The organism is Paraburkholderia nemoris (genome assembly GCF_905221015.1).
GTDB lineage: Bacteria > Pseudomonadota > Gammaproteobacteria > Burkholderiales > Burkholderiaceae > Paraburkholderia > Paraburkholderia nemoris.
Window position 1 is genome coordinate 230067 of sequence record NZ_CAJNBO010000005.1, and the last position, 111636, is coordinate 341702.

Below are 111636 nucleotides of genomic sequence, written 5' to 3' on the forward strand. Positions count from 1 at the left end.
GCGTGCTGGTCGCGTACAACGTGTCGAATACGGCGACCGCCGGGCCCGACATTTCTTCCGCGCCGCCCGCCAGCATCAGCGTCTGCTTACCGGCCTGGATCGCTTCATACGCGTAGCCGATCGCCTGACTGCCCGACGCGCACGCGCACGAGGTCGGAATGATCCGCCCTTTCAGATCCCAGAACAGGCTGACGTTGACCGCCGTGGTGTGCGGCATCATCTGCACGTAGCTGTTCGACGTGACGTCGCTCATCGAGCCGGTTTCGAGCATCGTGCCGAACGCGCGAATCGGCTGCACCGAGCCCGACGACGAGCCGTAGGCAACGCCCATGCGGCCGTCCTTGATGCTGGCGTCGTCGGCGAGGCCCGCGTCGGCGAGCGCCAGTTCGCTCGCGCGCACCGAGTACATCGACACCGGCCCCATCGAGCGGGTTTTCTTGCGCGGGTAATGCGCAGGCACCGTGAAGCCCGGCAACGGACACGCGAGCCGCGTGTGCAGCGACTCGAAGTAATCCCACTCGGGCATGCGGCGCACCGCGTTCACGCCGCTTTTCAGGCGTGTTTCGATTGCGTCCCAGTCGTCACCGAACGCCGTGACGCCCCCCATGCCGGTAATGACGACGCGTTTCATTACACCATCCCACCATTGACGCCGATCACCTGACGCGTGACATACGAGGCCGCATCCGACATCAGAAAGCCGACCACGGACGCCACTTCGGCAGGCTGGCCGACGCGGTTCATCGGCACCGTCTTCAATGCCTGCTCGAGCGGCATGTCGTCAAGCATGCCGGTATCGATCAATCCCGGCGCGACGCAATTGACGGTGATGTTGCGCGTCGCCAGTTCGACGGCGAGTGCCTTGGACGCGCCGATCAGCCCAGCCTTCGCCGCGCTGTAGTTGACCTGACCGCGATTGCCCATCACGCCGGAGACCGACGCGATCGTGACGATGCGGCCACCCTTCTTCGCCCGCACCATCGGCATGGTCAGCGGATGGACGACGTTGTAGAACGAGTCGAGACCGGTTTCGATCACGATGTCCCAGTCTTCTTCGGTGAGCGCCGGGAACGCGGCGTCGCGCGTTACGCCCGCGCTGCATACGATGCCGTAGTACGCGCCGTGCGCCACGACATCCACTTCGAGCACTTCGCGGCACGCGGCGCGATCGCGCACATCGAATTGCAGCACGCGCGCTGTACCGCCTTGCGCGGCGATGCCCGTTGCCACGGCTTCGGCTTCGGTGCGGCCCGTGCGGCAATGCACCGACACCGCGAAACCGTCGGCGGCCAACTTGTACGCAATCGCGCGGCCGATGCCGCGGCTTGCGCCGGTAACGAGAACACGCCGGCTCATGAACTGAAACTCCCTTCGATGAATGACTGAAAATCGCGCGGCTGAAAGACCTTGATGACCGCCTCGGCGCAACACACGTCGCCATGATGGATCGTGCACTCGTAGGCGCCGTGGCCTTCTTCGCTACGCAGTAGTTCTGTTGCATGGATCAGCAACTGGGCGCCGCCGGCAAACGACGGTTGCAACGCGCGATAGATGCGCGAGCCGAGCAGCACACCGGGGCGCGCCTGGCCACCGCCGCGCATGGCCAGCAGCGCGACGTGCGCCGCGATGGTCTGCGCCATCAGCTCGATGCCGATCCATGCGGGCATCGCGCCGTCGGCGTCGGCATACCAGGCGTCGGCATGGACGGTGGCGCGCGCGCTCACTGCCTCTTCGCTGAACGTGTTCACGGCATCGATCAGCAGCATGGTGCCGCGATGCGGGATGATCGTTTCGATGGGTTGCAGGATGAGATCCTGAATGGAGGGCGTCTGGGTCATCGCGCGCATCACCGTCCAAGAATCAGGCTGACATTGCTGCCGCCGAACGCAAACGAATTGCTCATCACGTACTGCGGTCCCGCGCCTTGCGGCAGAAAGCGTTCGGTTTCGACCAGGTCGAGCACCGGCAACGCGGGATCTGCCTCACCGTCCCACAGATGACGCGGCAGCGGCACGGCTTGCGCCCCATTCGCGCCCGCTAGCGTCAGCCAGGCGAAGGCGAGTTCGGTCGCGCCTGCCGCGCCGAGCTGGTGACCCGTCAGCGGCTTGGTGCCGCTCGTCGCCACGCCGTTGGGGAAGACACGCGCCATCAGCTTCGCTTCCATTTCATCGTTCTTGCGTGTGGCAGTCGCATGCAGATTCACGTAGCCGATGGCCGACGATGCGACGCCCGCATCGGCCAACGCAGCTTGCAACGCCAGTTCGCCGCCCACACCTCGGGGGTCCGGCGAGGAAATATGGTGCGCATCGCTCGATTCGCCGACACCCGCGAGCCGTACCGCCGCTTCTTCGCGGCTCATCAGAAACACGGCTGCGCCTTCGCCGACGTTGATCCCGCTGCGATTACGGCTCATCGGATTGGTGCGCACGCCGCTGGTCGATTCGAGCGAGGCGAAACCCTGCACCGTCAACTCGCACAACGAATCGACGCCCCCTACCACCACCGCGTCGCACAGCCGCAATTGCAGCAAACGGCGCGCCGACGCAAAGGCCTTCGCGCTCGAGGTGCAAGCGGTCGAGATCGTGAAGGCCGGACCGTGCACGCCGAGCGCGGCGGCGGCGAAGGGCGCGGCGGTGCCGATCTCCATCTGCCGGTAATTGAAGTTTGCAGGCAGGTTGCCCGCTTGCGCCTGATAGACGAACGCGGCTTCGGCCGCTTCGATACCCGACGTGCTGGTGCCGAGCACCACGCCGATCCGATGCGCGCCGTAACGCTCGCGCGCCGCGTCGACAGCGGGTGCGATCTGCGTCAGCGCGGCCAGCAGCAAGCGGTTATTGCGGCAGTCGTAGCGTGCGAGCCCGGCAGGCGGCGCCAGATCGAGCGGCGCGAGCACGCTGCCGACAAACGCTTCGCCAATGCCCGTATGCGCATGCGCCATACCGGGTGCGTGACCGGCGATAAGCGCCGGGACGATTGCATCGAGGTCGCCGCCGAGCGCATTGATCATGCCGAGCGCGTGCAAATAAACTGATGGCGCCTTCATGCGGCCCTCCTTGATTCCGATGGCATGCCGATCGGCGCGAGCAGCACCGATACGAGGATGCCAAGAGCGAGCGTGGCGCCGAAACTCTTCAGCGCAGGCATCGCGCTCATACCGAGCATGCCGAACGACAACAGCGTGGTGGCCGACGACAGCAGCACACCGGTCCACACAGCGCCGAGATCGGCGTCCGCGCGCAGGCAGCCTTCGCGCAGAAACACCGCATAGTTTGCGCCAACGCCGAGCACCAGCATCAGCGCGAGCCAGTTGAACAGATTGAGCGGCACGTGAACGTAGCCGAACACCGCGAGCGTGACGACGACCGCGAGCAGCACCGGCAGCGTCACGGCAATGCCACCGCGCGCGCGGTAGCGCAGCATCAGCAGGACGAGTACGAGCGCGAGCGCACCGCCGAGCCACCACCCGCTATCCACGCGATACGCGCCGAACAGCTTCGAGACGCTCGCCGCCTTGTCGACGAATACGACGCCGGGCAGCGCCTGCGCGGTGGCGATCAGCGCAGGTTCGTTCTGCGGCGTCACGCCCTGCGGAATCACGACCGCTGCATACGCTTTGGTCGCCGAATCGACTTCACCCAGCCACAAATGCCTGTAGGGCTGCGACCACGGTGCGGCGAGCCACGTCTCGACCGTAAGCAGCGGCTGCGGTTTCGCATACGCGGCGAGCCAGGCATCGGCGACTTCGTCTTTAAAGCCCGCCTGCAGCAGCGTGGCACGCAACGCCGCGGGATTGTTGAATACGTGCTGCGCAAGCAATGCACGGTCTGCGTTTTGCTGCTTCGCGGACGGCACGAATTGCGCCACCGACTGATAGCTGCCCACCTTGTTCGCGGTCCCGTTCAAGCCGTCGAGCTTCACGCCCAGCGCTTCGGCGCGTTGCAAGACAATTTCCGGCGTCTCGCCGCGCACGACAAAAAACTGCGCGCTGTTATCGACACCCACCGCCGCGCGCACCTTGTCTTCCTGCGCGACCAGCGAAGGATCACGCTGGATCAGCAGATGGATATCGTCGTCGCTCGTCAGACGCAACCAGCCGGGAATCGCCACGATCAGCAATAGCGCTGCGACAAACCACGCCCGCTTGCCGCCGATCGTGCGATGCCAGACCGTCAGCAGACGCGCCGCACCGGCGAACAGGTGCTGCGGGCCGCGCTTCGGCGGCCGCGTGAGCAGCGCGGGCAACAGCCACAGCACAGAGGCATACGCCGTCACAATGCCCGCCATCGCGAAGCACGCAATCTGCTTGAGCGCGGGGAACGGCACCCACGTGAGGATCGCGTAGCCGAGCAGGCTGGTGGCAAGCGCGACCGTCAAGGCCGGGCGCACGGCACGCGCGCCACGGCGCGAATCCCAATCGCGCTCCGCGCCGAGATAGACCACGAAATACTGAATCGAATAATCGACCGCTTCGCCGATCAGGCTCGCGCCGAACACCAGCGTCAACAGATGCAATTGACCGAACACCAGCATCGTCACCGCGAGCGCACAGACGATGCCGAGCGCCGTCGAAACGAAACCGAGCAGCAACAGGCGCGGGGAGCGGAACACCCACATCATCAGCAACGCAATCCCGCACAGCGACGCGACGCCGATCAGATGCACCTCATGTTCCGATGCGCTGCGTGCCGACTCCGCGTAGAACACCGCACCGGTTCTCGCCACCGTCACGTCAGGGAACGCCTGCTTCAGGCTGCTTTCACCTTGCGCAAGCGCGGCAAGCACGGCGTGCTGCGTCTTTGATTCGTAGGCCGAGCCCGGTAGCGTGGCGACGATCAGCACGCTGGTCGCACTGCCGCGATGCGACACCAGCATGTTGTCTTCGAGTTCGAGATTCGACGTGGCGAGCGGCAAGCCGCCGAGCCAGTGTTCGAGCCAGCCGAACGGATCGTCGGCGAGCGGCGTGGTCAGGCCGCCGCGCATTGGGCTGTAGATGCGCTGTGCGAGTGCGTCGTACAGCATGGGGCTTGCAGCATTGCTCCGCGCGAGTGCTGCGCGGTCAACGGGCGCCAGCAAACCGAACCGATACGGCATATACAACGCGGCGATCTGCGACAGATCGAACGGCGGCAACTCCGCCGTCACCGAGCCGAACGCCCCGCTCTTCTGCAACGATGCGCCGAGTTGTTTCGCTGCCGCTTTGGCGTGCGCGTCATCGTTGCTGGTGACCAGAAAAACGGTGCGGTCGCCCAGCGCACTTGCGAGCGTATCGACCGCTTTCTCGGCGACCGGATCCGCTTCCGTGGCAGGCAGCAACGCCAGCAGATTGGTCTGCAGCGGCGAAGGTCCCGCGAAACGCCACCCGCAATACAGCGCTGCGGCGAGCGCGAGCAGCAGCCACGCGGCGCGCATGCCCCACGCCTGTTTCGCGGACCGCTGTTGCAGCACCTGCATTACGGCGCTCCGAGCAGGCTACGCTCAGCAGGCGTTGGTTCGCTCACCGCAGCGCTTTTCGCAAAGTCGAGTTTCGTGATGTCGCCGTTCGCGAGCGTGATCCGCAAGCTTTGAAGATAGTCGCCGCCGTTCATTTGCAAGCCTTTGATCGACTGCGCGATCTGCGGCTGGTTCGGCGTGAGTTGCATGCGCCACTGCGCAGCGCTGCCTTCGGCCTGCACGTCGAATTGCGAGTACAGCGCCGACAGGTCGCCGCCCAGCATCGCGCGCATCATCTTCGAAACCTGCGCGACGCCGCGTGTGCCCTGGGCACTGTGAGCCGTCACGCGCTGGCCGTTGGCATCGACTTCGGCGACGCCCGCGTCGGTAATCACATAGGTGGCTTTGTACGGCGTGTCGATCTGCCAGATCACCCCACGATCGCGGAAGAACAGCAGCGAACCCGTGCTGACGAGCGGTTGCTTCATCGCGGCGAGCGTTTGCGTTTGCGTGAATTGCGCGCGAACACCCTTGGCCTGGGCGAGATGCGAGGCGATCTGCGAGACGAGTGCCGGGTTGCCGGCGGGCTGTGCGGTTTCAGCCGCAGACGCCGCAGCCGGCCATGCTGCCAGGCTGGATACGCTTAGGGTGCCTAGCGCGAGCAACGCTACCGCTGCCGCGCCGCGCGAGTTCATCGTCCCCATACACGCTCCAGCTTTTCGAATACGACGGGCGGCGACACGAACTGCAATTCCTGCGTCGCGGCATCGACCGCGACCTGGATCGTGTAGCCCTTCGTCAATCGCGTACCGGATGCGCCGTCGACAATTTCATAGCCTATTTTCAGGCGGTTCTCGTGTTCGAGCAGTTGCGTGCGCACTTCCAGCGCCTGGCCGTAAGTAGCCGGACGTACATACTTCAGATGCGCCTCGACGATCGGCCACAGGTAACCCGATGCCTGCATCTCGCGGTAGTCGTAGTCGAACGTACGCAGGAGCGCCGCGCGGCCGATCTCGAAGTACTTCAGATAGTGGCCATGCCAGCACACGTTCATCGCGTCGACGTCGTGAAACGGCACTTCGACCATCGCGCTGGCCGTCAGCACTTTAGGGGAGCCGCTCATGCGTTCGGGCCTCCGCGATAGTCGTCCAACAGATCGCATGCGGCGATGCGCGCAGTCAGCGCGCGCAGGTCGCTTTCCAGCGCGCGGTCTTCGTCGACGAACGGCGATTGCGCTGTCACGCTATCAATAAAGGCTTGCAGCGGCGCGGGAACCGGCGTGGTGCTGTCGATCTTCAAGCGCAGGCGCGCGGCTTGCACAGTCGCCAGCGTATGCGCGGCGGCAACCTGTTCGGTCAACTCCAGCACGCGCAAACAGTCGCGCGCGGCGATCGTGCCCATGCTGACCTTGTCCTGATTGTGCGCTTCGGTCGAACGCGAGAACACGCTGGCGGGCATCGTGTTCTTTAACGCTTCGGCCGTCCACGCGGACGACGAAATCTGCACGGCCTTGAAACCGTGATTGATCGCGGCGCGCGCGGGGGCCGCACCCGACAGGTTGCGCGGCAAGCCGTTGTTGAAATTCACGTCGACCAGCAGCGCGAGCTGCCGGTCCATCAGATCGGCGAGATTGGCGACCGCGACTTTCAGCGAATCCATCGCGAACGCGATATGGCCGCCGTAGAAGTTGCCGCCGTGCAGCACACGCTCGTTGTCGGGGTCGATCAGCGGATTGTCGTTCGCGCTGTTCAGTTCGTTCTCGACATCGCGGCGCACCCACGACAAGGCATCGCGCGCAACGCCGATCACATGCGGCGCACAGCGAATCGAATAGCGATCCTGCAGACGATGTCCCGGCGTATCGTCGCGTCCGCTCAGATCGTCGCGAATCCATGCCGCGGCTTCGGCCTGGCCTGCATGCGGCTTCACTTCGAACAGCATTGCGTCGAAGTGTGCGGCGCGGCCGTCGAGTGCAACGGTTGAGAGCGCGGTAAGACGTGCAGTGAGGCGCGTCAGATGATCGGCACGCGCAAACGCGAGACAGGCGAGGCCTGTCATCACCGCGGTGCCGTTCATTAGCGCAAGGCCCTCTTTCGGCGCGAGCGTCAGTGGTTCGTGACCCAGTTCGGTCCAGACCTCGCGCACGTTGCGCAGGCTGTCTTCGAACATCACATCGCGTTCACCCGCGAGCGCGGCGGCCACATACGAGAGCGGCGTCAGATCGCCGCTTGCACCGACCGAGCCTTCCGACGGAATGCGCGGCAACACCCGATGATTGATCAGATCGGCAAGGCGTTCGAGCAACACCGGGCGCACGCCGGAGAAACCGTAGGCCAGCGAGTTGAGTCGCGCGGCGATCACCGCGAGCGTTTGCGCGTCGTCGAGATACCGGCCCATGCCGCAGCCGTGGTAACGCGTCAACTGCAACGGCAAGGCTTCGACGAGTTCCATCGGCACGTCGACCACGCACGCGTCGCCATAGCCGGTGTTGACGCCGTACACGGTCGCGCCCGACGCCAGATGCCGGCGCAGAAAGTCCGCGCCGCGCTGGATGCGCGCACGCCACGCCGGATCGGCGCTCAACGCAACCGGTGCGCGATGGTGGGCGATCGCAACGACTTCTTCGATCGTCAGCTTGCGGCCGCCAATCGTTACCGCTGCCGCGTTTGCACCCGCGTTCTCACTTGCGCTAACGTTCGGCGCCTCGATCAGATCATGTTCGGCCATGTGTGCCTCGCTTGGGGCTGGCCCAGAAATCGAAGAAATTGAACCATTGATAAGGTGCCTTGCGGCAATAGTGTTCGAGGCGCGCCGCGTAACGCTGCGCCCACGCGGCAAGATGCTGCGCGCGTTCGCGGCGCGGCAACTCGATGCGCTCGGCGAACGGTTCGAAATACAGACGATAGCCGTCGCGCTCTTTCAGGCAGAAGAACAGATAGACAGGGCAGCCCAGCGCATGCGCGAGCACGTAGGGGCCTTGCGCGAATGGCGCGGTCGAGCCGAGAAATTGCGCTTCGGTCGTGCGGCCCGCTTCATGGGCCGGCACGCGGTCGCCGACGATCACCAGCAGCTCGCCCGCGTCGACGCGCTCCTGCATCATCATCGCGGTCTCAGGGCCGAAGTCACTAACCTCGAGCAGATGCCGCGCGAACTGGCTATTCGCCGACGCCAGCACGCTATTGAAGCGCCGCGCGTGTTCGGTGTAGACCACGGCAGTGACTTTCGCGTAGGCGCCCTGCGCGGCGAGCGCGCGGGTCATTTCCAGATTGCCGAGATGCGCGCCGATCACGAGCGCCCCTTTGCCGCTTGCCACCAATGCCTCGAATGCCGAAGGATCTTCGAATTTGACGTCGGCGTTGTTGACACGACCGGACCACGCCGCGAGCTTATCAAAACCCGATTGCGCGAACGCCAGCATGTGGCGATAGGCGGACAGCCAACCCGGGCGCGGCGTATCGCCGTGCGGTGCGGCCGCGCCAAGACGCGTGAAGTAGTTGCTCGACGCCTCGCGTGCAGCGCGGCCCGTCAGCAGAAAATACGCGACGATCGGATGCAGCCAGAGCGCGGTGAAACGGCGGCCGAATAGCTTGCAACTGAGGGCGAGCAAGGACATGCCCAGATGGCTGCCGCGTTCGGCGATGCGCCACCAGTCCTGGGGGCTTTGTTCGTTTTGTTCAGCGTGCTGGCCGGGTTTGTTCTGGTCGCTCTGCTTGAACGCCTCACTCGCGATCGCCGAACGGCGTGGCATCACTTTGTGCGCGAGCAGCATCGGCAAACGCCACAGCATGCCGAACACGAGACGCGTGTGGCTGCGGCTGATGCGCACGTTGTCCCACAGCACGTCGAAATGCGAGACGCCATCGCTTGCGTAGGTGACGCGCGTCGGAATCGAGCGGAACGCGGCGCGCCGCCAGTACAGACGCACGAGAATTTCGATGTCGAAGTCCATGCGCGTCGGCAGTTGCACGCTGTCGATCAACTCGCAAGCAAGCGCAAGCGGATACAGACGGAAGCCGCACATCGAATCGCGGATCGTCAGCGAAAGCGTTTCGATCCACACCCACACGTGTGTCAGATAACGGCCGTAGAGGCGCGATTTCGGCACGCTCTCGTCGTAGACCGGGCGGCCGAGGATCACCGCGCCCGGTTCGGCAAGCGCTGCTTCGATAAACCGCGGCACGTCCGTCGCGTCGTGCTGGCCGTCGGCGTCGATCTGCAGAGCGTGCGTGTACTCGGCGGCGCGCGCGGCGCGCAGTCCCGCCATCACCGCCGCACCCTTGCCGCCATTGACCGGCAAGCGCAGCAGCGTGAGCTGCCCTGCGTATTGTTGCGCGAGCGAAGCGAGCACCTGCTGGGTCGCCTCATCGCTGCCGTCGTCGACGACAAAGATCGGCAAGCGGTGCACCGCGAGATGGGCAACGGTCGCGCCGATCGCGTCCTTGTGGTTGTAAATCGGAATGACGATGCAAGGAGCGAAGCGCATCATGCAGGCTCCCGATACACGATCACACCGGACGCGCATTCACGCCCGCTCAGCCGGTACGCGAACTGCACGCGGCCACGTGCGGCGTCGTGTGCGAGCGTGAGATTGAGTACCGCGCCTGGCGGCACCGGCGCCATGAACTTGAGACGATCGACCGACGCCAGCGTGCGCACAGCGGGCACGTGTTCGGCCGCCAGATGCATGGCCCAGTGAACCTGCACGACGCCCGGCAGAATCGGCAGACCGGGGAAGTGGCCGGCGAAATGCACGAGCGTCGGCGGCACGCGCAGTTCGTAGTGCAGCGTCTCGGCACTGCGGGCTTCGGCGAGCACTTCCACGCCGTCCGCGCGCGGCTCGAATGCCGCCGCGACGGCGGCCACCGGCAGTTTGCCGCGCGCGTCGAACGGCAACGTGAGGCGGAAACGCCAATGACGCGGCAGCACCACCACATCGAAATAGGCAGCAAGATGTCGGCGCAAGGTGTGCGCGAGTTGCACGCGGCCTTCGTCGCGCAATGCCTCGCAGCCGGCTTCCGTCAACGCCACGACGGCGCCGACGCGCTCGCGCGAGGCGCCTTCCAGCGGCACGATCGCCGCTTGCGCGACATAGGGATGCAGCGCGAGACGCGCTTCGAGCTCCGGCAACGACACACGCTTGCCATCCAGCTTGAGCACGCGATCGAGGCGGCCTTGCAGGCGGAAGCGGCCATCGGCATCGAACGCGATTTTGTCGTCCGTGCGATGCCAGCCAGTGTGATCGAGATGCGGCGAGCGGACATTCAGCGCGCCGTCTTCGTCGCGGCGCACTTCAATGCCGACGACCGGCTGCCAGGCATCGGTCTGATCCTGACGACGCCATGCGATGCCACCGGTTTCCGTACTGCCGTAGATTTCGAGCGGCGCAGCGCCATAAGCGGCGGCGTATTCTTGCGCGGCTTCCAGGGCGAGCGGGCCGCCCGAAGAAAAGAATGCGCGCGGCGCCGGCGTCAACGCGGCGAAACCAGGCAACGCGGGCCAACGCGACAATTGCGCGGGCGTCGAGACAACCACCGTCGCGCCGCATTGTTCGATCTGCGTTTGTAGATGCAAAGGCTCGATGCTAATCGTGCGGTCGAACGCGCGGCCCGCCGCAAGCGGCCACAACACGCGAAACAGCAAACCGTAGATGTGATGATGCGGCACGCTCGCGAGCATCGTCGCATCGCCGACCAGAGCACCCCACTGCTTTTCGAGCGTGTGCACTTCAGCGTTGAATTGCGCGAGGGTCTTGCGGATCGGCTTGGGGGCGCCGCTGCTGCCGGAGGTGTAGAGCGTCAACGGAGCTTGCGGGTCGATCATGTGCGAAGTGTCTGGCGTGCGCGTGGCATCGGCGTAAGCGTCTCGCGCATCTTCTCGCACACCGCGCGGCAGATCGGCGTCGGTCAGCACCGCGTCGTACGCATCGGCCAGATCGGCGAGATAGCCCGGCGTCGCGTTGGCCGGAATCACAGGCTCCTTGCCGCACGCGAACAGCGCAAACAGTGCACAGGCGAAATCGAACGGATCATCGATACACAATGCGTAGCGGCGCGCGTCTTGCGTTTGCATCAGCGTGACCAGCGCCGACACGCGCGCGCGAAACGCTGTGCGGTCGAGCACCGTCGCGCCGTCGCGGCACACCGGCGCATTCACGACGGCGGCACCATGGCCCGCCGACAACAGATCGTGCAACGCAATCATGCCGCCTCCGAACGCGCGGCTCGCGGCAGCACCACCAGATAACGCCAGATGACCTCGGCCACCAGCAGCACGCCGATTAACCCATAAGCGATCGCGCCGTTATAGAGCGACCAGTTAGCACGGCTCCAATACAGCGCCGTATAAGCGGAAAACGCGCCGTTCAGCGCGAAGAAAACGCACCACACCTGGGTCACGCGCCACGTATGACGCACGGCGCCAGGCGGCAGATTCGGATTGCCCAGCCGCGCGAATTTTTCGATCATCGAAGGCCCACGCACCAGCGTCGCGCCGAACGCGATCAGCAGACCCAGATTGACGAGCGACGGATAGAGGCGCAGCAGTAACTCGCTGTTGGTGAACACGATCGCCGCCGAAGCGCAGCTCAGCAAGCCGACCACGGTCCAGTCGATGGTGGAGAGCCGGCGCAGCGAGGTCGCGACCGGACCGCTGCCGGCCCAGCGTTGCAGCCACAGAATCGCAAACAGCATGCAGCCGACATAGCGCGGCGTGTCCCAGCGCCAGGCGCACAGAATCAACGCGGGATACGCGAGTTTCAGCAGGACCTGCACCGCCGTTTTGGCCCAGTGGCGCTCAGTGCCGGGCGATGCCTCGGCGGGCCGGCTCGCCGCCGCTTGCATTCGCGAGCGCACGGATGGCATCAGCCTTGTGCCGCCAGCAGGGATTCGACCGCACCGATCACATCGCCGACCGTGCGCACCGACTTGAATTCTTCCGGCTTGATGCGGCGCCCGGTCATTTCCTGCAGTTTGATCGCGAGGTCGACGGCGTCGATGCTGTCGAGATCGAGGTCTTCGAAGAGATGCGCGTCAGGCGTCACGCGCTCCGGCTCGATCGCGAAGTTCTCTTTGAAGATGGCGCGGATGCGTTCAAGAATCTCTGCCTCGGTCACGATTAATCCCCTTTTCTTGTGGTTTCGTTCACAGCATGCGCCGTTTCGCGTTGACTCGCGACCAGCGCGGCCAGCGTGCTGATCGAGCGGAAGTGCTCGCGGGTGCGTTCGTCGTTCGCGGCGATGGTCAGTTGGTATTGTTTGCGCAGCACGATGCCGATCTCGAGCGCGTCGATCGAGTCGAGACCGATACCGTCGGTATCGAACAACGGGGCGTCGTCGTCGATATCGGCCGGGCTCAGGTCTTCCAGATCGAGGGCCTCGATCAGAAGCTGTTTAATTTCCAGTTTTAAAGAATCCATAATCGAACAGGTGCTGAGTAATGTGAGCTTCGATGGCGCTGGTCACGCTGCGCGCCGCGAGAGACGGTGAAGTGTCGTGGTCGGCGAGTTGCTCGACGCCAAGCGGCTCGAGCACATTCACGCGGATCCGGAAAGCGCGCGCCGGCACGTCGTACCAGCGCATCTGCTTGGTGAACGCCGGCGGATCGCAGTCCATCAGCACCGGCACGATCGGCGCGCCGACCTTCAACGCCATGTGCGCGAATCCGCGCGAAAACGCGTGCAGCCGGTTCGGTGCGGGGCTGCGCGTGCCCTCGGGAAAAATAATCATCGTGTAGCCCGCTGCCAGCTGACGCGCGCCGGCTTCGACGAGCTCCGACGGATCGGCGTTGCTCACATACTCCGCCGAGCGCACGATCCCCCAGAAACACGGGTTGCCCCAGTGCGCGTTTTTCACCACGCAGCAGGCACGCGGCGTGAGCGACAACAACACCATCACGTCCAGATACGTCGGGTGATTGGCGACCACGATCGCCGGGCCGCCGGCGCGCAATGCCTGCCCACCCGATACCTCGAGTTCCATCACGCCGACGCGCTGCAACACCGCGACCAGCGCGCGGAAAAACCAGTGAATCACGGTCGTCACCATGCGCTGACGCGACGCCCGGTGCGGCCACAGCCACGCGAGCGGGAACACCAGCACCGAAAACAGCACGCCGCAGATGCCGAACACCACGAAGGCCATGCCTGTCGCGCAGAACCGCCAAACGTAATCAAGCCGCGCGTTCATGCCACCTCCAATGCCAGGCCGCGCCGGCGCCTTGCCAGACGGCGGCCCTACCCGTTTCCAGACAGTGCTGCAGCGCCTGGCTCTGGGTCGCGAAACTTTCTTCCGTGCTTGTCTCGGCACCAGCCTCCGCAGTTGCAATATTTCCCGCGTCTGCGTGATTTGCCTCCTGCGCGGCCAGGGCTGCCTCCTCACCCGCGCCGGACAACGTGCAGACCAGTTGCCCCGTAGTCGCCTCGCCGTTCAGCAGGATCGCGATCGCGCCGCCCTGCACTTCGTCTTCAATCGTGCCGTACGCCGGATCGGCCGGTTCGTCAGCGTACACCAGCAATACCGGTGCCCCGGGCTGCGTTGCGTATTGCGCATACGCTTCCAGCAGCGCATAGCCGAGCGTCTCGGCGCCGGCCGAGATCGCGCTGGCAGCGGAACGGTCGCCGCGCGCGATGCCGAACACACCGGTCATGGCGTTCAGCACCGACAGGCTAAAGGCGGTCGGCGAGACCGGCTCGCCCGCGCTAATAGTACGCAGAATGTCCGTGGTGCGCCGCAATTCGCCGTGGCGCGACGCGAACACGACCCGGACCTCGTCTTGCGCCACGCAGTCGTGCGCGACCTTCAGGGCGACTTTGGAGAGCGTGCTCAGGCGACGCCGCACGATCGGCTCGATAAAGCCGATGTCGGGTGCGGCAGATGCGGCAGCAGGCCAGCTAGACCAGCGAGCGACCGGAATGGTCCAGTGCAGATCGGGCATATCGGTGTTCGCGCGTAGAAGCGAGGAGAGGCTGAGGGCGCCTGACGGAATACGCAGCCGTCACAGCGTATGCGCGCCGCGCGGAACGACAATCTCCAGCCGGGGGTCAATCCAATCTTCTTATATAGGGTTCAGCGATTTAACGGCACTTGGCCCCGATTATTTAGGCGCCTGTGCCGATTAGTCTGATGGATTGACTCAGGCTCCCTGTGGTCGCCGGAATCATACTGAATATTGTGGATTAAATCAGCCACAAAAGACGTATCTATCTGTATCCGTATCGCGGGTGCGACGGATCCCTGGACAACGTCAAAATATAAGCCTGGCGGCCCTTGCACGTCCGCGAGCAGCCTGCAAAGCCGCCTGCAGCGAGCCCCATGGGCCAGATGGGCGCTCGCGCATCCGCGAATAGACGCGAATACTTTCATTTAGCTTTCCAAACATGTGTTTCGTTTCGGAACACTTCAATGCTTCGGCGCCGCTCTGCTGAGTTAGATACCGCGCGTCTTTCAAATCTCGAGCGCGACTTACGGATGCTTACCGCAGCGCCATTTTTGCCAGATAGCGGCAGCGGCTTTCGGCCAAAAGTACGCTTCGCGCGGGCTGCAAAACAGAACGGCCCGACAGGATGACCTGCCGGGCCGTTTTTGTTGCGCCGCAGCGCATGCTGTTCGCCGCGCCGGCGTAGTGCTTATTGCACGATCTATTGCACGACCTTCGCACCCGGCGCAGAAGCCGGTGCGGCCGCGGGCGCGGCGCCCGTCGTCGCGACTTCGTTCGGGACCCCACCGTTCTTGTCGACGGGAAGCTTAACGGTATGAACCACGCCGTTGCCGAGCGGGAAGTCAGCCAGCGCGCTGCGCGCCAGATACGGCATGGCCCGCACCAGCGACGATTCTTCGTCCGAGTTGCGCGCCGTTACGTTATAGACCTCTTTGCCGCTGGCGCGCTCGGTGATCCGCACGCCGAGCAGGTGAGTGAAGATCGGATAGCTCTGGTTCACATAGGCGGTCGGAAACGCGCCCCACGGACCCCACGGATCGAACGGCCGGCCCCAGTAAGGCGCCGGCCAGGGGTTGTAATACACCGGCTGCGCGACCGTCACCATGTCCGAGCGAATCCCGTACGAGAGCCCGACCAGATAACGCGCCTGGGACGTGTCGACCTGACGGAACGCATGCGTGGCAAGCTCATTGCCGACGAGGCGCTCGTAGGTGGTGAGTTCGAGATTGTTCTGCTGATCCCCCGCCCGCGTGAAGGCATAGGTACGGGTGGCGTCGTTGCCGCTCCAGTCGGAGAACGCCGTGACCTGGGAGGTCACGTAGCTTGTGCAGCCGGACAGCAGCACCGTCAGCGTCGCCAGCAGCAGCGTCGCGCGACGGGTCCATCGATTAACGTTCATGGTCTACCTCTTAATGCCTTTAGTTTGCTTCTGGATTGTTAGCGCTGCGCCTGTCACCACGCGATTTCAACGACGCGTTGGCCTTTTTTATTCCACGCGCGCGCCGATAATACGCTGACCAGGCGAATCGGTAAAAAGTTCGAGCCGCACAATCCGCCGAGCCTTTGTACAATGGCTCGACAAGCCCGGCTCGCGCGCCATAAGCACGCTTGACGGCTCGAGTCCCATCACTACAGAACGCCATGGCCGATACCGCAACGCCCAATGTGATCCGCCGCGCCGATTACGCGCCGCCCGCCTTCCTGATCGACACCGTCGCACTGGAGTTCGATCTGATCCCCGAACGCACCGTCGTCAGGAACACGATGCGGGTGCGCCGCAACCCGGACGCCTCCCGCGCCGCGAATTTCGAACTGATGGGCGAACAACTCGAGTTCGTCAGCGCCACGATCGACGGCGCCCCATTCGTCCACGCGCATGCGCACGAACACGGCCTCACGCTCGACAACGTGCCGGATAACTTCGAGCTCACGCTTACCAGCATCTGCAATCCGGCGGAAAACACCACGCTGTCTGGCCTGTATGTGTCGGGCGGCAACTTCTTCACGCAGTGCGAGGCCGAGGGCTTTCGCCGCATTACCTACTTCCTCGACCGCCCCGACGTGATGGCGACCTTCACGGTCACGCTCAGCGCGAGCAAGACCGACTATCCGGTGCTGCTGTCGAACGGCAATCTGCTCGAAGAAGGCGATCTGCCGGACGGCCGCCATTTCGCCCGCTGGGAAGATCCGTTCAGGAAACCGAGCTATCTTTTCGCGCTGGTCGCGGGCAAGCTGGTCGCGCTCGAAGAACGCGTGAAGAGCGGCTCGGGCAAGGAAAAGCTGCTGCAGGTGTGGGTCGAACCGCACGATCTGGACAAGACCCGTCACGCCATGGATTCGCTGGTCAACTCGATCCGCTGGGACGAGTCGCGCTTCGGCCTGGAGCTGGATCTGGACCGCTTCATGATCGTCACGGTGAGCGACTTCAACATGGGCGCGATGGAGAACAAGGGGCTCAACATCTTCAACACGAAGTACGTGCTGGCGAACCCCGAAACGGCAACTGATACGGACTTCGCGAACATCGAGGCGGTGGTCGGCCACGAGTACTTCCACAACTGGACCGGCAACCGCGTGACGTGCCGCGACTGGTTCCAGCTGAGCCTGAAAGAAGGCCTGACGGTGTTCCGCGATCAGGAGTTCTCGGCCGACATGGCGGGCGGTGCGACCGATGAAGCCGCGCGCGCCACCAAACGCATCGAGGACGTGCGCGTGCTGCGCCAGATGCAGTTCGCCGAAGACGCGGGTCCGATGGCGCACCCGGTGCGCCCGGAAAGCTACGTCGAGATCAACAACTTCTACACGATGACGGTCTACGAAAAAGGCTCCGAAGTCGTGCGGATGTATCAGACGCTGTTCGGCCGCGACGGTTTCCGCAAAGGCATGGACCTGTACTTCAAGCGTCATGACGGCCAGGCTGTGACCTGCGACGACTTCCGTCACGCGCTCGCTGATGCGAACGGCCGCGATCTCGCTCAATTCGAACGCTGGTACAGCCAGGCCGGCACGCCGCGCGTGTCCGTGCGCACGCAATACGACGCCGCGCAGCAGCGCTACAGCGTGACGCTCACGCAAGGCTACGGCGATACCGCCCCGGCCGCGCGTGAAACGCAAAAGGGCCCGCTGCTGATTCCGTTCGCGATCGGTTTGATCGGCAAGGACGGCCACGATCTGCCGTTGCAGTTGGAAGGCGAAGCCCGGGCGTCGGACGCCACCACGCGCGTGCTGGAATTCACGCAGACCGAACAGACCTTCACGTTCGTCAACGTCGCGCAGGAACCTCTGCCTTCGCTGCTGCGCAATTTCTCGGCGCCGGTGATCGTTGAATACGACTACTCGGCCGATCAGCTCGCGTTCCTGCTCGCGCACGACAGCGATCCGTTCAACCGCTGGGAAGCCGGTCAACGACTCGCCACGCGCGAGTTGCTGACGCTCGCCGGGCGCGCCACAACCGGCGTGCCACTGCAACTCGACGACTCGGTGGTCGCGGCGTTCGCCCGAGTGCTGACCGACGAGTCGCTCTCGCCCTCGTTCCGGGAACTGGCATTGATGCTGCCGTCGGAAGCGTATCTGGCTGAACAGATGGCCGAATCGAATCCGGCTGCCGTACACGCCGCACGGCAGTTCGTACGCAAGCGCCTCGCGAATGCGCTCAGGAAGGACTGGCTTGCCGTGTACGAAAAGCACCGCACGCCAGGTGCGTATGAAGCGACGCCGGAGGCTTCCGGTCATCGTGCGTTGAAGAATCTTGCGCTGTCGTATCTCGCGGAACTGGACGATCCGGCTGAAGCCGTGCGTCTTGCATCCGCGCAATACGACGCCGCCAACAACATGACCGACCGCTCGGCGGCGCTCTCGGCATTGCTCAATGCGTCGGCGGCGAACGGCGGCAGCGTTGAGGCGCAGCAGGCGCTGGACGACTTCTACCGGCGCTTCGAAAAGGAACCGCTCGTCATCGACAAGTGGTTTGCCTTGCAAGCCACGCAGCGTGGCAGCGCGCAGCGTCCGGTGATCGAGATCGTGCGCAAGTTGATGGCCCACCCGGCGTTCAACCTGAAGAATCCGAACCGCGCGCGCTCGCTGATTTTCAGCTTCTGCGCTGCGAACCCCGCGCAGTTCCACGCCGAAGACGGCTCGGGCTATGCGTTCTGGGCCGAGCAGGTGATCGCGCTCGACGCCATCAATCCGCAAGTGGCCGCCCGCCTCGCCCGCTCGCTGGAACTGTGGCGCCGCTTTACGCCGACGCTGCGTGACGGCATGCGCGCGGCGCTGGAGAAAGTAGCGTCGCAGGTGAAGTCGCGCGACGTGCGCGAGATCGTGGAGAAAGCGTTGGCGTGACGATCGCCTGACAGCGCTTTACGCAGCGAAAAGCCGGCACGTGTTGCCGGCTTTTTTTCGTCCTCAATTTCGCGATGAGGCGATGTGCGGACGTCAACGTTAGCCGTCTGGACGACTATTCGTATCGGCTCGGCAAGGTGAAAGTAAACGCATTCATTTAACGGTTTACGTTTAACGCATTGCGTTATATCATCCCATGATCACGACATTCGGCGACAAGGCCACGGCAGCAATCTTTCAGGGCAAGTTCGTGCATTCACTGCCACTTCATATGCAGGCGCTCGCACGCCGCAAGCTGCTCATGATCGACGCCGCGAGGTCCATCCGCAACTTGCACGCGCCGCCGGGCAACCGGCTCGAATCCTTGCAAGGCCAGCGCAGCGGGCAGTGGAGTATTCGCATCAACGCACAGTGGCGCATCTGTTTTCACTTTGTCGACGGGGAGGCGCTGAATGTCGAAATTGTCGACTATCACTGATTATTGGGAGACCGGCATGGTCATCAAACGCTCCGATCTGGGCAGCATCGATTTCTCCGACATCAGCACCGGCGAAAGCATCCCGGAAATCCACCCCGGCGAGATTCTGCGGTGCGAGTTTCTCGAGCCGCTCGGCATGTCCGTCAACGCGCTCGCCCTTGCGCTGCGCGTACCGGCGCCGCGCATCAACGACATCGTGCGCGGCAAGCGCGCCATCTCGGCTGACACCGCGCTGCGGCTCGAACGCTACTTCGGCGCGAGTGCGCAGTTCTGGCTGAATCTGCAGATCGCCTACGACCTGCGGGTTGCCACCGCGGCGGCTGGCGAACAGATCGAGCGCGAGATCGAACCGATGCCCAAGGCGAACCGCCCCAAAATGCCGAAGGTCCCGGCCGAACACGCCCGTGCCGCGGCGCTTGCCACCCATGTGGCCGGCCATGTCACGGCCATCAAGGCTCGCCGCAAAGCCTGAATTTCGCGCGCCTTTATAGCGCCAGGCAAGACCGGCGCACGCCCTCGTATCTCAAAAGCACGGAACCGACACAGCGAGCGGTTAAAATCGAGACATTCCCTAAGCCTTCCCGGAGTACAGCAATGGCTTTGCAACGTCGTACCACTCTCACGAAGTACCTGATCGAGCAGCAGCGCGAAACCAACAACCTGCCGGCCGACCTGCGCCTTTTGATCGAAGTCGTCGCGCGCGCGTGCAAGGCGATCAGCTACCACGTCAGCAAGGGCGCGCTGGGCGATGCGCTCGGCACGGCAGGCAGCGAGAACGTTCAGGGCGAAGTGCAGAAGAAGCTCGACATCCTGTCGAACGAAATCCTGCTCGAAGCGAATGAATGGGGCGGCAACCTCGCGGGCATGGCGTCCGAGGAAATGGAGCAGTTCTTCCCGATCCCCGCCAACTACCCGAAGGGCGAATACCTGCTGGTGTTCGATCCGCTCGACGGCTCGTCGAACATCGACGTCAATGTGTCGATCGGCACGATCTTCTCGGTGCTGCGCTGCCCGGACGGCCAGCAGCCCACCGAACAGTCGTTCCTGCAACCCGGCACGCAGCAGGTCGCGGCAGGCTACGCCGTCTACGGCCCGCAAACCGTGCTGGTGCTGACCACCGGCAACGGCGTGAACTGCTTCACGCTCGACCGCGAACTGGGTTCGTGGGTGCTCACGCAAAGCGACATGCGCATTCCGGTCGAAACGCGTGAATATGCGATCAACGCGTCGAACGAACGCCACTGGTATCCGCCGGTCGAGAAATACATCGGCGAGTTGAAAGACGGCAAGGACGGGTCGCGCCAGAGCGACTTCAACATGCGCTGGATCGCGTCGATGGTGGCTGATGTGCACCGTATCCTGAACCGCGGCGGCATCTTCATGTACCCGGCCGACAAGCGCACGCCGGACAAGCCAGGCAAGCTGCGCCTGATGTACGAAGCGAACCCGATGGCGTTCATCGTCGAGCAAGCTGGCGGCGCCGCGACCAATGGCGAGAAGCGGATTCTGGACATTCAGCCGAAAAGTCTGCACGAACGTGTGGCGGTGTTCCTCGGCTCGAAGAACGAAGTCGACCGCGTCACGCGCTACCATCTCGAAACAAAAAAGTGACCGCGGGGGCTTGCCAAGTTCCTGAAGAAGTCCCTATAATCTCGTTTCTCCTGATGCCGGAATAGCTCAGACGGTAGAGCAGCGCATTCGTAATGCGAAGGTCGGGGGTTCGATTCCTCTTTCCGGCACCACAAGATTCAAGCAAAAAGCCCAGTCCTCGTGACTGGGCTTTTTGCTTTTCTGTTGTCGGTTTTCAACGCGGTTCTCGCTTCAACCGGCCGTCACAACGATCAACGGTAGCACCCCTTCAGCCGCCAAAATCCAATCGGTCGCTTCGCGCGGTCACGCCGAGATTGCGAACGACAACCGCATCTTCAACGATCACGTTCTCAGCCGGCTTTGTGCCATATGCCAACACGGCTTCTTGCGGCGCCGACGAAAACCACGTGATCCGGCCGGCGCACTCGATACCGACCTGACGTCCTTTCCAGTAGACAGCGTTTTCCATGGCGAACTCTCTGAAGGGCGAAGACAGCCATCTTCCGCGCCGGTGCCGGCGCTTCCGTTATCCACCGCACCTTGTGCCGCAGATAGTCGCTTCAATGATAGTCGGCGGCACGATCGAGGCGAACGACAAAGCAACGGCAGTTGCAGACACTACCCGGGGAGAGCCGCACGGCAACCCGTCCTACGCAACGATTCGCAGCCTGAAGTTGCAGCAACACGCGAGGTCTATCGGACTTCGCGCTTCTCCCGTAGGAAATCAATCAGCGCACGTAACTTGAACGGCATTTGCGCACGGCTCGCCGTGTATAGATAAAAGCCCGGAAAGCTCGGACACCACGCGTCCAGCACGCGGACCAAGCGGCCGTCTTCGAGTTGCTCGTCCACGTAGTCGTCGATCACGTGGAGGAGACCGACGCCCTGCTCCGCCGCCCGCACCATCGTGCGCAGATCGTTGGTGACGAGACTCCCGCGAGTCTCGACTTCGAACACACGCGACGGATCGTCAGGCTGCGCGAACTCCCATCGATAGATGCCGCCGCTAGTCGAGAAACGGTAACGCAGGCAATCGTGAGCGGCGAGATCGGCTGGCGTCGCCGGCGCTGGGTAACGTTCGAAATAGGCCGGCGAGCCGGCTACGACAATGCGGATGTCACCGCCCAACGGCACCGCCACCATATCCTGCGCGACCCGTTCGCCGAGCCGGATGCCTGCGTCGAAACCTTCGCCCACCACGTCAGCAAAACCATCGTCGAGTGTCAGATCGAGACGGATCTGCGGATAGCGGCGTGTGAACTCGGCCAGATGCGGCAACACCAGCAGCTCGCTTGCGACCCTCGGCAAATTGATGCGCAGTGTGCCGGCGGGCTGGTCGCGGGTTTCATCGAGCGCCTCGAAGGCCGCCTCCAGTTCACCCAGCGCAGGCAGCACGCGCGCGAGAAACTGCGCGCCAGCCTCCGTCAGGGCGACACGCCGGGTGGTCCGGTTGAACAGGCGCACATTCAACTGAGTCTCGAGCGAACGAATGCTCTGAGACAACGCCGACGCCGTCACGCCGGTTTCCGCAGCCGCGTGCGTGAAGCTGCCGTGGCGCGCCACGCCCGCGAATGCCATCAACGCCGGCAACTGAGCTGGGTCCATCGCGGTCTCCATTATTAAGTCGGACTTCACAATCCTTGCAGACAGACGGCATTTTTCCAAGTAAAGAATCGGCGCACGATAGCGCCATCGATTCAACACTTCCCGCCTCACCGCTCAAGGAGACTGATATGACGATGAACCGCTACACCTTGCTCGGCCGCTCGGGCCTTCGCGTGAGCCCGATCGCACTCGGCACGATGACCTTCGGCACGGAATGGGGCTGGGGCGCCGACGAGCAATCGGCGCAACGCCTGTTCGATCTGTACGTGGATGCCGGCGGCAACTTCGTCGACACCGCCGATCTGTACACCGAAGGCACCAGCGAGAAATGGCTCGGCAAATTCGTCGCGGCGCGCGGTCTGCGCGACCGGCTCGTGATCGCCACCAAGTACGGCTACAACGCCGAAACCGGCAATCCGAACGCTGGCGGCAACCATCGCAAGAATCTGCTGCGCGCGCTCGACGGCTCGCTCAAACGTCTGGGCACCGACTACATCGACCTGTACTACCTGCACACATGGGATCGCGTCACGCCGGTAGACGAAGTAATGCGTGCGATGGACGAGGCCGTGCGCGCGGGCAAGATCCTCTACGTCGGCCTGTCGGATACGCCCGCGTGGTTCGCCGGGCGGGCGCAGACGCTGGCCGAATGGCGCGGCTTCGAACCGGTCGCGGCGATGCAGCTCGAATACTCGATGATCGAGCGCAACGCCGAAAACGAGTTCGCCGATCTCGCCGCCAATCTGGGCATGGGGCTCGTGCCGTGGAGTCCGCTGGGTATGGGCGTGTTGTCGGGTAAATACCGTCCTTCGCAAGGCGGGACGGCGAGCGCTGTTTCCGGCGACGGGCGCCTTGCGAGCATGGCCAGCGCGCCGCCGCCGGGATTCGACAAGCTGACCGAGCGCAACTTCCGCATCGTCGCGGAACTGGAGGCCGTCGCGAATCTCGCGGGGCGGCCGATGGCGCAAGTTGCGCTGAACTGGCTGCATCACAAGCGCGGCGTGTCGAGCATCATTGTCGGCGCGACCCGGCCCGAGCAGTTGCAGGAGTCGCTCGGCTCGCTCGATTTCACGCTCGCGCCGGAATTGATCGCGCGGCTCGACGCTGTCTCGGAACCGGCCCGTCCATTCCCGTACTACATGTTTGCCGACGGACATCAGGCGCGGATTCATGGCCAGGTCGAAGTCGCCGACAAACCTGCGGCCTACTCCGCACCCGTGACAATTCCGGCGCAGAACGCGTAAAAATCGTCCATCTCGAGCGCCGCGCTTCGTCTGGAGCGCGGCGTTTTTTTATTTGCAAAAAATATCCGGAAAAGTATTCCCATTCGTCAACGAAGTCGCGCAATCGTTCGTTTACAAACGATTAGGGGCTGAATGAACGCGCTGAACCAATCGGTAATAAACGAACGTTCGGACTAACGCGGAGAAAATCCTTCCGATGCGGCAGTGCACAAAAACACGGTGATTTGTTCATATCAACGGATGTGAACGGGTAATGCTGTGGTGCAACAGAGATAATGCGCGGAAGGTGCGCTGGGCAAGGCTGGGACGGGAACGGTGGAGATATCGGACTGTTTTTGATTGGCCGCGGCAAATTCAGTCATGCGCAGTCAACCGGTAAATTCTATTCAAACATTCCGTTCCAATGTCGCGCTGTACCGTTAAAGCAACACACAACATGCGAGCCGCATCAGACGCTGGTGTAAAACGGGGACCGAGGCAGATAATCGGTTTGTAATAAAGGAGAAAGATCATGGATGCCAAACCACCGAAGATTCCGACCCCGGATAAAGTTTTTAGTCCGGATCCGGAACCCGCTGGCGTCGAGTTTCTGGGTGCCGAACTGCCTGAGCATGTTCGCGCATTTTTCGACGAACAACGTAAGTCGTGCGACTCGAAGTAATTGTGCAGTGGCGCGATGCAGCTTCAGCGTCCGCGCGTCCGGCGCGCGGCGAAGAGTCGCACGCACCCCTACGATTGTCGTTTGCCGCTTTCGCGGCGCGGGTTACGCCTGCTTGATTGCGACGCCTGGTTGATGTGGCCCGGCGCACTGATAGCGCTCGTCTCTGATAGGCGCTTTTAAATATCCCAGTAGTTTGCTTTCCGGTCGTTCAGCGCGCCCGCTTGATCCGCGCATCGTTTATTCTTCTGGTTTTTCTTCCGCCGCCACCGGCCACTCCCGCCTTCCATGAATCGCTCGTATCGCTTCGTCGCGTCATGCGCGCTCGCGCTGTTCACTGCGCTTGCGCTCGCGCCCGCCCCAGCCGTCGCGGATGGCGACGACACCGCTCTCACCAGTCTGATCGCACTGGCTTCGCAACGTCTCGCGCTCGCGGAACCCGTTGCGCGCTGGAAGTGGGCGAACCACCAGGCAATTACGGATACCCCGCGTGAGAATGCATTGCTCGCCGACGTCGAAAAGCGCGCCGTTGCTGCGAACGTCGATCCAGCGTTTGCGCGCGCCTTCTTCCAGGATCAGATCGACGCCAGCAAGGACGTGCAAAACGCGCTGTTTGACACCTGGCGCGGCACGCGGCCGCCTGAAGGCCCTGCGCCCGACCTCGCTAGCAGCACGAGGCCGCAATTGGACCGGCTGACGCAGTCACTCGTGGCCGGACTCGCACGGGTGCAACCGCTGCGCACGGCGCAGGATTGTCCGTCCCGTGTGGCGCAATCGCTTGCAAACTGGAAATCGCTGACGCGCTATGACTCGGCCCATTCGAGCGCGTTGACGCACGCTCTCGGCCATGTGTGCGAAGCGGGTGGAGTTGGTGCGACGGGCTGATCGGTTGGTGCGGTCGAACGAGGTCTGAGACTCCGACCGATCGGCCGCTCTCAGGTGAGAATTGAACCCGTCCTGAAGAGCGGGTTGTTGCACAAACAAAGCCCGCGTTAAGCCAGACTCGCCACAGGTGTACCGCTGGAAACGCTCAAGGGCATCACGCGTAAGCCGCGCGCCAGATGGCTTTGCAGAAGACGATAGGTCGACAGTTCGAACGCGCCGCCCGAGCTCGACGCATGCAGCTCCGCCGCCTGGGCGAGCGAAGGAGCATGCCCAAGGTAACGCCACCGGTCGACAACATGAAAAGCGCGCGCGTGCGACGCCTCTTCACGCTCCTCAAATACGATCGGACCTTCGAACGGCCAGGGCGCATCCACCGGATCGCTCTTCAAGACGCGCGGCACCCGGTTATGGCCTGGACGCAGCGTTGCGATCCATTGCGCCTCTGCGAGCATGGCGCCCAGCTCGCCACCGGTCGCGCGCCACTCGACACGCCGTACTTGTTGCGCGAGCCGTACGTCCTTCGACGAACGCCGCTCACCCGTCAAGTGCGAACGCAGCCGCTGGCGCACACGCACGCTTCGCCCGACATAGAGCGGCAGATCGCCTTCTCCATAGAACGCGTAGACACCGCATCCGGCCGGCGCGGTGTCGAGCAGATCTTCGGTGATGTCGCCTGCCAGCCGGTAGCGCCGCGTAGTGCGCTCGATCTGCGCCTGCAAAACGTCCGGCGGTACAAGACCGCCATGCAGACGTTGCCAGAACTGCCAGATCAGATCGGCGTCCGCGAGCGCGCGGTGACGATCGGACGGAACGAGACCATGACGCTCCACCAACGCGTCGAGCCCATGGCGCTTTTCCGCGGGAAACAAGGCGCGTGACAGGCGCACGGTGCATAACACATCCGGATCGAACGCGAGTCCGGCCCGCCGAAACTCCCCGCGCAGAAAACCGCGATCGAAACTGGCGTTGTGCGCGACGAACAGTTTGCCGTTCAGGCGCTCGAACAATGCCGGCGCGATGGCGTCGAAAGTAGGCGCGCCTCGCACCATCGCGTTCGTGATGCCGGTGAGTTGCTGAATGAAAGAAGGAATCGGTTGCTGAGGGTCGACCAGGCTGCTCCAACGCGACACGCCGGCCGGTCCTATTTCAACCACGCCGACTTCGGTGATGCGATGCTCACTGGTCGAGCCTCCGGTGGTTTCAAGGTCGACGAAGACGATCGGCACATCTAGGGCCGGTTGCGGCAGAAACTGTTCAGACATGGAAAGGGATACTTTGGACGCGTGGCTTTGCGGCAAGTATGCACCAGTTAGCCGCCGCGCACCCAGCCAGTATTGCTTTGCCCTGTCGCCGTGCGGCACAAAGACTGCATTCCTGCACGAACTGGGATTCGTTCATAAACCCGTTAATTATTATATTTTTATGCTGGCGATTTTAGATCCCAAGGCGAAATTTTACGCCCCCGATCTATACAAGAATAATTCGAACCAGGCAGTTAATCGTTTCTGTCGCGATGATAATAACGAATACCCGTAAAAAAAGCCTCCGCGTCTTGCGAAGGCTTTCCGGCGATCAGGCTGCCCGGCGACCTACGCGGAGCAGCGCGGTGCGGCTTACAGCGGTTGAATGTTCGCCGCTTGCTTGCCCTTCGGGCCTGCCTTGACCTCGAAGGAGACGCGCTGGCTTTCCTTCAACGACTTGAAGCCTTCGGTGCGGATCTCCGAAAAGTGCGCGAACAGGTCTTCGCCACCCGAATCCGATGTAATGAAGCCAAAGCCCTTAGCATCGTTGAACCATTTGACAATACCAGTTTCCATATTCCAGCTTCCCTCGAGGATTTATCAAAATCGGGGCATTGCCCTCAAACTGCATTTCTTGGCCATTTCATCCGCGATCGGGCATTTCTGAAGCCCTCAGCACCTTCACATCTGGCAATTGAAATTCAGCTTTGGTGTTATACGAGGAACGAAGAATCAACGTCAAGCGAATTTTTCATATTCACTTAGCACTTGGCGCGATAAGTCAATGCCAAATGAATCAGAAGAATTCTGACGACAGATTCAGCGAAAACAGGACGACTTTTCACGTCAATATTACTCACTCGATATCGGGCGCAAGCAATATCGGAAAAAATTTCGGCACACCCACGAGAATATGTAACAAAAGATGTTTTCAGTAAGTGTTTGTCCGAGTTGTTGCGCCGCACTCATGCCAGCATCATGGAAATCAGCACCGAAAAGTAATGAATGCGCGTCAGGAGATTGCCATGCTGTTCAATGAATTCCGGCGCTTCGTCGCCCGGCTCACCCAATCACACACAAAGACAGTTCCCGCGCAATCCGGGCCGGTCGCCACGTCACCCTCGGCCTTCGAGTTCGATCCCATGTGGCATGGGGACCACTGGCAAAATCTGCTCTCGTCCCCCATGGATGCGCGCCGCTATGTGATGGAAGACTGGAGCGTCTCGGCCGCAACCGACTGGAATGAAGTGGACGGTGCTGCGCCGGCTCACTGACTAACGCCCGCGAATCGGCAACCGGAAGGCAAAAAAAAAGCGCGACTGGGAAGTCGCGCCGACAAAGGTTTGGAGATCTTTTTCGTCAACGAAAAAGTCTGCTTCGGAAAGCAGAGATTGCAGTATAACGGCTTAGTCTAAATCGATTATTCACATAATCGACAACCATCTATTGCTATAGCGACAACAATCCTTTTTTACGATTTATTGCGTTGTTTTTTCGCGTCGATTACTGTAGCAAATGTGCAACGCGATTCAGTTGACTCGCTTCCCATTCCCCCTTAATAACGCTGCAAGCCTTTATCAGCAAGGCTTAAACGGCATTCGCCTATCGTTTCACATCCAGTAATACTTTATTGTGAAAATCGGAACATCCGCTTTGCGAGCGTCTCTCTACACTCTGCGTAACCGGAAACCGGCGCGCGTGTCGTACAGCGCGCTTCTCATGCGGATTTCGCCTCTCGCAGCGCCCGCGTGATGGTCTCCTTAAGCCTGGGTTCAATGCCCACTCTCGCTCTCGGAGTTACAAGATGAAAAAGACTCTCATGGTCGCGGCCCTCACGGGCGTTTTTGCAACGGCAGCACATGCCCAAAGCAGCGTCACGCTGTATGGCTTGATCGACGCCGGCATCACCTATACCAACAACCAGCACGGCCACAGCAACTGGCAAGAAACGAGCGGCTCGGTGAACGGCAGCCGTTGGGGCTTGCGTGGTTCTGAAGACCTCGGTGGCGGTCTCAAGGCCATCTTCACGTTGGAAAACGGCTTCGGCATCAATGACGGCACGCTGAAACAAGGTGGCCGCGAATTCGGCCGTCAAGCGTTCGTCGGTCTGACGAGCGACCAGTTCGGCGCCGTGACGCTAGGCCGTCAATACGACAGCATGGTCGACTACGTGGGCCCGCTGGCACTGACCGGCACGCAATACGGCGGCACGCAGTTCGCGCATCCGTTCGACAACGACAACCTGAACAACTCGTTCCGCGTCAACAACTCGGTCAAGTATCAGAGCGTGAACTACGGCGGCTTCAAGTTCGGCGGCATGTACGGTTTCTCGAACCAGGCTGACGGCTTCGCCAACAACCGTGCTTACAGCGCGGGCGCATCGTATAACTGGGGCGGCCTGAACCTCGCTGCTGCTTACCTGCAACTGAACAGCAACGGCGCAACTGGCGCAGCTGCAGCGTTCAATTCGGGCGGCGCAGTGTCGAGCGACAACACGTTCTTTGCTGCTCGCCAGCAAACGTGGGGCGCAGGTGCTAACTATGCATTCGGCCCGGCTACCGTCGGCCTCGTGTACTCGCAAACGAATCTGTCGGGTCTGGCCGGCATCGGTGCAGGCGCATCGGGTCAAACGGCTGGTATCGGCGGCTTCGGCGGCAGCAGCGCTCACTTCCAGAACTTCGAAGCTAACGCTCGCTACGCGCTGACGCCGGCAGTGAGCATCGCCGGTTCGTACACGTACACCCGTGCGAGCCTCGCTGGCACGCGTCCGCACTGGAACCAGTTCAACCTGCAAACCGCGTACGCGCTGTCCAAGCGTACGGACGTGTACCTGCAAGGCGAATACCAGCAAGTCAACGAAAACGCCATCGTCGATGCCGACATCAACGGTCTGGGCGCTTCGAACAACAACAAGCAAATCGCTGTGACCGCAGGTCTGCGCCACCGCTTCTAAAGCAGCTGGCAATACCTGCAGTATCGAAGGCGCCGTTCGCGGCGCCTTTTTTTATGCGGCACCGCCGCCGGTATCGGGCGGGGGATATTTGACGTCCAGGATGTCGATCGGCTGCGGGCCGGCCGGCGTGTACAAAGTCACCGTATCGCCGATTTTGGCCTTGAGCAGCGCTCGCGCGATCGGCGAGATCCAGCTCACGTGGCCGACATCCAGGTCGACCTCATCGACGCCGACAATCGTCAGCGTATGCGCCTCGCCGTCTTCCGTCGCGTATTCGACGGTCGCGCCGAAGAAAACCTGATCGACGTTTTCCTGTTTGCTGCTATCGACTATTTCAGCGATGTCGAGGCGCTTGGTCAGAAAGCGAATCCGCCGATCGATTTCTCGCAGACGGCGTTTGCCATAGATGTAGTCGCCGTTTTCCGAGCGGTCACCGTTCGAGGCCGCCCACGACACCAATCTGACCACCTCCGGCCGCTCAACATCGATCAGATGCAGCAATTCATCGCGCATCCGCCGGTAACCGGCAGGCGTAATGTAGTTTTTCGTACCCGGAGGGATTTCGGGCTGGGCGACGTCGAGATCGTCGTCATTCTCTTCACTCGACTCTTTGACAAAGGCCTTGTTCATGATGGTCCGTTAACTGCAGCAAGCGACTGCCTATCAAGGGTACACGATCGGGGCAATGAGACAAATCGCAGTTACATGCTTCCCTTTTTGAAAACCTTTGCTATAATCTCGTTTCTGCGTGCGGCTGTAGCTCAGTTGGATAGAGTACTTGGCTACGAACCAAGGGGTCGTGGGTTCGAATCCTGCCAGCCGCACCACTTATTCGAGGGCCTCCCTCCGGGGAGGCCCTTACGTTTTACCGAGCCTCATTGCAGTATCATCGTATTTAGCGTTACCCGTTTCGCGTGCGGCTGTAGCTCAGTTGGATAGAGTACTTGGCTACGAACCAAGGGGTCGTGGGTTCGAATCCTGCCAGCCGCACCACCTATGAAGGGCCTTCCGATCGGAAGGCCCTTTGTTTTTGGCGTGGCCGGTTCCGCTTCAACCGGTCCACGCTGCCGCGGCCCCTCAGGCCTTGGCGGCATCACCGCAGCTATCGCGGTATCGACTGAATATCGCCGATCTGCCCATCGGGACTCGGCACATCCGCGAACGGCCTTTCCGCCGATTCCTCGCCGATCAGCGCCGCACGCTCGCCAGCCACAGCCTGCGCCTGCCACAACACCTCGCCCACACTTGCGCCGAAACGGCTTTCAACAAACGCCCGCAGCAGCGCGACCCGCAACGAGTCTCCCCGCCCTTCCACGGTTCGATGGCCGCCTTCGAACTCCGCGATGCAATGTGCCGCGCCATGATCGGTCCGCTCACGCACCTCCAGCCGCTGCGCGCGCTCCAATACCGCCGCGGCGGCTTCCCACGACGCGGAAGGCGTAAAACGGCCATCCCACGGGCGGCCGCGGTCATTGCCGCGGATCGAGACGGTTTCGCCGCTGTCGGTAAAGTAGATTTCGCGCACGAAGTCGTGCAGGCTGCGGGCCACCCAATAATCGAGCGCCACGCCGGTGAGGTCAGCTACGTTCATAAGCGTTCTCCCTGATCCGGTGAGACTCACTGGCAGGCAGGTGCGTTCAGATTCGAACGGAGGCCGCCTGAAGCCGCCCGAGGCGATCAGACGTTCAACGTGTAGTCGAGCAGACCCAGCCAGCCGTCAGATCAGTAATCCGCGCGCTCGCGGTCGATCCGCATCCCGCCGTCGTGACGGTGATGCCCCTCCTCGCTCGGCCGCTCGCGCGCAATACGCATCACGTCCGGATTCGTACGCACGCGGCGCATGACGTTGGCGAGATGGACGCGATCGCTGACCTGGATCACGAAGCGCAGCACCGTGGATTCCTGCGACAGGTCTTCGTCCATCGCGATGTGGACGATGTTCGCATCCGCCGAGGTGATGTCGGCCGCCACGCGGGCGAATACGCCCTTAGTGTTTTTGACCAGCACCTTCACCGCGACGTCAAACAGACGCCCCGGTTGCGGCGCCCACGCCACGTCGATCCAGCGGCCCGGATCGCGGCGGTGAATACGCTGCGCAACGCGGCAGTCGGTAGTGTGAATCGCCATGCCGAGGCCGATGCCGATGTAGCCCATGATGTCGTCGCCCGGAATCGGACGGCAGCACGCGGACAGTTGCACCGACATGCCTTCAGTACCGGTGATCACGACCGGCGGCGCATGCGATGCCGTGCCGTCGCGCGAGCCGTCGTCGTCGGCATCGCGGCCGCTCATCAGCACTTCGATGCGCTTGGCCATAACCGCAGCAACACGGCGGCCGAGGCCGATATCCGCGAAGATTTCCTGGCGGTTCTTGTTGCCCGTCCACTGCACCAGCTTTTCCCACGCCTCAGGCGTAACGTCCGACAGCGCGAGCCCGTAGCCCTTCAGCGCCTGGTCGACGAGACGCTCGCCGAGCTGCACGGACTCGTTCAGACGCATGGTCTTCAGGTAGTGGCGGATCGCCGAACGCGCCTTGCCGGTGCGCACGAATCCAAGCCAAGCCGGATTCGGCTTCGAATAGGGCGCCGTAATGACTTCGACGATATCGCCGCTCTTCAGCTCGGTGCGCAGCGGCAGCAGTTCATTGTTGATCTTCACTGCGACGCACTGGTTGCCCAAGTCGCTGTGGATCGAATATGCGAAGTCGAGTGCGGTGGCGCCGCGCGGCAGCGCCATGATCTTCGACTTCGGCGTGAACACGTAGACCGCATCCGGGAACAGGTCGATCTTGACGTGCTCGAGGAATTCGCTCGAATCGCCCGCTTCGCTCTGAATGTCGAGCAGCGACTTGAGCCACTGGTGCGCGCGTTTCTGGACATCGTTCAGATCCGCGCCGCCGTTCTTGTACAACCAGTGCGCGGCGACGCCCGCTTCGGCGATCTCGTGCATCTTGCGCGTGCGCACCTGGAACTCGATCGGCGCGCCGAACGGGCCAACCAACGTGGTGTGCAGCGACTGATAGCCGTTCACCTTCGGGATCGCGATGTAATCCTTGAACTTGCCCGGCACCGGCTTGTAGAGCGCATGCAGCGCGCCGATGCAGGTGTAGCACTCGAGCGCGCTTTCGACCACCACGCGGAAGCCGTACACGTCGAGCACCTGCGAGAACGACAACTGCTTGTCGCGCATCTTCTTATAGATACTGAAGATGGTTTTCTCGCGGCCGGTGACTTCGGCGTCGAGCTTCGCGTCGGCAATCGCGCGCTGCACCGACTCCAGAATCTTGCCGACCACTTCGCGCCGGTTGCCGCGCGCGGCCTTGACGGCTTTCTCGAGCGTGGCGTAGCGATGCGGGTTGAAGTTCGCGAAGCTCAGGTCCTGCAGCTCGCGATAGGTATTGTTCAGGCCAAGCCGGTGGGCGATCGGCGCGTAGATGTCCAGCGTTTCGCGCGCCACGCGGCGCCGCTTTTCGTGCGGCACCGCACCCAGCGTGCGCATGTTGTGCAGCCGGTCAGCGAGCTTGACCAGAATCACGCGAACGTCGCGCGCCATCGCGAGGAGCATCTTGCGGAAGTTTTCCGCCTGCGCCTCTTCGCGATTGCGAAACTCCATCTTGTCCAGCTTCGACAAGCCGTCGACCAGTTCCGCGACCTTCGCGCCGAATCGCTCGGCGAGTTCGGCCTTGGTCACGCCCTGGTCTTCCATCACGTCATGCAGCAGCGCCGCCATGATCGACTGGGCGTCGAGATTCCAGCCGGCGCAGATTTCCGCGACGGCGACAGGATGGGTGATGTAGGGCTCGCCGCTCTGGCGATACTGGCCAAGGTGGGCTTCGTCGCTGAAATGAAACGCAGCCTTGATGTCCTTGATTTCTTCCGGCTGTAGATAACCGGACAGAACACCTGTCAGCTTGGCGATCGAAACGACGTCATGCCGGCGCGGTTGCTCCGGCGTGGCGGTCGGCCCGAACAGATGGCGAAACGACTGTTCGAGGACCGCGTCGATGTACTTCCGTGCAGACGAGGGCGAATCGGCGTCGTGTTCCACTTCCGTGGCGGTGGGCGGGGTAGCACTCAATTTCGCCTCCGTAGCGGTTAGGGTTGGACGCCGGTCTGTACGTTGATGCAATTACATGGCAATGGGGCAATCGAAAACGGAAGCGTGCGCCTTAAACAGGCACCTTCTTCAACATTTCGACGCCAACCTGGCCAGCTGCGATTTCGCGCAATGCGACGACCGTGGGCTTGTCGCGGCTTTCGATCTTCGGCGTGTGACCTTGTGCGAGCTGACGCGCGCGATAGGTCGCGGCGAGCGCGAGTTCGAAACGGTTCGGAATCTGTTTGAGGCAGTCTTCGACGGTAATGCGGGCCATGTTGGGTTCCTTCTTGCAAGAAAACGCTGGGCCGCCCCAAGTTTTCTTGTCCCCCTCGGGGGGCCTGGCGCGAAGCGACAGGTCTGGGGGCGTTAATTGATGTTGCTTATTCTACCTTATGTGCTCGGTACACCGCCGCGTTCACGCGTGTGGCAGGTGAATGCCGAGCTGCACGAAAAGCTGCGTGTGACGCGCGTATTGCGAGGCGAAGCGCGAACGCGTCGCCGCCACGAGGCAGCGCAGTTCACCGAGCGCGCGTTCGAAGTTATCGTTGATCACGACATACTCCGCTTCGGCCGCGTGCGCCATCTCGCTGCCGGCTGCGAGCAGACGGCGCGTGATCACGTTTGGCTCGTCCTGGCCGCGCTTTTTCAAACGCTCTTCGAGCGCATCCAACGACGGCGGCAAGATGAAGATTTCAACGGCGTTGTGAAACTGTTTCTTGACCTGCTGCGCGCCTTGCCAGTCGATTTCGAGCAGCACGTCATGGCCGCTTTTCATCTGCTCTTCGATCCACACGCGCGAGGTCGCGTAGTAATTGCCGTGCACTTCCGCGCTTTCCAGAAACTCGCCAGCCGCGTGCCGCGTCAGGAAATCGTCGACGGTCGTGAAGTGATAGTGCTCGCCATCCTGTTCCTTCGGACGCGGCGGGCGCGTCGTGTACGAAATCGACAGACGGATTGCGTCGTCGCCGGCGAGCAGCGCGTTCACGAGCGTCGACTTGCCCGCGCCCGAAGGCGCGACCACCATGAACAGGTTGCCGGGATAAGCACCGGCGTAAGGGTTGCGCGGTGCGCTGGTTTCGCGTGTGTGGTCGGTCATGTTCTCGGGGCTCCTGCCTTACTCCAGATTCTGTACTTGCTCGCGCATCTGTTCGATGAGCAGCTTCAGGGTCATCGACGAATCGGCCAGTTCCTTCGCCGCCGCCTTCGAGCCGAGCGTGTTCGCTTCGCGATTCAGTTCCTGCATCATGAAGTCGAGCCGCTTGCCGACCTTGCCGCCCTTCTCGATCACGTGACGCGTTTCGTTCAGGTGGGCCGTGAGGCGCGACAGTTCTTCGGCGATGTCGATGCGGATGCCGTACATCGTCACTTCCTGGCGAATCCGTTCGTTGATTTCTTCGCGCGAGACGCTCGTTGCCGTCGTGTCCGGCGCGGCGATACCCAGCGCTTCCTGCAGACGTTCGACGATCTTCTGCTGATGCTTGGCGATCAGTTCCGGCACGAGCGGCGTGATCTTCGTGACGATCGCTTCCATCTCGGTGACGTTCGTGAGTAGCACCGTCGCCAGTTGCGCGCCTTCGCGAGCACGCACGTCGATCAGATCGGTAATCGCCTGCTTGCCGCATGCGAGCACCGCATCGCGCAGCACGTCCGGCGCCACGCCGGTTTCGGCCAACACGCCCGGCCAGCGCAGAATTTCGCCGGTGCGCAGGCGCCCTGCTTCCGGGAACGTCGACAACACCGTGCGCTCGAGCAGCGCGAGTTGGGTCAACGCGTCGCGATTGACCGAACCCGCGTTAGCCGACTGTTCGCTGCGTTGCAGGTTGATACGGATGTCGACCTTGCCGCGCGAGAGCTTGTTCATCAGCATTTCGCGCAACGTCGGTTCGCAGACGCGCACGTCTTCCGGCATCCGGAAGTTCAGATCGAGAAAGCGCGAGTTCACCGTGCGCAGTTCGACCGATACGCTCACACCGCCTGTGCCTGAGGCCGGGACGAGTTCGCGCGTGGCGCTCGCATAGCCAGTCATGCTGTAGATCATCGTATTTCTCGCGATTGTGGCCATGCGTTTGACGATGGCCGGAGAGTCGAATCGCCCGGCGTGTACGAGACGCGGGGCGGAGAATCCGCATTATCCCATTTTTACCGACAAGGCCGCTTCATACGCGGGCAGCGGCCGGGCAGCACGAGCGCCGCCACGCGCGAAGGGCTACACCGCGCAAAGCCCCAGCACACGCGGGCGGCCGTCCGATCGACAGGCCGCGCCGCGCCCGACGCGATCGGCGGTAAAATCGCGGTTTCCCTCCTGCTCTTCTTCCAGACCAATCCCAACATGACCGACAACACCCAACGCCCCAGCGGCCGCCAGGCCAATCAGCTGCGCGACGTGCGCATCACGCGCCACTACACGAAGCATGCGGAGGGCTCCGTGCTGGTCGAGTTCGGCGACACGAAGGTGATCTGCACGGCGAGCATCGCCGAAAGCGTGCCGTCGTTCCTGCGCGATCGCGGCCAGGGCTGGCTGACCGCCGAATACGGCATGCTGCCGCGCGCCACGCATACCCGCAGCGACCGCGAAGCCGCGCGTGGCAAGCAAACCGGCCGCACCCAGGAAATCCAGCGCCTGATCGGCCGCGCCCTGCGCTCGGTGTTCGATCTCGAGAAACTCGGCGCACGCACGCTGCATATCGATTGCGACGTGATCCAGGCCGACGGCGGCACGCGCACGGCCAGCATCACGGGCGCATTCGTGGCGGCGCATGACGCTGTGGCCAAATTGCTGGCTACGGGCCGCATCGAAAGCTCGCCGATTACCGATTACGTCGCGGCGATTTCGGTCGGCGTGTACGACGGTCTGCCGGTGCTGGATCTCGACTACGACGAAGATTCGCAATGCGACACCGACATGAATGTGGTGATGACGGGCGCGGGCGGCTTCGTCGAAATTCAGGGCACGGCTGAAGGCGTGCCTTTCTCGCGCGACGAAATGAATTCGCTGCTCGATCTGGCGAGCGATGGCATCAACACGCTGATCGCAAAGCAGAAAGCAGCGTTGGAGCAAAAGAGTGAGTGAAGTTCGTCAAGGCAGCGGCGCAGTTGCGTCTGACTCGCCGTTGAAGAAAGTCGTGCTGGCGTCGAACAACGCGGGCAAGCTGCGCGAGTTCGCGGCGCTGCTCGGCGCGGCCGGCATCGAGCTGATTCCGCAAGGCGAGTTAAACGTACCGGAAGCGGACGAGCCGTATCCGACGTTCGTCGAAAACGCGCTGACCAAGGCGCGTCACGCGGCAAAGCTCACCGGCCTGCCCGCCCTCGCCGACGATTCCGGCTTGTGCGTGCGCTCACTGCGCGGCGCGCCTGGCGTTTATTCGGCGCGCTACGCGCAACTCGCCGGCGGTGAAAAGAGCGATGCGGCGAACAACGCACAGCTCGTTTCAGCCTTGCAAGGTGAAACCGATCGGCGCGCGTATTACTACTGCGTGCTGGCGCTCGTGCGTCATGCGGACGATCCCGAACCGCTGATCGCCGAAGGCCGCTGGCATGGCGAAATGCTGGATGCGCCGCGCGGCGCGCATGGCTTCGGCTATGACCCGTACTTCTTCCTGCCGTCGCTGAATGCAAGCGCCGCGGAACTTGAACCGGCGGTAAAGAACGCCAGCAGCCATCGCGCGATTGCCTTGCGCCACCTGCTCGCGCGTTTGACGGAGGAAGCGTGATTCCGATCAAACCGGCGCCTGCCGATATCGGCAACGGCGTCATCAAGGCCTTCACGTCGCCGGGCGCCATTCGCCTGACGTCGTTGCCGCCCTTGGCGTTGTACGTGCACTTTCCCTGGTGCGTGCGCAAATGCCCGTACTGCGATTTCAACTCGCACGAATGGAAAGGCGACACGTTTCCGGAGACCGAGTATCTCGACGCGCTGCGCGCCGATCTCGAGATGGCATTGCCGCTCGTGTGGGGACGCCAGGTGCATACCGTTTTCATTGGCGGCGGCACGCCCAGCTTGCTGTCGGCGGCCGGACTCGATCGCATGCTGTCCGACGTGCGTGCGCTGCTGCCGCTCGACGCCGATGCGGAAATCACGCTCGAAGCCAACCCTGGCACGTTCGAAGCCGCCAAGTTCGCGCAGTTTCGCGCGAGCGGTGTGAATCGTCTGTCGGTGGGCATCCAGAGTTTCAATGAGGCGCATCTGAAGGCGCTCGGCCGGATTCACGACGCGACGCAGGCACGCCACGCAGTCGAAGTGGCCGCAAACACCTTCGACAACTTCAACCTCGATCTGATGTTCGCGCTGCCGCAGCAGACGCTCGCGCAGTGTCAGGCCGATGTGGAGACGGCGTTGTCGTTCGCGCCGCCGCATTTGTCGCTGTATCACCTGACGCTGGAACCGAACACGCTGTTTGCGAAATTCCCGCCTGCGCTCCCCGACGACGACGCGTCCGCCGACATGCAGGACTGGATTCACGAACGCACAACGGCCGCCGGTTATGAACGCTACGAGGTATCCGCGTATGCGCAGCCGCATCGGCAGAGCAAGCACAATCTGAATTACTGGCGCTTCGGCGACTATCTCGGCATCGGCGCGGGCGCGCATACCAAACTGTCGTTTCCGAACCGCGTGCTGCGTCAGGTGCGCTACAAACACCCCACTACCTTCATTGAGCGGGCATTGGCCGGCACGGCAGTGCAGGAAGAGAACGAGGTCGGGCCGCGCGATCTGCCGTTCGAGTTCATGCTGAACGCGCTGCGGCTGGTGGAAGGGTTTCCCGTGCATCGCTTTATCGAGCGCACAGGGCTCTCGATGACCTCCATCGAACCGGCTTTGCAGGAGGCGGAACGGCGCAAGCTGATTACGCGCGACCACGAAAAGATCGCACCGACGCCGCTTGGCCAGGCCTTCCTGAACGATCTGCAGGCGCTGTTTCTGAAAGATCCGCAGTGATTGCAGCCCCGCCGAGCGCCGCAACGAGGATTTTTCAGGTTACAATTTAGGGCTTGGAGGTGTGGCCGAGCGGTTTAAGGCACCGGTCTTGAAAACCGGCGAAGGAGTGATCCTTCCGTGAGTTCGAATCTCACCGCCTCCGCCAGACAATCAATGAATACGGGCCTATCGGCCCGTTTTTCATTTCTGCACATCAAAGAACCCGCCGATCGGCGAATGTCCAACGTGTCGAGCGGGTAAGCAACTGTAAATAAAACCCGCTAGCACCGTGGCTGCGTAATTTGCCGTCACAAGCTAGCCCGAACGAACGCGGCGCCCGGCTCCTCCAACTCATGACAAGGGAGGAACCATGCTCAAATTACTGTTAACGATAGGTTTCGCAGTGGGCCTTACCGGGTGTGTCGTTGCACCGCCCTATGGCTACCCGGCATACGGATATGCGCCAGGCTACTACGCCGCCCCGAGCGTCAGCGTGGGGGTTGGCGTCGGCGGTTATTACGGTGGCCGCGGGCGGTGGTAATTTCTGGCTGATCTGATTCCCGGCCAAGTTCGTATCGGTCAATCTCTCGGCACCGCCCGCATTAAGGGGAACCCCTCCCTCAACATCTCGCTCCCATGGTCGATATCAAGACTATCTGTGCCCTCAGCACGCCAGGGAGTTGCTCATGAAAGTCAGTACTTTAGCCTGTGCACTAATTTGGGTTGCCGCGAGCGCGGGCGCATCGTCCGCGCTTGCCGGCACGTCAACGGCGCTGTCCGACGACGATAGCGCAGCGGTATTCGGCTCGGCCAGGCTGTCGAATCTGCAGGACGTCGGCGGCAGCGCGAAAGTTGGCGCCTCTGCCGCCACCCTGGGCGCTAATACGCTGAAAGGCGCGAGCGGCAACATCGGCGTGAACGTCTCAGCTGGTGCGCTGAATGCTCAGTCCAATCAGATCATCCTCATCACGACACCGCAAGCCACGATCACCTCGCAACAGAATGTGCATGCCGTCGCACAAGTGACGGGCAGCACCTCCGCCAAACTCGGTGCTGGCTCACTAGCGGCGGTGAGCGGCAATGTCGGCGTGAATATCGCGTCCGGTGTGGGCAATGCCCAGTTCAACGGGCTCATCATTCACTGAGTCGCAACGCCTCGCATCGCAACGAATCAGGCAACGACTTAAACCAGCGCGGTCGCCTCGACCTCGACCTTCAACCCGTAATGCAGGTGTGGAACCGGCACGACGGCCCGCGCCGGCCGTGCCTCACCTGCCCAACGCGCGTAGATCTGATTGAAGCTCGCCCAATGTTCGACATCGGCGATATAGACGCGCACCTGCACCAGTTGCGCAATGCTGCTGCCGGCACCTTCGAGCGCAGCCTGAACATTCGCCAATACCTGCTCGGCCTGGACCTCGAATGAGGCGTCAGCAAGCTTCTCGCCCTGTGCGTTGATCGGCAACTGCCCCGAGACGAATACAAAACCATTCGCGATCGCGACGTGACTGTAATGGCCACCCGGCTTTGCCAAACCAGCGGGATTGTCCATGTGCGGCAGATGCGGGTCGTGCTGGCTAACAGCCATGAATGCAACTCCAAAGTGGATGGCGCCTTCGCGGCGCGTGGCTATGCAGAGACGCTGCATGCCACACACCACGTGTGTCACACGCTAAGCGCATCCAGCTTCTCACGCGCATCGGCGCAACGGCGATTCAGGTCGCGATGCATCAACTGACTGTCGAGCAGCGCCGATACATCAGACAAACCGTAATCAAAGCGCAAGACGTATTCGATGTCTGTGTAATCGTGATAGGCGCCGCTGTCTGCCAGCTTCTGCGCTTCAGCGAAAGCAGCATGTTGCCGTTCGCCGTTCATCAAATCTCTGATCGCCATGATTGCCGCTCCGAGGAACAGTGGCTCCATCATAGCAACGCAAATCAAAACGCACGGTCGCGCGCACGCAACACCTGGTGTTTTCCGTAGACACGTTGTGCGCAGGATGAAGAAGCAGGCAGGCCGCGCGTTTCGGCTAAGGAACAATGATCCGCGTTCGGCGAAGAATGCCTGCTCGCGATGCCGTCAAACAGCAGCGACAGGTACCTTCATCCCGTGCCATTTGACTACCAGAATCCGCCCGACGTAACACAGCACGCCCGCGACGCCCACGACGATGCCCATGCCCTTGGGCGAACCATCCTGCCAGAGTCCGACGGCGAGGCTCGCCAACGCGCCGAGCGCCAACTGCACCGCGCCGAACACGGCGGCCGCGGCGCCGGCATTCAACGGATACCGATGCATAAGATCGGTCGTGCAGTTAGCGGACAACAACCCCACCACGCCAACCACGAAGAACAAACCGAAGACGATCGACCACAAACCGCCCCACCCCGTCAGCGAGACGAGACAGACGAACAGGGACGCAATGCAACTCACGGTCGCGGCGAACGAAATGATCGGCAGCGAACCGAGCCGGCCGACGAGACGCGTATTCATCAAGTTGCCGAACATGATGCCGACGATATTCAGCGCGAACAGAAAGCCATAGTGCTGCGCCGACACATGGAAATATTCGATGTACACGAACGGCGTCGCCGTGATGTACGCGAACATCGACGCGAACGCCATGCCGCCGCACAGCATGTGCCCCCACGCGACCGGATCGCGCAGCAATTTGCCATAAGCGCCGAACGATTTCAGCAGCGCTGAATGCGCACGCTTTTCGGGCGGCCACGTTTCCGGCACCTTGAGGAACGCGGTCACGGCGCACACCGTACCGAACAGCGTCAGCACGACAAAGACAACACGCCAGCCGCCGAGCAACAGCAACTGCCCGCCGATCAGCGGCGCGAGCAACGGCCCGATCGACGTGACGATGGCGAGCATCGACAGCACACGCGCGGCATCGGTCGGCCCGTGCGCGTCGCGAGCGATCGCGCGCGCCAGCACCGAGGCCGCGCCCGCGCCAAGCGCCTGCACGAAGCGGAATATCACCAGCGATCCGATCGAAAACGACAGCGCACAGGCCACGCTTGCCAGCGCATACATGATGATGCCGCCGAGCAGCACGGGCCGGCGGCCATAGGTATCCGAGAGCGGACCATAGAGCAGCATGCCGATCGAAAAGCCGAACATGAAGCTGGTAAGCGTGGTTTGCGCGGCGCCGTTGCTGATGGCGAATGCCTGCGAAATAGTCGGCAGGCTCGGCAAATACATATCGATCGAAATCGGCCCGCATGCGGCAAGCGCACCGAGCAACAGAATCAGCCGGCCATCGGGCCGGCTTCGGGTGACGTGAGACATGGGAATCCAGATGAAGCGCCGCGCCTTTATCGGCAGCGACACACGGTGAAACAGGGAAAGCAGCAGCTTGACGACCTCGATTGTACGCGACAGCTAAACCGTCCGAGGCGTCCAGGTCCGAATGATCACGGGCCGTTCATGCCTCGCGACAAGCGCGCCGTCGATCGGTTAAGCTGCCGCCAGAACGCTTCGGGGCGTGACACAAACCTGTCCGCTACGCCTTCCACACTGCCCTGTTCCGACCTTGTCATGACTGCCTTCCTGTTGATCTGGAGCCCCAAGAAATGGCCGTGGCCCGAGTTGCCCGACGTGGCGAAACGGGTCGCCGCAGGCGTAGCGGTGGCTGATGTCTGGGGTTGCGGATTTGCCCGCAGCATCCTGCCGGGCGACCGCGTGTTTCTGCACCGTGTTGCACAGGAACCCAAGGGCATTTTCGGCTCGGGCTACGTAACGCGCGCGCCGTACGAGGTCCCTGACCCGGCGACGAAGCGCGGCTACCGCTTGTGCATCGACTTCGTCTACGACAGGGTGGTCGACGCACACGAGGGTGTCGTGATTCCACGTGAGATGTTGCGTACGCATCCGTTTTCGGTGCAAACATGGGACGCACAGAGTTCAGGCACCGTGATCAAGCCCATGGCGGAAGGTGCGTTGGAGAAGCGCTGGGCGGAGCTCACGGGCAAGCGCAAGCCACCAAAGCTCGACACATCCCCCGGCTTGGCCATACCCAAAACCTCTTCACGCTGACTCCGGTACAATTTCTGTACTCATCCCAGCGCCGCGTCAGCCGCCTCCAGGCTACCCGCGCCGCTGCGCAACCCAATTTCCAGCCATCGCCATGTCCAACAATCAGACCCTCTTCGAACGCGCACAGCGCACCATCCCCGGCGGCGTGAACTCGCCGGTCCGCGCCTTCCGTTCGGTGGGCGGCACGCCGCGTTTCATCGAACGCGCTGAAGGAGCGTACTTCTGGGACGCGGACGGCCAACGCTATATCGACTACATCGGCTCATGGGGCCCGATGATCCTCGGCCACGTCCATCCTGAAGTGCTGGAAGCCGTCCAGCGCGTGCTGGCTAACGGCTTCTCGTTCGGCGCGCCGACAGAATCCGAAATCGAAATCGCCGAAGAAATCTCCAAACTGGTCCCGTCGATCGAACAGGTCCGCATGGTCTCGAGCGGCACCGAAGCGACCATGAGCGCGCTGCGTCTCGCGCGCGGCTTCACGAACCGCAGCCGCATCGTCAAGTTCGAAGGCTGCTATCACGGTCACGCGGACAGCCTGCTGGTCAAAGCCGGCTCGGGCCTGCTCACCTTTGGCAATCCGACTTCGGCGGGCGTGCCGGCCGATATCGCCAAGCACACCACGGTACTCGAGTACAACAACGTCGCGGAACTCGAAGAAGCGTTCAAGGCGTTCGGCAACGAAATCGCCTCGGTGATCGTCGAGCCGGTGGCGGGCAACATGAACCTCGTGCGCGCCACGCCAGAATTCCTGCAAACCTTGCGGCGCCTGTGCACCGAGTACGGCTCGGTGCTGATTTTCGACGAAGTGATGTGCGGTTTCCGCGTCGCCCTGGGTGGCGCGCAAGAGGTCTACGGCATCACGCCGGACCTGACGTGTCTGGGCAAGGTGATCGGCGGCGGTATGCCGGCGGCGGCCTTTGGCGGCCGGCGCGACATCATGGCGCACCTCGCGCCGCTCGGCGGCGTCTACCAGGCGGGCACGCTGTCGGGCAACCCGATCGCGGTCGCCGCGGGTCTGAAGACGCTGCAGCTGATCCAGGCGCCGGGCTTCTACGACACGCTCGCCGCCCGCACCACGCGTCTTGCGCAAGGACTCGCGAATGTCGCGCGTGAAGCGAAGGTGCCGTTCGCGGCCGATTCGCTCGGTGGCATGTTCGGCCTCTACTTCACCGAGTCGGTCCCAACCAGCTTTGCCGAAGTCACGAAGAGCGACGTGCCGCGCTTCAATGCGTTCTTCCACAAGATGCTCGACGCGGGCGTGTACTTCGCGCCGTCGGCGTATGAAGCGGGCTTCGTGTCGATCGTGCACGACGACGCGATCGTCGACGCGACAATCGACGCGGCGCGCGGCGCGTTCGCCTCGCTCGCGGCCTGAAGCCGGCAAGACACGCAAACCACCTGAATCCAGGTTCAATACTGCCTAGCCACCGTACCCGACCGGACACCGATGTTTTCGCAAACCGACTTCGTCTACATGGAACGCGCGCTCGCGCTAGCCAAGCGCGGCATGTACACGACCGACCCGAATCCGCGCGTCGGTTGCGTGCTTGTCAAGAACGGCGAGGTGATCGGCGAAGGCTTCACGCAACCGGCCGGTCAGGATCATGCCGAGGTTCGCGCGTTGAAGGATGCGCGTTCGCGCGGCCATGATCTGCGCGGCGCCACGGCCTACGTGACGCTCGAGCCGTGCAGCCATTTCGGCCGCACGCCGCCGTGCGCGAACGCGCTGATCGAGGCGCAGGTCGAGCGCGTGGTCGCCGCGATGGAAGACCCGAATCCGCAAGTCTCCGGGCGTGGACTCAAGATGCTGCGCGACGCCGGCATTGAAGTACGTTGCGGACTGCTCGCCAACGAAGCGCATGAACTGAACATCGGCTTCGTGTCGCGCATGACGCGCGGCCGCCCATGGGTGCGCATGAAAGTGGCCGCCTCGCTGGATGGCCGCACCGGCTTGCCGTCGGGCGTCAGTCAATGGATTACCGGCGAAGCGGCGCGCGCCGACGGTCACGCGTGGCGCGCCCGCGCGTCGGCGATTCTGACTGGCATCGGCACTGTCAGGGAAGACGATCCGCGCATGACCGTGCGTGCCGTCGACACCCCGCGCCAGCCGCAACGCGTGCTGATTGACAGCCAGCTCGACGTGCCGCCTGACGCGCAGATTCTGGCCGGCGCACCCACGCTGATTTTCTGCGGCAATCTCGACGAGCGTCACACCGAACGAGCCGCCGCGCTGCGCGATCGCGGCGCGGAGATCGTGCAACTGGCGAACGCGTCCGGCAAGGTCGATTTGCCCGCCATGCTGAAAATACTCGGCGAGCGTAACGTCAACGAACTGCACGTCGAGGCGGGCTACAAGCTGAACGGTTCGCTGCTGCGCGAAGGCTGCGTCGACGAACTGTTGGTCTATCTCGCGCCAAGCCTGCTTGGCGTAGACTCGATGAGCATGTTCAATCTGAACGCGCCGGAAACGCTCGACGGCCGCACGCAACTGAACTTCCACGCAGTCGACCGGATCGGCGACGATCTGCGGATTCTTGCTCGCTTTGTGCCCCGCGCCGTGCCGGATCCGGCACCCGAAGCCGGCACCGAGCCCGCACCCCAACCAACTTCGAATTGATCAAGGATTAGCACGATGTTTACAGGAATCGTCGCGGCGGTGGGCCGCATCGAATCAGTCAAGCCCCTCGGTACGGATGGCGACGCCGGCGTGCGCCTGAATGTCGAAGCCGGCGGCCTCGATCTCGAAGACGTGCAGCTCGGCGACAGCATCACGATCCAGGGCGCCTGCATGACGGTGGTGGAAAAAGCCGCGCATTCATTCGAAGTGGACGTGTCGCGCGAAAGCCTGAATTGCACGGTCGGTCTCGGCGAGCCGGGCGAAGTCAATCTCGAGAAGGCGCTCCGGGCGCACGACCGGCTCGGCGGCCATATCGTCTCCGGCCACGTCGATGGTCTCGGCACGGTCACACGTTTCGCGCCGGTAGGCGAGTCGCACGAACTGCGCGTGCTGGCGCCGCGTGAAATCGGCCGCTATTTGGCTTTCAAAGGCTCGATCACGGTCAACGGCGTGAGCTTGACTGTCAACTCGGTTAACGATCGCGACGACGGCTGCGAATTCTCGATCAATCTTATTCCGCACACGGTTCAGGTGACGTCGCTAAAGAATTTGCGCGAGGGTTCGCAGGTGAATCTGGAGATCGATCTGATTGCGCGGTATGTGGAGCGAATGCTGTCGGCATCGCAGGACGGACAGCAACCTTTGAAGTAATCGGCTTGACGGGCGGCGTCCGTTGCGGACGCCGCCCGGCTTCACGGCTCCTGTTTCAGCGAGCCGGTCAGCCAAGCTTCAACTACACCTTACTTGCGCTTCAATTGCGAGAGGTCCCGCACGGCGCCGCGGTCCGCTGAAGTCGCCAGCGCCGCATAGGCCTGCAACGCCTGCGACACCACACGCTCACGATCCACCGGCATCCACGCCTTATCACCGCGAGCCTCCATGGCCTCGCGACGGCGCGCCAATTCGTCGTCTGACACCACCAGATGCATCTTGCGCTTGGGAATGTCGATCTCGATCACATCGCCATCTTCCACCAGACCGATCGTGCCGCCTTCGGCTGCTTCCGGCGACGCATGGCCGATCACGAGCCCTGACGAACCGCCGGAGAAACGGCCGTCGGTGAACAGCGCACAGGTCTTGCCGAGGCCCTTGGACTTCAGATACGACGTGGGGTACAGCATTTCCTGCATGCCGGGACCGCCCTTCGGACCTTCGTAACGGATCACGACCACGTCACCCGCCACCACCTTGTCGCCCAGAATGGCGTCGACAGCGTCGTCCTGACTCTCGAAGACGCGCGCGCGCCCGGAGAAAATCCACTGCGATTCGTCAACACCGGCGGTCTTGACGATGCAGCCCTTCTCCGCGAGGTTGCCGTAGAGCACGGCGAGACCGCCGTCTTTCGAATACGCGTCCTGCTTGCTGCGAATACAACCGGTCTTGCGGTCGGTATCCAGCGACGCGAACGTGGCTTCCTGGCTGAACGCGACAGTGGTCGGAATGCCGCCCGGGGCCGCGCGGAAGAACTTCTGCGCTTCTTCACCCGCGCCACCGGCGACGTCCCATTTGGCGATGGCATTGCCCAACGTGCCGCTATGCACGTTGCCGCACGACAGGTCCAGCAGATCCGCACGAGCCAGTTCACCGAGAATACCGAGGATGCCGCCGGCACGGTGCACGTCTTCGATATGGTATTTGTCGGTGGCGGGCGCCGCTTTGCACAGGCACGGCACTTTGCGCGAGATGCGGTCGATGTCGGACATCGTGAAATCGACGCCGGCTTCCTGCGCGGCAGCCAGCAGGTGCAGCACGGTATTGGTCGAACCGCCCATGGCCACGTCGAGCGCCATGGCGTTCTCGAATGCCTGCTTGGTGGCGATGCTGCGCGGCAGGACCGACGCGTCTTCTTCCTGATAGTAGCGGCGGCACAGGTCCACCACGAGGCGCCCGGCCTGTTCGAACAGGCCCTTACGCCATGCATGCGTGGCGACAATCGTGCCGTTGCCCGGCAACGCGAGACCAATCGCCTCGGTCAGGCAATTCATCGAGTTCGCGGTGAACATGCCCGAGCAGGAGCCGCACGTCGGGCAGGCACTGCGCTCGACTTCGGCCACTTCAGCGTCGCTGATCTTGGGGTCCGCGGCCTTGACCATCGCGTCGATCAGGTCGATCTTGGCGATCACCTGGCCGTCCGTCGGCGATTTGACCTTGCCCGCTTCCATCGGACCGCCGGACACGAACACAACCGGAATGTTCAGGCGCATGGCGGCCATCAGCATGCCCGGGGTGATCTTGTCGCAATTGGAGATGCAGACCATGGCGTCGGCGCAGTGCGCGTTGACCATGTATTCCACCGAGTCGGCGATCAGCTCGCGCGAAGGCAGCGAATACAGCATGCCGCCGTGGCCCATCGCAATGCCGTCGTCTACCGCGATGGTGTTGAATTCCTTGGCCACACCGCCGGCCGCTTCGATTTCCTTCGCGACCAGCGCGCCCAGGTCACGCAGATGCACATGGCCCGGCACGAACTGGGTAAACGAGTTCACCACTGCGATGATCGGCTTGCCGAAATCGTCGTCTTTCATTCCGGTAGCGCGCCACAGGGCGCGGGCGCCGGCCATGTTGCGGCCGTGAGTCGATGTGCGTGAGCGATAGTGCGGCATGATCTTTCTCGAACGGGTTTAGCGGGGAAGTTGTTTACTGGAGGTGGCCTTCGCGGGCGCGGCGAATTATAGCAACGCCGCCCTGTCAAACCGCCGCCGGACAGCCCTAAGTGCCTCGCCAAACGGCCTATGCCATCCGGCCCAGGCGACTTGAGGGCGCGCGTGGCGTAAAATACGCGCTTTCTTCGAAAAACTCCGCCAACATGACGCTCGCCTCCACTCAAGAGATCATTGCCGAACTGAAAGCAGGCCGGATGGTGATCCTCGTCGACGAAGAAGACCGCGAAAACGAGGGCGACCTCGTGATCGCCGCCGAATTCGTCACGCCGGAAGCGATCAACTTCATGGCCCGCTACGGCCGCGGCCTGATTTGTCTGACGCTCACGCAGGAACGCTGCAAGCTGCTGAACCTGCCGCTCATGACCTATCGCAACGGCACGCAGTACGGCACGGCGTTCACCGTCAGTATCGAAGCAGCCGAAGGCGTGACCACGGGCATCTCGGCGGCCGACCGCGCCCGCACGATCGCCGTGGCGGTCGCACCGGACACCAAGGCCGAGCACATCGTGCAGCCAGGACACGTGTTCCCGATCATGGCGCAGCCCGGCGGCGTGCTGGTGCGCGCCGGCCATACCGAGGCCGGCTGCGACTTCACTGCGCTGGCAGGCCTCACGCCGGCCGCGGTGATCTGCGAAGTCATTAAAGACGACGGCACGATGGCGCGCCTGCCGGACCTGATGGAATTCGCCAAAGAGCACGATCTGAAGATCGGCACGATCGCGGATCTGATTCACTACCGCAGCCGCACCGAATCGATCGTCGAGCGCATTTGCGAACGCACCATGCAAACCGCGCACGGCGCGTTTCGCGCGGTGATGTATCTCGACCAGCCGAGCGGCCAGCCGCATATCGCGCTGGTGCGCGGCACGCCCAACCCTGAGCAGGAAACACTGGTGCGCGTGCACGAGCCACTGTCCATGCTGGATCTGCTCGAAGTCGGCAAATCGACTCACTCGTGGACGCTGGATGCGGCCATGAAAGAAATCGCCGAGCGCGACCTCGGTGTGATCGTGCTCCTGAACTGCGGCGATTCGAAGGAGCATCTGGTCGACGTGTTCAAGGCGTTCGATTCGAAAGAGAAAGCCGAGGCGCTCAAACGCCGGCCGGTCGACTTCAAGACGTACGGCATCGGCGCGCAGATCCTGCGTGAGCTGGGTGTCGGCAAGATGCAGGTGCTGTCGAACCCGCGCAAGCTGGGCAGCATGTCGGGGTACGGCCTGGAAGTCACCGGCTTCGTGCCGATGCCGGGCAGCACCGCACAGGCTCCGCAACAAGGCTGATCCGACCATTCACGCGCTTAAGCGCCAACTCAAAACACTACGGAATTCACATGGAAATCGGACAATACCAACCGAATCTCGACGGCGACGGACTGCGTATCGGCATCGTCCAGGCGCGCTTTAACGAACCAGTCTGCAACGGTCTCGCGGATTCGTGCATCGAAGAACTCGAACGCCTCGGCGTGACCGGCGAAGACGTGCTGCTGGTCACCGTGCCGGGCGCGCTGGAAATCCCGCTGGCGCTGCAAAAGCTCGCCGAAAGCGCGCAATTCGACGCACTGATCGCGCTGGGCGCGGTGATTCGCGGCGAGACGTACCACTTCGAACTGGTGTCGAACGAAAGCGGCGCGGGCATCACCCGCATCGGCCTCGACTTCGGCATCCCGGTCGCGAACGCCGTGCTGACCACCGAAAACGACGAACAAGCCGTCGCGCGCATGACCGAGAAGGGTCGTGACGCAGCGCGCGTGGCCGTCGAAATGGCGAACCTCTCGGTCGCGCTCGAACAGCTCGGCGGTGACGACGAGGAAGAAGACGAAGAAGAGGAAGAGGCATGAAGAGCGCACGCCGACGCTCCCGCGAACTGGCCACGCAGGGGCTTTACCAGTGGCTGCTGTCGGGTTCGCCCGGCGGTGAAATCGACGCGCAGCTGCGCGGCGCGCAGGGCTTCGACAAGGCCGACCACGAACATCTGGACGCCATCCTGCACGGCGTGATCCGCGATTCGGAAGCACTCTCCGCCGATATCGCACCGTGCCTCGACCGCCCGATCGATCAGCTTTCGCCGGTCGAACGCGCTGTGCTGCTGGTCGCCGCGTTCGAACTGAAGAATCACGTCGATATCCCGTATCGCGTGGTCATCAATGAAGCGGTCGAACTCGCCAAGACGTTTGGCGGCGCGGACGGCTACAAGTACGTGAACGGCGTGCTGGACAAGCTGTCGGCGCAATTGCGCGCTGCCGAAACGCAGGCAGCCCGCAAGCATTGAGCTTGAAGCGGGGCGAGCGCTTCAGGCGCCGTCCCGTTGTTGCTTCTGAACTGGATTTGATCGTATGAACTCCGTGACCGAACCCTTGGTGCGGCTTGCTGCCCGCGTTGACGCCATCCAGCCTTTCTATGTGATGGAACTGGCCAAGGAAGCCGCTCTACTCGAGCGCGAAGGGCGCGACATCATCCACATGGGAATCGGCGAACCCGATTTCACCGCGCCCGAGCCGGTCATCAAGGCGGCCGCGAGCGCCCTGCGCCGCGGCGTCACGCAATACACGAACGCACTTGGCCTGCACGCGCTGCGCGAAGCGATCTCGGCGCACTACGCTGAGTTCTACGGCGTGAGCGTCGATCCTGCACGGATCGTCGTCACCGCCGGCGCATCTGCCGCGCTGCTGCTGGCTTGCGCGGCGCTGGTCGATCGCGACGATGAAGTACTGATGCCCGACCCGTGCTACCCGTGCAACCGCCACTTCGTGATCGCGGCCGAAGGCAAGCCGGTGATGGTGCCGAGCGGGCCAGCCGAACGCTTTCAGCTGACCGCCGCCGACGTCGAACGCCTGTGGAACGAACACACCCGCGGCGTGCTGCTGGCGTCGCCGTCTAACCCGACGGGCACGTCGATCGAACCGGCCGAACTCGAACGCATCGTCAAGGCCGTGCGGGCGCGTGGCGGCTTTACGATCGTCGACGAGATCTACCAGGGCCTGAGCTACGACGCGAAGCCCGTCTCGGCGCTCTCGTTCGGTGAAGACGTCATCACCGTCAACAGCTTCTCGAAGTACTTCAACATGACCGGCTGGCGTTTGGGCTGGCTGGTGGTGCCGCCTGGCATGGTCGGCTCGTTCGAAAAGCTCGCGCAGAACCTGTTCATCTGCGCGTCAGCACTCGCGCAGCATGCAGCGCTGGCCTGCTTCGAACCGGACACAATCGCCATCTACGAAGCGCGCCGCCTCGAATTCAAGCGCCGCCGTGACTTCATTGCGCCGGCGCTCGAATCGCTGGGTTTCTCGGTGCCGGTGATGCCGGACGGCGCGTTCTATGTGTACGCCGATTGCCGCACCGTCGCGCATCCGGCGGCCGGAGACAGCGCGGCGCTCACCAAAGCGATGCTGCACGACGCGGGCGTGGTGCTGGTGCCCGGCATGGACTTCGGCACGCACGCGCCAAAGGACTACATCCGGCTGTCGTATGCAACCGCCCTGCCGAAGCTGGAAGAAGCTGTCGAGCGGCTGGCGAAGCTCTTCGGACGGCACTGACCGGATAGAGGCTCCGGAGCGCTCTGCGGCTTTGAGTCGCCAAAGGGCTCGGCGACGGCGAGGCGGATTGCAATCAATGCCTGTGACACACGCTTCACGGCCGCGCACGCCACCACCGCAGGCCGCCACAGCGCAAGCCACAAAAGAAAAAGGACACCCTCGGGTGTCCTTTTCTGTATCGGCCGCGCTCTGGCTCGGCGAACCGGGTTACGTCAACCTCAAGCGCCCAACTCCGAAGCCGATGCCACGTGCTTGGTCGCATTGGAACTGGCGTCGTCCTGCTCGGACACCGGTGTCTTCACCGGCGCTGCCGCGCTCAGCGGATGACCGGCATCGAGCGTCATCTGTACGCGCTTGCCGTTGGTCGACGCCGCTGCAGCCGTAGTCGTGTTCGACGCCGTCAACACCGGAGCCTGCGGTGCGTTGATCGGCACCTTGCGGCCACGCGCCACGTCGCGCAGACGGCCACGCTCGGCCATCACCTTGGCGCCGTAGCCGCCGTCGTCCTGCGAGGTCGAGCCCACGTAGAGACGCAGGCCGCCCGGCAGCGAACCGCCGCGTGCGATGCAATCCTTCAGCACCAGCGCGCCCACCTTGATGTTCGCAACCGGTTCAAGCGCCGCGCTCTGGCCGCCGAAATACTGGAACTTGTCCGAGTGAACCTTGGACATCACCTGCATCAGGCCCTGCGCGCCCACGCCGCTCTCGGCGTACGGGTTGAAGCCCGATTCGATTGCCATCACGGACAGCAGGAGAAGCGGGTCGAGACCGACTTCGCGGCCGGTGTCGAACGCTGCCTTCACGAGCTCGCTAACGGGCTCCTGAGCAACGCGATAGCGCCGCGCCAGGTAAGACGAAACCAGATTCTGCTCGCGGGTCGAGACCAGCACACGATCGTCGCGTGCATCGGCAGAGACGCGTTGCGCCGGGATCAGCCGTGCCAGCGCGGAGACGCTCTGCATGGTGCGCGGATCGAGGCCGTTCAATGCAGCCACGCCCATACCGGACGTGCCGGTGCCGTCGAAGGCGCCGTCATAGCTCGTATTGCTGGCGGTGACGCCATTGTTGCCGTTGTTGCCGTTGTTCGCACCGCTGACGGTGTCGCTACCGGCCGAATTCGCGGACAGCGCCTCGTCAGAGGACGCACCAGGCGGCCCGAAAGCCGGCAGCGGGTGGCCCTGCAGCAGACGGGCGGGACCGGCTTGCACAGCGGCGGAGATGACCGGCATCAGCTTGGCGGCAAGGGTGCCGCGCAAAGCCGGCATCAGCCACAGCGTAACGGCCAGCACGACGGCGATTCCGCCGACGATGCTGAACAGGTGATGACTCATTCGCGTCCCGCGACGCAACGCACCACGCACAACTTGCGCAATACGCTCATCGGGACGCCACGATAACCAGGCGTTCATTCAGATCTCCCATGTTGCATGATCCGCGAACTCCACCAGTCGAACAGGCGGTAACACACATTCGCAGAGTCAAGACATCGCGCGCTCTGTCTGGTTAGGGCAGCAGCGACGTCGGGAAAACGGCAAATACCGTTTGTGGGGAGCCATCTTGAAAAGAGGCCCGCGGCATGCCAAAAAAACATGCAGGCGGAGGCTCCCACGCGAAAAACCAGCGTCAACAGGCGCTGGCGAGGACTTCAGTAAGACCGACAAATACCGTACAGGGGGTCGGTAAGCGGTGACGCGTTGCGTCTGAAGGGACCGGGGCGGCGGTAAAAACGTTCACGCCCTGCAACCAATGTGGACGGATTCTATGCAGGGTTTTATAGATCGTCAACACTATAGATAGGCAAATGTATAACTAATTGTAATAATGAACAGTGTTCAGTCCGTTAAGAACCGCGTGGTGCGCGCTTCTTGAGCTATCTCAATTAGTCCTTCCAAAGTCGGCCGTTTGGCCAATCTACGTGCGCCTGCCAACACAGGTAAAATCGACAATCGTTCTGGCACCGCGAAGCCCTGCGGCGCCCTACCTTTTTGCCGCTTGCGCGGCCCTCTACCGCACCAGATGAAATACAAAGACCTGCGCGATTTCGTCGGCCGTCTCGAAACGATCGGTGAACTGCGCCGCATCTCGCAAAACGTCTCGCCCGTCCTGGAAATGACCGAACTGTGCGACCGCGTCCTGCGCGCCGGCGGTCCGGCGATATTGTTTGAGAGCCAGCAGCAGCACGCGTTTCCGGTCCTCGGCAACCTGTTCGGCACGCCACGCCGTGTGGCGCTCGGCATGGGTATCGACGCCCAAGCAGGCGAAGGCGATGGCGCCGCGCTGGAGTCGCTGCGCGACGTCGGCCGCCTGCTCTCCGCATTGAAGGAACCGGAGCCGCCGAAGGGGCTCAAGGACGCCGGCAAACTGTTCTCGCTCGCGAAGGCGGTGTGGGACATGGCGCCCAAAACAGTGAGCGCGCCACCCTGCCAGGAAATCGTCTGGGAAGGCAACGACGTCGACCTCGCAAAGCTGCCGATTCAGACCTGCTGGCCAGGCGATGCGGGGCCGCTGATCACATGGGGTCTGACCGTCACAAAAGGCCCGAATAAGAGCCGACAAAATTTAGGCATATATCGCCAGCAACTGATCGGGCGTAACAAACTTATCATGCGCTGGCTTGCGCATCGCGGCGGCGCACTCGATTTCCGCGAGTTCGCGCTGCAGAATCCGGGCAAGCCTTATCCCGTGGCCGTGGTGCTGGGCGCCGATCCGGCGACCATCCTCGGTGCGGTGACGCCGGTGCCCGACACGCTCTCCGAATACCAGTTCGCCGGATTGCTGCGCGGCGGCCGCACCGAACTCGCCAAGTGCATCACGCCGGGCGTCGACGATTTGCAGGTGCCCGCGCGCGCGGAAATCGTCCTGGAAGGCTTCATCTATCCCCAGGAAGGCACGCCCTCGCCTGCTCCCGCGGGCGCGCCGCCGCGTCCGGCCAAGGGCGCGTCCGCCGCTTACGAGCACGCGCTGGAAGGCCCCTATGGCGACCACACCGGCTACTACAACGAGCAGGAGTGGTTTCCCGTCTTCACGGTCGAACGCATCACCATGCGGCGCGACGCGATCTATCACTCCACCTACACCGGCAAACCGCCCGATGAACCCGCCGTGCTCGGCGTCGCGCTCAACGAAGTGTTCGTGCCGCTGTTGCAGAAGCAGTTCACCGAGATCACCGACTTCTATCTGCCGCCCGAAGGATGCAGCTACCGGATGGCGATCGTGCAGATGAAGAAGAGCTACCCCGGCCACGCCAAACGCGTGATGTTCGGCGTGTGGAGTTTCCTGCGGCAATTCATGTATACGAAGTTCATCGTCGTGGTCGACGAGGACGTGAATATCCGCGACTGGAAGGAAGTGATCTGGGCGATCACCACGCGTATCGACCCGGCGCGCGACACCGTGCTGGTCGATCGCACGCCGATCGACTATCTGGATTTCGCCTCGCCGGTGGCGGGTCTCGGATCGAAGATGGGACTCGACGCCACCAACAAATGGCCCGGCGAAACCGATCGCGAATGGGGCCGCCCGATCGAGATGGACGGCGCGGTCAAAAAACGCATCGACAGCTTGTGGAGCGAGTTGGGACTGTAAAAACAGGCCTCGAATCACACCGGCCACACCGTTGAATTCCTGATTCTGTCGGCATCGAAGCGATCCGTTCACCAGCCGGATCGCTCGCGCTTGAACAAGTCTGAATAACAAAACTGATGGAGCAGTTGCGCGGATGCATGCCTTTTCAATGATGTCGGATGGTTTTTTTCTGTCGTTGTCCTTGTGTCTGGATATCGGTCTCGTCAACGTCGCGATGATTTCGCTGACGCTGTCGCACGGCTTCAAACCGGGTTTCTGGCTGGGCCTGGGTTCCTGTTTCGGCGATCTCGTTTACGCGGCGCTCGCGCTCGCGGGAATGGCTGCGCTGCTGCAATTCGAATCGGTGCGCTGGGTCGTGTGGATTGGCGGCGCGGCGGTCCTGTTGTTTCTCACATGGAAGATGGCGCGTGAAGCGCTGTTCCCGGCGACGGCGCCTGCAGTTGCCGGCGAAGCGGATGCCAACGCGCCGCATCTTTCCCCGTGGCGCGGTTTCGTGCGCGGCGCATTGCTGGCGATGTCGTCGCCATCGGCGATTCTGTGGTTCGCCGCAGTCGGCGGCGCGCTGATCGCAAAAGCCGGCGCCACCAGCGCGACGACGGCACCGGTATTCCTCGGCGGCTTCTTCCTCGGCGGCTTGTGCTGGACGATCTTTATCTGCGGACTTGGCAGCCATGGACGCAAACGCGCCGGCACCGGTTTGCTGCGCGCGTGCCATGTGTTGTCGGCGCTGCTGTTCGCCTACTTCTCGTATAGCGTGATCGTGAACGGGTATCGCGATCTGATCGTGCAGACCGCACAGGTAGCAAGCTAGAAAAAACGGCTCGCCTTAGCGAGCCGTCTTCCCTCAATTTCAACGTGCGCAGCGCGGTGCAAAAACGATCAAGCAGCCTATCAGGCGAGATACTGCGCCAGCTTCGCCAGATCGACGTTGCCCCCGCTCACCACCACACCCACGCGCTTGCCCTTCACCGGCACGATGCCATTGAGCACGGCCGCCGCGGCGAGGCAACCGGTCGGCTCGACCACGATCTTCATGCGCTGTGCGAAGAAACGCATGGTCTCGATCAACTGTTCGTCGCTGACCGTTTCGATCTGCGCGACCAGCTTCCGGATAATCGCGAACGTGTAGTCGCCGAGATGCGTGGAAGCAGCGCCGTCGGCAATCGTGCGCGGCGTGTCGATATGCACGATCTCGCCGCGTGCGAGCGATTGCTGACCGTCGTTGCCCGCTTCGGGTTCGATACCGATGACGGTGCATGCCGGGCTCAGTGCCGCCACCGACAGTGCGCTGCCACCGATCAGTCCACCGCCGCCGAGACAAACGAACAGCATGTCGAGCGGGCCGGTTTCCTCGATCAACTCCTTCACTGCCGTGCCCTGCCCGGCGATCACATGCGGATGGTCGTACGGCGGAATCAGCGTCATGCCGCGCTCTTCGGCGAGCCGCCGGCCGATCTCTTCGCGATTCTCGGTGTAGCGGTCGTAGCTGATCACTTCGCCGCCATAGCCCTTGGTCGCCGCGACTTTGGCAGCAGGCGCGTCGTGCGGCATGATGATCGTGGCGTGAATCCCGGCAAGACGCGCCGATAGCGCGATAGCTTGCGCGTGATTGCCCGACGAGTACGTCAACACACCCGCTTTACGTTGCTCCGCGTCGAAGTGCGAAATCGCGTTGTAGGCGCCGCGAAACTTGAAAGCGCCCATGCGCTGAAAATTTTCGCACTTGAAGAACACCGACGCGCCCGTGCGCTCGTTGAACGTGCTCGAGGTTAGAACGGGGGTGCGATGGGCGACGCCTTCGAGACGCGCAGCGGCGTCGAGTACGTCGTCGAAGGTGGGAGCGGGAAGCGCTTGCATTGACGAAACTCTCCAGAGCGGTGGCGAAACAGCCATTCTCCCAGCTTCGACGATGCTTTGGTACGTCGCTTGGTATGCCTGCGTAGAAACACAAACGGCGTAACCCGGCGATCAAGCCGGCGTTACGCCGTCAACACATCTCTGCGCGCGTCTTGCGATTAACGGCGATAGTAGCCGTGGCCGTAGTAACCGCGACCGTAATAGCCGTGGTGATAATAAGGACGGCCGTAGCCACCGTAATACCCACCCACCACGACTGCCGGCGGCGGTGCGTAATAGCCCGGCGCATACACCACCGGCGGAGGCGGCGGCGCGTAATAGACCGGCGGCGGCGCGGCATAAACCGGATACGCGGGCGCAACCGGAATGCCAATACCGATACCGACGGAAACGTGCGCCTCAGCAGCAGTAGCGAACCCCACGCCGAGTGCGGCGGCAACGACAAACGGAACGATCTTTTTCACTTTTATTCTCCTGGCGCGGCCCACTAAGGTCGCCGACTTCGCATGCCTTGCATGCTATGAATTCAATGTATCGAAAAAGACCATGCATAGATGTTCGCATTTGTTGCAAATTGCAATTGGCGGCAATAGGTTGGAAAGTGCGCCGGCGCGAGGCCGCCAGTACATGCCGCGCAACAGACTGAGAACTAAGGGTTTGCCAGCGGTGAAGCGCGCGTGAACCCACTGCCTTGCGGGTCTTGCGGCTCCCGGTTCTCGCTTGTCAGTAATCTTTGATTACAAATTAGCTTCAATCCTGACGGCCCAAACGAAAAATGCCCGGTGCAATCGCACCGGGCATTTCTTACCCATCAGCAGACGGTATTGTCAGCCTACCTTCACATAGGCGAATTCTCGGGAGACGTTGGGCGGAACATACGCGCCACTGATGCGCACGCGTGGCGTCAGGCGCTTTTTCTGATCCCACCAGCGACGGCGCTGTGAGTGCGTCAGGAACCGCAAGTGCTTTCGGTAAGAAAAAATATTCATCGTTACCTCCCGAATCTGACTGCGAGACGAAAAACCCAGAACAGCAACTGCAAAACCGGCTCATGAAGGAAATTGTGAGCAGTTTTCGGACCCGCGGGGCGTCTGTGGCCGGATGACCGACCGGACGCGCCATATCGCACGCGGACTGATCAGAGGAATACCCGCACCCGGACACACCGCTGCCGGACGGATGCGCGATACTGCTGCATTCCCGTTCAAGTGTCCCGCCTGGAGCACGCAACCATGTCCCAGCCCTCTCTGCCGCGCCTCGGCTTCATCGGTGCGGGCCGGCTCGCGCGCTGTCTCGCGCTGAGCTTTTCACGCGCCGGCTATCCTGTCACGGCGGTGGCGAGCCGCTCGGCGGCCTCGGCCGGCCGGCTCGCCAGTCAAATCGAACATTGCGCCGCATTCGACGATCCACAACAGGTTGTCGACGCAGCTGATATCGTCTTTGTAGCCGTTCCCGACGACAGCATCGGTACGACAGCGCACACACTGCGGTTCACGGCGGACGCGGCAAGCGGCCCATACGGCAAAGCGCTCGTACATTGCAGCGGCGCCTCGCCGGTGGAGTTGCTGGCCCCGGCGCGTGACCAGGGTGCCTCGATCGGCGGCTTTCACCCACTGTACCTCTTTAGCGGCGATCTCGCCGACCTGGAGCGGATCGCCGGCTGCTCGGTGACGATCGAGGCCGACGGCGCGCTCATGGAGGCGCTGACGGCGCTGGCCGTCGCCCTGCGCTGCCATCCGCTGTCGATCCCGGCGGGCGGCCGCATGCTGTACCACGCGGCCGCGCATTATGCCGCCAGCTTCGCGCTGTGCAGCCTCGCAGAATGCGTGGCGCTATGGCGCACGCTGGGTTTTGCCGAAGACGACGCGCTGCGCGCGCTGCTGCCGATGCTCTCCGGCACGATCGAAACCGCTCGCGACAAGGGCCTGCCCAATGCGCTTGCGGGCCCCGTGTCGCGCGGCGATACGGGCGTTGTGGAAAAGCAGTTGGCGTTGCTCGAAGGTCTTGGCGGCGATCATGCGGCGCTGTACGGTTTGCTGACGCGGCGCGCGGTCGGACTGGCCGAACGGCGCGTCAAACCGCCCGCCGCGATCGAGACGATTGCCGAGGCGGTGGAAGAATCGCTTAACCGGTCGCTGAATCAGGCCGCAGCAGGTGCAAGCGTCAAGTAAGCCGTGATAATGTGACGTCCGGCGCCGCGCGCAATCCGCCAGCGCCGCGCCTCGGGACCAACAGACGAGAACGCACAATGATCAAGGTCAGCATCCTTTATCCGTATCGGGAAAACGGCCACTTCGACGTGGACTATTACTGCGTCACGCACATGCCGCTCGCGGCCAGGCTGTTCGGGCCGTCGCTGAGAGGCTGGTCGGTCGACGTCGGCATCAATGCCGGGCCGCCAGGAACGCCGCCGCCGTATGTCGCCGCAGGCCACTTCCTGTTCGATAGCACGGACGACTTCTACAAAGTCTTCAAGTCGGCCTCGGAGCAGTTGGTTGCCGACATCCCGAATTACACCGACGGCGGCAACGGCACGATTCTGATCAGCGAAATCAAGATTTCTGTGTGATATCCCGTGGGGGGTGTGGTCTGGCGGCATGCAGTTCGCCGATTAGCCTACTCGAGCATCTGGAAATTGAAGCACTGCGTCCTCATTTGTGACGCGTAACGCGCCCTCCCCGGAACGGCGCAGGCAATCCAAATGAACCCGCCGGCGCACCGATCGGTCAGCGCCGGCACCCTGCGGCCGGTCGACGGCCGCCTTCCGAAGGATAAGGACACGAGATGTTTGGCGATATCGCCCGTTTTCTGCTCAATACCGTCTTTACGCTGTTCGGCGCCGCGCTGCTGCTGCGCGCATGGTTGCAGGTCGTGCGCATGCCGCCGTACAACCCCGTGACGAACGCCGTGATGCAAGCCACCAACTGGATCGTGCTGCCTTTGCGGCACATTCTGCACAGCACCCGCAACATCGACTGGGCGAGTCTCGTCGCAGCGCTGATTGCAGCGATCGTTTATGTGGTGCTGATGGTGGTGCTCACGGGCGCCGATCCGCTCACGCTCGTGCCCACGCTGCTGATCGTTGCGGTACTGACCGTCATCAAGTGGGCGCTGAACCTGATCATCTGGATGACGATCCTGATGGCGCTGCTGTCGTGGCTCAATCCGCGCTCGCCGGCCATGCCGATTCTGTACCAGCTGACCGCGCCGTTCCTGAATCCGCTGCGCCGCGTGGTGCCGCAACTCGGCGGCATCGACCTCTCGCCGATCCTGCTGTTCGTGATCGTGCAGGTACTGCTGATGGTGGTCACGCGTGCGGCCGTTCAGTTAACCTACTTCGTGATCTGAACGGCGCTCCGTGCGCCTTGCGAACAAGGGTGGCGGCAGCGCGATTTGCGCTAACCGCCCCTTCCCGAGTAGAATCGTGCGCTCTGCGGGCGTCGTATAATGGTAATACCCTAGCTTCCCAAGCTAGAGCCGTGGGTTCGATTCCCATCGCCCGCTCCAGATTCTTTTCAGCCAGCCTGGCGATTAACCAGGTGGCTTCGCGAAAGGATCTGAATCTGCAGCACCTTGCCGCATTTCCCACCCGCTACGTCCTCCCCGTCTGTCATTCGAGAAGTCGCACAAACGCAAGATGAGGCAAGATGAGCCCGCGTGGCGTCAACACGCCATTGCGCGAGTCGCAGCTAGTTCTTCGCAGCTTTCTCAACCGCCTTGACCAGCTTGAATTCGTCTTTGTCCAACGCATAGTAGTACGTCCCGCTACCCGCTTCATTCCTGCTGCCGTGAACCACCAGCAGGCGGCTGTCGCGCCGGAATTCGATCGGCTCCTGCACATCCACGTCCCAGCAGCACACCGTAAAAGGCAGCCACGTGACGCGGCCGGTCTTCGCGTCGATCGCCACGCTGGACACGCAGGACGCCCCGCAGCCCCAGCTTGCCAGCACGTAGTGCCCGGCGAAGTTCGGCTTCTGCCGGCTGGCTTCGCGGATACGCGTCGCATATTCCTTGTCGTCCGCGGATACGAGCCGCACTTTCGCCGCTTTGCCCGCGAAGGTGTCGCTGACCGCGAAATCTTCAAAGCGCGGCACGCCGGCATCAGCGGCCTGTGCGACGCCCATCCAGCACATGGCGGACACAAAGCCCATCAATAGAAACTTTTTCATTGCTCAATACCAGTGGTGTTTTTCCCAGAACAGCCGCGCAGATGCCGCAGTGTGATATCGCCCGAGAATATAGCGAATCCCGCCCTGACATTCTTCAACCGCATTACCGAAAGATTTTTCGCCATTCGGATTCAATTCATATTGAGGCCGCAGCAACTGATAAAGCCCGCGTGCGGACGACTTCCCATTGCGCACGTCGACCACACCGCTCGACTCCTGCGCCATGAGCCACAGTAAATCGTTGAATTGCGTGAGCGGCACGCCCTCAATGGCCATTGCCTTGCGAAGCGCATTCTGGGAAGTAGTTGGAACCGCAGTTGGATCGATAGCGACCCAATCCGTTTTGGCGGCTTTTGCCTGACGATGATTGTGTGCGTGTTTGCCCATGGTGGATTTTCGTTTTGATAATCGTTGCAACGGAATGGCTTACAGCGCGATTAAATCATACGAATGGCTGTCACGGTTATGAAAACGTAATCTTCGTGCCGATTTCCGCGCCGCTTCAAGCCGGCCACCGTCTGGACGCACCCTTTTCGGGTGTGCTACCTTACGCGCACTTGCAACGCCCGCTCCACCTTCCTGCTGAGCCTTCAGCAGAATCCAGCACGAGCCGCCTCCCATGAAGGCGGCTTTTTTGTAGTGGCAGCGGCCCGGCATGGCGATTCGAGCGAACCGCGCCTGCAAACTGCGGCCCATGCCGCGGCAAGCGTAAGCACAAACGCAAAAGGCGCCTCGCAACACGCCATGCAAGCCGCCAGGCCCTCACCCTAGTAGCAGTATCGATAATGATCCACGATCCAAACGACGCGGGCCTGCCCGACGAACTCCCGCCGCCTTCCACCGAAGCAGAAGCCGAAGGCCAACCGGCCGACGCCGACGCGACTGCCGACACCCCGCATGACGAAGCCCTGCATCGACGCCGCATCCGCAGCTTTGTCACGCGCGCTGGTCGCGTATCGACCGGCCAGCGCCGCGCCATGGACGAACTCGGTCCGCGTTTCGTCGTGCCCTTCACGCCGCAGCAACCCGACTGGAATAGCGTGTTTGGCCGCACAGCGCCGCGTGTGCTGGAAATCGGCTTCGGAATGGGCGCGACCACTGCGGAGATCGCCTCGCACCGTCCCGACGACGACTTCCTCGGCGTTGAAGTACACGAGCCAGGCGTTGGCGCGCTGCTAAAGCTGATGGGTGAGCAGACGTTGTCGAACATCCGCATCATTCAGCACGACGCAGTCGAAGTGCTTGAGCAGATGATCGCGCCGGACAGCCTCGACGGCGTGCATATCTTCTTTCCCGACCCTTGGCACAAGGCGCGCCACCACAAGCGCCGGCTGATCCAGCCGAAGTTCGTCGCTTTGCTGGTTTCGCGTCTGAAGCCGGGCGCCTATCTGCATTGCGCGACCGACTGGCAGAACTACGCCGAGCAGATGCTCGAGGTGCTGGGCGCCGATCCTGCGCTCGAAAATACCGCTGACGGCTACGCGCCGCGTCCCGAGTATCGTCCGGTGACGAAGTTCGAGCGCCGTGGGCTGCGACTCGGGCATGGCGTGTGGGATCTGGTGTTCAGGAAGCGCAGCGCGGTATAAAACCGCACTGCAGTTGTGCTCGCCAAAAGCAAAAAGGTCCGCAAACGCGGACCTTTTTTCATGACGCGAAAGACAAGCGGAGATTCAGTCTGCCCAGCTCAACGCGCCGCTGTAACCCACCAGCAGGATCAACAGTCCAAAGCCGATCCGGTACCACGCGAACACAGTGAAATCGTGCGCGGAGATATAGCGCAGCAGCCAGCGCACGCAAGCGAAGGCGCTGATGAAGGCCGCCACGAAGCCGAGCGCAAAACTGCCAAGCGCGTCGACGGACAGCAGATGCCAGTCTTTGTAGAGCTCGTAAGCCGTCGCGCCAAAGATAATCGGAATCGCGAGAAAGAAAGAAAACTCCGTAGCAACGCGCCGGTCGAGACCGAACAGCATCCCGCCGATGATCGTCGAACCTGAGCGCGACATGCCCGGGATCAACGCAAAACATTGAGCGAGGCCGACTTTCAACGCATCCAGTGGGCTCAAATCGTCGACGTTCTGGACACGTGCCGCCACGTCGCCTCGCGCGCGCTGACGCGCTTCCGCCCACAGAATCACCACCCCGCCCGCCACTAACGCGAACGCGACCGGCACGGGCGAAAACAGCGCCGCCTTGATCGCCTTCTCGAACAGCAGGCCGAGCACAACCGCCGGAATCGTCGCGATGATCACATTCAGCGTAAAGCGCCTTGCATCGGGCCGGCTAGGCAAGCCGACCACCACGCTGCCGATACGGCGCCGGAACTCCCAGCACACGGCCAGAATCGCGCCGAGCTGGATCACGACATCGAAGGTTTTCGCGTGGTCATCCGTGAAATTGAGCAGACTGCCCACGACGATCAAATGGCCGGTGCTCGACACCGGCAAAAATTCCGTCAGCCCTTCGACGACGCCCAGAATCAGCGCCTTGCAAGCCAATAGCCAGTCCATCCGTGACCCTCGTTGTTATAGATAGTCGAAACGAACAGGGGCGGCACGGTGTGCGCGGCCCTGCCGGCCGCGCGTAGCGTCATTTCTCGACGATTTGCACGCGTATGCCGTTTGTAAGGATGGTGATTGTACCGGGTTCGTAATTCACACCGGCAAATTGCAGCTGTTCGGGTTTGAAGGTGTAGATCGGATAGTTGGTCAGCAACTGCGTAGCGAGCACGGCTGCCGCTGCATTGATCTGCTGCGTGTAGGCCTGCGCCTGGCCGCTTACGCTGACGTTGTCGACGCTCGGTGACTTCAGCACGACGGATTTGCTGGCGGCGTCGTAGGCCAGTTCGCTTGACAGTGTGAATACGCCGTCGACCGGCTGCGGCATGAATGGGCTCGCGAGCCGGGCGTCGAGCTTCACCGAAACGCGGTTTGCGTCCGGCAGGAAACCGACCACCGGGTTGGTTAGCGCGACGTCGAACACTTGCGAAACCGTGCGTTGATAGGGGAATTTGCGCTGCACCGCGTCCTGCACCTGCTGCTGCGAGAACGTGTAATGCGAGGGGATAAACGGGAAGGTCGAGGTCGCGCAGGCCGCCAGCGACACGGTGATGCCAAGCGCGGTGCAGCCTGTCAGCGCGGCAAGCAGGAAGCGGCGCCGGGTCGGCGCAGCGGGTCGAGTCATGCGAAATCTCCTGTGGAAGCCTTCTCGAGCATGCGGTTGCGTTGGGTTGTTTGTCCGGATGGATGACGTGGCGGAATCGTTCACGCGCGCTATTGGCGCAGCGCCGGTTGCGGTTGAGTCTGCGCTTCAAGCTGGGTGAGCCACGCGAGCGCCTCGCTGCGGCTCGTGCCGCACATCTCCATCTGCGGTTGCAGACCGGAACAGCACGCCGGCCGCTCCGGCTGACCGAAGATCGCGCAGCGCAGATCATCGCCGAGTTGCACGCAGCGCACGCCCGCCGGTTTGCCATTCGGCATACCAGGGATCGGACTCGAAATCGAAGGCGCGATACAACACGCGCCGCAATCGGGACGGCATGCATGACCGGCCACATGGAACGGGGACTCGCGCTTCACAACGCTGTTTGGCACATCACTCACGACATTTTTCCTGAACTCGAAAACAGGCAACACAACATACAACGCAGCGCCAGACCCGCATTGTGCCATCGCATCCGTGCGACCTTTTTACACAATTCGCCGAAGGGGCGCTCACGTAAACTTGCTGGATACGAAAGGCCACGCTCGAGAGGCGTTTGCGCTGTTCGAACCGGTCCCGAGAATCCGCCGGCTCGTGCCTCTTCAAGAGTGGCGTCAAACCCGAGCGCCCTATGACCACTGCCAACACGCTATTCCGCCCCGACCTGCTCGCCAAATACAGCGCGAACGGTCCACGGTATACGTCCTATCCAACGGCCTTGCAGTTCCGCGACGATTTCGATCCCGCCGACTATCTGCGCGCCACCGCGGACCCAGGTGCCTCTACCACCGATCTCTCGCTGTACTTCCACATCCCCTTTTGCGACACCGTGTGCTTCTACTGCGGTTGCAACAAAGTCGCCACAAAGAACCGCGCGCACGCGCGTCCTTACGTCGAACATCTGAAGCGCGAAATGGCTTTGCAGGCCGCGTGTTTCGACACGCGACGCCCCGTGTCGCAATTGCATTGGGGCGGCGGCACGCCCACGTTCCTGTCGCACGATGAAATGGCGGAACTGATGGCCGCGGCGAGTGAACACTTCACGTTGCTGCCCGATACCGAAGGCGAGTATTCGATCGAAGTCGATCCGCGCGAAGCGTCGCCCGAAACCATTGCACATCTGCGTATGCTCGGCTTCAACCGGCTCAGTCTCGGCGTGCAGGATTTCGATCCGGTGGTGCAGCAGGCGATCAATCGCATTCAGCCGCTCGAGATGACTGCTTCGGTGATGCAGGCCGCGCGCGATACGGGCTTCCACTCGATCGGCGTCGATCTGATTTACGGGCTGCCGCATCAAACGGTCGATAGCTTCAGCCGCACGCTCGACACGATGATCGAACTCGCGCCCGATCGTCTTTCGGTGTTCGCGTATGCGCACATGCCACAGCTCTTTAAGATGCAACGGCAGATGGATGAGGCCACGCTGCCCTCGCCTGCCGTACGCCTTGCGATCCTGCAACGGGTGGTCGAGCGCTTGACCGACGCGGGCTACGTCTACATCGGCATGGATCATTTCGCGCTCCCCACCGACGAGCTCGCGCGCGCACAAGCGCAGCGCACGCTGCATCGGAATTTCCAGGGGTACAGCACGCGGGCGGAATGCGATCTGATCGGCTTCGGCGCGTCGTCGATCGGCAAAGTCGGCGACGTGTACGCGCAGAACATCAAGGACCTGCCAGGCTACGCCGCGGCAATCGATGCAGGCAAGCTCGCGATCACACGCGGCGTGCGCCTCACTGCAGACGACCGTTTGCGTCGCGATGTAATCACGCAATTGATGTGCAATCTGGAACTGCGCTTCGACGAATTCGAGGCCGCGTACGGTATCCGCTTTGCCGCTACGTTCGAACCGGAACTGGAGCGCCTGCGCGGCTTCGAGCAGGACGGGCTGGTGTCGGTGAGCGACAGCAAGCTCGAAGTGCAGATGGCCGGACGCATGCTCGTGCGCAACATCGCGATGGTGTTCGACCGCTATCTCGGTCACCAAACGCTCGAACGATTTTCTCGCACGGTTTAAAGGCTGAGAATGCGAAGAAAGCGAGCGGCTTGCCCGTCGTCGAATTTTCCGCCATAATCTGCGTCTTCGCCGCGAGCCGTACTCTGGCGCGTGCGCTGCAAGACCTGCCCAGGTGGTGAAATTGGTAGACGCAGGGGACTCAAAATCCCCCGCCGCAAGGCGTGCCGGTTCGATTCCGGCCCTGGGCACCAAAAGAAATTCCAGCAATACCGTATAAAGATCAGAAAACCCCGCCCAGCCATGCTGCGCGGGGTTTTTTGTTGCCTTCTGAGAAGCGGCTAAAGCGCACTACTGAAGGTGGTCGGCCGAACATTTATTCGAACTCACTCGATGACCGACCATGAGGCCGGCGTCGTAGGCCGCTTCCAGCGCTCGCGCGAGACTATCGACGCGCACGATGCGTAAGTCGGCGCTCGGCTTGCCGCTCAGTTCGAACGTCGCGATGCCGAGCGTTTCATGCGCGATCGACAGCAACAATTCCAGACGTGCGTCGTGTTCGATGGTGGTGTTCATGTTCGGCTCCTGACGTGCGACATTGCACTTATCAGCTTAGGCAATAATTGCATAAGCAATATGTGACGTTCCGCCACATATCGAAGCTCTTCTCGACATAGGGCGGTCCGACGCCAACCGCGCCGGCGCCCACTCCCCGTCTTACCGCCCTGCCACCTGTGCGCCGCCATGCGTCGCTGCACGCCGGCGCTTGAACACGTAGCCGCCCCACATCACGACCAGCCACGCGGGCACGAGCCATACCGAGACCGACAGGCCCGGCGTCATTGCGAGAATCACGAGGATCAGCGCCATGAAAGCGAGGCAGATCCAGTTGCTGACCGGGAACCAGAACGACTTGAACACGAGCGTTTCGCCCGCTGCCACCATCGCCGTGCGCGACTTCAGATGCGTCAGGCTGATCAGCGCCCAGTTCAGCACCAGCGCAGCCACCACCAGCGCCATCAGCAGGCCGAGCGCTTCGGCCGGAATCAGGTAGTTGATGATCACGCAGGTGAACGTGGCGAGCGCCGACAAACCAATCGCCATATACGGCACCCCGCGCCGGTCGACCTTCATCAGCGCGCGCGGCGCGTTGCCCTGTTCGGCGAGACCGTAGAGCATGCGGCTATTTGCATACACGCCGCTGTTGTAGACCGACAGCGCCGCGGTCAGCACCACCACATTGAGGATGTTCGCCGTCAGCGTCGAGCCGATCTGCGAGAAGATCATCACGAACGGGCTGCCGCCAGCCGCGACCTGATTCCACGGATACAACGAAAGCAGCACCGTCAGCGAGCAGATGTAGAAAATCAGAATCCGGTAGATCACCTGATTCACGGCCTTCGGAATGCTCTTTTGCGGATCAGCCGCTTCAGCAGCCGTAATGCCGATCAACTCGAGCCCGCCGAACGAAAACATGATGACCGCGAGCATCATGAACAGACCATGAAAACCATGCGGGAAAAAGCCGCCGTCGGCCCAGAGATTGCTGATCGACGCTTGCGGACCACCATGGCCGCTGATCAGCAGATAGCCGCCGAACAGGATCATGCCGATCACCGCCACCACCTTGATGATCGCAAACCAGAATTCGGTTTCGCCGTACGCTTTGACATTGGCGAGATTGATTGCGTTGATGACGGCGAAGCACACCAGCGCCGATACCCACGTGGGCACGCCCGGCCACCAGTAATGCACATAGGTGCCGACCGCGGTCAGCTCGGCCATGCTCACGAGCACGTACAGCACCCAGTAGTTCCAGCCGGACAGAAAGCCGGGGAAATCACCCCAATACTTGTACGCGAAGTGGCTGAACGAGCCGGCAACCGGTTCCTGCGCGACCATTTCGCCGAGTTGGCGCATGATCATGAAGGCGATGATGCCGCCGATCGCGTAGCCGAGAATCATCGACGGGCCAGCGGCCTTCAACACGCTGGCGGAGCCGAGAAACAGGCCCGTGCCGATCGCCCCGCCCAGCGCGACCAGCTGGATGTGACGATTTTTAAGCCCGCGCTTCAGGCCGTCTTGCTGCTGTGCACTATTCAAAATTGCGCCCCAGTGTATGGATATCGATCGCCCGATCAGACTTGTGGTCTGCCCCGGCAGAACCTGAAATTTTACCGCGGCCGATATTACCTAAATACTGGGAGCAACCCGCGCTTGGTTCTGCGCCGCACTTAACGGCGAGGATAGTGATTGTCACTGGCGTGGGGCTTCTGTATGTTGCCCTAGTCGAGGTTTCTGCCTTCGGAGATTCAACATGTCGCCCAAACGTTTGCTTTGCGCCGCTGCTTTGTGTCTCTGCTTCGCTGCGGCGGGTGTCCTCGCGCAAACCGCGGCGCCCACGGCAGAACCGACCGACATGCCGGGCATGGAGTCAAGCGCACCGGAAGCACCGGAGCCACCCGCGGCGCCAGCCGCAATGCCGGCAACACCCGCCGCCACACCTGCCACGCCCGCCACTCCCAAGGCGACTGCCGCCAAACCACCCGCTGCACCAATGACCGGCCCTGTACGCAACGTCGTACTGGTTCATGGCGCGTTCGTCGACGGGTCGAGCTGGAACGGTGTCGTCGCGAAATTGCAGCAGAAGGGTTATCACGTGAGTTCAGTGCAGAACCCGCTCACGTCGCTCGCCGACGATGTCGCCGCCACCCGCCGCGTTCTCGCGCGTCAGGATGGCCCGACTATCCTCGTAGGACATTCATGGGGCGGTGTCGTGATTACTGAGGCCGGCGCGAACGCGCCGAACGTCGCCGGTCTCGTCTATGTGGCGGCGATTGCACCGGACCTGCACGAATCTACGATGGACCTGATGAAGCGCGCGGCGCCGGCGCCCGCGAGTCAAGGCATCACCGCGGACTCGACGGGCTTCCTGTGGCTCGATCGCAGTAAATATCACGCCGACTTCGCTGCAGACGTGCCCGAGAATCTGACGCGCGTGCTCTCCGCCGCGCAACAGCCGATCGCCGCCAGAGCCTTCAGCGAAACGGTCAGCCAGGTCGCGTGGAGAGAGAAGCCTTCGTGGTACATCGTGACGACGCGGGACCGTGCGATCTCGCCCGAAGTCGAACAGTTCATGGCCAACCGGATGGGCGCGAAGATCGTGCCGATCTCATCGAGCCATCTCGTGCCGGTGTCGCATGCGGGGGCGGTTGCGGATGTGATCGATCGGGCCGCGCGAGAGTTGAGCCGGCAACAGTAGGCTGTCGCCGGTCACGCCCTCGGTCACACGGTTCAGCGCAGCATGAACGACATCGCCGACAGGCAGTTCAGCATGCGCACCGCATGTTCCGCCGACTCCGCGCCAAAGCGCAACGTGACGGCGTCGACGCGTGTGAGCGCCGGCCATTGGCAGAACAGATCGGCGAGCGCGGTCGTTTGCACGCGCAGCTCGCATTCGACGGGCTTCGCGGCAGCGCGCGTAGCTTGCTGCGAATGACCCTTGTCGATGTAATGCCGCACCACTTCGCGCGCGGCAATTTCGATCGCATCGCGAGCGCTTGGCGGTGTTTGCGTGACGCCGCTCGCATGGCCGGTCGCGCTCTTGGTGACCACGAAACGCGCGCCGGGAAAGCGCGGCGCGGTTTCCTCGGCGAATACATCGTCGCCGGATAAAAGCGCTACCTGTGCGCCATATTCTTCCGCGAGCGCTCCGTACAATCCTGCTTCACCGACTTCGACACCATTCAGCGAGACGCGCGAGAACGCGAAACTGTTGATCGTGTGCGCGAGGATGCCGTGCGTTTGCGATCTCGCGTGATAGCCGATCATGAACACCAGCGCCGCGCCGTATTCAAGGCCGGCCATCATGCCAAGCGTGCGTGGTTTGCCGAGCACGATCTGGGCGCGCGCATCGAGCAGATCGGGCAGCAGATTGCGAAAGCCGCCATGCGAATCGTTGACCCACACGTGCGTCGCGCCACCCGCGAACGCGCCTTCGATTGCGGCGTTGGCTTCGAGCGTCATCCAGCGGCGCGCGGCTTCGTATTCGCCGTTGCCCGCGCGCGTTTGCTCGGGATGGAACACGCCGGCCACGCCTTCGATGTCGACGGAAATCAGGACTTTCATCAGGAAGATTGCTTGAGAAGTTGAGTGAGGTCGGATACGGCGTCGTGCAGCGACAGGCGACGATGTCCGTCGCGGCCCGTCACCGAAGTGGCGCTCCATAGTGCATCGATGATCGCTTGCTCGACGCTGTCCGCGCAGGCACGGAATAGCGCATCGAGGCGCGCGTCGGCAAGCACGGGCGGCAAGGCGACAAAATCGGATTCGTGCGGCACGGTGTAGGCCGTTGAAAATGCCAACGCGATGTCGCCACTGCCGTGGCCGTACACCGACCCGGTTCGTGCGAGACCGGCCGCGGCGCGCAACGAGAGACGCTTGAGTTGACGAGCGTCGAGCGGCGCGTCGGTGGCGACGATCATGATGATCGAGCCTTGTTCGGGTTTTGAGGGAGGCGCTGATGTCGGCGAAGCTGCTGAGCTCGCCGAGGCCGCGGAGGTCACTGATGTGACAGCGCGTTCGGCGAGCACGCGACCGAGCGGCGTGCCGTCGATCGTCAGCATCGGCAGGCGGCCGAAGTTCGCCAACACCAGCGCACCGACCGTATAAGTCTGCCCTGCTACCTCAACAACACGGGACGCATTGCCGATCCCACCTTTCAGATCGAAGCAGGACATACCGCGGCCTGCGCCAACCGAACCGCTCGCAACGTCGACGCTTGCCGCGTCATACGCGTCGCTGTAATGCCGTCCACCTACCGCCAAAGCCTGAATATCGTTCAGGTATCCATCATTACATTCGAACACCAGCGGATTGACCGTCGACCATTCGCGTCCGATTTGTGGATTGCCTTGAATGGCAGCGCGAATCTGCGCTTGTGCGACGGCAGCGACGCCAAAGGTATTGGTCAACGCAATGGGCGTTTCCAGCACGCCGAGCTCCTCGACCTGCACGAGCCCGATGCTTTTCCCAAACCCGTTGATCACCGAAGCAGCAGCAGGCACCTTGCTCACAAAAGGATCGCCACAATGCGGACGAATCACGGTCACGCCGGTTTGCACAGCGCCTTCATCCAGCGTGCAATGTCCAACCGTCACGCCTTCTACGTCGGCAATCGTGCCACGTGGGCCGCTCGGTAACACGCCGATATGCGGCGCGTTCTCGTCGGCAGTTTCGGTAAGACTCATGGCCGGTCGAGCTTCGGATCGAGCGCATCGCGCAAACCGTCGCCGAGCAGATTGAATGCCAGCACAGTCAGGAAAATCGCCAGACTCGGAAACAGCGCGATATGCGGCGCGGTGACCATATCGGCGCGCGCTTCGTTGAGCATCGCGCCCCACTCCGGCATCGGCGGCTGCGCGCCGAGTCCGAGAAACGACAGGCTCGCCGCCGTGATGATCGACGTGCCGATCCGCATCGTGAAGTACACCACGATCGACGAAATCGTCCCCGGCAGAATATGCCGCACGATGATGGTCCAGTCCGATGCGCCGATACTGCGCGCCGCTTCGATATAGGTGAGTTGTTTAAGCATCAGCGTATTGCCGCGCACGAGCCGCGCAAATGCCGGGATGCTGAAGATCGCCACCGCGCAAATCACATTGATCATGCCGTTGCCGAGAATCGCGACCACACCGATCGCCAGCAGAATGCCGGGGAAAGCAAACAGCACATCGGCGACACGCATGGTGATGCGGTCCCACCAGCCTTCGTAGTAACCGGCCAGCAAACCGAAGAACGTGCCGATCACCGCGCCGATCGCCACCGACAGAAAACCGGCCTCGAGCGAAATACGCGAACCCGCCAGAATGCGGCTGAAAATATCGCGGCCCAGCGAATCGACACCGAACCAGTGCGCGGCCGAGGGCCCCGCGTTCAACGCGTCGTAGTCGAAGAAATTTTCCGGATCATACGGCACGATATGCGGCGCGAGAATCGCAACCGCAACCAGCAGCAGCACGAAAATGCCGGCGCCCAGCGCCACATGCTGCTTACGAAATTTTCGCCAGAATTCACTCCATGGCGTACGGATCGCGTTTTCTACGAGGGCGGCCTTGGCCGCATTCGCCTCGGTGGCTGAGATGCTCATGCGGGCCTCACTTGAAACGGATGGTCGGATTGATGACGGCGTACAGCACGTCCACAACCAGGTTGATGATGATGAATTCAAGCGAGAACAACAGTACTTCCGCCTGAATCACCGGGTAGTCGCGCATCGCCACGGCATCCACCAGAAGGCGCCCGAGCCCCGGCCAGTTGAACACCACTTCGACCACGATCGAGCCGCCCAGCAGAAAACCGAATTGCAGCCCCATCATCGTGATGACGGGAATCATTGCGTTGCGCAAGCAGTGTTTGATGATCACGAGCCGTTCGGGCACACCCTTGGCGCGTGCAGTGCGCACGAAATCTTCATTCATCACCTCGACGAACGAAGCACGCGTGAAACGCGCCATCACAGCCGCCACTGCCGCGCCGAGCGTGAGCGACGGCAGCACGTAACTCTTCCACGACCCGTCACCGACGATCGGCAGCCAGCCGAGCTTCACTGAAAAGATTTCCATCAGCAGCATGCCGAGCGCGAACGCGGGAAACGAAATACCCGACACCGCGAGCGTCATGCCAAGCCGGTCCGGCCAGCGATTGCGCCACACCGCCGAGACGATGCCGATCCCCATGCCGAGCACCACCGCCCACACCATGCTCGCGAGCGTAAGCAGCAGCGTCGGCATGAAACGCTCGCCGATTTCCTGGCTGACCGGCCGCTTGCTGCGCGTGGACGTGCCGAAGTCGCCGTGCGCGATCTTCACGAAGAAGTTGGCGAATTGCTGCGGCATCGGCTTATCGAGGCCGAGATCCGCACGCACCAGCGCAACGGTCGCCTCATCCGCTTCAGGACCGGCCGCGAGACGCGCCGGATCACCGGGCAACAGATGCACGAACAGGAACACCAGCACGGCGACGATGAAGAGCGTCGGCAGCAGGCCAAAGATACGTTTGACGAGGAAGTTCAGCATGAAACCCAATCCGGCAATGATGCGGGCAACGAAAGATCTTTCTGAGCAGTACGCAACCGTCCGGCCCGTGCGTTCGTGAAGAACACACGGCGCCGAACGGTCAGCTCATCACTTGATCGCGATCTCGTCGAAATTGAACGAGCCGTCGGGCGCGACATACGCACCCGACAAACGCTTGCTGCGCGCGTACACGACCTTCTCCTTGACGAGGAAGATCCACGGCGCGTCGGCCCAGATGCGTTTTTGCGCGTCGGTATAGAGCGCGGCCTTCTGCGTGCGGTCGGTGGTTTCGAGCGCCTGCTTCAGATCGGTATCGACTGTGTCGTTCTTGTAGTACGCGGTGTTGACCATTTTCGGCGGGAATGAGACCGATCCGAGCAGCGGCGTGATCGCCCAGTCCGCTTCACCCGTCGACGACGACCAGCCCGCGTAGTACATCCGCACCGGGGCAGTTGCCGGGTCCTGCGCGCTTTCCACCTTGGCGACGCGTTGCCCCGCTTCGAGCGCTTCGACCTGCGCCTTGATGCCAACTTGCGCGAGTTGCTGCTGCACGAACTGAATCACCTTCTGCGCGGTCGAGTAGTTATACGCGGACCACAGCGTCGTTTCGAAACCGTTCGGATAGCCCGCTTCCTTCAGCAACTCACGCGCCTTCGCCGGATCGTACGGCCAGGGGCCGAGCTTCGTCGCATACTCGACGCCTTGCGGCACCACGCCCTCAGCCGGCGTCGCGTACCCGGCGAACGCGACCTTGATCAGCGCATCCTTATTGACCGCGTAGTTCAGCGCTTCACGCACCTTCGGATTGTCGAACGGCTTCTGGTTGACGTTCATGCTGATATAGCGCTGGATGATCGACGGCGAAGCAATCAGATCGACCTTCGGGCTCGACTGCAATTGCGCCGCCTGTTCGAACGGCACCTGGAACGCGAAGTCCGCTTCACCGGTGCGCATCAACGCAGCTCGCGTGTTGTTGTCGACCACCGGTTTCCAGTCGATCGCATCGACCTTCGGGTAGCCCTTCTTCCAGTAGCCCGCGAACTTCTTCACGGTTAGGTCGCCAGCCGGGTCCCACTTCACCAGTTCGAACGGACCTGTGCCGACCGGATGGAACGCGATGTCCTTGCCGTACTTCTTCAGCGCGTCAGGCGAAATCATCACCGCCGACGGATGCGCCAATACGTTGACGAACGCCGAGAACGGCGCCTTCAGGGTGATCTTCACCGTGTACGGATCGACCACCTCGGTCTTCTCGATACGATTGAACATGTTGTAGCGCTTGAGCTTGTTCGCCGGATCGGTCACGCGGTCGAAGTTCGCTTTCACTGCGGCGGCGTTGAAGTCGGTACCGTCCTGGAACTTCACGCCATGACGCAGCTTGAACGTGTAAACCTTGGCATCCGGACTCGCTTCGTAGCTATCGGCTAGCACGTTGACCAGCTTCATGTCCTTGTCGAAACCGAACAGACCTTGATAGAACGACTTGGCGACGGCTTGCGACAGCGTGTCGTTAGCATCGTACGGATCGAGCGTCGTGAAGGTCGACGCAACGGCCATCACGGCCGTCGTATCGGCGTGCGCCACACTGCCCGCGAGCATCGCGAACACCACCGCGCCGCCGCTGACCAGCGCGCGCAAACGAAACGGAGAAGACGGGACCAGCAGGTTCATGAGGTTGGCTCCAGGCTGCGAATTGAAACAGGGTTATGTGCTGCGAGAGAAAATGGTTTTTGCTTCAGGTTTAGTGCGTGGTTCAGGTCTGCGCATGGGTACGCGGCGTCTTTCGCGTCTAGTAAGCCCCGCCGACCCGATGCTGAGCGACGAAATGATCCGGTCCGACCGCGATCAGCGGCGCCACGCTCGGTTCGTCGTTTAGCGCGCGGATCGGGCTCGGAATCTCATCGGCGGCGAGCATGCGTTTCGCGTGGCGGCGCGCCGGATCGGCGACCGGCACCGCGCCCATCAGCTTCTTCGTGTACGGGTGCTGCGGCGCTTCGAACACCGCGCGGCGTGGACCGATCTCGACGATCTGGCCGAGATACATCACCGCTACGCGATGGCTGACACGCTCTACCACCGCCATGTCATGCGAAATGAACAGATACGCAACGCCGAGTTCGCGCTGCAGATCGAGCATCAGGTTGACGATCTGCGCCTGCACGGAGACGTCCAGTGCGGAGACGGATTCGTCGGCGATAACGACTTTCGGATTCAATGCCAACGCACGCGCAATCGCGATGCGTTGCCGTTGCCCGCCTGAAAATTCGTGCGGATAGCGGCCTGCGGCCTCACGCGGCAGGCCGACCTTTTCGAGCAGCCACGCCACGCGTGCCTGTGCTTCCGCGCCTTGAGCGACGCCGTGCACGAGCAGCGGCTCCATGATCGAGAAGCCGACCGTCAAGCGCGGATTCAGCGAAGCAAACGGGTCCTGGAAAATAAACTGGATATTGCGGCGCAGCGCTTGCAGCGCAGGGCCCGTGAGCGAGCTGATTTCCTTGCCGTCGAATTCGATCGAGCCGCTCTGGCTTTCGACAAGGCGCAGCAATGAACGACCCGTCGTCGATTTGCCGCAACCCGATTCGCCGACCAGCGCGAGCGTCTCACCCGGACGCAGATCGAAGCTGACTTTCTCGACCGCATGCACGCGGCCCGTCAAACGCCCGAACACACCGCTCTTGACCGGAAAACGCGTGACCAGATCGCGCACGCGCAGAATCGGCGGCGTGCTGTCGTGGACCAGCGGTTGGGTTTCTTGCGCGACGGCGGCCGCGGGACGAACGGCTTCGTCGGTGCCAGTGAGCGCCGCCTGCTCGACGGTCAGAATCGGAAACTTGGCGGGTTGATCGGTGCCCTGCATCGCGCCAAGGCGCGGGACCGCCGCAAGCAATGCCTTCGTGTAAGGATGCGACGGCGCAGCGAACAGCGTATCCGACGCACCCTCTTCCACTTTCTCGCCGCGATACATCACCAGCACGCGATCGGCCACCTCGGCCACCACACCCATGTCGTGCGTGATGAAGATCACGCCCATGTTCATCTCGTCCTGCAGGCCGCGGATCAATTGCAGGATCTGCGCCTGGATCGTGACGTCGAGCGCCGTGGTCGGTTCGTCGGCGATCAATAGTGCGGGCTTGCACGACAGCGCCATCGCGATCATCACGCGTTGGCGCATGCCGCCGGATAGCTGATGCGGAAAACGTGCGGCCACCCGGCGCGCTTCCGGAATACGCACGAGTTCGAGCAGACGCAGCGTTTCGGCATGCGCGGCAGAACGGCTCTTGCCTTGATGCAGTGCAATCGCTTCGCTGATCTGATCGCCCACCGTGAACACCGGATTGAGCGAGGTCATCGGCTCCTGGAAGATCATCGCGATGTCGGCGCCGCGAATCGAACGCATCGTGCCGGACGACGCTTTCGCGAGGTCGAGCACGCTGCCGTCGCGGCGCCGGAAAGCGATGCTGCCGCCGGCAAGGCGCCCACCGCCATGCTCGATCAGCCGCATCAACGCGAGCGATGTCACCGATTTGCCTGAGCCCGATTCGCCGACGATCGCCAGCGTCTCGCCACGCTCGACCGTCAGCGAGAGATTGCGCACCGCGTTGACGGTCTTGTCGCCGCTGCGGAAGGCGACCGACAGATCGTCGACCGCAAGCACGCGTTGCGGCGGCAAGGTTTCGATAAGCGGACGAGCGGTGTGCGATGAAGTCGGCACGATGGTTCCTTTGGATTCGGACGCGGCTAACGGTGGTTCAAACGAAAACTTAAGCGGCAACTCAGCGGCAGTTCAGGCGACGGCGCAGCAAGTCCGCATCAGCGATAGATCGCCGTCACCGGCGTCTCGCCGATTCGAGCGAAACCGCGATACATGCCCTCGGTGTTGAACGGCAGCGTGACGTTGCCGCGTGCATCGACGGCGATCAGACCACCGCGTCCATCGATCTTCGGCAAGCGGTTCATCACCACGTCGTGCGCCGCTTCTTCGAGCGAGACGTTGCGGTACGCCACCTGCGCCGCGACGTCGTAGGCGGCCACCATGCGCATGAACATCTCGCCGGAACCGGTGGTCGAGACCGCACAGGTTGCGTCGTCCGCGTAGCAGCCCGCGCCGATCAGCGGCGTATCGCCGACCCGGCCCACCTGCTTGTTGGTGACGCCGCCGGTCGATGTCGCGGCTGCGACGTGGCCATGCTGGTCGAGCGCGACCGCGCCGACGGTGCCGAACTTGCGGTTCGGATCGATCGGTTCGTGCGGCGTGGGATCGTCGTCGCTCGACGATGGCGCCGAGGCCAGCGTCGCGCCGTCGTGATCGAGCATCGCGCGCTGCTGACCGCGTGCGAGTTGCCATTGGCGATGACGCGCTTCAGTATGGAAATACTCGGGCTCGACGAATTCGAGTCCTTGCGCGGCCGCGAAGGCTTCGGCGCCTTCGCCGGTAAACAAGACGTGTTCGCTGCGTTCGAGCACACGGCGCGCCGCCAGAATCGGATTGCGTACACGCGTCACGCAGCAGATCGCGCCGGCGTCGAGCGTACTGCCGTCCATGATGGCCGCGTCGAGTTCATGCGTGCCGGCCGCTGTGTAGACTGCGCCGCGGCCTGCGTTGAAGAGCGGGCAGTCTTCGAGCAGACGGACGGCTTCGCTAACGGCGTCGAGCGCGCTGCCGCCGTCGGCGAGCACGCGTTGTCCGGCGCTGAGCACAGCGTGCAAGGCAGCGTGATAGTCGGCTTCGGCGCTGGCCGACATCGACGCGCGCAGGATCGTGCCTGCCCCGCCGTGAATGGCAATGACTGCGTTGGTGTTCATTTTTTGGCTTTGGTAGTGCGGGGGGTACGGGTAGAAGCGTGCGCGGGTTGCTCGCTCGTGCCGGTGACTGCGGCTTGCGGATCGGTGAGCCACGGCAGCACGAATTCGGTGACTTCGGCGGCAGCCTTCACCGAGCGTTTCGCCCGGTAGGCGACCGCGTCGCACAGCGCTTCAATGACGGCCAGCACGGCTGAATCGGCATTGGCCGCGAGTCGCCGTTCGGAGCGGATATAGAGCGAGAGATCAGCGAATTGCGCGAGCGGTGAGCGTGGGCCATCGGTCAAAGCAAGCACGCGTGCCCCGCGACTTGCCGCACGACGCGCGAGTTCGATCGTGTCTTCGACGTAACGCGGAAACACGATCCCGATCACCAGATCGCCGTCGTTCGAGGCGAACAGACGTCGCGCGGCATGCGACGGTCCACCAACGAACGCGAGCGACTGCACGTTATCGTGATACGGCATCAGCCCGTGCTCCATCAGGCCCGCGAGGAACGCGCTCGAACCCGCGCCGAGCACGAAGACACGACGCGCGGAAATGATCGCTTCTACAGCAGCCTTGGCAGCGGCGCTGTCGATCGCAGAACGCGTGGATTGCAGATTGGTAGCAGCTTGTTCGAGCGACGCGTCAATCAGATCGTCGCCGGAAGCGAGCGATTCCTGCGCGCTACGCAGCCGTTCTACCGGCGCAAGCGTCGCTTCGAAACCACGTACGAGCGCTTCACGAAACTGCGGATAACCGTCGAAGCCGAGCGCGCGAGCGAAGCGATTCGCCGTCGCCACCGACGCGCCGACCACACTCGCCAGTTCGTCGATTCGCATGGTTGCCGCGCGGAACAGATTCGCCAGCACGTATTCGCCCATGCGCCGATGAATCGGCGTGAGGGTCGGCATCGCCGCGGCGATGCGCGTGGCGATGGCCTGCTCGGCGGGATTCGAAGCAACGGACGAGTGATGGATCATGCGAGCAAGGCGGCCTGGTAACTGTCCTCAAAGAGGACTTCCTTCGGGATGTAAGCAAAATGCATGAAAGTATATTTACATAGAAATCTCGCCGAAAAAAATTCATTTTCATTTTCGAGGGTTTTCACGGACACCTGCATCCACATCGGGGTACACGGCACGCCATCCGATGAAAACCAGTTTTCATTGAGCGACCGCAACCCCTTCGGGAATGTGCGCGAGCCGCGCCGCCGGCGACATGACGATGATCAACGCCTGCACAAAGAAGGCCGCCGCAGCCGCGACCAGACACGCGTCCATCCCCCAGCGCGCGCTGATCGCCGCACCGAGCAACGCGCCCAGCGGCCGCGCGCCATAGGTCGCAGTGCTGTTGAGCGCCGAGACGCGGCCCATCATCCGTTCAGGCGTGATCGCTTGACGTAGTGTGGTCGAGCCGACCACCCACAGAATCGGTCCGGCGCCGAGCAGAAAGAAGCTCAGCATCGCGAGCCAGAAAGACGGCGTGACGATCGTTGCCACCATCACGAGCGAGGCGAGCAAACCGCACGACGGCCCGATAATCAACACGCGGCCGAACGCAAGACGCCGCGCAATGGCCGGCGCAGCGAGCGCGCCGCACACCATGCCGACGCCGTACGCGCCGAGCGTCACACCGACCATCGAAGCGCTCAAGCCCAAACGATGCACGGCGTACGGCACATACACCGCCTGCAGCACGAAGAAACCGAGGTTGAAGAAGATCGCGGTGGCGAGCATCGGACGCAGCAGCGCGTCGCGCAGCACGAAGCGCGTACCGTCACGCAGTTCCAGCAGGAAATGACGCTGGGGAGCAGCTGCTCGCGGCGGTTCGCGCAGCCCCGCGAGCAAGGCGACGGCCAACGCCGATAGCCCGGCCGCGCAGCCATACGCCCATCCCGCGCCGATCCAGCCAACCAGCAGTCCGCCGAGCGCCGGTCCCGCCGAATACGCGACGCTGCGCGCCAGTTCGAGCCGCCCGTTGGCCTGGGCGTACGCCTCGCGCGGCACGATCGAGGGCACCAGCGAAGGCGCCGCGACGTTGTAGGCAACCGTGCCGGTCGCGGCAATGAAACCGAGCGCGGCGAGCAGCGGCAAGCTCAGCGCATGCGTCATCAGGAGCAGCAGCACGCACAACATCGCGATCACACGCACGCTTTCAGCTAGCGTCATCAACGTGCGGCGCGAGCGGCGGTCAGCCCATACGCCGAGCGGAATCGACAACAACAGGAACGGCAGGGTCTGCGCGGTTTGCAGCAGACCGGTCTCGCGTGCGCCGGCGCCGAGCGCGAACACGGCGACGAGCGGCGCGGCGGCAAGGCTGACCTGCTCCGCGGATTGCGCGACCAGATTCGACCACGCAAGCCGCTGGAATGCGGCCGGCAGACGAAGCGCGGATGAAGACGACGAAGAGGAAGCGGCGTGCATCGATGAACTCCTGCGACGGGATTAGGAGTGTTCATCGTGGTCGCTAAGGCGCTGCGCGGCGCTCCGCTTCTTGCGGTGTTATTCTTCGCTCGCCATGAATCTCGAAAGCATCCTCTTCACCCAAGGTTTCGGCTCGCGCCGCCAATGCCGGGCGCTAATAGGCGACGGCCGCGTGAGCATCGGCGGCTCCGTCAGCGCCGATGCCGACGCCGATTTCCCAACCGATGACAGCACGTTCTGCTTCAGCGTGGACGGGGTCGTCTGGCCGTATCGCGAGCACGCCTATCTGTTGCTGAACAAGCCGGCCGGCTACGAATGTTCGCGCGATCCGCAGCATCATCTGAGCGTGTTCAGCCTGCTGCCGCCGCAGTTCGCCGAACGCGGCGTGCAGTGCGTGGGCCGCCTCGATCAGGACACAACGGGCCTCCTGCTGCTCTCCGACGACGGCAAGTTCGTGCACATGTTCACGTCGCCGAAACGCAAAGTGCCGAAGCTATATATCGCGACCACGCGTCATCCCATCGACGACGTCCAGTTGCGCGCCTTGCGCGACGGCGTCTTGCTGCACGGCGAGCCCAAGCCGATCGTCGCCGTCGACGCCGAGGCGCGCGGCGAGCACGCGCTGGCGCTCACCGTGATGGAAGGCAAATATCACCAGGTCAAGCGGATGATCGCGGCAGCGGGCAACCGTTGCGAAGCGCTGCATCGCGAGCGGATTGGCGGACTTGCGTTGCCCGCCACGCTCGCGGAAGGCGCGTGGCAATGGCTCGACGAAACCGACCTCGGATCTTTACGGAGCGGGTAAACAGGTAGGTCCCCTTTAGAGCCTTGATGCATCAGGAGAATCGTGTGCGCCCCCGCACATAGGCTCTCGCGGACACCTGATTGCACGCTGCATCGCAGCATGCTCTTCCTTACAAGTCGCTCTATACTCGTTTAAACGAAGACTACAAAGGTCTCAGGGAGAGGGCGCCATGGTCATCCACGACACTATTCAAATTTCGCCCGTGATGATTGCTTTCACGTGCCTCGGGATCGTCCTGGTCGGCGGACTGCTGGTCATGATGCGGCTGCGGCACAAATATCATCCGAACCTGATCGGCGCGCTGATCGGCGCAATGCTGTGTTTCCTGTTGCTGGAGGCATTGCCGGCGCTGACGTAAGCCCGCGCGGCAGAGCGTCGCCGACGCGAGTGAGATCTGGCCAGGTCATGGCTGGCGCGGCGAGCATTTAATTTGCTCGTGGCCGAATACCTTGAAAACGCGCCGCCTGCCGGCGCGTTTTCAATTTCCACGCTTCGCGAAAAAATCCTCGACACTCGGATACCGCAAGCGCACGCGCAACTCTTCTTTGAGGCGGCGATTCACGAGCCGCCTCGATTCGCGCATGAAGGACAGCAAGGTCGGCTCGATCTGCTGCTCCGCCTCTGCGCGCGTGATGCGAGGCGCGCGCTCGAGACCGAACGCATCGGCCACCGCATCGAAGTACTCTCCCATTTTCAGCGACGTATCGTCGGACGCGTGAATCACGCGCCCCGGCCGCCCATGGGTGGCGAGACGCACGAGGATCGCGGCCAGATCGTCGGCATGGATATGGTTGGTGTAGACGTCGTCGGCGTCGATCAGGGCGGGCGTACGCTTTGCCAGCCGCGCGAGCGGCAGGCGGTTGCTCGCATAGATGCCCGGAATCCGCGCGATGCTGGCGGCGACCACGCCTCGCGCGGTGGCGCGCCGCAATTGCCGCTCGGCCGACACGCGGCGTTTGGCGCGCGCATTGGCCGGCTGCGCCGCGCGCGTCTCGTCGATCCACGCGCCGCCACAATCGCCGTAGACGCCGGTCGTGCTCGCGTACACCAGCCTCACAGGCACGTGCGGAGCGGCGGTCCAGCGCACCCTGTCGGGTACAATATTGGCTGCTTCAGATTCCGCCCATGAGGCACTTATGTTGCGCAACCCGCGGCGCAGCCGCCCGACCGGCGTCACCGCGCCGCGCGCGGCACGCATCGCCCGATCACGGCGCGCGCTCAACGTAGCGAGCAAGGCACGGGTGCGGCGGTCATCGTCGCCGGTCTTTTGCGGTGGCGCGAGATGCAGCACCGTCGGCGCGAGGCCCGCAAGCCGTTTCAGGCTGCGGCGCGCGTCGAGGTCGCCGACCAGCGGCGTGACGCCAGCGGCGCGCAATTCGGCGCTGCGCTCGGCGTGGCTGGTGAGCGCGAAGACATGCGCGTGTGGCCGCAACAGGGGCACGCAGCGCATGCCGACGTCACCGCAGCCAACAATCAACACGCGCGGCCGGCGTAAATTTCGTGTCGCTTTCATGGTGGACGCATTGTAGCCGTCAAGCGCGGCAGGTACCGCACAGTTGCACAGCGGGTCCGATAACGATTACCGACTTTTCGATTTCGAACACTCTATGGCATTTAACGTCACGCTCCGGCAAAGCGGCCGGCAGTTTCAGGTGGAACAGGACGAACCGGTCCTGATCGCGGCCTTGCGCCAGGGCATTGGTCTGCCGTACGGCTGCAAGAACGGCGCTTGCGGCTCATGCAAAGGCACCGTGGTCAGCGGCCAGGTTGAACAGCGTCAGCATTCGTCGTCGGCCTTGTCGAACGACGAAAAGACGCGCGGCATGGCCCTCTTCTGCTGCGCGACGGCCTGCTCCGATCTCGAAGTGGATATCCGCGAAGTAGCCGGCGTAGGCGACGTGCAGGTCAAGAAACTGCCGTGCCGCGTGAACGCGATCGAGCGCAAGGCCGACGACGTCGTCGTGCTGAAGCTGCAATTGCCCGCTAACGAGCGTCTGCAATATCTGGCCGGCCAGTACCTCGAATTCATTCTGAAAGACGGCAAACGCCGCAGCTATTCGATGGCGAGCGCGCCGCACAACGAAGGCCCGATCGAATTGCACATCCGTCATATGCCGGGCGGCGCATTCACGGACCACGTGTTCAACACGATAAAAGAGCGCGACATCCTGCGCTTCGAAGCCCCGCTCGGCACCTTCTTCCTGCGTGAAGATTCGGACAAGCCGATCGTGCTGCTCGCTTCGGGTACGGGGTTCGCGCCGCTGAAGGCGATCGTCGAACATGCGGTGTTCAAGAATCTGAACCGGCCGATGACGCTTTATTGGGGCGCGCGCCGCAAGAAGGATCTGTACCTGCTCGAGCTCGCCGAGCAATGGGCTCGCGAGATTCCGAACTTCAAGTTCGTGCCGGTGCTGTCGGAACCGGACGCGGGCGATGCGTGGACGGGTCGCGTCGGCTTCGTGCATCGCGCCGTGATCGAGGATCTGCCGGATCTGTCGCCGTACCAGGTGTACGCGTGCGGCGCACCGGTGATGGTCGAGTCGGCACAGCGCGATTTCACCCAGCATCATGGGCTGCCGGAAGACGAGTTCTACGCGGACTCCTTCACGAGCGCGGCGGATCTGGCGAACGCGGTTTGAGGCGATAAACGGGTTGATCGTCACTCGATTAACCCGTTCATCAAAACGAAACAGGCACGCTGGCAGACTTGCATAAATCCGCGTTGACGCGAATTTGTGCAAATTCATGGTTTACACCAGCGCTTTCCTTGTCGTATTCTTTCGCGCATGAACCGCATCCAGTCCGAACTCCGACGTCGCCGCTCGCCGCTCCCTTAGGGGCGCCGCTGGCTTCGTCACGGATTCGCGCCGCACAACGGCGCAAGCAGTTCGAATCATGAAAGCCACGGCATGCCGTGGCTTTTTTGTTTGCTTTTTTTGTTTTCACCGGCCGCTGCTTCATTTGAGGCCAACCGCTCACTCACCCTTCACCCCGCTGTCTGGAGCTTGCCGTCATGAATTTCAATGAGTACCCGATCGAGTCGCTGATGTACATCACGAACCGACCCGAAATCGTTTTCACGCACGGCAAGGGCTCGTGGCTCTACGAAAATAACGGCAAGCGATATCTGGATTTCATCCAGGGCTGGGCGGTCAACAGCCTCGGCCATTGCAACGACGGCATGATCGAAGCGCTGAACACGCAATCGAAGCTGCTGCTGAATCCGTCGCCGGCCTTCTACAACGAGCCGATGGCGAAGCTCGCCGGACTGCTCACCCAGCATAGCTGCTTTGACAAGGTGTTCTTCGCGAACAGCGGCGCTGAAGCGAACGAAGGCGCAATCAAGCTCGCGCGCAAGTGGGGCAAGAAGTTCAAGGACGGCGCGTTCGAAATCATCACGTTCGATCACAGCTTCCACGGCCGCACGCTCGCCACCATGTCGGCAAGCGGCAAGCCGGGTTGGGACACGATCTACGCACCGCAAGTGCCGGGTTTCCCGAAGGCGGATCTGAACGACATCGCATCGGTCGAAAAGCTGATCAATGCGAAAACCGTCGCGGTGATGCTGGAGCCGATTCAGGGCGAAGGCGGCGTGATTCCCGCCACGCGCGAGTTCATGCAGCAACTGCGCGCGCTGACCAAACAGCACAACCTGCTGCTGATCGTCGACGAAGTGCAAAGCGGTTGCGGCCGTGCCGGCACTTTGTTCGCGTATGAACTGTCGGGCATCGAACCGGACATCATGACGCTCGGTAAGGGCATCGGCGGCGGCGTGCCTCTCGCGGCACTGCTCGCCAAAGCCGAAATCGCCGTGTTCGAAGCGGGCGACCAGGGCGGTACGTACAACGGCAATCCGCTGATGACCGCGGTCGGCTACTCGGTGATCTCGCAACTGACCGCGCCCGGCTTCCTCGAAGGTGTGCGCGCCCGCGGCGAATATTTGCGCTCGAAGCTGCTCGAACTGTCGGAAGAACGCGGCTTCGAAGGCGAACGCGGTGAGGGTCTGCTGCGCGCGCTGCTGCTCGGCAAAGACATCGGCAATCAGATCGTCGAGAAGGCTCGCGTGATGCAGCCTGACGGCCTGTTGCTGAACGCGGCGCGTCCGAACCTGCTGCGTTTCATGCCGGCCCTGAACGTCACGAACGAAGAAATCGACCAGATGATGGCGATGCTGCGTTCGATTCTCGACACGCTGTAATCACACAGGAAAGCGCGTATGACGACGACCGCAACGCTATCGATCCGCCGCTTCGAAGCGAGCGACACCGACGCCGTGGTCGCGCTGTGGCAGGAAGCGTTCCCCGAGTATCGGGACGTAACGAGACCACAGCGCAATCCGCATCTGTCGATCGCCAACAAGCTGGCGACTCAACCGGAACTGTTCTTTGTCGCAGTGTTCGACGAGCGTATCGTCGGCACGGTGATGGGTGGTTACGACGGGCACCGAGGCTGGCTGTATTCGCTCGCGGTGGATGAATCGTTGCGACGTCATGGCATCGGTACGCGCCTCGTCGCCCATGTCGAAAACGCGTTGACCGAACGTGGCTGCCCGAAGCTGAACTTGCAGGTGCTGTCCGCGAAGGACGATGTGCGCGCGTTCTATGAAGCGCTCGGGTATCGCGCGGATGCGGTGATCAGTCTCGGCAAACGATTAGGCGAACTGGCGGAAACACCGGCGGCTTAAGCGCAGGCAATCGCCTGAATAGAAAAAGGCTGCATGCGCGATTGAAGCGCATGCAGCCTTTTTTACGGCTGGGGTAAACTTAGCCCGGGTTATTCACCCAAATAAGCAGCCCGCACCTTCGGATCATCCAGCATCTGCTTCGCGTCGCCGGACATCGTCACCAGACCCGAGTCCATCACGTAGCCGCGGTTCGCCGCCTGCAACGCGAGACGCGCGTTCTGCTCGACCAGCAGCACCGTCATGCCTTCGGCCGAGATCGCCCGCACCACTTCGAAGATCTTCTCGACCATGATCGGCGACAGACCCATCGACGGCTCATCCAGCAACAACAGCTTCGGCTTGCTGATGATCGCGCGCGCCATTGCCAGCATCTGCTGTTCGCCGCCCGAGAGCGTGCCCGCGTATTGCGTCGCCCGTTCCTTCAGGCGCGGGAAGAAGCCGAACATACGATCCACGTCGGCCTTGATGGCGTCTGTATCGTTGCGCAGATACGCACCCATCTGCATGTTCTCGACGATCGACATGCGCGAGAAAATACCGCGGCCTTCCGGCACCATCGCCAGACCGCGCTTGAGCAGCTCGTGCGCCGGGATGCCCTTGATCGACTCACCCATGTACTCGATATCGCCTGCCGAGTAAGGCTTCAGACCCGTGATCGCCTTCATCGTCGTGGTCTTGCCTGCGCCGTTCGCGCCGATCAGCGTGACCAGTTCGCCCTGCGCAACTTCGAGATCGATACCCTTGACTGCCTGGATGCCGCCGTAATTGACCTGCAGGCCCTTGATTTTCAACATTGCCGTTGCCATTAGTGGACCCCCGCACCCAGATAAGCTTCGATCACCTTCGGATCCTTCTGCACGTCCGAAGGCAGACCCTGAGCAATCACCTTGCCGTAGTCGAGCACCGTCATCTGGTTGCACAGACCCATCACCAGTTTCACGTCGTGCTCGATCAGCAGAATCGTCTTGCCGTCGCTGCGGATCTTGTCGAGCAGCTTGGTCAGCTCGACCTTTTCCGTTGCGTTCATGCCGGCAGCCGGTTCATCCAGTGCGAGCAGCTTCGGATCCGTTGCCAGCGCGCGGGCGATTTCCAGACGGCGCTGGTGACCGTACGACAGATTGCGCGACGTGTAGTCCGCGTACTGCGCAATGCCGACGTATTCCAGCAGTTCGATCGCGCGTTCCTTGATCTCGCGCTCTTCCTTGCGCTCGGCCGGCGTCTGGAACACCGCGCCGATCAGGCCGTGCTTGGTACGCACGTGACGGCCGACCATCACGTTTTCCAGTGCGGTCATGCCACCGAACAGACGGATGTTCTGGAACGTACGCGCAATCCCCGCCTTCGCCACCTGATAGACGGCGGTCGGCGTGTACTCCGTGCCGTCGAGCTTGAACTCGCCCGAATCCGGCGTGTACAGACCCGTGATCACGTTGAAGAAGGTCGTCTTGCCGGCGCCGTTCGGGCCGATCAGGCCGTAAATCTGGCCCGACTTGATCTGCAGGCCGACATCGGACAGTGCCTGCAGGCCGCCGAAGCGCTTGTTCACGCCCTTGACGGACAGTCGAATGTTATCGCTCATATTTTTCTCCTGTCCTTTAGGCACGCACCGGCTTCTTGCCGCTGCGCTTCGCCAGTTTCGCAATCTTGTCTTCGTGCTTCGGCGACGGCCACAGGCCTTCCGAGCGGTACAGCATGATCACGACCATCGCGAGGCCGTACAGCAACTGACGGATCACTTCGGTATCGACGATTTCATGACCGAAGATCGCGTTCTGCAGCGGACCCATCGTCGAGCGCAGGAATTCCGGGAACACGGCGAGCAGCACCGCACCGAGAATCACGCCAGGGATGTGGCCCATACCGCCCAGCACCACGCACGCCAGCACCACGACCGATTCCCAGAACGTGAACGATTCCGGCGACACGAAGCCCTGGAACGAACCGAACATCGCGCCCGACAGGCCGCCGAACGACGCGCCCATCGCGAAAGCCAGCAGCTTCACGTTACGGGTGTTGATGCCCATTGCCTTGGCGGCGATTTCGTCTTCACGAATAGCGGCCCATGCACGGCCGATCCGCGAGTGCTGCAAACGCGTACAGGTCCAGATCACGAACAGCGCGCACAACACGAACAGGTAGTAGTACGAGTACACCGACGGGAACTGCAGGCCGAACAGCGAGTGGGTTTGCGCGAGGCTGAAACCCCCGACGTTGACCGGATCGATCCCCGTGATCCCCTTCGGACCATTGGTGATGTTCACCGGACGGTCGAGGTTGTTCATGAAGATCCGCACGATTTCCCCGAAGCCCAGGGTCACGATCGCGAGATAGTCGCCACGCAGACGCAGGGTCGGCGCGCCGAGCAGGACGCCGAAGGTCGCGGCCAGCCCCATCGCGATCGGCACGATGATCCAGATCGGCGTATGCAGGCCGCCCGGGAACAGGTGCGCGATCCATTCGAACTGCGAGGTCAGGTGGGGCGAGCTCAGCAACGCCGCGGTGTACGCGCCGATGGCGTAGAACGCGATGTAGCCCAAGTCGAGCAGGCCGGCGAAACCGACCACGACATTGAGACCCAGCGCGAGCATCACGTACAGCATCGCGAAGTCGAGCACGCGGACCCAGTAGTTGCCGCCTGCCGCGCCGATGATCATCGGTGCCGCGATCACGAAGATCGCGGTGATGATGCCGACGGTCAGCGTCTTCGTCAGGTTCTTTTCAGGGATGAGCGTCGTGGACGGCTCGATCGGTTGAATTGAGGTCATGTCTGTCTACTCCTTATGCTCGATCAGCAACACGTTCGCCCAACAGGCCCGACGGACGGAACACCAGCACGATAATCAGCACGATGAATGCGAACACGTCCTGGTAGTTACTGCCGAATACACCGCCCGTGAGGTTGCCGATATACCCCGCCCCCAACTGTTCAATCAGGCCGAGCAGCACGCCGCCCACCATTGCCCCGCCAAGATTGCCGATCCCGCCCAGCACCGCCGCGGTAAAGGCCTTCAGACCTGGGATGAAGCCCATATAGAAGTGTGCGTTACCGTATTCGGACGCGATCATCACGCCGGCGAGAGCGGCCAGCGCCGAGCCGATCATGAAGGTCGCCGAAATCACGAAGTTCGGGTTCACGCCCATCAGGCTGGCGACGCCCGGGTTCTCAGCGATCGCACGCATCGCGCGGCCAAGCTTGGTCTTGTGGACCAGCAGCAGCAGACCGCCCATCACGAGGAACGCCACCACGATGATCACGATTTCGGTCATCGAGATCACGGCGCCAGGCGTCGTGTCGGTGGCCTTGATCACGTTGATCGGGTCAGTAGGCAACAGCTGCGGGAACGGCAGCGGGTTGCGCGACCAGATCATCATCGCGAGGGTTTGCAGCAGGATCGACACACCGATCGCGGTGATCAGCGGGGCGAGACGCGGTGCTTTACGCAACGGCCGGTAGGCCACGCGCTCAATCGTGTAGCCGACCAGCGAGCAAACCACTGCCGCGATGATCAACGCGATGATGAGCGTCGGCACATTGCCGAGGCCGGGGAAGTGGTTCTGAAGCACGCCTATGGCTGAGAGCGCAACCATCGCGCCCACCATCAACACATCGCCGTGCGCGAAGTTGATGATGCCCAAGATGCCGTAAACCATCGTATAGCCCAGTGCGATGATGGCGTAAACGCTGCCAAGCACCAGTCCGTTGAGGACCTGCTGGATGAAGATATCCATTTAATGCTCCTTAGCCCGTGCGACTGGATTCGCGTTCTTCATCAGCCGGTGGGCGGTGATGCGGTACGCCAATCTCAACGGCACTGCGGGTACTGATGTAAAAGACCGGTAAGGGTTATCCGCTGCCCGTTTCGCCTTACGACTGGGATGCAGTCGGGGACGAATCGATGGCGGATGCAAAAACGGCACCGTTGGGTGGTTTCGGTGCCGTCAGGCTGTACGTCCCGTCATCACATCTTCACGACGTCGAGAACCGCTTTCTTGCCGTCCTTGAAGTCGTAAAGCGTAATGGCGCCCTCTTTCAAATCACCCTTGTCGTCGAACGCGATGTGGCCGATTACCCCGTTGTAATCGGTGGACGGCATCGCAGCCAGCACCTTGGGCGCCTCGATCGAATTAGCGCGCTTCATTGCATCGACAATCACGTACACAGCGTCATACGTGAACGGTGCGTAAATCTGCACCGGTGTGTGGAAGCGGTCCACGTACTTCTGTTCGAAGTCCGCTCCCTTGTCCATTTTCGAAAGCGCGAGTCCCGCCTCCGAACAGACCAGGTTTTGCACGGCGGTTCCCGCCAGCTCGCCCACCTTGTCGGTACACACACCGTCGCCGCCAAGGATTTTTGCCCTGATACCGAGCGCCGCCGCCTGTTTGGTGAACGGCCCGCCCGTTGCGTCCATGCCGCCGAACATGATCACGTCCGGCTGAACACTCTTGATCTTTCTAAGGACGGCCTGAAACTCCGTAGCCCTGTCATTCGTGGCTTCACGCGCGACGATCTTCGCCCCGCTCGCCTGTACCGTCTTCGCGAACTCGTCGGCCAGCCCCTTACCGTATACGGTCGAGTCGTCGACGATCGCGATGCGTTTCGCGCCGAGCACTTTCGTCGCGTAGTTGGCCAGCGCCGGGCCCTGCTGGGCATCGGTCGCGACCACCCGATAAGTCGTCTTGAAACCTTGCTGCGTGTACCCCGGATTTGTCGACGACGGCGAGATCTGCACGATCCCGGCATCGCTATAGATCTTCGACGCTGGAATCGAGACACCTGAATTCAGGTGTCCGACCACGGCGACAACGTGATCGTCGACAAATTTTTCAGCGACCTCCGTACCCGTTTTCGGGTCCGCTGCATCATCTTGTGCGTCGAGCTCCAACTGGATCTTGTGACCGTCGATGGTCAAGCCTTGCTTATTGATTTCCTCGACCGCCAGACGCGCGCCGTTTTCATTGTCCTTGCCAAGATGTGCAATGCCGCCCGTCAATGGGGCCGCATGACCGATCTTCACAACAGTTGCTTCACTCGCCGGTGCCGCTGCCGCTGTGGCAGCCGATGCACCTGCTCCCGCCTCGCCATCCTGCTTTTTGCCGCACGCGGTCAACATCGCAACCGCGGTCACGATGGACACGGCGTAAGCAAACTTGACTCGCATTAAGTAGGTCTCCTGCGCCTTGCAAAATCTATTGTTCGGGACCCGGAGGCCTTGAGAACGCGCGCATTGTAACTCCAATTATGCGACGGGCAATATTGTTGAAACGGTGGGGTTTTCCTGCATTGCAACCTTATTTTGAGAGAGGAATTCCGCAAAAGGCGCAACCCGGTTGCGACTATTTTCCGTGCATCAGTTGCACCATCGCTGCGCCCAATGGCATCAAGTGTTGCAGCGATCTGGCCCGATCCCTGATTGCACCGTGGTTCGCGTTAAGTATTACGTTTCGATTGATATCAGGATGCGCGCACTATTTTAGTGCGTCAAAAATCGAGGCAACACGTTTGAAACGATTTAAACGGGGCCACATCGTCGAAAAATTGCTTAAAAGCCAAATCACAATTCAAAGGAATTTGTGTGGGAGAACACTTAAAACGGCCCAACGCGATGATCTGGCACTTTATTTTTGACGGGCCCACGAATCTGCGGACGTAAAAAAAGCGCGCCCTAGGGCGCGCTTTCCTTTCAGAAACGTCGGCTGATTGTCAGGCAGGCAGACCGAGCCCGCGCGGCAGCGGAAACGCGATGTTTTCCTCAATGCCGTCGAGCGCGCGCACGTTGCGCACGCCAAGCTCACGCAACCGGCCAATCACCGCTTGCGCCAGCGCTTCCGGCGCCGAGGCGCCCGCCGTCACACCGATCCGGCGCTTGCCTTCGACCCATACCGGATCGATCTGGTCCGGCGAGTCCACCATATAGGAAGGCACGCCAAGCTTTTCGGCCAGCTCGCGCAACCGGTTCGAATTCGAACTATTCGGGCTGCCAACCACGATCACGACGTCGCATTGCGGCGCCATGAACTTGACCGCGTCCTGGCGGTTTTGCGTGGCATAACAGATGTCCTGCTTCTTCGGCTCGCGGATCGCCGGGTACTTCGCTTTCAGGGCGCCGATGATCTCGGCCGCGTCGTCAACCGACAGGGTGGTTTGCGTCACGAACGCGATCCGCTCGGGATCGGCCAGCTGCAAGGCCAGCACGTCTTTGATGTCTTCCACCAGATGCATGCCCTCGCCCGCCTGCCCCATCGTGCCCTCGACTTCAGGGTGGCCCTTGTGGCCGATCATCACGATGTCGAAGCCGTCCTGGCGCATTTTCGCGACTTCGATATGCACCTTGGTCACGAGCGGACAGGTGGCGTCGTACACCCGCAGGCCGCGCGACTCGGCTTCCGACCGCACCGCTTTCGACACGCCATGCGCGCTGAAAATGACCGTATTGCCGGCCGGCACTTCTTCCAGTTGCTCGATGAAGATCGCGCCCTTCTTGCGCAAATCCTCGACGACATAGGCGTTATGGACGATTTCGTGGCGCACGTAAATCGGCGAGCCGTGCAGCTTGATGGCCCGCTCTACGATTTCAATAGCCCGATCGACGCCGGCGCAGAACCCACGCGGCTGCGCCAGCAGGATCTCGGCTTCGGCAAGAGTCGTATCCGTGATGCTCATGTTTACAGAATCCCGATGATTTTCACTTCAAACGCCAGCGCCTGGCCGGCAAGCGGATGGTTGAAATCGAACAACGCCGACGTCTCGCCAACTTCCTTGAGGACGCCCGCGTAGCGGCCGCCACCCGGCGCGTTGAATTCGACCAGATCACCCGGCGAAAAATCCTCGCCGATCATGCTGTTTTCGCGCAGCGTGGCCAGCGAGACCCGCTGGATCAGCTCCGGATTGCGCGGACCGAACGCCTGACCCGGCGTTAGCTGAAAGGTCGAATGGTGGCCCACCTTCAAACCCAGCAAAATGTCTTCCAGCGGCGGCGCCAGTTGACCCGCGCCGAGCAGCAGCGTGGCCGGATTGTCGGTAAACGTATTGATGACTTCGGCGCCATCGGCAAGGGAAAGCCGGTAGTGAAGCGTAACGTGTGAACCGGGTTTCACTTCGGAAATGTCGATGATGCTCATGCAATGCTCGCTCAGTCGAAGCGCGCTGCACGCGTGCGCCGCGGGCGCAGTTGACGCCGCAGTTGACGCGCGTGGCAAACCCTCGGGGTGCCGTGCGCAAAGCGTCTATTGTAAGCCACATAGCGAGCGGCGGCTTGGCCGTCGCGCGCATCGCGGCACGGCCGCGCGCCGCGCGCCGCACAAACCCGAACTGGAGGACGCATATCTATATGGCTGACTATGCCTGCACATTAGACGAAGCGACACTTGAGGCAATGTTGCCGGAGTCTGCCGCGCCCGACGCCGCCGCACCCTCGGCACCCGCCCCGGCGTCGCCACGCGCTGGCGCCGCGACTGGTCATCCCGCATCTGAACCCGGCGTCAGCTCCGCCGACGCCACCACGAACGGTGCAACACCCCTGGCCCGACCGCTTGTACGCGGCAAATGGCACAAGAACGACATGCCACGCGAGCGGCTAATCGAGGAAGGGCCAAGCGTCCTGTCCGACACCGAAATGATCGTACTGGTGCTCGGCGCGGGCCTGCCGGGGCACGACGTGTTCGACGTTGCGCGCACCCTGCTCGACCGCTTCGGCTCGCTACGCGCGATGCTCGACGCAACTTACTCGGACTTCAGCGGCCTGCGCGGCATCGGACCGGCGAAAAAGGCTCAGCTGATCGCCATCATGGAAATGGCGCGGCGTTCGCTGGTCGATAAAATGCGTGACCGCTCGCTGATGAACTCGCCTGAAGCCGTGCAAGACTATCTGCGCCTACGCATCGGCGGCAGTCCCCAGGAAGTCTTCGTGTCGCTCTTTCTCGACGCCCGCCACCGGCTGATCCGCTGCGAGGAGAGCGCCCGGGGCACGCTCACGCGCATGGCCGTCTATCCGCGCGAAATCGTGCGGCGGGCGTTGAGCCTGAATGCGGCCAGCCTGATCGTCGCGCATAATCACCCCTCCGGCGCCGTCCAGCCGAGCGCGAGCGACTGCCGGCTGACACATACGCTGCGCGAAGCCCTTGCGCTGATCGACGTGCAATTGATCGATCATCTGGTGATCGGCGCGGATCGCACGTACTCCTTTGCCCGCGCCGGCTGGCCCTGACACGGCGCCAACCAGGGTCGCGGCAACGTCGTGCCGAGTTCAGCATCGCAAATAAGGTTTGATTTTGCGGCTTTTTTTCTGCTAGAATTCCGGTTTGCCTATTTCCAACCCCCCTGTTCCGAAGCCACCAAGGCGTTCCGGAAAGGAAACGTGCCTCGAGTTTCAATAAACTCTCAGCGCGGCTCTTTTCGGGAAACTTTCACGGCGTTCGAACTCAGAATTAGCGTATTAGGAGTGCTCTCATGGCACGCGTATGCCAAGTAACTGGGAAAGCGCCGATGAGCGGCAACAACGTTTCCCACGCGAACAACAAAACCAAGCGCCGGTTCCTGCCGAACCTGCAAAACCGCCGTATTTGGGTGGAAAGCGAAAACCGTTGGGTGCGTCTGCGCGTTTCGAACGCCGGCCTGCGCCTGATCGACAAAAACGGTATCGACGCTGTGCTCGCAGATCTGCGCGCACGCGGTGAAGCCTAAGGAGTAAATCATGGCAAAAGGCGCACGCGACAAGATCAAGTTGGAATCGACCGCAGGCACGGGTCACTTCTACACGACGACGAAGAACAAACGCAACATGCCGGAAAAGATGCTGATCAAGAAATTTGATCCGGTCGTCCGTAAGCACGTTGACTACAAGGAAACCAAGATTAAATAAATCTTGGCTCCTGCCTGACGAAGGCAAAAAGATTCGCAAAAAAGCCTCGCATTCGTGCGAGGCTTTTTTGTTTTCAACTTCCCAATATCACACTGACTAGCTGTCCTTTGCCCACTTAGGACAGTCTTATCCCGTTCGGCCAGCTTTCCCTCATTCGTCGCGACGCGTATCCTTTCTCGTTTTAGCGGCATGCGCACAGCATGCCGTCTGGCAAAACGAAAGACGGAGATGCAGGCGATGGAATTCGATGTAGCGATTGTCGGTAGCGGTCTGGCGGGGTTGAGCGTCGCGCTCAACCTTGCGGAGACCCGGCGGGTTGCGGTGGTCGCCAAGCGATCGATGACCGAAGGCGCGAGCGATTGGGCGCAAGGCGGAATCGCCGCCGTACTGGATTCGGCAGACAGCATCGAAAATCATGTGCGCGACACGCTGATCGCCGGTGGCGGCCTGTGCGATGAAGCAGCGACACGGTTTATCGTCGAGCATGGGCGCGCTGCGATCGAATGGCTAATCGAGCAAGGCGTGCCGTTCACCAAAGACGACGCCGCCGAACTCGGCTTTCATCTGACACGTGAAGGCGGCCACAGCCATCGCCGGATCATTCATGCTGCGGATGCAACCGGCCATGCCGTGGTCACCACGCTCAGCGAACGTGTACGCCGGCATCCGAACATCACCCTGCTCGAGGACCACTACGCGATCGACCTGATCACGTCCGACCGTCTCGGTTTGCCGGGGCGTCGCTGCCACGGTTTGTATGCACTCGATCTGCAAAGCGGCCGCACCGTGACAATCGAAGCGCCGCATACCGTGCTCGCCACCGGCGGCGCCGGCAAGGTCTATCTGTACACCACCAACCCCGACACCGCGACCGGCGACGGCATCGCGATGGCGTGGCGCGCAGGCTGCCGCGTGTCGAACATGGAATTCATCCAGTTCCATCCCACCTGCCTGTTCCATCCTTATGCGAAATCGTTCCTGATCTCGGAAGCGGTACGCGGCGAAGGCGGCATTCTGAAGCTGCCGGACGGCACGCGCTTCATGCCGAACCACGATGAGCGCGCCGAACTCGCGCCGCGCGACATCGTCGCGCGCGCAATCGACTTCGAGATCAAGAAGCGCGGCATCGACTGCGTCTATCTCGACATCAGCCATCAGCCGCCCGAATTCCTGCGCGAGCACTTCCCGACGATTCTGGCCCGCTGCCTGGAATTCGGCATCGACATCACCAAAGAGCCGATTCCGGTTGTGCCTGCCGCGCACTACACGTGCGGCGGCGTCGTGACGGACCTGGCCGGCAAGACCGATCTCGCCGGTCTCTATGCTGTCGGCGAAACGTCATGCACGGGCCTGCACGGTGCGAACCGGCTTGCCAGCAATTCCTTGCTCGAGTGTCTCGTGATCGGGCGCTCCGCCGCGCAAGCCATCGAGGAAGAAGGCTTCAGCGCCGCCGTCCATGCGCCGCTGCCTGACTGGGACGAAAGCCGTGTGTCCGATCCGGACGAAGAAGTGGTGGTCGCGCACAACTGGGATGAACTGCGCCGCCTGATGTGGAACTACGTCGGCATTGTGCGGACGGACAAGCGGCTGGCGCGAGCCAAACATCGGCTTGCCTTGCTCCGTGACGAGATTCACGAGTATTACGCGAACTTCAAGGTGAGCCGCGATTTGCTTGAACTGCGCAATCTGGTCGACGTGGCGTCGCTGATCGTCGAAGGCGCTCGTTCACGGCGCGAAAGCCGCGGCCTGCATTTCAGCCGTGATTGGCCGGCCACCTTGCCTAAAGCGCTGCCGACTGTGCTATCGCCGGAGCACGTGCGTAACCGCAACGTGTGATTGCTGAAGCTGAAGTGAAAAAGCCATCGCCGGTTTCCCTGCGATGGCTTTTTCATGGATGGCGAACGCTTAAGCGTGCACGGTTCAGACGATTCGCATCGAGTAATCCGTCGCACGCACATCTTTGGTCAACGCGCCGATCGACACGCGGTCGACGCCTGTTTCCGCAATGGTACGCACCGTCTCGAAGTTCACACCGCCAGACACTTCCAGCACCGCTCGCCCCGCCGTGATACGCACTGCTTCACGCATCGCGTCGAACGAAAAGTTGTCCAGCAGAATGGATTGCGCGCGATGCGCCAACGCGGTTTCCAATTGTGCGAGCGTTTCGACTTCGATCTGAATCGACACGCCTGCATTCAGCGCGAGCGCCGCATCCATTGCGGCCCCGACACCGCCCGCTGCAGCGATGTGGTTTTCCTTGATCAGAATGCCGTCGTACAAAGCGAGCCGCTGATTCGCACCGCCGCCCAAGCGCACGGCGTATTTCTGCGCGAGCCGCAAGCCCGGCAGCGTCTTACGCGTATCGAGGATGCGCGTTTGAGTATTGGCGATTGCGTCGACATAGCGGCGCGTTGCGCTCGCCACGCCCGACAGCAGTTGCAGGAAATTCAACGCATTGCGTTCTGCAGTCAACAGCGCACGAACAGGGCCGCGCAGCTCGCAGACCGGCGTATCCGCTGCCATCCGATCGCCCTCGCGATAACGCCACTGCACTTCGATGCGCGGATCGACCTGGCGCATCACCGCGTTGAACCAAAGCACGCCGCACAGCACGGCATCTTCACGCACGATGATGCGCGCATCGCGCACGTCGTCGGCAGGAACAAGACGGCCTGTCTGATCGCCTGCGCCAACGTCTTCGGCCAGCGCGTCGGCGACGTTGCGCGCCAGTGCCGCATCGAATGCCGCGCCGTACTGCGCATGAATCTCCGCGAACAGCGGCGACACCGCCTCGACCTGATTGCGCTCAACTGCCCCTTCAACCGCCCCCATTACGCCGCTCCCACGTTCGAATACAGTTGCGCGTCGCGTGCGAGATCGCCGCTCGCTTGCACGCGTTTCTTGTGACGCGCCGCGAAGTCGAGCATCCGGTCGATCGGCAGGCGCGCCCGCTCGCCGATCGCTCGATCGACGAAGATCTCGTTGTGGCCGCGGTCGAGCACGTCAGCCAGATTGGCGAGGCCGTTCATCGCCATCCACGGGCAATGTGCGCAACTCTTGCAGGTCGCGCTGTTGCCGGCCGTGGGCGCGGCGATCAACGTCTTGCCCGGCGCGGCGAGCTGCATCTTGTGGAGAATGCCGAGATCGGTCGCCACGATGAAATGCGTCGCGTCGAGTCTCTGCGCGGCGTCGATCAACTGCGTGGTCGAGCCGACCACATCCGCTTGCGCGACCACGTTCGCCGGCGACTCCGGATGCACCAGCACCTTCGCGCCCGGATACTCGGCGCGCAGCAGGTCGAGTTCGATGCCCTTGAATTCGTCGTGCACGAGACACGAGCCCTGCCACAGCAGCATGTCCGCGCCGGTCTTGCTCTGGATATAGCTGCCAAGGTGCCGATCCGGCGCCCAGATGATTTTTTCGCCGCGGGCGTGCAGATCGGCAACGATCTCCAGCCCAATCGACGACGTCACCATCCAGTCCGCACGGGCCTTGACGGCCGCGCTGGTGTTCGCGTACACGACCACCGTGCGATCCGGGTGAGCGTCACAGAACGCCGAGAATTCATCGACCGGACAGCCGAGGTCGAGCGAACAGGTCGCGTCGAGATCCGGCATCAGAATGCGCTTGTCCGGGCTCAGGATTTTTGCGGTCTCACCCATGAAACGCACACCCGCCACCACCAGCGTTTGCGCCTCGTGATCGCGGCCGAAGCGCGCCATCTCCAGCGAGTCGGCCACGCAACCACCGGTTTCGTCGGCGAGTTCCTGCAGTTCCGCGTCAACGTAGTAGTGCGCGACGAGCACAGCTTTCTCGCGCTTAAGCAATGCGCGGATGCGCTCTTTCAGCGCCACCTTCTGTTCCGCCGACGGCACGTCGGGCACCTTCGCCCACGCCTGTCCGATCCCGCAGGTCGTGCCCTGCGCCTGTGGCCGGTCGTATTCGACGGTCCTGATCGCCTGCTGATCCATGATCTCCTCTGCCTTCGCTCTGCCGCCGCGGACTGTCAATCGCGTGTCGTTGAAATTGCCGCGGCCCAAAAAGCAAAACCCCGCCAACGCGGGGTTTTGTGACGTAACGAAATTTTAATAGATTTCGCGCTAAGGCATGCGATCAAGCATAACGGCGCAGGCGCATTGCAAAGTCTTGCAGTGCTTTGATACCGCTCTGTTCCGCCCGATGACACCAGTCTTGCAACTGGACCAGAAGTTGATCGCGCGACGCATTCGAGCGCTCCCACATCGCCGCGAGTTCATTGCGCATGTCGATGTAGGTCTTGAGCTTCTGGCTGTTCGCGAAGATCTGCGGCAACTGGCGCTTCTGCGGCTCATCGAGACCCGCTTCTTCCTTGTGGAACCAGCTACGTGCACCGCGCATCACCTGATACTTCTCGCGCGCACCCACTTCCTTCAGATGCGCCAACTCCTGGCGATAAGCGCGCTTGAGCGCCTTGCCGTAACGCGCCATCACTTCATAGCGGTTTGCCAGCACGGCTTGCAACGTGTCCTGATCGAGTACCAGCTTGCCGGTGGTCAGACGCGGCGTAGGCGCGATCTTCTTCACCTTGGCCAGACGGAACGCCGACATGATGCGGATGTACATCCAGCCGATGTCGAACTCGTACCATTTGTTCGACAGCTTGGCCGACGTCGCATACGTGTGGTGATTGTTGTGCAGCTCTTCACCGCCAATGATGATGCCCCACGGGAAGATGTTGGTGCTGGCATCCGACGAGTTGAAGTTGCGGTAACCCCACCAGTGCGCGAGGCCGTTCACCACGCCAGCCGCCCAGAACGGGATCCACACCATCTGCACGGCCCAGATCGTCAGGCCGACGACGCCGAACAGCGCGACGTTCAGCACCATCATCAGGCTCACGCCGAGGATCGGGTACTTGGTGTAGACGTTGCGTTCCATCCAGTCATTCGGCGTGCCGTGACTGAACTTGCGCATCGTTTCTTCATTCTTGGCTTCGGAACGGTACAGTTCCGCGCCTTCGAGCAGCACCTTCCAGATGCCGCGCGTTTGCGGGCTGTGCGGATCTTCTTCGGTCTCGCACTTGGCGTGGTGCTTACGGTGAATCGCGGCCCATTGGCCGGTCAGCATGCCCGTGGTCATCCACAGCCAGAAGCGGAAAAAATGACTGACGATCGGATGCAGCTCCAGCGCGCGGTGCGCCTGGCAGCGATGCAGATAGACCGTTACGCCAATGATCGTGATGTGCGTCGCGACCAGCGTGTACAGCACAAGTTGCCACCACGAGAAGTGCAGCAAACCGTGAGCAAGGAAATCGAGCAAGGAATTCAACAAGGCAATTTACCTGTGGAACAAGAGACGCCAGACACACGCGAAATGCGCGTGTCAAGAAAGTGAAAGCATACAGCGGGATTGGACGATATTCTACTTGAAGCGTTCCAAGTGTTTGTAACAAATAGGGATTTTTTGTGCGCTGTCAACCAGATGGAACGCGCCGGAGGTCTTTTTTGGACCTCCGGCGCGTTCGAAGTGCCCGTCAGTGGGCGCTGTCAGCCTGATTGGCCGCGGAAGCAGTCATTGTTACCGCTTGCGGCATTGCGCCGCTGACGTTGCCGACGATTCGCACTTCGCGTTGCGCTAAGGGAATCGCGATGCTGTGTTCGGAGAACAGACGCCAGATGTTGCGATTCACGGCCGAGCGCACGCCTGACGTGCCTGTTGCCGCATCTTCGATCCAGAAACCCAGTTCGAGGTTGATGCCGTCGGGGCCGAAACCAACCAGATAGGGCGTAGGCGCTGGTTCCTGCAGCACCCGCGCGACGCCCTGTGCGGCCTCGGCGAGCAACGCCATCGCCTGCTCCACGTCCGTGGAGTAGGCGACCTGCACGGCCGCCTTGGCGTAGCCGCGCGTCAGATAGGACGACTGGTTCTGCACCACGTCCGTAATCAGTTTTTCGTTCGGAATCAGCGTTTCGATGCCGTCGAGCCCGCGCACCACCGTATACCGCGTGCGGATCTGCGTGACCATGCCCTGCAAGCCGCTGACATTGATCGTGTCGCCTATGCGCAGCGAGCGGTCGATCAGGATGATGAAGCCCGAGACGTAGTTGCTGGCGATCTTCTGCAAGCCGAACCCGAGCCCGACACCCAGCGCGCCGCCGAACACGCCCAGCACCGTGATGTCGATACCCACCAGTGACAAGCTGATCAGCACCGCCGCCAGCACGAACGCAGCACGCCCGACTCGCGCCACGACCACCTTGAGATTGGCGTCGAGCGTCTTCGAACGCATCAGGCGATCTTCGAACGTGGCGCCGAGCCACATCGCGACGATCATCGTCACGCATACCCACAGAAGCCCAGTGGTAAGCGAAAGCAGCGTCATGTGCGCATTCGCGACCCGGAAGCGCACGCTACCCATCCAGGTGATCACGTCGTCCTGGATGCCCATCACGGTGAGCACCATGCCGATCCAGACGACCAGCGAAACGATCTTCTCGACGAGGAACAGCCACGGATGGTTCGCGCCGTCCTGACTGAAGACCCGCCGCGCGAAGAAAAACACGATGTAAATCAGACCGATACCAAACAGCGGCACCAGCGCCAGATCGAGCAGCGCGGTGTGCATGAACTGGCTGGTGATCGCCTGTGCCACCCACACGAGCGTCGCGCCAATCAGCGGAAAGAACGCGCGGTTCAGGCTCTCCGCGCCGAAACGCAGGGTCTGGTAACGCGTCTGGCGCCGCAGATCGAGCGTACGGCGCAACAGGCGTGCGAGCAGCCAGGCAATGGCGAGCGTCACGAGCAGGACGCCGACCTGCCACAGCATCACCGGCTGGCCGAAGTCGCGCGCGAGGTCGCCGAACATATGGGGAAAAATGCGGTTTTGCATGATGTCGCCGAAATCGCCGGCGCAGCGGGGTTCGGATCAGACAAGGAACCCGGTTGCGCCGGCAGATAGCCGGTTGCGTTTAGCTCTGGCGTTCAAGCACGGCTGCGAAGAAGCCGTCGGTGGCATGGCGGTGCGGCCACAGCGACAGGTAATCGCCCATTTCCAGCTCGATGCGCTGCTCAGCGAGCACGTCGCGCGCCGGCACCAATGCGAAGTCCGGATGGTCGGCCAGGAACTGCTGCACAACGGCTTCGTTTTCCGCTTCCAGAATCGAGCAGGTTGCGTAAACAAGACGGCCGCCCTTCTTCACCAGACGCGAGGCGCTGGCCAGAATCGACGCCTGCTTCGGCGCCAGTTCAGCGACCGATTCCGGCGACTGGCGCCACTTCAGGTCCGGGTTACGACGCAGCGTACCCAGGCCGCTGCACGGCGCATCGACCAGCACGCGGTCGATCTTGCCGGCCAGACGCTTGATCTTTGCGTCGTGTTCACTGTCGATCAGCACCGGATTCACGTTCGACAGCCCGCTGCGCGCGAGGCGCGGCTTGAGCTTGGCCAAACGCCGCTCGGAGACGTCGAAGGCGTACAGACGCCCGGTGGAACGCATCGCCGCGCCCAGCGCCAGCGTCTTGCCACCGGCGCCAGCGCAGAAGTCCACGATCATTTCGCCGCGCTTGGGGGCGACCAGCGAACAGAGCAACTGGCTGCCTTCGTCCTGGACCTCAACCCAGCCGTGCTGGAACGCATCCAGCTTGGTAAGCGGCGGCTTGCCGACCACCCGCACGCCAAACGGCGCGAAAGGCGTCGCGCCACCTTCGATGCCGGCCTTCGACAGCGCGTTCAGCACGTCGTCGCGGCTTGCCTTGATCGGGTTCGCGCGCAGGTCCAGCGGCGCCGGATAGTTCAGCGCGGCGGCCAGTTGCGCCAGTTCCGCGGGTTCGAAGCGCTTGGAAAGCGCCTGATAGATCCAGTCGGGCAGATTCAGGCGAATCCGCAGCGGCAGGCTCTCCGGGTCAATCTTCGCGACGTGTTCGAGCCAGTGCGATTCGGTATCGGTCAGGAACGGCTTGAGGGCCGTGCGGCCGGCCGTCTGCATCAGTCCCAGCAAGGCCATGCGGCGCGCCGGGCTGCCCGCGCCGCCTTCGGCCAGATGGGCAAATTCCATCCGGCGGCGCAGTACGGCGAAGACCGCCTCGGCGATCACGCCGCGCTCGCCGTGGCCGAGCTTAGGATGCGCGCGGAAAAAGCGGCTCGTCGTCGCGTCGGCCGGGCCGTTCAGCTTCAGGACTTCAGCCAGCAAAGTCTCGGTTTGTCCAATCAAAAAACCATGTAATCTCATGCGCCCTCTCCGGCGGTGTGACCGGCAAAGAGCCATTGCGGCTCCGGCGGCGTAAGCGTGACACGCAAGCCATCGAGAGCAAGACGCCCTTCGACGAACCAGCGCACCGCGCGTGGATAGATAATGTGTTCGGTTGCCAGCACGCGTTCGGCGAGCGTGGCGGGGGTGTCGCCAGCCTCGACGGGGACGGCCGCCTGCGCGACGATCGGCCCGTGATCCAGCTGCGACGTGACAAAATGCACTGACGCGCCGTGCAGCCGCACGCCGGCGTCAAGTGCCTGTTGATGGGTTTTCAGGCCCGGAAAGCTCGGCAGCAGCGACGGATGCACGTTCAGCATGCGTCCGGCGTAATGGTCGACGAAACCGGCCGTGAGCACCCGCATGAAGCCGGCGAGCACGACGAGATCAGGCGCGAAACTGTCGATTTCTTGCGCCAGCGCGGTGTCGAAGCTGTCGCGATCGGGAAACTGGCGGTGGTCGACCACCGCCGTGGCAATGCCGTGCGACGCTGCGAACGCAAGGCCCGCGGCGTCAGGACGGTTGGCAATCACAGCGGCGACTTGCGCCGCCCAGCCTTCGTCCGCGCAGGCGCGAATGATAGCTTCCATGTTGCTTCCCCGTCCGGAAATCAGGATGACGAGTTTTTTCATCCGCGGATTTTATCATTCGGGGGACACTGAAACGGCGACGCGCCGCCGTCTCGTGCGCTGAGCGTTTATAATCGTTTGTTTTGCGGCATCTCGGCCGCCCTACCTCAAACCCGCTATCGTGAGAGTCTTCCGCGGTCTTCCCAATGCCGAAAGCCGTGCGCCCTGCGCACTGACCATCGGCAACTTCGACGGTGTCCACCGCGGCCATCAGGCTTTGCTCGCCCACGTCCGGGCCGCCGCCGATGCTCGCGGCCTGCCCGTCTGCGTGATGACCTTCGAGCCGCACCCGCGCGAATTCTTCAACCCCGCTGGCGCGCCGCCGCGAATCGCCATGCTGCGCGACAAGCTCGAGGCGTTGCGCACCAACGGTGTCGACCGGGTCGTGGTCGAGCATTTCAATCACACCTTCGCGAGCCAGTCGCCGGATGCGTTTGTCGAACGGATCATCGTCAATGGGCTGCATGCTCGCTGGGTGATGATCGGCGACGACTTCCGCTACGGCGCCAAGCGCGCGGGCGATTTCGCCTCGCTCAAGGCCGCGGGTCAACTGCACGGTTTCGAAGTCGAGCAGATGGCAACCGTGGCCGATCCGTCCGGCGCGCGCATTTCCAGCTCGGGCGTGCGCGCGGCGCTGGTGGCGGGCGATCTCGACTCGGCGCGTGCCGCGCTGGGCCGCGATTACCTGATCAGCGGCCACGTCGTACATGGCATGAAGCTCGGTCGCGACCTCGGCTTCCCCACGCTCAATCTGGCGATCGCGCACAAACGCCCGGCACTGGCCGGCATTTTCGTGGTGCGCGTGCATGGCGTGGCGGACGAACCGCTGCCGGGCGTTGCCAGCCTCGGCCTGCGCCCCACTGTCGACGATTCCGGCCGCGTGCTGCTCGAAGTCCACCTGCTCGACTGGCACGGCGACGCGTATGGCAAACTCGTGCGCGTCGAATTCCTCAAGAAGCTGCGCGACGAGGAGAAATACGTCGACCTCGAAACGCTGACCGCCGCCATCGCGCGCGACGTCGCCAATGCGCGCGCGTGGTTCGCGGCCGTCGGCGCCGGCACGCCGGGCAGCCGTTCCACCGGTTTCGCCACTTCGGCCACCGACCGAATTAGATAGCCGCCGCGGTACATGCGAGCGCGTTGAAGCGCTGCATGTACCCACTGCTGCGCGCATCGAAGGGCGTCCGTGGATTACGCGACATGCCTGCCGGGCGCGCCCAACGCCCTGCGCATCTTGCGCATACCGCAGCCTCGCTGCGCTTAGAAAGAATTCACCGCGACCTCATCATGAGCAACAAGAAAGCCGATTCGAAACCGCAGTCACGCTACCCGGTCAACCTGCTCGACACGCCGTTCCCGATGCGTGGCGACCTGCCCAAACGCGAGCCTCAATGGGTCAAGGAATGGCAGGAACGCAAGGTCTACGAGACGATCCGCGCCGCCTCCAAGGGCCGTAAAAAGTTCATCCTGCACGACGGCCCGCCGTATGCGAACGGCGACATCCACTTAGGCCACGCGGTCAACAAGATCCTTAAGGACATGATCGTCAAGGCGCGCAATCTGGCGGGCTTCGACGCGGTCTACGTGCCGGGCTGGGATTGCCACGGCATGCCGATCGAAATCCAGATCGAAAAGCAGTTCGGTAAGTCGCTGCCGGCCGCCGAAGTGATGCAGAAGGCGCGCGCCTATGCGACCGAACAGATCGAGAAGCAGAAGGTCGGCTTCCGCCGTCTGGGCGTGCTCGGCGACTGGGACAATCCGTACAAGACCATGAACTTCACGAACGAAGCCGGCGAAATCCGCGCGCTCGCGAAGATCATGGAAAAGGGCTACGTGTATCGCGGCCTGAAGCCCGTCAACTGGTGTTTCGACTGCGGCTCGGCGTTGGCCGAAGCGGAAGTCGAATACGCGGACAAGACCGATCCGACCATCGACGTGCTGTTCAGCTTCGCGGAACCGGAAAAGACCGCGCAGGCCTTCGGCCTGAACACGCTGCCGCGCAATGAAGGCGGCATCGTGATCTGGACCACCACGCCGTGGACCATCCCCGCCAACCAGGCGCTGAACCTGCATCCGGAAATCGTCTACGCGCTGGTCGATACGCCGCGCGGCTTGCTGATCCTCGCCGAGGAGCGTGTCGAAGCGTGCCTGAAACAGTACGAACTGGAAGGCACCGTCATCGCGACCGCGCCGGGTGCGAAGCTCGTCAATCTGCGCTTCAATCATCCGCTCGCCTCCGCGCATCCGGCGTACAAGCGCACGGCGCCGGTTTATCTCGGCGACTACGTGACGACTGAATCCGGTACGGGTGTGGTGCATTCGTCGCCGGCATACGGCGTGGAAGACTTCGTGTCGTGCAAGGCGCACGGCATGGCCGATTCGGACATCATCAATCCGGTGATGGGCGACGGCCGTTATATCGAATCGCTCGCGCTGTTCGGCGGCCTGTCGATCTGGGCGGCCAATCCGCAGATCGTCGAAGCGCTGCAAGCCGCCGGCTCGCTGCTGCGCACCGAAAACTATCGCCACAGCTACATGCATTGCTGGCGCCACAAGACGCCGATCATCTATCGTGCGACCTCGCAGTGGTTCGCCGGCATGGATGTGAAGCCGAACGACTCCGACAAGACGCTGCGCGAAACCGCGCTCGAAGGCATCGAGAACACCGCCTTCTATCCGTCGTGGGGCCAGCAGCGCCTGTTCAGCATGATCGCCAACCGCCCGGACTGGACGCTGTCGCGTCAGCGTCAATGGGGCGTGCCGATGGCGTTCTTTGTGCACAAGGAAACCGGCGAACTGCATCCGCGCACGCTGGAATTGCTTGAAGAAGTCGCGCAACGCGTCGAGAAGGCAGGCATCGAAGCGTGGCAAACGCTCGACCCGCGCGAACTGCTAGGCGACGACGCCAACATGTACGAAAAGAACCGCGACACGCTCGACGTCTGGTTCGATTCGGGCACCACGCACTGGCACGTCCTGCGCGGCTCGCACAAAGACGAACTGCAATTCCCGGCTGACCTGTATCTGGAAGGCTCGGACCAGCACCGCGGCTGGTTCCATTCGTCGCTCCTGACCGCTTCGATGCTCGACGGCCGCCCGCCCTACAACGCGCTGCTGACGCACGGCTTCACCGTCGACGGCGAAGGCCGCAAGATGAGCAAGTCGCTCGGCAACGGTATCGACCCGCACGAAGTGGCGAACCGCCTTGGCGCGGAAATCATCCGTCTGTGGATCGCCTCGACCGATTACTCGGGCGAGCTGGCGATCTCCGAAGAGATCCTGAAGCGCGTGACGGAAGGCTATCGCCGTATCCGCAACACGCTGCGCTTCCTGCTCGCGAACCTGTCGGATTTCGACTTCGCGCAACACGCGCGTCCGGTCGAAGACTGGCTCGAGATCGATCGTTACGCGGTGGCGCTGTCGGCAAATCTGCAAAACGACATCCTCTCGCACTACGACAAATACGAGTTCCACCCGGTGGTCGCCAAGCTGCAGACGTTCTGCTCGGAAGACCTGGGCGGCTTCTATCTGGATGTGCTGAAAGACCGTCTGTACACCACGGCGGCTGACTCCGTCGCGCGCCGCTCGGCTCAGACCGCGCTGTATCACATCGCACACGGCCTGCTGCGCCTGATGGCGCCGTTCATGTCGTTCACCGCGGAAGAAGCGTGGAAGGTGTTCCAGCCGAACAGCGAAACGATCTTCACCGAGACGTATCACGCGTTCCCGGCAGTGCCGCAAGCTGGCGAGCTGCTCGACAAATGGACGCTGCTGCGCGCCGCGCGTAGCGACGTGACCAAGGCGCTCGAAGAAGCACGCGTCGCGAACCTGATCGGTTCGTCGCTGCAGGCGGAAGTCGAAATCCGCGCGAGCGGCGCGCGTTACGACGCGCTCACGAGCCTCGGCGACGACCTGAAGTTCGTGCTGATCACGTCGGCGGCGACCGTCGTGAAGGTCGATAGCGAAGCGGAAGAAAGCGTTGAGGTGATCGCCTCGAAGTATCTGAAGTGCGAACGCTGCTGGCACTACCGCGCGGACGTCGGCGCCAACGCCGAGCACCCCACCCTGTGCGGCCGCTGCTTCAGCAATCTGTTCGGCAACGGTGAAGTGAGGAGCGCGGCATAATGGCGAAAACCATGTCGAAATCGTCAGCTGCCGGTGGTTCGCTGGCGCCGTGGCTCGGCGTCGCGCTGATCGTGATCCTGTTCGATCAGCTCACCAAGATCGCGGTCCAGAAGGTGTTCGCCTACGGTGTTCCGCATGAGGTCGCGCCGTTTTTCAACCTGATCCTCGTGTACAACCGCGGCGCCGCCTTCAGCTTCCTCGCGATGGCGGGTGGCTGGCAGCGCTGGGCGTTCACCGCGCTCGGCGTGGTCGCGGCGCTGGTGATCTGCTATCTGCTCAAGCGCCACGGCGGGCAGAAGATGTTCTGCACGGCGCTCGCGCTGATTCTGGGCGGCGCGCTTGGCAACGTGATCGACCGGCTGGCGTACGGCCATGTGATCGACTTTCTCGATTTTCACGTACGCACGTGGCACTGGCCGGCGTTCAATCTCGCCGACAGCGCGATCACGATCGGCGCGATCCTGCTCGTGCTCGACGAGTTGCGGCGCGTGCGCGGCTCGCGGTAACGCGTATAGGTAGACCACGCTTTGTCGGAGGCTTTCGTTGGCAACCGCAGAACTCGCAGGAAAACACCTCGTCCTCGGCATGACGGGCGGCATTGCCTGCTACAAGATCGCCGAACTCACGCGTCTGTTGACCAAGGCCGGCGCGACCGTGCAGGTCGTCATGACCGAAGCGGCCACGCAGTTCATCACCCCCGTTACGATGCAGGCGCTGTCCGGCCGGCCGGTCTACACGAGCCAGTGGGACGCTCGTGTGCCGAACAACATGGCGCATATCGATCTCTCGCGTGAAGCCGACGCGATCGTCATTGCGCCCGCCTCCACCGACTTCCTCGCCAAACTCGCACACGGCATGGCCGACGACCTGCTGTCGACGCTGTGTGTCGCGCGCGATTGCCCGCTGCTCGTTGTGCCGGCGATGAACCGACAGATGTGGCAAAACCCGGCCACCCAACGCAACGTCACGCAGCTGCGCGCGGACGGCATCGAAGTTCTCGGCCCCGATTCGGGTCCGCAAGCCTGCGGCGAAGTCGGTGACGGTCGCATGCTCGAAGCGGCCGCCACTTTCGAAGCGATCGCGTCGTTCTTCTCACCGAAGATCCTGTCCGGCCGTCGCGTGTTGCTGACTGCCGGCCCGACCTTCGAACCGCTCGATCCGGTGCGCGGCATCACCAATCGTTCGAGCGGCAAGATGGGTTTTGCGCTGGCGCGCGCCGCGCAACAAGCAGGCGCCGAAGTGCATCTGATCGCCGGCCCTGTCGCGCTGGAAACGCCGTGGGGCGTGTTCCGCCAGGACGTGCAAACCGCGCAGCAAATGCACGACGCGGTGATGCGCTCTGTCGCGGACGCCGACATCTTCATCGGCGTGGCAGCGGTAGCCGACTGGCGCGTCGATCACGCCAGCGAACACAAGATCAAGAAGACCGCCGAGCGCGCATTGCCCACCTTCACGTTCGTCGAGAATCCGGACATCCTGGCAGCGGTCGCCAAGCTGCCGCATCCTCCGTTCGCAGTCGGCTTTGCAGCGGAAAGCGGCGACCTCGAAGTGCACGGTGAAGAAAAGCGCGCGCGCAAGAACGTGCCGCTTCTGATCGGCAATCTCGGCCCGCTCACTTTCGGTCTCGACGACAACGAGGTCATTCTGTTCGAAGCAGGCGGTGCAACCAAACTGCCGCGCGCCGACAAGCAGACGCTCGCGCGCGCCTTGATCGTGGAAATTGCCAGGCGTCTGCCCGACACAAGTCTGATCCGCTAAAGCTGCGCGTGGTGGCGCAAACTGCTTTCGCCGCGAGCGCCTTTAGCGCACCGAATTATCTGGAGCAGTACTGACATGACGCTACTTTCCGTGCTCGATCAAACGCCCGTGATCGGCGGGCACTCGGTGGCGGACGCAATTGCCGCCACAGTCGAACTCGCGCAGCTGGCTGACGATCTCGGCTACACGCGCTACTGGTGCGCCGAGCATCACGGCTTGCGCGGCGTGTCGAACCCGTGCCCCGAGGTCATGCTGGCGCGCCTCGGCAGCGTCACCCAACGCATTCGGCTGGGCTCCGGCGGCGTGATGCTGCCGTACTACAGCCCATTCAAGGTCGCCGAGCAGTTCATGATGCTCGAGGCGCTATTCCCGAATCGAATCGACCTCGGCGTCGGCCGCGCTCCAGGCGGCGACATGCAAACAGCGCAGGCGGTCGCGGCCGGTGCCTACAACCGCGGCGACATTTTCCCGCAGCAGGTTGCCGACCTCGTCGGCCTGATGCACGGCACATTGCCCGAGGGTCACATCGCGCACGGCGTGCTGCTGCAGCCGCAGATCGCTACACGCCCGCAACTGTGGATGCTCGGTTCGAGCGAATTCGGCGGCCTGCTGGCGGCGCAACTCGGTATCCGCTTCGCGTTCGCGCATTTCATCAACGCGCATTTCGGGCACCAGGTGGCGCTTGCCTATCGCGAGCGCTTCAAAGCCAGTCTGGAAACACAACAGCCGTATCTCGCCGCCGCCGTCTTCGTGATTTGCGCGGACACGGAACAGGAAGCCGCCGATCTGGAAAAGGCTGTCGATCTGCGTCGCGTGCAAATGGCCTATGGCCTGAACGAGCCAATCCCGACAATCGAACAAGGCATCGCGCAGGAGTACGGCGAACGCGAGCGGCTGGTGATCGACCGCGAGAAGCCACGCAGCATCATCGGCACACCGGAAACCGTCACTGAACGGCTGCATGCCTTGCAGGAGCAGTTCCAGGCTGACGAATTGATCGTGCTCACCGTGGCGGGCAGCTATCGCGCCCGACTGCGCTCCTATGAACTTCTCGCCGACGCGTTCCAACTCGGACGCCCGGTCTCCACCCCTTAAACCTTCGAACCTGCATGAAACTCGACCTGAAGATTCTCGATGCGCGCATGCGCGAACAACTCCCGGCCTACGCAACCACTGGCAGCGCGGGGCTCGACCTGCGCGCCTGTCTCGACGAACCGTTGACCCTCAAACCCGGCGAAACCGCACTGGTGCCGACGGGTCTGGCGATTCACGTCGGCGATCCGGGTTATGCGGCGTTGATTCTGCCGCGTTCGGGTCTGGGTCATAAGCATGGCATCGTGCTGGGCAACCTGGTCGGGCTGATCGATTCGGATTATCAAGGGCAACTGATGATTTCGACGTGGAATCGCGGCACAACCACGTTCGTATTGAATCCGATGGAGCGCCTCGCGCAACTGGTGATCGTGCCGGTCGTGCAAGCCGAGTTCAATATCGTCGACGATTTCGAAACCAGCGAGCGTGGTGCGGGTGGGTTCGGCAGCACCGGCAAGCACTGAGCTTATCGATAAGCGTTGAAGCGACGCTTGCTTCCAACAAGCAACAAGCGCCTCGCACAACGCAAAAAGCAGAACGGCGCGGGGTTCAACCCGCGCCGTTCTGCTTTCAGATCAGACTGAAACGCTTACTCGACCGACTTATTCAACCTCAACCGCTTCCGGATTCGGATTACGCGGCGCCGGATGCTCGTCGAAGGTCAACTGCACCTTGTCTTCGGCATCCACGTCGACCGTCACGCGGCCGCCGTTCATCAGCTTGCCGAACAGCAACTCGTCGGCCAGTGCACGACGGATCGTGTCCTGAATCAGACGTTGCATCGGCCGCGCGCCCATCAACGGATCGAAACCGTGTTTCGCGAGGTGAGCACGCAGCGCGTCGGTGAAGAGCGCGTCGACCTTCTTCTCGTGCAACTGATCTTCCAGTTGCATCAGGAACTTGTCGACCACGCGCATGATGATTTCTTCATCGAGCGAGCGGAAGCTGATCGTTGCGTCCAGACGGTTACGGAACTCCGGCGTGAACATGCGCTTGATGTCGACCATTTCGTCGCCGGTTTCCCGACGATTCGTGAAGCCGATCACCGCCTTGCCCATTGCCTCGGCGCCCGCGTTCGTCGTCATGATGATGATGACGTTGCGGAAATCCGCCTTGCGGCCGTTGTTGTCCGTCAGCGTGCCGTGGTCCATCACCTGCAGCAGCACGTTGTAGATGTCCGGAT

Annotated in this window: 110 protein-coding genes and 6 tRNA genes (2 of these 116 running past the window's edge); 51 read left to right on the top strand and 65 right to left on the bottom strand. The window is 62.3% G+C overall.

Features of this window, described 5'->3' with window-relative positions; genetic code table 11:
• The 16 genes from KHO33_RS09850 to KHO33_RS09925 form a co-directional block, all read right to left on the bottom strand.
• Positions 1-631 carry the 5' portion of a beta-ketoacyl-ACP synthase gene (locus tag KHO33_RS09850; RefSeq protein WP_200564679.1) on the bottom strand. Its footprint begins 596 nt before the window's first position, so 631 of the gene's 1227 nt are visible here — the first part of the coding sequence; the start codon lies at positions 629-631; the stop codon falls past the left edge of the window.
• Entirely contained in the window at positions 631-1356 is a 726-nt protein-coding gene (locus KHO33_RS09855) for a 3-ketoacyl-ACP reductase FabG2 (RefSeq protein WP_054037280.1), read from the bottom strand. The genes KHO33_RS09850 and KHO33_RS09855 overlap by 1 nt, the downstream gene beginning before the upstream one ends.
• Positions 1353-1838, bottom strand: coding sequence for a hotdog family protein (locus KHO33_RS09860; protein WP_407946168.1), 486 nt, complete (start codon positions 1836-1838; stop codon positions 1353-1355). Before KHO33_RS09860 ends, KHO33_RS09855 begins: the two co-directional genes overlap by 4 nt.
• A gap of 8 nt (positions 1839-1846) precedes the next feature.
• Positions 1847-3043 carry a beta-ketoacyl-[acyl-carrier-protein] synthase family protein gene (locus tag KHO33_RS09865; RefSeq protein WP_200564681.1) on the bottom strand — a complete coding sequence of 399 codons (1197 nt, stop codon included), beginning with the start codon at positions 3041-3043 and terminating at the stop codon, positions 1847-1849.
• Positions 3040-5451: an MMPL family transporter gene (locus KHO33_RS09870; protein WP_200564682.1), complete on the bottom strand. Its 2412-nt coding sequence runs from the start codon at positions 5449-5451 to the stop codon at positions 3040-3042. The genes KHO33_RS09865 and KHO33_RS09870 overlap by 4 nt, the downstream gene beginning before the upstream one ends.
• A complete protein-coding gene (locus KHO33_RS09875; protein WP_200564683.1) occupies positions 5451-6134 on the bottom strand; it encodes an outer membrane lipoprotein carrier protein LolA in 684 nt (227 codons plus the stop codon). The genes KHO33_RS09870 and KHO33_RS09875 overlap by 1 nt, the downstream gene beginning before the upstream one ends.
• On the bottom strand, positions 6122-6553 hold the full coding sequence (locus tag KHO33_RS09880) for an acyl-CoA thioesterase (RefSeq protein ID WP_054037286.1): 432 nt from the start codon (positions 6551-6553) through the stop codon (positions 6122-6124). Before KHO33_RS09880 ends, KHO33_RS09875 begins: the two co-directional genes overlap by 13 nt.
• Entirely contained in the window at positions 6550-8157 is a 1608-nt protein-coding gene (locus tag KHO33_RS09885; RefSeq protein ID WP_200564684.1) for an HAL/PAL/TAL family ammonia-lyase, read from the bottom strand. The genes KHO33_RS09880 and KHO33_RS09885 overlap by 4 nt, the downstream gene beginning before the upstream one ends.
• Positions 8144-9913 carry a glycosyltransferase family 2 protein gene (locus KHO33_RS09890; protein WP_200564760.1) on the bottom strand — a complete coding sequence of 590 codons (1770 nt, stop codon included), beginning with the start codon at positions 9911-9913 and terminating at the stop codon, positions 8144-8146. The genes KHO33_RS09885 and KHO33_RS09890 overlap by 14 nt, the downstream gene beginning before the upstream one ends.
• Complete coding sequence (locus KHO33_RS09895; protein WP_200564685.1) at positions 9913-11631, bottom strand: AMP-binding protein; 1719 nt, start codon at positions 11629-11631, stop codon at positions 9913-9915. Before KHO33_RS09895 ends, KHO33_RS09890 begins: the two co-directional genes overlap by 1 nt.
• Positions 11628-12290 (bottom strand): COG4648 family protein, encoded by a 663-nt coding sequence (locus tag KHO33_RS09900; protein ID WP_200564686.1) that lies wholly within the window; start codon positions 12288-12290, stop codon positions 11628-11630. Before KHO33_RS09900 ends, KHO33_RS09895 begins: the two co-directional genes overlap by 4 nt.
• Positions 12290-12541, bottom strand: coding sequence for an acyl carrier protein (locus KHO33_RS09905; RefSeq protein WP_054037292.1), 252 nt, complete (start codon positions 12539-12541; stop codon positions 12290-12292). The genes KHO33_RS09900 and KHO33_RS09905 overlap by 1 nt, the downstream gene beginning before the upstream one ends.
• Positions 12542-12543: 2 nt before the next feature.
• Positions 12544-12843, bottom strand: coding sequence for a phosphopantetheine-binding protein (locus KHO33_RS09910; protein ID WP_054037294.1), 300 nt, complete (start codon positions 12841-12843; stop codon positions 12544-12546).
• A complete protein-coding gene (locus KHO33_RS09915; RefSeq protein ID WP_200564687.1) occupies positions 12818-13612 on the bottom strand; it encodes a 1-acyl-sn-glycerol-3-phosphate acyltransferase in 795 nt (264 codons plus the stop codon). Before KHO33_RS09915 ends, KHO33_RS09910 begins: the two co-directional genes overlap by 26 nt.
• A complete protein-coding gene (locus KHO33_RS09920) occupies positions 13596-14360 on the bottom strand; it encodes a beta-ketoacyl synthase chain length factor (RefSeq protein ID WP_200564688.1) in 765 nt (254 codons plus the stop codon). Before KHO33_RS09920 ends, KHO33_RS09915 begins: the two co-directional genes overlap by 17 nt.
• A gap of 703 nt (positions 14361-15063) precedes the next feature.
• Positions 15064-15762 (bottom strand): DUF4136 domain-containing protein, encoded by a 699-nt coding sequence (locus KHO33_RS09925; RefSeq protein ID WP_200564689.1) that lies wholly within the window; start codon positions 15760-15762, stop codon positions 15064-15066.
• Between the two features lie 242 nt (positions 15763-16004).
• Between KHO33_RS09925 and pepN the strand changes: the two genes are divergently transcribed.
• The 5 genes from pepN (at position 16005) to KHO33_RS09950 (ending at position 20921) form a co-directional block, all read left to right on the top strand.
• The gene (gene pepN / locus KHO33_RS09930) at positions 16005-18701 is read left to right on the top strand and encodes an aminopeptidase N (RefSeq protein ID WP_200564690.1); all 2697 of its coding nucleotides are present in this window, start codon (positions 16005-16007) and stop codon (positions 18699-18701) included.
• Between the two features lie 196 nt (positions 18702-18897).
• Entirely contained in the window at positions 18898-19179 is a 282-nt protein-coding gene (locus KHO33_RS09935; RefSeq protein WP_200564691.1) for a type II toxin-antitoxin system RelE/ParE family toxin, read from the top strand.
• A 16-nt stretch (positions 19180-19195) separates the two neighbouring features.
• Positions 19196-19651, top strand: coding sequence for a HigA family addiction module antitoxin (locus KHO33_RS09940; RefSeq protein ID WP_054037300.1), 456 nt, complete (start codon positions 19196-19198; stop codon positions 19649-19651).
• A 122-nt stretch (positions 19652-19773) separates the two neighbouring features.
• On the top strand, positions 19774-20790 hold the full coding sequence (locus KHO33_RS09945; RefSeq protein WP_054037301.1) for a class 1 fructose-bisphosphatase: 1017 nt from the start codon (positions 19774-19776) through the stop codon (positions 20788-20790).
• 55 nt (positions 20791-20845) lie between these two features.
• A tRNA-Thr gene (locus KHO33_RS09950) sits at positions 20846-20921 on the top strand.
• A gap of 116 nt (positions 20922-21037) precedes the next feature.
• Here the strand turns inward: KHO33_RS09950 and KHO33_RS09955 are convergent.
• Positions 21038-21238, bottom strand: coding sequence for a hypothetical protein (locus KHO33_RS09955; RefSeq protein ID WP_054037303.1), 201 nt, complete (start codon positions 21236-21238; stop codon positions 21038-21040).
• A gap of 224 nt (positions 21239-21462) precedes the next feature.
• Positions 21463-22374, bottom strand: a complete 912-nt coding sequence (locus tag KHO33_RS09960; RefSeq protein ID WP_200564692.1) for a LysR family transcriptional regulator — start codon at positions 22372-22374, stop codon at positions 21463-21465.
• A gap of 128 nt (positions 22375-22502) precedes the next feature.
• Between KHO33_RS09960 and KHO33_RS09965 the strand changes: the two genes are divergently transcribed.
• The 3 genes from KHO33_RS09965 (at position 22503) to KHO33_RS09975 (ending at position 25161) form a co-directional block, all read left to right on the top strand.
• Positions 22503-23618 carry an aldo/keto reductase gene (locus tag KHO33_RS09965; RefSeq protein WP_200564693.1) on the top strand — a complete coding sequence of 372 codons (1116 nt, stop codon included), beginning with the start codon at positions 22503-22505 and terminating at the stop codon, positions 23616-23618.
• Positions 23619-24129: 511 nt separating this feature from the next.
• Positions 24130-24279: a hypothetical protein gene (locus KHO33_RS09970; protein WP_028200145.1), complete on the top strand. Its 150-nt coding sequence runs from the start codon at positions 24130-24132 to the stop codon at positions 24277-24279.
• Between the two features lie 285 nt (positions 24280-24564).
• Positions 24565-25161, top strand: coding sequence for a chorismate mutase (locus KHO33_RS09975; RefSeq protein ID WP_200564694.1), 597 nt, complete (start codon positions 24565-24567; stop codon positions 25159-25161).
• A 107-nt stretch (positions 25162-25268) separates the two neighbouring features.
• On the opposite strand, the gene KHO33_RS09980 is transcribed toward KHO33_RS09975, so the two are convergent.
• Complete coding sequence (locus KHO33_RS09980; RefSeq protein ID WP_054037309.1) at positions 25269-26423, bottom strand: exonuclease domain-containing protein; 1155 nt, start codon at positions 26421-26423, stop codon at positions 25269-25271.
• Here KHO33_RS09980 and KHO33_RS09985 point away from each other — a divergent pair.
• Positions 26422-26697: a hypothetical protein gene (locus tag KHO33_RS09985; RefSeq protein WP_200564695.1), complete on the top strand. Its 276-nt coding sequence runs from the start codon at positions 26422-26424 to the stop codon at positions 26695-26697. The two genes, KHO33_RS09980 and KHO33_RS09985, sit on opposite strands and share 2 nt — an antisense overlap.
• Positions 26698-26774: 77 nt before the next feature.
• Here KHO33_RS09985 and KHO33_RS09990 read toward each other — a convergent pair whose 3' ends face one another.
• Entirely contained in the window at positions 26775-26978 is a 204-nt protein-coding gene (locus KHO33_RS09990) for a cold-shock protein (protein ID WP_054037310.1), read from the bottom strand.
• A gap of 449 nt (positions 26979-27427) precedes the next feature.
• Between KHO33_RS09990 and KHO33_RS09995 the strand changes: the two genes are divergently transcribed.
• Positions 27428-27676: a hypothetical protein gene (locus KHO33_RS09995; protein WP_054037412.1), complete on the top strand. Its 249-nt coding sequence runs from the start codon at positions 27428-27430 to the stop codon at positions 27674-27676.
• 530 nt (positions 27677-28206) lie between these two features.
• Entirely contained in the window at positions 28207-29355 is a 1149-nt protein-coding gene (locus tag KHO33_RS10000) for a porin (RefSeq protein ID WP_054037312.1), read from the top strand.
• A 51-nt stretch (positions 29356-29406) separates the two neighbouring features.
• Here the strand turns inward: KHO33_RS10000 and greB are convergent, their stop codons facing one another.
• On the bottom strand, positions 29407-29985 hold the full coding sequence (greB, locus tag KHO33_RS10005; protein WP_200564696.1) for a transcription elongation factor GreB: 579 nt from the start codon (positions 29983-29985) through the stop codon (positions 29407-29409).
• Positions 29986-30105: 120 nt separating this feature from the next.
• Between greB and KHO33_RS10010 the strand changes: the two genes are divergently transcribed.
• Positions 30106-30182: transfer RNA gene (locus KHO33_RS10010), tRNA-Arg, on the top strand.
• An 89-nt stretch (positions 30183-30271) separates the two neighbouring features.
• Positions 30272-30348, top strand: a tRNA-Arg gene (locus KHO33_RS10015).
• Positions 30349-30457: 109 nt separating this feature from the next.
• Here KHO33_RS10015 and KHO33_RS10020 read toward each other — a convergent pair.
• The 5 genes from KHO33_RS10020 to KHO33_RS10040 all read right to left on the bottom strand — a co-directional run bounded on the left by KHO33_RS10020 (position 30458) and on the right by KHO33_RS10040 (position 35491).
• On the bottom strand, positions 30458-30946 hold the full coding sequence (locus KHO33_RS10020; protein ID WP_200564697.1) for a phage protein NinX family protein: 489 nt from the start codon (positions 30944-30946) through the stop codon (positions 30458-30460).
• Positions 30947-31077: 131 nt separating this feature from the next.
• Entirely contained in the window at positions 31078-33432 is a 2355-nt protein-coding gene (locus KHO33_RS10025; protein ID WP_054037314.1) for a RelA/SpoT family protein, read from the bottom strand.
• 91 nt (positions 33433-33523) lie between these two features.
• Positions 33524-33727, bottom strand: a complete 204-nt coding sequence (gene rpoZ, locus KHO33_RS10030; protein WP_006025620.1) for a DNA-directed RNA polymerase subunit omega — start codon at positions 33725-33727, stop codon at positions 33524-33526.
• Positions 33728-33868: 141 nt separating this feature from the next.
• Positions 33869-34549 (bottom strand): guanylate kinase, encoded by a 681-nt coding sequence (gmk, locus tag KHO33_RS10035; protein ID WP_093639047.1) that lies wholly within the window; start codon positions 34547-34549, stop codon positions 33869-33871.
• Positions 34550-34567: 18 nt separating this feature from the next.
• On the bottom strand, positions 34568-35491 hold the full coding sequence (locus tag KHO33_RS10040) for a YicC/YloC family endoribonuclease (protein ID WP_200564698.1): 924 nt from the start codon (positions 35489-35491) through the stop codon (positions 34568-34570).
• A 291-nt stretch (positions 35492-35782) separates the two neighbouring features.
• On the opposite strand from KHO33_RS10040, the gene rph reads away from it, so the two are divergent.
• The 5 genes from rph (at position 35783) to KHO33_RS10065 (ending at position 39513) form a co-directional block, all read left to right on the top strand.
• Entirely contained in the window at positions 35783-36523 is a 741-nt protein-coding gene (gene rph, locus KHO33_RS10045) for a ribonuclease PH (protein ID WP_054037414.1), read from the top strand.
• Positions 36516-37163: an RdgB/HAM1 family non-canonical purine NTP pyrophosphatase gene (gene rdgB / locus KHO33_RS10050; protein ID WP_200564699.1), complete on the top strand. Its 648-nt coding sequence runs from the start codon at positions 36516-36518 to the stop codon at positions 37161-37163. The genes rph and rdgB overlap by 8 nt, the downstream gene beginning before the upstream one ends.
• On the top strand, positions 37160-38389 hold the full coding sequence (gene hemW / locus KHO33_RS10055) for a radical SAM family heme chaperone HemW (RefSeq protein ID WP_054037322.1): 1230 nt from the start codon (positions 37160-37162) through the stop codon (positions 38387-38389). Before rdgB ends, hemW begins: the two co-directional genes overlap by 4 nt.
• 55 nt (positions 38390-38444) lie before the next feature.
• Positions 38445-38534 (top strand) — tRNA-Ser (locus KHO33_RS10060).
• A gap of 520 nt (positions 38535-39054) precedes the next feature.
• Positions 39055-39513, top strand: a complete 459-nt coding sequence (locus KHO33_RS10065) for a hypothetical protein (protein ID WP_200564700.1) — start codon at positions 39055-39057, stop codon at positions 39511-39513.
• A gap of 38 nt (positions 39514-39551) precedes the next feature.
• Here the strand turns inward: KHO33_RS10065 and KHO33_RS10070 are convergent, their stop codons facing one another.
• The 3 genes from KHO33_RS10070 to KHO33_RS10080 form a co-directional block, all read right to left on the bottom strand.
• On the bottom strand, positions 39552-39956 hold the full coding sequence (locus tag KHO33_RS10070; protein WP_200564701.1) for a RidA family protein: 405 nt from the start codon (positions 39954-39956) through the stop codon (positions 39552-39554).
• A 77-nt stretch (positions 39957-40033) separates the two neighbouring features.
• Positions 40034-40264, bottom strand: a complete 231-nt coding sequence (locus KHO33_RS10075) for a hypothetical protein (protein ID WP_054037416.1) — start codon at positions 40262-40264, stop codon at positions 40034-40036.
• A 186-nt stretch (positions 40265-40450) separates the two neighbouring features.
• Positions 40451-41671 (bottom strand): Bcr/CflA family multidrug efflux MFS transporter, encoded by a 1221-nt coding sequence (locus tag KHO33_RS10080; protein ID WP_054037418.1) that lies wholly within the window; start codon positions 41669-41671, stop codon positions 40451-40453.
• Between the two features lie 249 nt (positions 41672-41920).
• Here KHO33_RS10080 and KHO33_RS10085 point away from each other — a divergent pair, with 249 nt between their 5' ends.
• From KHO33_RS10085 to KHO33_RS10100, 4 genes are all read left to right on the top strand, one after another.
• Positions 41921-42418: a hypothetical protein gene (locus KHO33_RS10085; protein WP_054037328.1), complete on the top strand. Its 498-nt coding sequence runs from the start codon at positions 41921-41923 to the stop codon at positions 42416-42418.
• Between the two features lie 91 nt (positions 42419-42509).
• Positions 42510-43793, top strand: a complete 1284-nt coding sequence (gene hemL / locus KHO33_RS10090; RefSeq protein ID WP_200564702.1) for a glutamate-1-semialdehyde 2,1-aminomutase — start codon at positions 42510-42512, stop codon at positions 43791-43793.
• 72 nt (positions 43794-43865) lie between these two features.
• Positions 43866-45035 (top strand): bifunctional diaminohydroxyphosphoribosylaminopyrimidine deaminase/5-amino-6-(5-phosphoribosylamino)uracil reductase RibD, encoded by a 1170-nt coding sequence (gene ribD, locus KHO33_RS10095; RefSeq protein ID WP_200564703.1) that lies wholly within the window; start codon positions 43866-43868, stop codon positions 45033-45035.
• 15 nt (positions 45036-45050) lie between these two features.
• On the top strand, positions 45051-45686 hold the full coding sequence (locus KHO33_RS10100) for a riboflavin synthase (protein ID WP_200564704.1): 636 nt from the start codon (positions 45051-45053) through the stop codon (positions 45684-45686).
• An 89-nt stretch (positions 45687-45775) separates the two neighbouring features.
• Here KHO33_RS10100 and ilvD read toward each other — a convergent pair whose 3' ends face one another.
• A complete protein-coding gene (gene ilvD, locus KHO33_RS10105) occupies positions 45776-47638 on the bottom strand; it encodes a dihydroxy-acid dehydratase (RefSeq protein WP_200564705.1) in 1863 nt (620 codons plus the stop codon).
• Positions 47639-47841: 203 nt separating this feature from the next.
• On the opposite strand from ilvD, the gene ribBA reads away from it, so the two are divergent.
• The 4 genes from ribBA to KHO33_RS10125 all read left to right on the top strand — a co-directional run bounded on the left by ribBA (position 47842) and on the right by KHO33_RS10125 (position 51227).
• A complete protein-coding gene (gene ribBA / locus KHO33_RS10110; RefSeq protein ID WP_054037333.1) occupies positions 47842-48978 on the top strand; it encodes a bifunctional 3,4-dihydroxy-2-butanone-4-phosphate synthase/GTP cyclohydrolase II in 1137 nt (378 codons plus the stop codon).
• 50 nt (positions 48979-49028) lie between these two features.
• On the top strand, positions 49029-49535 hold the full coding sequence (gene ribH, locus KHO33_RS10115) for a 6,7-dimethyl-8-ribityllumazine synthase (protein WP_054037335.1): 507 nt from the start codon (positions 49029-49031) through the stop codon (positions 49533-49535).
• Positions 49532-49966 (top strand): transcription antitermination factor NusB, encoded by a 435-nt coding sequence (gene nusB / locus KHO33_RS10120; RefSeq protein ID WP_054037337.1) that lies wholly within the window; start codon positions 49532-49534, stop codon positions 49964-49966. Before ribH ends, nusB begins: the two co-directional genes overlap by 4 nt.
• A 64-nt stretch (positions 49967-50030) precedes the next feature.
• On the top strand, positions 50031-51227 hold the full coding sequence (locus KHO33_RS10125; protein ID WP_200564706.1) for a pyridoxal phosphate-dependent aminotransferase: 1197 nt from the start codon (positions 50031-50033) through the stop codon (positions 51225-51227).
• Between the two features lie 218 nt (positions 51228-51445).
• Here KHO33_RS10125 and KHO33_RS10130 read toward each other — a convergent pair whose 3' ends face one another.
• On the bottom strand, positions 51446-52636 hold the full coding sequence (locus KHO33_RS10130) for a lytic transglycosylase domain-containing protein (protein WP_200564707.1): 1191 nt from the start codon (positions 52634-52636) through the stop codon (positions 51446-51448).
• A gap of 607 nt (positions 52637-53243) precedes the next feature.
• Here KHO33_RS10130 and KHO33_RS10135 point away from each other — a divergent pair.
• Together KHO33_RS10135 and KHO33_RS10140 are read left to right on the top strand one after the other, a co-directional pair.
• Positions 53244-54812: a UbiD family decarboxylase gene (locus KHO33_RS10135; protein ID WP_200564708.1), complete on the top strand. Its 1569-nt coding sequence runs from the start codon at positions 53244-53246 to the stop codon at positions 54810-54812.
• 133 nt (positions 54813-54945) lie between these two features.
• Positions 54946-55623, top strand: a complete 678-nt coding sequence (locus tag KHO33_RS10140; protein ID WP_200564709.1) for a LysE family translocator — start codon at positions 54946-54948, stop codon at positions 55621-55623.
• Between the two features lie 80 nt (positions 55624-55703).
• Here the strand turns inward: KHO33_RS10140 and KHO33_RS10145 are convergent, their stop codons facing one another.
• Together KHO33_RS10145 and KHO33_RS10150 are read right to left on the bottom strand one after the other, a co-directional pair.
• Positions 55704-56669, bottom strand: a complete 966-nt coding sequence (locus KHO33_RS10145; protein WP_200564710.1) for a threo-3-hydroxy-L-aspartate ammonia-lyase — start codon at positions 56667-56669, stop codon at positions 55704-55706.
• A gap of 158 nt (positions 56670-56827) precedes the next feature.
• Positions 56828-57133 carry a hypothetical protein gene (locus KHO33_RS10150; RefSeq protein ID WP_054037347.1) on the bottom strand — a complete coding sequence of 102 codons (306 nt, stop codon included), beginning with the start codon at positions 57131-57133 and terminating at the stop codon, positions 56828-56830.
• 768 nt (positions 57134-57901) lie between these two features.
• Between KHO33_RS10150 and KHO33_RS10155 the strand changes: the two genes are divergently transcribed.
• The 4 genes from KHO33_RS10155 to KHO33_RS10170 all read left to right on the top strand — a co-directional run bounded on the left by KHO33_RS10155 (position 57902) and on the right by KHO33_RS10170 (position 60176).
• A complete protein-coding gene (locus tag KHO33_RS10155) occupies positions 57902-58840 on the top strand; it encodes a Rossmann-like and DUF2520 domain-containing protein (RefSeq protein WP_054037349.1) in 939 nt (312 codons plus the stop codon).
• A 77-nt stretch (positions 58841-58917) separates the two neighbouring features.
• Positions 58918-59238, top strand: coding sequence for an EthD family reductase (locus tag KHO33_RS10160; RefSeq protein WP_054037420.1), 321 nt, complete (start codon positions 58918-58920; stop codon positions 59236-59238).
• A 215-nt stretch (positions 59239-59453) separates the two neighbouring features.
• Complete coding sequence (locus KHO33_RS10165; RefSeq protein WP_054037352.1) at positions 59454-60017, top strand: YggT family protein; 564 nt, start codon at positions 59454-59456, stop codon at positions 60015-60017.
• A gap of 85 nt (positions 60018-60102) precedes the next feature.
• Positions 60103-60176, top strand: a tRNA-Gly gene (locus KHO33_RS10170).
• A gap of 182 nt (positions 60177-60358) precedes the next feature.
• Here the strand turns inward: KHO33_RS10170 and KHO33_RS10175 are convergent.
• Positions 60359-60838, bottom strand: coding sequence for a hypothetical protein (locus KHO33_RS10175; protein ID WP_200564711.1), 480 nt, complete (start codon positions 60836-60838; stop codon positions 60359-60361).
• Positions 60839-60841: 3 nt separating this feature from the next.
• Positions 60842-61225, bottom strand: coding sequence for an aggregation-promoting factor C-terminal-like domain-containing protein (locus KHO33_RS10180; protein ID WP_054037356.1), 384 nt, complete (start codon positions 61223-61225; stop codon positions 60842-60844).
• 398 nt (positions 61226-61623) lie between these two features.
• Between KHO33_RS10180 and trmB the strand changes: the two genes are divergently transcribed.
• Entirely contained in the window at positions 61624-62424 is an 801-nt protein-coding gene (gene trmB / locus KHO33_RS10185) for a tRNA (guanosine(46)-N7)-methyltransferase TrmB (RefSeq protein WP_054037358.1), read from the top strand.
• 84 nt (positions 62425-62508) lie between these two features.
• Here trmB and KHO33_RS10190 read toward each other — a convergent pair whose 3' ends face one another.
• The 3 genes from KHO33_RS10190 to KHO33_RS10200 all read right to left on the bottom strand — a co-directional run bounded on the left by KHO33_RS10190 (position 62509) and on the right by KHO33_RS10200 (position 64437).
• The gene (locus KHO33_RS10190; protein ID WP_054037360.1) at positions 62509-63345 is read right to left on the bottom strand and encodes an undecaprenyl-diphosphate phosphatase; all 837 of its coding nucleotides are present in this window, start codon (positions 63343-63345) and stop codon (positions 62509-62511) included.
• A gap of 79 nt (positions 63346-63424) precedes the next feature.
• Positions 63425-64018 carry a DUF1439 domain-containing protein gene (locus KHO33_RS10195; protein ID WP_054037362.1) on the bottom strand — a complete coding sequence of 198 codons (594 nt, stop codon included), beginning with the start codon at positions 64016-64018 and terminating at the stop codon, positions 63425-63427.
• An 89-nt stretch (positions 64019-64107) separates the two neighbouring features.
• Entirely contained in the window at positions 64108-64437 is a 330-nt protein-coding gene (locus tag KHO33_RS10200) for a YkgJ family cysteine cluster protein (RefSeq protein WP_128576496.1), read from the bottom strand.
• Positions 64438-64667: 230 nt separating this feature from the next.
• On the opposite strand from KHO33_RS10200, the gene hemN reads away from it, so the two are divergent.
• Together hemN and KHO33_RS10210 are read left to right on the top strand one after the other, a co-directional pair.
• Positions 64668-66053: an oxygen-independent coproporphyrinogen III oxidase gene (hemN, locus tag KHO33_RS10205; RefSeq protein ID WP_200564712.1), complete on the top strand. Its 1386-nt coding sequence runs from the start codon at positions 64668-64670 to the stop codon at positions 66051-66053.
• 106 nt (positions 66054-66159) lie between these two features.
• A tRNA-Leu gene (locus tag KHO33_RS10210) sits at positions 66160-66244 on the top strand.
• 97 nt (positions 66245-66341) lie between these two features.
• On the opposite strand, the gene KHO33_RS10215 is transcribed toward KHO33_RS10210, so the two are convergent.
• Together KHO33_RS10215 and KHO33_RS10220 are read right to left on the bottom strand one after the other, a co-directional pair.
• Positions 66342-66566, bottom strand: a complete 225-nt coding sequence (locus KHO33_RS10215) for a DUF6900 domain-containing protein (protein ID WP_054037363.1) — start codon at positions 66564-66566, stop codon at positions 66342-66344.
• A gap of 141 nt (positions 66567-66707) precedes the next feature.
• Positions 66708-68093: an amino acid permease gene (locus KHO33_RS10220; protein ID WP_200564713.1), complete on the bottom strand. Its 1386-nt coding sequence runs from the start codon at positions 68091-68093 to the stop codon at positions 66708-66710.
• A gap of 214 nt (positions 68094-68307) precedes the next feature.
• Between KHO33_RS10220 and KHO33_RS10225 the strand changes: the two genes are divergently transcribed.
• Positions 68308-69252: an alpha/beta fold hydrolase gene (locus tag KHO33_RS10225; RefSeq protein ID WP_200564714.1), complete on the top strand. Its 945-nt coding sequence runs from the start codon at positions 68308-68310 to the stop codon at positions 69250-69252.
• A 32-nt stretch (positions 69253-69284) separates the two neighbouring features.
• On the opposite strand, the gene KHO33_RS10230 is transcribed toward KHO33_RS10225, so the two are convergent.
• The 9 genes from KHO33_RS10230 to KHO33_RS10270 all read right to left on the bottom strand — a co-directional run bounded on the left by KHO33_RS10230 (position 69285) and on the right by KHO33_RS10270 (position 80277).
• Positions 69285-70118 carry a M55 family metallopeptidase gene (locus KHO33_RS10230; protein ID WP_200564715.1) on the bottom strand — a complete coding sequence of 278 codons (834 nt, stop codon included), beginning with the start codon at positions 70116-70118 and terminating at the stop codon, positions 69285-69287.
• The gene (locus KHO33_RS10235; RefSeq protein WP_200564716.1) at positions 70118-71239 is read right to left on the bottom strand and encodes a DmpA family aminopeptidase; all 1122 of its coding nucleotides are present in this window, start codon (positions 71237-71239) and stop codon (positions 70118-70120) included. Before KHO33_RS10235 ends, KHO33_RS10230 begins: the two co-directional genes overlap by 1 nt.
• The gene (gene gsiD, locus KHO33_RS10240; protein ID WP_054037373.1) at positions 71236-72141 is read right to left on the bottom strand and encodes a glutathione ABC transporter permease GsiD; all 906 of its coding nucleotides are present in this window, start codon (positions 72139-72141) and stop codon (positions 71236-71238) included. The genes KHO33_RS10235 and gsiD overlap by 4 nt, the downstream gene beginning before the upstream one ends.
• A 7-nt stretch (positions 72142-72148) precedes the next feature.
• Complete coding sequence (gene gsiC / locus KHO33_RS10245; protein WP_054037376.1) at positions 72149-73069, bottom strand: glutathione ABC transporter permease GsiC; 921 nt, start codon at positions 73067-73069, stop codon at positions 72149-72151.
• 108 nt (positions 73070-73177) lie between these two features.
• On the bottom strand, positions 73178-74740 hold the full coding sequence (gene gsiB / locus KHO33_RS10250) for a glutathione ABC transporter substrate-binding protein GsiB (RefSeq protein WP_054037378.1): 1563 nt from the start codon (positions 74738-74740) through the stop codon (positions 73178-73180).
• Positions 74741-74858: 118 nt separating this feature from the next.
• On the bottom strand, positions 74859-76781 hold the full coding sequence (locus KHO33_RS10255) for a dipeptide ABC transporter ATP-binding protein (RefSeq protein ID WP_054037379.1): 1923 nt from the start codon (positions 76779-76781) through the stop codon (positions 74859-74861).
• A 98-nt stretch (positions 76782-76879) separates the two neighbouring features.
• On the bottom strand, positions 76880-77872 hold the full coding sequence (locus KHO33_RS10260; protein ID WP_200564717.1) for an isoaspartyl peptidase/L-asparaginase family protein: 993 nt from the start codon (positions 77870-77872) through the stop codon (positions 76880-76882).
• Positions 77869-78834, bottom strand: coding sequence for a MurR/RpiR family transcriptional regulator (locus KHO33_RS10265; RefSeq protein ID WP_054037383.1), 966 nt, complete (start codon positions 78832-78834; stop codon positions 77869-77871). Before KHO33_RS10265 ends, KHO33_RS10260 begins: the two co-directional genes overlap by 4 nt.
• 183 nt (positions 78835-79017) lie before the next feature.
• Positions 79018-80277 carry an MFS transporter gene (locus tag KHO33_RS10270; protein WP_200564718.1) on the bottom strand — a complete coding sequence of 420 codons (1260 nt, stop codon included), beginning with the start codon at positions 80275-80277 and terminating at the stop codon, positions 79018-79020.
• 94 nt (positions 80278-80371) lie between these two features.
• On the opposite strand from KHO33_RS10270, the gene KHO33_RS10275 reads away from it, so the two are divergent.
• Complete coding sequence (locus tag KHO33_RS10275; RefSeq protein WP_054037386.1) at positions 80372-81082, top strand: pseudouridine synthase; 711 nt, start codon at positions 80372-80374, stop codon at positions 81080-81082.
• Positions 81083-81251: 169 nt separating this feature from the next.
• Positions 81252-81440 (top strand): hypothetical protein, encoded by a 189-nt coding sequence (locus tag KHO33_RS10280; RefSeq protein ID WP_054037388.1) that lies wholly within the window; start codon positions 81252-81254, stop codon positions 81438-81440.
• Positions 81441-81560: 120 nt separating this feature from the next.
• Here KHO33_RS10280 and KHO33_RS10285 read toward each other — a convergent pair whose 3' ends face one another.
• The gene (locus KHO33_RS10285) at positions 81561-82595 is read right to left on the bottom strand and encodes an NAD-dependent epimerase/dehydratase family protein (protein ID WP_054037390.1); all 1035 of its coding nucleotides are present in this window, start codon (positions 82593-82595) and stop codon (positions 81561-81563) included.
• 94 nt (positions 82596-82689) lie between these two features.
• Between KHO33_RS10285 and KHO33_RS10290 the strand changes: the two genes are divergently transcribed.
• On the top strand, positions 82690-83721 hold the full coding sequence (locus tag KHO33_RS10290) for a CDP-6-deoxy-delta-3,4-glucoseen reductase (RefSeq protein ID WP_054037392.1): 1032 nt from the start codon (positions 82690-82692) through the stop codon (positions 83719-83721).
• A gap of 40 nt (positions 83722-83761) precedes the next feature.
• Here the strand turns inward: KHO33_RS10290 and KHO33_RS10295 are convergent, their stop codons facing one another.
• On the bottom strand, positions 83762-84028 hold the full coding sequence (locus KHO33_RS10295) for a hypothetical protein (RefSeq protein ID WP_200564719.1): 267 nt from the start codon (positions 84026-84028) through the stop codon (positions 83762-83764).
• 67 nt (positions 84029-84095) lie between these two features.
• Between KHO33_RS10295 and KHO33_RS10300 the strand changes: the two genes are divergently transcribed.
• Both KHO33_RS10300 and KHO33_RS10305 read left to right on the top strand, forming a co-directional pair.
• Positions 84096-85280, top strand: coding sequence for an acetylornithine transaminase (locus tag KHO33_RS10300; protein WP_200564720.1), 1185 nt, complete (start codon positions 84096-84098; stop codon positions 85278-85280).
• A gap of 18 nt (positions 85281-85298) precedes the next feature.
• The gene (locus tag KHO33_RS10305) at positions 85299-85766 is read left to right on the top strand and encodes a GNAT family acetyltransferase (protein ID WP_200564721.1); all 468 of its coding nucleotides are present in this window, start codon (positions 85299-85301) and stop codon (positions 85764-85766) included.
• Positions 85767-85855: 89 nt separating this feature from the next.
• On the opposite strand, the gene KHO33_RS10310 is transcribed toward KHO33_RS10305, so the two are convergent.
• The 7 genes from KHO33_RS10310 to KHO33_RS10340 all read right to left on the bottom strand — a co-directional run bounded on the left by KHO33_RS10310 (position 85856) and on the right by KHO33_RS10340 (position 92885).
• The gene (locus tag KHO33_RS10310; protein ID WP_093638918.1) at positions 85856-86572 is read right to left on the bottom strand and encodes an ABC transporter ATP-binding protein; all 717 of its coding nucleotides are present in this window, start codon (positions 86570-86572) and stop codon (positions 85856-85858) included.
• Positions 86572-87345 carry an ABC transporter ATP-binding protein gene (locus KHO33_RS10315; RefSeq protein WP_054043663.1) on the bottom strand — a complete coding sequence of 258 codons (774 nt, stop codon included), beginning with the start codon at positions 87343-87345 and terminating at the stop codon, positions 86572-86574. Before KHO33_RS10315 ends, KHO33_RS10310 begins: the two co-directional genes overlap by 1 nt.
• 16 nt (positions 87346-87361) lie before the next feature.
• The gene (locus tag KHO33_RS10320) at positions 87362-88531 is read right to left on the bottom strand and encodes an ABC transporter permease subunit (RefSeq protein WP_054043665.1); all 1170 of its coding nucleotides are present in this window, start codon (positions 88529-88531) and stop codon (positions 87362-87364) included.
• 13 nt (positions 88532-88544) lie between these two features.
• Positions 88545-89495: a branched-chain amino acid ABC transporter permease gene (locus KHO33_RS10325; protein WP_074282431.1), complete on the bottom strand. Its 951-nt coding sequence runs from the start codon at positions 89493-89495 to the stop codon at positions 88545-88547.
• A gap of 230 nt (positions 89496-89725) precedes the next feature.
• Positions 89726-90925, bottom strand: a complete 1200-nt coding sequence (locus KHO33_RS10330) for a branched-chain amino acid ABC transporter substrate-binding protein (RefSeq protein WP_054042635.1) — start codon at positions 90923-90925, stop codon at positions 89726-89728.
• A 542-nt stretch (positions 90926-91467) separates the two neighbouring features.
• Positions 91468-92427 carry a 4-hydroxy-3-methylbut-2-enyl diphosphate reductase gene (gene ispH / locus KHO33_RS10335; RefSeq protein ID WP_097390218.1) on the bottom strand — a complete coding sequence of 320 codons (960 nt, stop codon included), beginning with the start codon at positions 92425-92427 and terminating at the stop codon, positions 91468-91470.
• Between the two features lie 2 nt (positions 92428-92429).
• Positions 92430-92885, bottom strand: coding sequence for an FKBP-type peptidyl-prolyl cis-trans isomerase (locus KHO33_RS10340; RefSeq protein ID WP_054042637.1), 456 nt, complete (start codon positions 92883-92885; stop codon positions 92430-92432).
• 209 nt (positions 92886-93094) lie between these two features.
• On the opposite strand from KHO33_RS10340, the gene radC reads away from it, so the two are divergent.
• From radC to nadB, 4 genes are all read left to right on the top strand, one after another.
• Positions 93095-93970 carry a RadC family protein gene (radC, locus tag KHO33_RS10345; RefSeq protein WP_407946169.1) on the top strand — a complete coding sequence of 292 codons (876 nt, stop codon included), beginning with the start codon at positions 93095-93097 and terminating at the stop codon, positions 93968-93970.
• A 242-nt stretch (positions 93971-94212) separates the two neighbouring features.
• Entirely contained in the window at positions 94213-94446 is a 234-nt protein-coding gene (rpmB, locus tag KHO33_RS10350) for a 50S ribosomal protein L28 (protein WP_007180631.1), read from the top strand.
• Positions 94447-94456: 10 nt separating this feature from the next.
• Positions 94457-94624, top strand: a complete 168-nt coding sequence (rpmG, locus tag KHO33_RS10355) for a 50S ribosomal protein L33 (RefSeq protein WP_006050116.1) — start codon at positions 94457-94459, stop codon at positions 94622-94624.
• A 237-nt stretch (positions 94625-94861) separates the two neighbouring features.
• On the top strand, positions 94862-96460 hold the full coding sequence (gene nadB / locus KHO33_RS10360; RefSeq protein WP_200564722.1) for an L-aspartate oxidase: 1599 nt from the start codon (positions 94862-94864) through the stop codon (positions 96458-96460).
• 84 nt (positions 96461-96544) lie between these two features.
• Here the strand turns inward: nadB and nadC are convergent, their stop codons facing one another.
• The 6 genes from nadC to purN all read right to left on the bottom strand — a co-directional run bounded on the left by nadC (position 96545) and on the right by purN (position 103481).
• Positions 96545-97456: a carboxylating nicotinate-nucleotide diphosphorylase gene (gene nadC / locus KHO33_RS10365; protein ID WP_200564723.1), complete on the bottom strand. Its 912-nt coding sequence runs from the start codon at positions 97454-97456 to the stop codon at positions 96545-96547.
• Positions 97456-98595: a quinolinate synthase NadA gene (gene nadA / locus KHO33_RS10370; protein ID WP_200564724.1), complete on the bottom strand. Its 1140-nt coding sequence runs from the start codon at positions 98593-98595 to the stop codon at positions 97456-97458. The genes nadC and nadA overlap by 1 nt, the downstream gene beginning before the upstream one ends.
• Before the next feature lie 142 nt (positions 98596-98737).
• Complete coding sequence (locus KHO33_RS10375; protein WP_054042639.1) at positions 98738-99934, bottom strand: DesA family fatty acid desaturase; 1197 nt, start codon at positions 99932-99934, stop codon at positions 98738-98740.
• Positions 99935-100136: 202 nt separating this feature from the next.
• A complete protein-coding gene (locus KHO33_RS10380) occupies positions 100137-101492 on the bottom strand; it encodes a mechanosensitive ion channel family protein (protein ID WP_200564725.1) in 1356 nt (451 codons plus the stop codon).
• A 79-nt stretch (positions 101493-101571) separates the two neighbouring features.
• Positions 101572-102831, bottom strand: a complete 1260-nt coding sequence (locus tag KHO33_RS10385; RefSeq protein WP_093638896.1) for an RsmB/NOP family class I SAM-dependent RNA methyltransferase — start codon at positions 102829-102831, stop codon at positions 101572-101574.
• Positions 102828-103481 (bottom strand): phosphoribosylglycinamide formyltransferase, encoded by a 654-nt coding sequence (gene purN / locus KHO33_RS10390; protein WP_054042645.1) that lies wholly within the window; start codon positions 103479-103481, stop codon positions 102828-102830. The genes KHO33_RS10385 and purN overlap by 4 nt, the downstream gene beginning before the upstream one ends.
• Before the next feature lie 118 nt (positions 103482-103599).
• Between purN and KHO33_RS10395 the strand changes: the two genes are divergently transcribed.
• The 6 genes from KHO33_RS10395 (at position 103600) to dut (ending at position 110917) form a co-directional block, all read left to right on the top strand.
• Positions 103600-104595, top strand: coding sequence for a bifunctional riboflavin kinase/FAD synthetase (locus KHO33_RS10395; RefSeq protein WP_054042648.1), 996 nt, complete (start codon positions 103600-103602; stop codon positions 104593-104595).
• 170 nt (positions 104596-104765) lie between these two features.
• Entirely contained in the window at positions 104766-107603 is a 2838-nt protein-coding gene (ileS, locus tag KHO33_RS10400; RefSeq protein WP_200564726.1) for an isoleucine--tRNA ligase, read from the top strand.
• Positions 107603-108109 (top strand): signal peptidase II, encoded by a 507-nt coding sequence (gene lspA, locus KHO33_RS10405; RefSeq protein WP_093638890.1) that lies wholly within the window; start codon positions 107603-107605, stop codon positions 108107-108109. The genes ileS and lspA overlap by 1 nt, the downstream gene beginning before the upstream one ends.
• A gap of 37 nt (positions 108110-108146) precedes the next feature.
• Complete coding sequence (coaBC, locus tag KHO33_RS10410) at positions 108147-109361, top strand: bifunctional phosphopantothenoylcysteine decarboxylase/phosphopantothenate--cysteine ligase CoaBC (protein ID WP_200564727.1); 1215 nt, start codon at positions 108147-108149, stop codon at positions 109359-109361.
• A 75-nt stretch (positions 109362-109436) separates the two neighbouring features.
• Positions 109437-110456 (top strand): LLM class flavin-dependent oxidoreductase, encoded by a 1020-nt coding sequence (locus KHO33_RS10415; RefSeq protein ID WP_200564728.1) that lies wholly within the window; start codon positions 109437-109439, stop codon positions 110454-110456.
• A 14-nt stretch (positions 110457-110470) separates the two neighbouring features.
• Positions 110471-110917 carry a dUTP diphosphatase gene (gene dut, locus KHO33_RS10420; RefSeq protein ID WP_054042650.1) on the top strand — a complete coding sequence of 149 codons (447 nt, stop codon included), beginning with the start codon at positions 110471-110473 and terminating at the stop codon, positions 110915-110917.
• Positions 110918-111055: 138 nt separating this feature from the next.
• Here dut and clpA read toward each other — a convergent pair whose 3' ends face one another.
• A protein-coding gene (gene clpA, locus KHO33_RS10425; protein WP_074282414.1) for an ATP-dependent Clp protease ATP-binding subunit ClpA crosses the window boundary here: on the bottom strand, positions 111056-111636 show its 3' portion. 1717 nt of this gene lie beyond the right edge of the window; the window shows 581 of its 2298 coding nt (coding positions 1718-2298); its start codon lies off the right edge, out of view — the gene reads right to left on this strand; the stop codon is at positions 111056-111058.

What these genes read in the sequence shown, in the direction of transcription:
- KHO33_RS09855 (WP_054037280.1), bottom strand. Translation starts at nt 1,356, where the DNA reads ATGAGCCGGCGTGTTCTCGTTACCGGCGCAAGCCGCGGCATCGGCCGC.
- KHO33_RS09860 (WP_407946168.1), bottom strand. Translation starts at nt 1,838, where the DNA reads ATGACCCAGACGCCCTCCATTCAGGATCTCATCCTGCAACCCATCGAA.
- KHO33_RS09865 (WP_200564681.1), bottom strand. Translation starts at nt 3,043, where the DNA reads ATGAAGGCGCCATCAGTTTATTTGCACGCGCTCGGCATGATCAATGCG.
- KHO33_RS09870 (WP_200564682.1), bottom strand. Translation starts at nt 5,451, where the DNA reads ATGCAGGTGCTGCAACAGCGGTCCGCGAAACAGGCGTGGGGCATGCGC.
- KHO33_RS09875 (WP_200564683.1), bottom strand. Translation starts at nt 6,134, where the DNA reads ATGGGGACGATGAACTCGCGCGGCGCGGCAGCGGTAGCGTTGCTCGCG.
- KHO33_RS09880 (WP_054037286.1), bottom strand. Translation starts at nt 6,553, where the DNA reads ATGAGCGGCTCCCCTAAAGTGCTGACGGCCAGCGCGATGGTCGAAGTG.
- KHO33_RS09885 (WP_200564684.1), bottom strand. Translation starts at nt 8,157, where the DNA reads ATGGCCGAACATGATCTGATCGAGGCGCCGAACGTTAGCGCAAGTGAG.
- KHO33_RS09890 (WP_200564760.1), bottom strand. Translation starts at nt 9,913, where the DNA reads ATGCGCTTCGCTCCTTGCATCGTCATTCCGATTTACAACCACAAGGAC.
- KHO33_RS09895 (WP_200564685.1), bottom strand. Translation starts at nt 11,631, where the DNA reads ATGATTGCGTTGCACGATCTGTTGTCGGCGGGCCATGGTGCCGCCGTC.
- KHO33_RS09900 (WP_200564686.1), bottom strand. Translation starts at nt 12,290, where the DNA reads ATGCCATCCGTGCGCTCGCGAATGCAAGCGGCGGCGAGCCGGCCCGCC.
- KHO33_RS09910 (WP_054037294.1), bottom strand. Translation starts at nt 12,843, where the DNA reads ATGGATTCTTTAAAACTGGAAATTAAACAGCTTCTGATCGAGGCCCTC.
- KHO33_RS09915 (WP_200564687.1), bottom strand. Translation starts at nt 13,612, where the DNA reads ATGAACGCGCGGCTTGATTACGTTTGGCGGTTCTGCGCGACAGGCATG.
- KHO33_RS09920 (WP_200564688.1), bottom strand. Translation starts at nt 14,360, where the DNA reads ATGCCCGATCTGCACTGGACCATTCCGGTCGCTCGCTGGTCTAGCTGG.
- KHO33_RS09925 (WP_200564689.1), bottom strand. Translation starts at nt 15,762, where the DNA reads ATGAACGTTAATCGATGGACCCGTCGCGCGACGCTGCTGCTGGCGACG.
- pepN (WP_200564690.1), top strand. Translation starts at nt 16,005, where the DNA reads ATGGCCGATACCGCAACGCCCAATGTGATCCGCCGCGCCGATTACGCG.
- KHO33_RS09935 (WP_200564691.1), top strand. Translation starts at nt 18,898, where the DNA reads ATGATCACGACATTCGGCGACAAGGCCACGGCAGCAATCTTTCAGGGC.
- KHO33_RS09940 (WP_054037300.1), top strand. Translation starts at nt 19,196, where the DNA reads ATGGTCATCAAACGCTCCGATCTGGGCAGCATCGATTTCTCCGACATC.
- KHO33_RS09945 (WP_054037301.1), top strand. Translation starts at nt 19,774, where the DNA reads ATGGCTTTGCAACGTCGTACCACTCTCACGAAGTACCTGATCGAGCAG.
- KHO33_RS09955 (WP_054037303.1), bottom strand. Translation starts at nt 21,238, where the DNA reads ATGGAAAACGCTGTCTACTGGAAAGGACGTCAGGTCGGTATCGAGTGC.
- KHO33_RS09960 (WP_200564692.1), bottom strand. Translation starts at nt 22,374, where the DNA reads ATGGACCCAGCTCAGTTGCCGGCGTTGATGGCATTCGCGGGCGTGGCG.
- KHO33_RS09965 (WP_200564693.1), top strand. Translation starts at nt 22,503, where the DNA reads ATGACGATGAACCGCTACACCTTGCTCGGCCGCTCGGGCCTTCGCGTG.
- KHO33_RS09970 (WP_028200145.1), top strand. Translation starts at nt 24,130, where the DNA reads ATGGATGCCAAACCACCGAAGATTCCGACCCCGGATAAAGTTTTTAGT.
- KHO33_RS09975 (WP_200564694.1), top strand. Translation starts at nt 24,565, where the DNA reads ATGAATCGCTCGTATCGCTTCGTCGCGTCATGCGCGCTCGCGCTGTTC.
- KHO33_RS09985 (WP_200564695.1), top strand. Translation starts at nt 26,422, where the DNA reads ATGGAAAGGGATACTTTGGACGCGTGGCTTTGCGGCAAGTATGCACCA.
- KHO33_RS09980 (WP_054037309.1), bottom strand. Translation starts at nt 26,423, where the DNA reads ATGTCTGAACAGTTTCTGCCGCAACCGGCCCTAGATGTGCCGATCGTC.
- KHO33_RS09990 (WP_054037310.1), bottom strand. Translation starts at nt 26,978, where the DNA reads ATGGAAACTGGTATTGTCAAATGGTTCAACGATGCTAAGGGCTTTGGC.
- KHO33_RS09995 (WP_054037412.1), top strand. Translation starts at nt 27,428, where the DNA reads ATGCTGTTCAATGAATTCCGGCGCTTCGTCGCCCGGCTCACCCAATCA.
- KHO33_RS10000 (WP_054037312.1), top strand. Translation starts at nt 28,207, where the DNA reads ATGAAAAAGACTCTCATGGTCGCGGCCCTCACGGGCGTTTTTGCAACG.
- greB (WP_200564696.1), bottom strand. Translation starts at nt 29,985, where the DNA reads ATGAACAAGGCCTTTGTCAAAGAGTCGAGTGAAGAGAATGACGACGAT.
- KHO33_RS10020 (WP_200564697.1), bottom strand. Translation starts at nt 30,946, where the DNA reads ATGAACGTAGCTGACCTCACCGGCGTGGCGCTCGATTATTGGGTGGCC.
- rpoZ (WP_006025620.1), bottom strand. Translation starts at nt 33,727, where the DNA reads ATGGCCCGCATTACCGTCGAAGACTGCCTCAAACAGATTCCGAACCGT.
- gmk (WP_093639047.1), bottom strand. Translation starts at nt 34,549, where the DNA reads ATGACCGACCACACACGCGAAACCAGCGCACCGCGCAACCCTTACGCC.
- KHO33_RS10040 (WP_200564698.1), bottom strand. Translation starts at nt 35,491, where the DNA reads ATGATCTACAGCATGACTGGCTATGCGAGCGCCACGCGCGAACTCGTC.
- rph (WP_054037414.1), top strand. Translation starts at nt 35,783, where the DNA reads ATGACCGACAACACCCAACGCCCCAGCGGCCGCCAGGCCAATCAGCTG.
- KHO33_RS10065 (WP_200564700.1), top strand. Translation starts at nt 39,055, where the DNA reads ATGAAAGTCAGTACTTTAGCCTGTGCACTAATTTGGGTTGCCGCGAGC.
- KHO33_RS10070 (WP_200564701.1), bottom strand. Translation starts at nt 39,956, where the DNA reads ATGGCTGTTAGCCAGCACGACCCGCATCTGCCGCACATGGACAATCCC.
- KHO33_RS10075 (WP_054037416.1), bottom strand. Translation starts at nt 40,264, where the DNA reads ATGGCGATCAGAGATTTGATGAACGGCGAACGGCAACATGCTGCTTTC.
- KHO33_RS10080 (WP_054037418.1), bottom strand. Translation starts at nt 41,671, where the DNA reads ATGTCTCACGTCACCCGAAGCCGGCCCGATGGCCGGCTGATTCTGTTG.
- KHO33_RS10085 (WP_054037328.1), top strand. Translation starts at nt 41,921, where the DNA reads ATGACTGCCTTCCTGTTGATCTGGAGCCCCAAGAAATGGCCGTGGCCC.
- hemL (WP_200564702.1), top strand. Translation starts at nt 42,510, where the DNA reads ATGTCCAACAATCAGACCCTCTTCGAACGCGCACAGCGCACCATCCCC.
- ribD (WP_200564703.1), top strand. Translation starts at nt 43,866, where the DNA reads ATGTTTTCGCAAACCGACTTCGTCTACATGGAACGCGCGCTCGCGCTA.
- KHO33_RS10100 (WP_200564704.1), top strand. Translation starts at nt 45,051, where the DNA reads ATGTTTACAGGAATCGTCGCGGCGGTGGGCCGCATCGAATCAGTCAAG.
- ilvD (WP_200564705.1), bottom strand. Translation starts at nt 47,638, where the DNA reads ATGCCGCACTATCGCTCACGCACATCGACTCACGGCCGCAACATGGCC.
- ribBA (WP_054037333.1), top strand. Translation starts at nt 47,842, where the DNA reads ATGACGCTCGCCTCCACTCAAGAGATCATTGCCGAACTGAAAGCAGGC.
- ribH (WP_054037335.1), top strand. Translation starts at nt 49,029, where the DNA reads ATGGAAATCGGACAATACCAACCGAATCTCGACGGCGACGGACTGCGT.
- nusB (WP_054037337.1), top strand. Translation starts at nt 49,532, where the DNA reads ATGAAGAGCGCACGCCGACGCTCCCGCGAACTGGCCACGCAGGGGCTT.
- KHO33_RS10125 (WP_200564706.1), top strand. Translation starts at nt 50,031, where the DNA reads ATGAACTCCGTGACCGAACCCTTGGTGCGGCTTGCTGCCCGCGTTGAC.
- KHO33_RS10130 (WP_200564707.1), bottom strand. Translation starts at nt 52,636, where the DNA reads ATGAACGCCTGGTTATCGTGGCGTCCCGATGAGCGTATTGCGCAAGTT.
- KHO33_RS10135 (WP_200564708.1), top strand. Translation starts at nt 53,244, where the DNA reads ATGAAATACAAAGACCTGCGCGATTTCGTCGGCCGTCTCGAAACGATC.
- KHO33_RS10140 (WP_200564709.1), top strand. Translation starts at nt 54,946, where the DNA reads ATGCATGCCTTTTCAATGATGTCGGATGGTTTTTTTCTGTCGTTGTCC.
- KHO33_RS10145 (WP_200564710.1), bottom strand. Translation starts at nt 56,669, where the DNA reads ATGCAAGCGCTTCCCGCTCCCACCTTCGACGACGTACTCGACGCCGCT.
- KHO33_RS10155 (WP_054037349.1), top strand. Translation starts at nt 57,902, where the DNA reads ATGTCCCAGCCCTCTCTGCCGCGCCTCGGCTTCATCGGTGCGGGCCGG.
- KHO33_RS10160 (WP_054037420.1), top strand. Translation starts at nt 58,918, where the DNA reads ATGATCAAGGTCAGCATCCTTTATCCGTATCGGGAAAACGGCCACTTC.
- KHO33_RS10165 (WP_054037352.1), top strand. Translation starts at nt 59,454, where the DNA reads ATGTTTGGCGATATCGCCCGTTTTCTGCTCAATACCGTCTTTACGCTG.
- KHO33_RS10175 (WP_200564711.1), bottom strand. Translation starts at nt 60,838, where the DNA reads ATGAAAAAGTTTCTATTGATGGGCTTTGTGTCCGCCATGTGCTGGATG.
- KHO33_RS10180 (WP_054037356.1), bottom strand. Translation starts at nt 61,225, where the DNA reads ATGGGCAAACACGCACACAATCATCGTCAGGCAAAAGCCGCCAAAACG.
- trmB (WP_054037358.1), top strand. Translation starts at nt 61,624, where the DNA reads ATGATCCACGATCCAAACGACGCGGGCCTGCCCGACGAACTCCCGCCG.
- KHO33_RS10190 (WP_054037360.1), bottom strand. Translation starts at nt 63,345, where the DNA reads ATGGACTGGCTATTGGCTTGCAAGGCGCTGATTCTGGGCGTCGTCGAA.
- KHO33_RS10195 (WP_054037362.1), bottom strand. Translation starts at nt 64,018, where the DNA reads ATGACTCGACCCGCTGCGCCGACCCGGCGCCGCTTCCTGCTTGCCGCG.
- hemN (WP_200564712.1), top strand. Translation starts at nt 64,668, where the DNA reads ATGACCACTGCCAACACGCTATTCCGCCCCGACCTGCTCGCCAAATAC.
- KHO33_RS10215 (WP_054037363.1), bottom strand. Translation starts at nt 66,566, where the DNA reads ATGAACACCACCATCGAACACGACGCACGTCTGGAATTGTTGCTGTCG.
- KHO33_RS10225 (WP_200564714.1), top strand. Translation starts at nt 68,308, where the DNA reads ATGTCGCCCAAACGTTTGCTTTGCGCCGCTGCTTTGTGTCTCTGCTTC.
- KHO33_RS10230 (WP_200564715.1), bottom strand. Translation starts at nt 70,118, where the DNA reads ATGAAAGTCCTGATTTCCGTCGACATCGAAGGCGTGGCCGGCGTGTTC.
- KHO33_RS10235 (WP_200564716.1), bottom strand. Translation starts at nt 71,239, where the DNA reads ATGAGTCTTACCGAAACTGCCGACGAGAACGCGCCGCATATCGGCGTG.
- gsiD (WP_054037373.1), bottom strand. Translation starts at nt 72,141, where the DNA reads ATGAGCATCTCAGCCACCGAGGCGAATGCGGCCAAGGCCGCCCTCGTA.
- gsiC (WP_054037376.1), bottom strand. Translation starts at nt 73,069, where the DNA reads ATGCTGAACTTCCTCGTCAAACGTATCTTTGGCCTGCTGCCGACGCTC.
- gsiB (WP_054037378.1), bottom strand. Translation starts at nt 74,740, where the DNA reads ATGAACCTGCTGGTCCCGTCTTCTCCGTTTCGTTTGCGCGCGCTGGTC.
- KHO33_RS10260 (WP_200564717.1), bottom strand. Translation starts at nt 77,872, where the DNA reads ATGAACACCAACGCAGTCATTGCCATTCACGGCGGGGCAGGCACGATC.
- KHO33_RS10265 (WP_054037383.1), bottom strand. Translation starts at nt 78,834, where the DNA reads ATGATCCATCACTCGTCCGTTGCTTCGAATCCCGCCGAGCAGGCCATC.
- KHO33_RS10270 (WP_200564718.1), bottom strand. Translation starts at nt 80,277, where the DNA reads ATGCACGCCGCTTCCTCTTCGTCGTCTTCATCCGCGCTTCGTCTGCCG.
- KHO33_RS10275 (WP_054037386.1), top strand. Translation starts at nt 80,372, where the DNA reads ATGAATCTCGAAAGCATCCTCTTCACCCAAGGTTTCGGCTCGCGCCGC.
- KHO33_RS10280 (WP_054037388.1), top strand. Translation starts at nt 81,252, where the DNA reads ATGGTCATCCACGACACTATTCAAATTTCGCCCGTGATGATTGCTTTC.
- KHO33_RS10285 (WP_054037390.1), bottom strand. Translation starts at nt 82,595, where the DNA reads ATGAAAGCGACACGAAATTTACGCCGGCCGCGCGTGTTGATTGTTGGC.
- KHO33_RS10290 (WP_054037392.1), top strand. Translation starts at nt 82,690, where the DNA reads ATGGCATTTAACGTCACGCTCCGGCAAAGCGGCCGGCAGTTTCAGGTG.
- KHO33_RS10300 (WP_200564720.1), top strand. Translation starts at nt 84,096, where the DNA reads ATGAATTTCAATGAGTACCCGATCGAGTCGCTGATGTACATCACGAAC.
- KHO33_RS10305 (WP_200564721.1), top strand. Translation starts at nt 85,299, where the DNA reads ATGACGACGACCGCAACGCTATCGATCCGCCGCTTCGAAGCGAGCGAC.
- KHO33_RS10310 (WP_093638918.1), bottom strand. Translation starts at nt 86,572, where the DNA reads ATGGCAACGGCAATGTTGAAAATCAAGGGCCTGCAGGTCAATTACGGC.
- KHO33_RS10315 (WP_054043663.1), bottom strand. Translation starts at nt 87,345, where the DNA reads ATGAGCGATAACATTCGACTGTCCGTCAAGGGCGTGAACAAGCGCTTC.
- KHO33_RS10320 (WP_054043665.1), bottom strand. Translation starts at nt 88,531, where the DNA reads ATGACCTCAATTCAACCGATCGAGCCGTCCACGACGCTCATCCCTGAA.
- KHO33_RS10325 (WP_074282431.1), bottom strand. Translation starts at nt 89,495, where the DNA reads ATGGATATCTTCATCCAGCAGGTCCTCAACGGACTGGTGCTTGGCAGC.
- KHO33_RS10330 (WP_054042635.1), bottom strand. Translation starts at nt 90,925, where the DNA reads ATGCGAGTCAAGTTTGCTTACGCCGTGTCCATCGTGACCGCGGTTGCG.
- ispH (WP_097390218.1), bottom strand. Translation starts at nt 92,427, where the DNA reads ATGAGCATCACGGATACGACTCTTGCCGAAGCCGAGATCCTGCTGGCG.
- KHO33_RS10340 (WP_054042637.1), bottom strand. Translation starts at nt 92,885, where the DNA reads ATGAGCATCATCGACATTTCCGAAGTGAAACCCGGTTCACACGTTACG.
- radC (WP_407946169.1), top strand. Translation starts at nt 93,095, where the DNA reads ATGGCTGACTATGCCTGCACATTAGACGAAGCGACACTTGAGGCAATG.
- rpmB (WP_007180631.1), top strand. Translation starts at nt 94,213, where the DNA reads ATGGCACGCGTATGCCAAGTAACTGGGAAAGCGCCGATGAGCGGCAAC.
- rpmG (WP_006050116.1), top strand. Translation starts at nt 94,457, where the DNA reads ATGGCAAAAGGCGCACGCGACAAGATCAAGTTGGAATCGACCGCAGGC.
- nadB (WP_200564722.1), top strand. Translation starts at nt 94,862, where the DNA reads ATGGAATTCGATGTAGCGATTGTCGGTAGCGGTCTGGCGGGGTTGAGC.
- nadC (WP_200564723.1), bottom strand. Translation starts at nt 97,456, where the DNA reads ATGGGGGCGGTTGAAGGGGCAGTTGAGCGCAATCAGGTCGAGGCGGTG.
- nadA (WP_200564724.1), bottom strand. Translation starts at nt 98,595, where the DNA reads ATGGATCAGCAGGCGATCAGGACCGTCGAATACGACCGGCCACAGGCG.
- KHO33_RS10380 (WP_200564725.1), bottom strand. Translation starts at nt 101,492, where the DNA reads ATGCAAAACCGCATTTTTCCCCATATGTTCGGCGACCTCGCGCGCGAC.
- KHO33_RS10385 (WP_093638896.1), bottom strand. Translation starts at nt 102,831, where the DNA reads ATGAGATTACATGGTTTTTTGATTGGACAAACCGAGACTTTGCTGGCT.
- purN (WP_054042645.1), bottom strand. Translation starts at nt 103,481, where the DNA reads ATGAAAAAACTCGTCATCCTGATTTCCGGACGGGGAAGCAACATGGAA.
- ileS (WP_200564726.1), top strand. Translation starts at nt 104,766, where the DNA reads ATGAGCAACAAGAAAGCCGATTCGAAACCGCAGTCACGCTACCCGGTC.
- lspA (WP_093638890.1), top strand. Translation starts at nt 107,603, where the DNA reads ATGGCGAAAACCATGTCGAAATCGTCAGCTGCCGGTGGTTCGCTGGCG.
- KHO33_RS10415 (WP_200564728.1), top strand. Translation starts at nt 109,437, where the DNA reads ATGACGCTACTTTCCGTGCTCGATCAAACGCCCGTGATCGGCGGGCAC.
- dut (WP_054042650.1), top strand. Translation starts at nt 110,471, where the DNA reads ATGAAACTCGACCTGAAGATTCTCGATGCGCGCATGCGCGAACAACTC.